Below are 115,343 nucleotides of genomic sequence, written 5' to 3'. Positions count from 1 at the left end.
GAGCGTGCGGCCCCAGTGGAAGAGTTCGAGGGCGTTGAAGGTGACCTGCTGGTCCTTGCCGCCGATGCCGACGACCGTCGTACGGCCGCCTCGGCGGGTGGACTCCCAGGCAGCCCGGATCGTGACGGCCCGGCCCACACACTCGACCGCCACGTCGACCCCCTGCTTGCCCGTGAGCCCACGGATCTCCCGGGCGGTGGTGTCGGACGCGACGACGTACTCCGTGGCCCCGGCCGCCCGCGCCAGGGACTCCTTCTCCGGCGACACATCCACCGCCACGATCGTCGAGGCGCCCGCGATCCGCGCGGCCTGGATCGCCGCGAGACCGACCCCGCCGACCCCGAACACCGCGACGGTCTCCCCGGAGCGGACCCGCGCCGAGTAGTGGACGGCCCCGTACCCGGTGAGCACGGCGCAGCCGAGCAGCGCCGCGTCGGTCAACGGGATCCCGGCCGGCGCGGGGAGCACACAGGCACCCGCGACCAGCGTCTCCTCGGCGAACGCGGCGACGTTCAGCCCGGGATACAGGTCGGCCCCGTCGGAGGAGCGCCGCGCGTACACCTCCCCCGCCCCCGCCAGCGCGTTGGCGCACAGCCATACCTCGCCCAGCGAGCAGGCGTGGCAACTGCCGCAGGAGGGAGCCCAGTTGAGGACCACTCCGTCCCCGGGCGCGACGTGCGTGACCCCGGGGCCGACGGAGACGACGGTCCCCGCCCCCTCGTGGCCGAGCACGGCGGGTACCGGCACCCGCATGGTGCCGTTGGACAGGGAGAGGTCGGAGTGGCAGACCCCGGCCGCGGCCAGCCGCACCCTCACCTGCCCGGGGCCCGGCACCTCCGGCAACTCGATCTCGGTGATCTCCAACGGAGCCCCGACGGCGGGCAGGACAGCGGCGCGAACCGCGTGCGTCGCACGAGCCATGTCGTACAACCCTCCTAGAACTGCAGGGACTTGGTCTGGAGGTACTCGGACAGGCCGTGCGAGCCCAGCTCGCGGCCGACCCCCGACTGCTTGTAACCGCCGAAGGGGGCAAGGGGGTTGAAGCGCCCGCCGTTGATGTCCACCTGTCCGGTGTCGAGGCGCCTCGCGAAGGCCACGGCCTCGGTCGCCTCGCCGGCCCACACGGCCCCCGCCAGCCCGTACACCGTGCCGTTCGCGATCCGCAGCGCGTCGGACTCGTCCTCGTACCGGAGGATCGAGAGCACGGGGCCGAAGATCTCCTCCTGGGCGATCGTCATCTCGGGGGTCACGTCCGCGAAGACGGTCGGGCTGACGAAGTAGCCCTGATCGCGCGGGGCTTCGGGTCCGCCGGCCACCAGTCGCGCTCCCTCCGCGACGCCCTTCTCGATGTAACTCCGCACGCGCTGTTGCTGCTTGGCGTTGACGACGGGCCCTATGCGTTCGCCGTATTTCGCGGCCGCCTCCGCCGCCAGCGCGACCGCCTCGTCGTACTGCGAGTCGTGGACCAGCATGCGGGTCCAGGCGCTGCATGTCTGGCCGGAGTTGGACATCACGTTGGCCACGCCGACGTTGACCGCCTTGGCGAGGTCGGCGCTCGGCAGGATGACGTTGGCGGACTTGCCGCCGAGTTCCAGGGCGACCCGCTTGACGGCCGCGCCCGCGGTCGCACCGATCTGCCTGCCGACGGCCGTCGAGCCGGTGAAGGAGACCAGGTCCACGCCCTCGTGCCCGGCGAGGGCCTGGCCCGCGACCGGGCCGAGGCCGGTGACCAGGTTGAAGACCCCGGCCGGAACGCCCGCTTCGTGGACCGCCTCCGCAAAGAGCTGCGCGGTCAGCGGGGTGTCCTCGGCGGGCTTCAGCACGACCGTGCAGCCGGCCGCGAGGGCCGGGGCGACCTTGGCGACGATCTGGTGCAGCGGGTAGTTCCAGGGGGTGATCGCGCCGACCACGCCGACCGGTTCCAGATGGACGGTCGAGTTGCCGACCTTCTCCTCGAAGGCGTACGAAGCGGCCAGCTCGGCGTACGAACCGGCGACCGCGATGGGCGCTCCGACGTGCACGGCCTGCGAGAGTTTCAGCGGTGAGCCGAGTTCGGCGGTCACCGTCTCGGCGATCTCGTCCTTGCGGGCGACGAGTACGTCCCGGAGTGCGGTGATCCGTGCGGCGCGCTCGGCGGGCGGTGTGGCGGCCCAGGCAGGCAGGGCTCCGCGCGCGGCTCGTACGGCGGCGTCCACGTCGTCGGCGGTGCCCGCCGGGACCTGGGCGATGACCTGCTCGTCGGCCGGGTTGACGACGGCGATCGCGTCCGTCCCGGCGGCCGGGCGCCACTCGCCGTCGATGTACATGCCGTCGTGTGCCTTCATGCGTTCCTCCCGGGAGGGGCGTCGTCTCCGCCGCCCAACCTAGCCGTCGTCCGAGACCCCAAACTAGCGGTGTTAGTTTTTGCACACCAGGGGCCCCGGGACGATCACAGGGCCCACAGGGAAGCACCCCGAGGCCCCCACGGGAGCACGGGGGCGTCGGACCTCAGAAGTCCGCGCGCGTCGGTTCGTCCAGCCGGGCAACGGCCTCCTGGCCGAACTCCTTCTCGTACGCGTCCCGGATCCCCTCGATCCCGGGGTCGGCCGCCTTCGCCCGCCCCACGGGATACAGCAGGATCAGCTCGTACGACCGCTCTCGCTCGATGACACCGTTCCTGTCGCGCCACTGCCCGCGGCCGTCCTGCACGGTGAGCCCGTCCGGGAAGGCGGGGGTGACCTGCCGGTCGACGAAGTCCATGAACTGCCCGTCGGTGACGGCCGGGCCTCCGTCGGGGCGCTCGGTGCCGAAGAAGAGACGGGTCTCGACGTACGCCGCGCCCCTGGCCGTCGGAGCCGCCGGAGCCGTCTGCCGGGGCTCGGCGTCGGTGAGTGTGGCGTACGCGGCCGGGGCGCCGGCGAAGAGGAGGGCGGAGGCCGTAGCGACGGCGAGGCGGGTACGCATGGTGTTCATGATCATGAACGCATACCTAGCGGGCCTCAGTCCTCCAGGTCGGGCAGGCGCGCCGGGGCCGGGGAGATCCGTACGCCTTCGTGGTCGAAGACGAACAGATGGGCGAGGTCCACGAGGAGGGGAACCTGCATGCCGTGGCGGAGTTCGTGGTCGGGTGTCGTACGGACGATGAGGTCTCCGGGCAACCGGCCCTCGGGAGGCGGCAGTTCGGTCCGGTCCTGTCCGGCGTCCCCGGGATCCTCCATGACCACGACGGGTCCGGCCCGCAGCGCGCCGGCCCGGTCCCGCAGGCGGCCCAGGACACCGCCCACGGGACGGCGGCGCCTCGGTGGCCGGGCCACGGGGCGCGGCGCCTCCAGGTCGGGTACGACGGCGGGCTGTGAGCCGGTGTTGAAGTGGACGAGGACCTCGTGTCCCTGGAACTCCACGTGCTCGACGAGCCCGCTGATCGCCACCTCGCCGGGCCTGGCCTCCCCCGGCTTGGCGATGCGTACGGCCTCGGAGCGCAGGCCCACGATGACCTCGTGGCCCTGGTGCACCCGGAGCAACCGGTGGTCCAGGGACAGGGGTTCGGGCAGGACGAGGGCCTGGCGGCCGAGGCCGATCGACATGGCACCGTCGAGGGGGGCGAGGACGATGCCTCGCAGGAGGCTGATGCGCGGGGTGCCGACGAACGCGGCGACGAAGACGTTCTCGGGCAGCGCGTAGACCGTGCGCGGGGTGCCGACCTGCTGGAGGACACCGCCGCGCAGGACGGCGACCCGGTCGCCGAGGGACATCGCCTCCGCCTGGTCGTGGGTGACGTACACCGTGGTGACGCCCAGACCCCTGGTGAGACGGGCGATTTCGGCGCGCAGACGGTTGCGGAGCTTGGCGTCCAGGTTGGCCAGCGGTTCGTCCATCAGGAACGCGGAGGGGTGTCGTGCGATCGCCCGGCCCATCGCGACGCGCTGGCGTTCGCCGCCGGAGAGCTGGTGGGGGAAGCGGTCGAGGAGGTCCTCGATGCCGAGCATCTTGGCCGTGGCGTCGACGCGCGAGCGCGGGTCCTCGCCGGGCGTCTCGATGCGCAGGGGGAAACCGATGTTGTCGCGGCTGTTCATGGTCGGGTAGAGCGCGAAGTTCTGGAAGATCATCGCCATGTCCCGGTCCGCGGGCTCCAGATGGTTGGCGTAGGCGCCGTCGAGCCGCACCTGCCCCTCGGTGGGATCCGTGAGGCCGGCGATCATCCTCAGCACGGTCGACTTGCCGCAGCCGGACGGTCCGAGCAGCACCAGGAACTCGCCGGGCGCGACGTCGAGCGACAACCTGTCCACCACGGAGACACCGCGCGTATAGGACTTGCTGACCTGTCGAAGGGAGATGGCGCGTGACATGGGACGTGACCCCCGGGGGCTCACAGGGCGCTGGTGCTCCGCGATCGGAGGTCTCGCGGGTCGTACGAGACCTATGAGTCACGGAAGCTAACGGACCGCACACATCCCGGGGAAGACTTGCGGCGGAATCGGGCGGGCCTTGTGGAGGGGCCTATCGTGAAACAGGGGCGTTCGGGCCAACTCCGGTGCGAAAGAGGTCTGTTCAGTGTCTCTCGGGCTCCGGTGCGGATGGCGTACGTCCCCTACGTTCCGTCGGCTCCGGCCCGGCGGCGCCCGTACGCCCCTGTCGCAGTCCGAGCCCCGAGGCGATCAGCAGCAGCGCTCCGAGCATGACGAACGGCGCGGCCACGCCGGCGACTCCGGCGACCAGGCCCGCGGCGGCGGGCGCGGCGACCTGGCCGAGCCGGTTGCCGGTCAGACGCAGGGCGAGGGCGGTGGAGCGGGCGTCGTCGGGGGCGGCCTGGACGACCGTGGTCATGGACAGGGGCTGGCCGACGCCCAGGCAGAAGCCGAGGAGGGCGAGGATCACGGCGAGGCCCCAGACCGGCACGGGCAGCGCGATCCCGGCGCACAGGAGGGCCCCCAGCAGACAGGTCGTGGTGAGCAGCGCGGCCCGGCCGAGGAGCCGCAGCATGGGCGTCATCACCAGGCGGCAGGCGATGGTCGCCGCAGCGCGCAGGCTGAGCAACAGGCCGATCACGGAGGGCGCGATGCCGCGGTGTTCGCCGACCACCGGCAGATACGCGGTAAGGATGTCCGTCGCGGACAGCACGGCGAGGCTGATGAAGATGCCGGCGGGTACGCCCCGGGTGCGCAGTATGCGGTGAACGGGGACGCGATCGCCGCGTCCGGTACGGGACTTGGGCCGGTCGCGGTGCTCTATGCGCCACAGCGAGACGAACGAGACCGCGGCGACGGCGCCCGCGACCAGCAGCGCGAGGGCACTGGTGCCCGCCATGTCGGGGCCGCCGATCAGCGCGCCCGCGGCGATCGGCCCGACGAGCTGGCCGAGCGAGGCGCCGATGGTGAAGTGGCCGAAGTTGCGGTCCTGGTCGTGCGGTGCCGACTGGCGGGCCACGATCGACTGGGCGCCGATCACGAAGGAGAGGTGTCCGAGGCCCATCACACCGCTCCAGGCCGCCATCGCGGCAAGGGAGTTCGCCGTACCGCTGAGGGCGCAGCCCCCGGCTATGAGGACGACGCCGACCGGGAGCAGCGGGGCGCAGCGGCCGTGGTCGGTCCTGCGTCCGAGCGGTACGGCGGCGAAGAGCGGCAGCAGTGCGTAGACGCCCGCGATGACACCGATCGCGCGCTCGTCGGCGCCCAGCGCGAGGGCCCGGTAGGAGACGGCGGGCCGTGCCATCGACACCGCCCCCTGCGCGAAGCTGAAGGCGATGACGAGGCGGAGCAGCCAGCCGCGGTTCCCACCGGGCCTCACAGTGACACCCTCCATTGGATGAAACGGACGAACGGAGTGAGCTCGGCCCGCGCCGAACTCCCTGGAGCCGGGGCTCAGATGATGCCGAACAGGATTCCGGCGCCGAGTACCACGAGGGAAGTGAGGGCGGCCCACTTGACGACGAACTTGGTGTGGTCGCCGAACTCGACCTTGGCCATGCCGACCAGGACGTACACGGCCGGGACGAGGGGGCTCGACATGTGCAGCGGCTGGCCGACGAGCGAGGCGCGGGCGATCTCCAGCGGGGAGACCCCGTGGGCCGCGCCGGCCTCGGCGAGGACCGGCAGGACACCGAAGTAGAAGCCGTCGTTCGACATGAAGTAGGTGAGCGGGAGGCTGAGTACGCCGGTGACGAGGGCCATGTGCGGGCCCATGCCGTCCGGGATGCCGTCGACGAGCCATTTGGCCATGGAGTCGACCATGCCGGTGCCCTGGAGGACGCCGGTGAAGACGGCGGCGGCGAAGACCATGCCGGAGACGTTGAGGACGTTGTCGGCGTGGGCGGCGAGGCGGGCCTTCTGGTCGGGGATGTGCGGGAAGTTGACCGTGAGGGCGAGCGCGGCGGCGAGCACGAACAGGACCGGGATCGGCATCAGTTCCATGATCATGGCGGTCAGGAGCGTCGCCGTGAGCAGTGCGTTGAACCAGTACAGCTTGGGGCGCAGCGTCGGACGGTTCGGGTCGAGGCCCTGGAGGCGGACGTCGTCCTCCTCCTCGTCGTCACCGTCGGAAGCGTCGGTGCCGGAGCCCGCGCCGCCGGCGGTCTTGGTCATACGCACCTTGCCGTCACCGGGACCGCCGGAGGCGGCGGCACCGGCGCCGACCAGCACCGTCTCGGTCTCGGGCTCCTCGACCAGCTGCTTCTCGTCCGTCAGTACGTCGGTCAGGCTCAGCACGCCGAGGCGCTTGCGCTCGCGGAGGCCGAGGACGTACGAGAGGGCGATCACGGCGACCAGGCCGACGGCGAGCGCCGGGATCATCGGGACGAAGATGTCACCGGCGTCGAGCTTGAGCGCGGTGGCGGCGCGGGCGGTCGGGCCGCCCCAGGGCAGCGTGTTCATGACGCCGTTGGCGGTGGCGGCGACGCCGGTCATCACCACGAGGCTCATCTTGAGGCGCTTGTACAGCGGGTACATCGCCGAGACCGTGATCATGAACGTCGTCGAGCCGTCGCCGTCGAGGGAGACGATCGCGGCGAGCAGGGCCGTGCCGACGACGATGCGCAGCGGGTCGGCCTTGCAGAACTTGAGGATGCCTCGGACGATCGGGTCGAAGAGGCCGACGTCGATCATGACGCCGAAGTACACGATGGCGAACATGAGCATCGCGGCGGTGGGCGCGAGGGTGCCCACCCCTTCGATGACGTAGTCGCCGAGATGCGCGCCCTTTCCGACGAACACGCAGAAGAGTGCCGGGATCAGTACGAGCGCCGCGATCGGCGACATCTTCTTCATCATGATCAGGACCAGGAAGGTCGCGATCATGGTGAAGCCGAGGATGGTCAGCATGAGTGGATACCTAACGTTCGCCCTTGAACTTCCACCGGGGACAGCGGTTCGAGTGACGTTAGGTCGGCCACGCAAGGCTTAACAAGATGTTGACACGCGAGCAATAAGCGCAAAACTCCAGGTCACAGCGTTGTGCCTGTTGGCGCGATATCGATGGGTACGCCATTGAGTACCGCCGTGCCGGACAGCGGGTCGAGCAGGCTGCCGTCGAGGAGCTGGTTGACGTTGACGCCGGGGTCCACTGCGGCGTGGGTCGTCCGGGTGCCGGGACGGTCGTGTCCCCAGCCGTGCGGCAGGCTCACGACCCCGCGTCGTACGGCGTCGGTGATCTCGGCGGGGGCGACGACCTCTCCCCCGGCGCCCTTGACCCGCACCGGTGCCCCGTCGGTGACTCCGAGGCGGTCGGCGTCGTCGGGGTGGATGTGCAGGGTGCAGCGGTTGGTGCCGCCGGTGAGGGCGGGGATGTTGTGCATCCAGCTGTTGTTGGAGCGCAGGTGCCGGCGGCCGACGAGGACGAGCCCCTCGGGGCGCCGGCGCAGTGCGTCCCTGAGCCGCGGGAGGTCGTCGGCGAGCGGCTGCGGGAGCAGCTCCACGAGTCCGCTGCGGGTCTTGAGGGGCTGCGGGAGGCGCGACTGGAGCGGTCCGAGGTCGATGCCGTGGGGCTGGTCGAGCAGCTTCTCCAGGGTCAGCCCTTCGGGACGTACGCCGAATCCGTCGCCGTACGGGCCCAGGCGCAGCATCATGTCGAGGCGTCGCTCGGGGCCGGTCTCGCCGGTGAGCTGTGCGGCGAGCTCGCCCGGGGCGCGGCCGTGCGCCGGGGAGTGCGGTTCCTTGACCGCCTTGCCGAGGGTCTGGCTGATGACCAGGTCGTCGACGGCGGAGGGGTCGGCGCCGTGCATGCCGGTGGCGGCGAGGACGAGCCGGGCGAGGATCTCCGTCTCGGCCATGCGGCCGGGCTCCAGGGGGACGGCTGCGCGGGTGTAGCGGACCTGGTTGCGTACGGCGAGGGTGTTGAAGGCGAAGTCGTGGTGCGGGCTCTGCGAGGGCGGGGGCGGCGGCAGCACGACGTGGGCGTGCCGTGAGGTCTCGTTCAGGTAGGGGTCGACACTGACCATGAAGTCGAGCGAGCCGAGGGCCTTGTCGAGGCGGTCGCCGTCGGGCGCGGACAGGACGGGGTTGGCGGCGATGACGACGAGGGCGCGGATCGGCTCGCCCTCGGCGGTCGCGGTGTCGATCTCCTCGGCGAGCGCGGCCATCGGCAGTTCGCCCTTGGCCTCGGGGTGGCGGCTCACGCGGCTGTGCCAGCGGCCGAGCGCGAAGCCGTGGCCGGGTCCGGCGGGGCGGGGCGTCCTGTCGGTGGCGGCCTGCGGGAAGAGGGCGCCGCCGGGCCGGTCGAGGTTGCCGGTGAGGATGTTCAGGATGTCGACCAGCCAGCTGGCCAGGGTGCCGTGCGGGACGGTACAGCTGCCGATGCGGCCGTATACGGCGGCGGTGGGCGCGGCGGCCAGTTCGCGGGCGAGCGCGCGGATCGTGTCGGCGTCGACGTCGCAGGCCTCGGCGGCGGCCTCCGGGGTGAAGTCCTTTACCGCCTCGCGGAGTTCGTCGGCCCCCTGCACCAGCTCGGCGAGTTCGCCGAGGTCGGTGAGCTGCTCCTCGAAGAGGACGTACGCCATGGCCGCGAGCAGCAGCGCGTCGGTGCCGGGGCGGATGGCCACGTGCCGGTCGGCGAGCTTGGCGGTACGGGTGCGGCGGGGGTCGATGACGGTCAGGGTGCCGCCGCGCGCCTTGAGGGCCTTGAGCTTGCCGGGGAAGTCGGGGGCGGTGCACAGGCTGCCGTTGGATTCGAGGGGGTTGGCGCCGATCAGCAGCAGGTGGTCGGTGCGGTCGAGGTCGGGCACGGGGATCGCGTTGGCGTCGCCGTAGAGCAGGCCGCTGGAGACGTGCTTGGGCATCTGGTCGAGGGTGGACGCGGTGAAGAGGCTGCGGGTGCCGAGGCCCGCGAGCAGCACGGTCGGGTAGAGGGCGCCGGCCATGGTGTGCACGTTCGGGTTGCCGAGGACGGCTCCGACGGCGTGAGGCCCGTACCGCTCGACGACCGGCCGCAGTCCGGCCGCGACGGCGTCGAAGGCCTCCTCCCAGGTGGCCTCGCGCAGTTCGCCGTCCTTGCGCACGAGCGGCGTCCGCAGCCGGTCGGGGTCGCCGTCGGCCGCCCCGAACGAGGCGCCCTTCGGGCAGATGAACCCCTGGCTGAACACGTCGTCGCGGTCCCCGCGCGCGCTCGTCACCCGGGTCCCCTCGATGGTGAGCGTGAGCCCGCACGTCGCCTCGCAGAGGGGACAGATGCGCAGAGCTGTTCGGGAGTCGGCGGTGGTGGACACGGGTCCTCCCGGAGGGGGTGGCGGCGACGGTGACGCACTGACCGTGCCGAGCATACCGACCGGTATGGACGGTGGGGAGGGGTCGCGGGGGGTCACGTCGGAAATTCGCGCGCCGTTCGAGTGTCCACGCCGGGCGGGGTCGGGCCGGGCGGGGCCGCGGCGGGTGGGGCCGGGCAACGTCGTCGCCCGGCCTCTCCGTCAGTCGAGCGACCGCGCCAGATACGCCCGCAGCAGTTCCCGGGTCTCCTCGATGACCCGTTCGTCCCCGGACGGGTCGAGGCGGAAGGCGAGCTGGACGAGGGTGTCGGCGGCCTCGACGGCGATGAGGAAGGTGCGGCGCAGGTCCTCGTCGGGTTCGCGGTCCAGGACGGAGGAGAGCATGTCGGTGAGGCGGTCGGCGACGCGGGTGTTGGGTTCGGCGTCGCGGGTGCCGACGGGTATCTGGTTGCCGAAGTCGACGAGCGAGAAGCCGGGCGCGGTGCGCTTCATCGCGAGGTACTCGTCGAGGACCGCGTCCATGGCCGCGCGCCAGCCGCCCGCGCCGGCGGTCTCCTGGAGGCGGAGGGCGACGCGCTCGGTGAAGACGTCGAGGTTGCGCTGGGCGAGCGCGTCGGCCATGGCGCGCTTGTTGCCGAAGAAGCGGTAGACGGACCCTATGGGCACACCGGCGCGCAGGGCGACCGCGCGGGTGCTGAGGGCGTCGTAGCCGACCTCGTCGAGGAGATCGGCGCAGGCGTCGAGTATTCGGGTGAGTCTTTCGGCGCTACGCCGTTGAACGGGCGCGCGGCGCAGCGAGGTCGCAGGGGGCACGGGCTTCATGATGCCTTTCCGCCGGGGTCCGGTGAACCTTGCCCTTCGATACGAATATCTGTGCTGATGCCACTCACTTGTGCGTGCCCGAGCCACTCGTCGCCGACGCCTTCGGGGGCTCGGTGTCCGTCGGCCCCGGATCGGACACGGTGATGTCCGCCGTACTGCCGACGGGCTCGCCGTCCACGGCCCACACCGTGTCGTCGTCGGCGTGCAGGCGCACGGTGACCTGGTGGGTGCCGCGCGGAACGAGGTTTCCGGCGATGTGGTGGTCCGGGCCGCGGAGGAAGGACAGGGGGCGGCCGTCGAGGCGGAGGAGGGCGCGGCCGCGGCCGGGTTCGGCCGTCTTCCTCGCACCGGCCGGCGAGAAGCGGAATTCGTGGACGGTCAGACGTACGTCCCAGCCGTCGCTGTCGGCGTCGGGCTGTATCTCGATCGCGACCCTCGGTGCGTCCTTCTTGTCGATCTCACGGTAGTGCCGCCCTTCCTCGTCCGTGTCCTCCAGCACCTTGCCCACCGGCGACGGCTTCACGCCGTCGCTCTCGCGCGCTTCGTCGGACCCGCAGCCCGTCGCTCCGACGAACAGAGCGCCGAACAGTGCACAGGCCGCGAGCGCGGTGAGGAATACGCGCGTCCACGACATGCCGGGGAGATTAGAGCACCGCTCTGACAGCCGGATCCCCCTGAAGTCTGGTTCTCGGGTACTACCGCGGTCTTGGCGCGATCACGCGGTCGCCCCCGTGGGCACGGGCATCTCCCTCTTGCGCACGGATTTCGCGAATCCTACGGTGATGCATAGGAATCAGGAACGAGGGAGCGATCATGAGCGGGGACGGGCGGATCACCGCCGAGACACTGCGGAAGACCGTCGAGGCGCTGACGTATCTCACCGGGTTCGGCAACGAGCACAGTTCGGAGGCGGTGCCGGGCGCCCTGCCGCACGGTCGCAACTCTCCTCAGCGGGCCCCGCTCGGGCTCTACGCGGAGCAGCTGAGCGGTACGGCGTTCACCGAGCCGAGGGCGCAGAACCGCCGGTCGTGGCTGTACCGGATCCACCCGTCGGCCGCGCACCCGGCCTTCACCCGCACCGACAACGGCGCCGTCCGCACGGCACCCTTCACGGAGACGGTTCCCGACCCGAACCGGCTGCGCTGGAACCCGCTGCCCGAGCCCTCACCGGGGACCGACTTCCTGGCGGGCCTGTGGACGCTCGGCGGCAACGGCGACGCGGCGCAGCGCACCGGCATGGCCGTGCACCTCTATCACGCCAACGCCTCGATGGAGCGGGTGTTCAGCGACGCCGACGGCGAGCTGCTGATCGTGCCGGAGCGCGGCGGGCTGCTGCTGCGCACCGAGTTCGGGCTGCTGCATGTGGAGCCGGGACATGTGGCGCTGATTCCTCGTGGGGTGCGCTTCCGTGTGGAGCTGCTGGACGCCGCGTCCGACGACGGCCCGGGCCAGGCTGCCCGGGGCTATGCGTGCGAGAACTACGGGGCGCCCTTCCAGCTCCCCGACCTCGGCCCGATCGGCGCCAACGGTCTGGCGAACGCCCGCGACTTCCGGGCGCCCGTCGCCGCCTACGAGGACGTCGAGGGGCCGGTGGAGGTGGTGAACAAGTTCTGCGGCAACCTCTGGACGGCCGTCTACGACCACTCCCCGCTGGATGTCGTCGCCTGGCACGGCAACCATGTGCCGTACGCCTATGATCTGCGCGCCTTCAATGTGATCGGCACCATCAGCTACGACCACCCGGACCCGTCGATCTTCACGGTGCTGACCTCACCGTCCGACACCCCGGGCCTCGCGGGTGTCGACTTCGTCGTCTTCGCGCCGCGCTGGCTCGTGGGTGAGGACACGTTCCGGCCGCCGTACTTCCACCGGAACGTGATGAGCGAGTACATGGGGCTCATCGAGGGCGCGTACGACGCCAAGGCCGAGGGATTCGTGCCGGGGGGCGGCTCGCTGCACAACATGATGTCGGCGCACGGTCCCGACCGGGAGACGTTCGACCGGGCCAGCGCCGCCGAGCTGCGGCCGCAGAAGATCGACGACGGTCTGGCCTTCATGTTCGAGACGCGCTGGCCGGTCACCGCCACCGCGCAGGCCGCCGGGGCGGAGCATCTGCAGCGCGCGTACGACGACGTGTGGCAGGGCCTCCAGCGGCACTTCCGGCCGGAGCGGCGCCCATGACCGACCGGGACCGATCGTGACCGCCCGTTGCACGCAGCGCCCGCGAACGGTACGGATACCCTCGTGACCTCCTTCGCCCCGGACTCGATCGTCCTGAACCGCAAGCTGCCGCTCTGGTATCAGGTGTCGCAGTCCCTGCGCGCCTCGATACTCGGGCGGTCCGCGCAGGATCCGCTGCGGCTGCCCACCGAGGAACAGCTGGCGGAGCACTACGGGGTGAGCGTGCTGACCATGCGGCAGGCGCTCAAGGAGCTGGAGGACGAGGGGCTGATCACCCGCCATCGCAGGCGCGGCACGTTCATCGAGCCGAGCGCGGCACGGGGCGCCCCGGTCCGGCTGCTCGGCTCGGTGGACGCGATCGTGGCCCAGCAGTCGGGCATGACGACCCGGCTCCTCGACCACGGCACCGAGCCCGTGTCGGCGGAACTCTCCGAGCACTTCCCGGACCTGACGGAGGTCGCGACCTACCACCGGCTGCGCAGCGACGAGAAGACCGGGGAGCCGACCAACCACGCGCGCAACTACGTCCGGCCCGAGCTGGCCGCCCTGATCGACCCCGACGACCTGGTCCGCTGGCCCATGACCAAGGTGCTGCGGGACGTCGCGGGGGCGAGGATCAGCCAGATCACCGACACCGTCGAGGCGCGGCTCGCCGACCCGGAGACCGCACGGCTGCTCCAGGTCCCGCTGCTGAGCCCGATCCTGCACTACACGGGCGTCGTGCACGGCGAGGACGGCCGGGCGCTCGACGTGGCCCGTATCCAGTACCGGGGCGACCGCTTCTCCTTCACCGTCACCCTCGACGCCCACTGAGCATGCGGGACCAAGGCGCCTTCGACGGCCCACGTCGTACGATGCCGAGCGTGACGCACGACGACGCTCCGCTGCTGGCGGACCTCATGCCGTGGGCCGTCGCACCGCCCCGGCTGGGCCGTGGGTGGCCGACGGCGCCCGACCCGGCGTCCCTGAAAGCACGGTGGGACGCCTTCGTGAAGGCCGAAGGGCCCGACCGCGAGGCGTTGTTCGGCGCCACACGCGCCCGGACGCTCCACTCGGCGGTGGGCCAACTGCCGGGCCAGCCCTCGGGAACGGTCCGGCTGGCCCGCGCGTCGGGTCCCTGCGCGGAGCCGGTACGGGTCCTGCACGGGCCGTTCGACGAGCAGTGGCTGATCCCCGACCACCGGCTGATCGACGCGGCGCGGCCGGAGTTGTGGCGCGTGATGGACGAGCGGCAGCTCTTCGCGGTCGAGCAGGCCCCCGCACCCGACGGGCCGCCTCTCCTGGTCACGTCGACGCTCCCCGTGGTCCTCCCGCAGTCGAAGACCGTGCCCACCGCACGGCCGGGCCGGATCCGCCCCCTGTACCGGCGCCCCGAGGGCCGCGAACCCAACCTGGCGCCGGGCCTGTTGGACCTGCTGGCCAAGCGCCTGGGCCACTCCGCCACGCCCCTCGACGTCCTGGCCTGGACAGTGGCGGTGGCCCGCCCGGGTCCGCGCGGGTGCACGGTGCCACTCACGTCGGACCCCGAACTCTGGGCACGAGGCACCGAGTTGGGCCACCGCATGCTGTGGCTGATGCGCCGCGACGGCGAACGCCCCAAACTCCCCGGCGGCCGCCGCCCGTACGTCCGGGCCCCACTGCCCTCCCGCCCGCTCGAACTCCGCTACGACCGCGACGAGGAGACCCTCCACCTCGACGAGGGCCGCATCTCCCCGGTCCCGCCCTCCGCCTGGGACTTCGAGGTCGGCGGCGTCCGCGTCCTGGACCAGTGGTTCACCACCCGAACCGCCCAGCCGGCCCCCGGCACCCTGGAGTCCATCCGCCCCACCACCTGGCCCCAGCCCTGGACGTCCGACCTCCTGGAGGTCATCACGGTCCTGTCGCTACTGGCGGAACTACGCCCGCAGCAGGCCGAGTTGACGATCGAGTCCCCCATCACGCCGGACGAGCTGCGCAAGGCGGACATCCTCCCGCCGCCGGCCGCGTCCCGCCAACCGGCATCAGTACTGGACCACCACGAGGAGGGCCCGGAGGGCCAGGTCGCGCTGATCTGAGAGATACGGGGGGCACTTCTAGGGGCGCGGGGAACGGCGCAATCTTTTAGGGGCGCGGGGAACCGCGCGACCAGCCCCCACCGGCCCGCAGCTCCGACACGACCCTCCGCGACGCAGTCACGGCCCACTCAGCGAGACGGGTCAAACCCGTCGAGCAACCTCATCAACGCCCGCTCGAACACCGCCTCCATATCAATCGGCCCCGCGTCCTCCATGAACGCCGCCGCCATCCGCGGATACGCCCCGGTGGCAACCTGCCCACCCAAATACGCACCGCGCACCGCGTTCTCCTGCTCCTCCGACCACGGCAACGCCCGCACCCGCTCAACCGTGGCCAACTCATTCCCCACGTACGTCGTCACCACCCCGTTGACCATCGCGATCAGCTCGAACTTCGTGCCGTACGTCCCCTCGAAGGAGTCCAGGCACGTGAGGCAGTGCTCCAGATAGCGCAGGGCGTTGGGGCTGAACCCGTACACCGGCGACATGAGAGCCGGCAGCCACGGATGCCGGAGCATGAGCGCACGCGCCTGATGGGCGACCCGGAGCATGTCGGCCCGCCAGTCCCCCGCCGGCTCCCACAACTCGTGCTCACCACCGACGGCGTCGACCATCAGCTCGTACAGGTCCTCCTTGCGCGGCACGTAGTTGTAGAGCGACATCGTGCCGCAGCCCAGCTCGGCCGCGACATGTCGCATCGAGACCCCGTCCAGCCCCTGCGCGTCCGCGATCCGCACCGCGGCGGCCGCGATGTCGGCCCGGGTGAACGCGGGCCGCGGCCCGCGTCCCGTGCGCTCGGGTCGGGCCCAGATCACTTCGGGTACGTCGGCGCGTCCTGCCATCGGTGTCGTCAGTCCTGCCATCGGTGGATCCTGTCGTCCCCATCGTAGTTACGTACAGCGTACGTAGTGAGGTATGGTCGCACCATGACAACTACGTACGCTGTACTTAGTGAAGGTCTGGAGAAGAGTTTCAAGGAAGTCCGGGCGCTGCGCGGGCTGGACCTGGCCGTGGCGGAGGGCACGGTCTGCGGTCTGCTCGGGCCGAACGGCGCGGGCAAGACGACGGCGGTGCGGCTGCTCACCACGCTGCTGCGGCCCGACGCGGGGTCCGCGCGTGTCGCGGGGCACGACCTCGTCCGGGAGCCGGACGCCGTGCGTCGCGCGATCGGCGTCACCGGGCAGTACGCGTCGGTCGACGGCGATCTCACGGGGCGGGAGAACCTGCGGCTGTTCGCGAAGCTGCGCCGCCTCCCGAAGGCGGCCGCCCGCGCCGACGAACTCCTCGACCGCTTCGAACTCGCCGACGCGGCGGACCGCGCCACGTCCACCTACTCCGGCGGCATGCGGCGCCGTCTCGACCTGGCCGCGAGCCTGATCACCCGGCCCGGGGTGCTGTTCCTCGACGAACCGACGACCGGCCTCGACCCGCACAGCCGCAACCAGATCTGGGAGACCGTGCGCGCGCTGAAGGCGGAGGGCACGACGGTCCTGCTCACCACGCAGTATCTGGAGGAGGCCGACCAGCTCGCCGACGACATCGTCCTCGTGGACCGCGGCAGGGTCGCGCACTCGGGCACGCCCGCCGAACTCAAGGCGCTCATCGGCTCGTACGCGGAGGCGGTCGTCGCCCACGCGGACGCCATGGCCGGCGCGGCGGCCGTGCTCGACCAACTGACGGGCTCCCGGCCCGACTTCGACGGAGAGCGGAACGCGGTCGGCGCGGTCACCACCGACCCGACGCTCACCCTCCCCCGCCTGGTACGCGAACTCGACGCCGCGGGTGTGCCGTTGCTCGACGTGAACCTGCGACCGCCGACGCTCGACGACGTCTTCCTCCGCCTGACCGACGGCTCGGCCGGAGCCGGGACCAGTGACCGCACCGACAGCAAGGAGCTTGTGACATGAGTGCGTTGGCCTACGACGGCACCGCGATGCTGGGCCGTCAGCTGCGGCGGATCCGGCACAACATGGGGCTGCTGATCCTCACCCAGACCATGCCGATCACGATGCTGCTGTTCTTCGGCTATGTCTTCGGCAGCGCGCTCGCGATGCCCGGCGAGGAGTACCGGGCCTTCCTGGTGCCGGGGCTGCTGGTCGCGACGGCGGCCAACGGGATCATGACCGGAATGTTCCAGGCCGCCCAGGACTCTCACCGGGGCGTGATGGACCGCTTCCGTACGCTGCCGATCAGCCGGGCCGCCGTACCGCTCGGGCAGGCGGCCGGGGACCTGGTCGTCACGGCCGTGGGCACGGTGCCGGTGCTGCTGGTGGGGCTCGCGGTGGGCTGGCGGATGGAGGGTTCCGCGCTGGAAGCCGCCGGCGCCGTGGGTCTGCTGCTGCTCTTCCGGTTCGCGACCACGTGGATCGGGATCCTGCTGGGCCTGGCCTCGCGGAGCGAGGAGGCGGCCGGGCAGCTGGGCGGCGCGACGTTCATCCTGCCGCTGCTGTCGAACGCGTACATCCCGACGGACAATCTGCCCGATTGGCTGCGCACGATCGCCGAGTGGAACCCGATCAGCGCGGTGACCACGGCCCTGCGCGACCTGTTCGGGAACGCGCCGGTGCCGACGGACGGCGCCTGGCCGGTCACACACCCCGTCGCGGGGTCGCTGGCCTGGTGCGCGGTGCTCATCGCGGTGTTCATGCCGCTCGCCGTCCGCCGGTACGCGAACGGCGGACGCTGACCGCTCACCCCGGGGCCCCGTCAGCCCGGCCCCTGCATGACAAAGCCCTCGCGCGCGGGACATGATCCCTCGCATGGAGCCGCTTCCCCTGCCCCTGGAGGGCATCACCGTCGTCGCCGTCGAGCAGGCCGTCGCGGCCCCCTTCGCCACCCGGCAGCTCGCCGATCTCGGGGCCCGGGTCGTCAAGGTCGAGCGGATCGACGGCGGTGACTTCGCGCGCGGCTACGACACCGCGGCCGCCGGTCTCGCCTCCCACTTCGTGTGGTGCAACCGCGGCAAGGAGTCCATCGCCCTCGACCTGAAGGACCCGCGCGGCCTGGACGTCGTACGCCGTCTCGTCGCGGACGCCGACGTCTTCGTGCAGAACCTCGCACAGGGCGCGGCCGCGCGGCTGGGCCTGGACGCGGCGACGCTGTGCGCGGCCGACCCGCGGCTGATCGCCGTGGACATCTCGGGTTACGGGGCTTTTGGCCCGTACGCCGAGAAGCGCGCGTACGACATGCTCGTGCAGTGCGAGGCGGGGCTGGTGTCCGTGACGGGAACGGCCGGGCAGCCGGTGAAGGCGGGGATCCCGGCGGCCGACATCGCGGCGGCGATGTACGCGTTCTCGGGGGTGCTGGCGGCGCTGGTGCGCCGTGGCACGACGGGGCGCGGCGGGCCGGTGGAGGTGTCGATGCTGGAGGCGCTGGCCGAGTGGATGGGGCATCCGCTGCACCATGCGATGCACGGCGGCACTCCCCCGGCGCGTACCGGTCTCGCGCACGCCGTCATCGCCCCGTACGACGCCTATCCGACGGCGGACGGCGGGCGGGTGCTGCTGTCGGTGCAGAACGACCGGGAGTGGCGGCGGCTGGCCGAACAGGTGCTTCGGCGGCCGGAGTTGGCGCACGACCCGGCGTACGCGACGAACGCGGCGCGGGTCGAACACCGGGAGCACACCGACGAGTTGGTCGGCAAGGCGCTGGCGCCGCTCATCACCGACGAGGCGGTGGCGCGACTCGAGGCGGCCGGGATCGCGTGTGCGCGGCTGCGGGACGTACGGGAGGTGGCGGAGCATCCTCAGCTGGCGGCGCGGGACCGGTGGCGGGAAGTGGGTTCGCCGGTCGGGCCGCTGAGGGCGTTGTTGCCGCCGATCACGCTGCCGGGCGGGGAATCGGCGCGGATGGGGCCCGTACCCGCGCTCGGGGAACACACCGGGGCGCTGCTGCGTGCCGTGGGGATGACGGACGATGAGATCGCAGCACTGCGCCGGGACGGTGTGACCGCCTGAGCGCGGGTCGGGGTCCTGCTCGGGTTCGGCCGCCTGTCAGCGGCCGAGGCCGCTCAGCGGCCGCCGAACAGGGAACGGCGCAGCCGGCGCAGCGGTGCGAAGAGCGAGACTCGCCTCACTCGCGCGCCCCTGGCGGTGCGGTCGTGCGCGGTGTCACGTGCGGTGAGCTCGCGCATCAGGTCCGTCGCCTCTGCCGCCTCGCGCTGAGGGATGGCGGGGCCACCCATCACCGAGAGATGACGGTCGAGGCGCGAGCTGGTCGCGCTGCTGCCACACGTGATCGCAGGGACTCGCGCCCTGCCACGCACTGTTATCTGTTCCATGTCACTCCCCACCCATACGAGGGCACCCGGCCCGGGCAGGTTAACCCTATCGCTCCCTCTCCACACCCGTGTATCCCGGGCGCGGGATTCACCTTTCCGGTAAGGGTGTTGACGGTTACTCTCCGAATCCAACTGATTCCAGGGCGAGTTGGACAACCGGTGCGGTTGTTGGCTGTGCGGAACCGCCCGACGGCTCGACGGTGACAGCGAGTGATGTCGCGTTCGTGTTCAGCCCGGTGGCAATCAAGGGCGTGTCGCCGTCGAGAAGCCCCAGTGATCGTGGTTTCTCCTCCGGTCGCATGAGCCACAGTTGGTGAACCCTTCCGTTCGAAGGTGTACCCAGTCCGGCCGCGGTCACTACAGCGGTGCGCTGCGAGGCGGACGCGACGACACTCATGCCCTGTCCGTTCGCGTCGCGTCCGGCGCTCGCGCGGGCGTCCGGCGCGGCGAGAACGTGTGCGATCTCACGTGCCTGGGCGCGCTCCTGGGCGAGCTGGTCCTGGGTGCGGGACGCCTGCATGCCGAAGAGCGCAGCGACGACGAGGGCGGCCGCTGCCGTGGTGGACGCGAGCGGGATGAGGAACGGTGAGAAGGGGGAGCGACGGGCACGCGACGGTGCCCGTTCCCCGTACCGGTCCGTGATCGCCCGAGCCGGTGGCTGGACGAAGGCCGCCGGCTCCTGAGGAGTCGTCCGTACGGCCATCAGGACCCGGTCGCGCATCGCGGCCGGCGCCGGGGCGGCCGTGGACCAGGCGAGGCGGACCGCGTCCTCGCGCAGGGCGCGCACCTCGGCGGCGCAGCTGTCGCAGCGCCTCAGGTGTTTCTCGAAACGCTTGTGCTCATGGGGTTCCAGGGCGTCCAGGGCGTAGGGGGCGGCCAGGGAGTGCAGATCACTCCGCCGGAAGAGGCTGGTCATGCGACACCTCCCAGGCAGTCGCGCAACCGCGTGAGTCCGTCGCGCATGCGCGTCTTGACCGTGCCGAGCGGCAGGGAGAGCCGTTCGGCCACTTCACGGTACGTGTAGCCGTCGTAGTAGGCGAGGGTGACGGACTGTCGTTGCAGTGCGGTGAGCCGGTCCAGGCAGCGGCGCACCCATTCTCGTTCTAAGCCCGCCTCGACTTCTTCGGCGACCTGGTCGAAGGCGGGGCCGTTCGAGCGCCGGGCCATGCGCAGTTCGCGCTCTCCGGCGGCGCGGGCACTGCGGACCCGGTCGACCGCCCGGCGGTGCGCGAGGGTGAGGACCCAGGACAGTGCGCTGCCGCGGCCGGGGTCGTAGCGTCCGGCGGACCGCCAGAGTTCGAGGAGCACCTCCTGGGCCACCTCCTCCGACTGGGCCGGATCCCGCACCACGCGGCGTACCAGCCCGAACACCGGCCCCGACACCAGACCGTACAAATCCTCGAAGGCCTTCTGGTCTCCTCCGGCCACGAGCACCAGAAGTTCGTCCGCCTCCACTTGTTTCCCCCTCTCCGGCCATTGAACGGCCCGTCCCATCCTCACGTATTCGGCGCCGGAACGCCTTCGGATGGGGTTACGGATCAACTGCTTGAAAACGCGGGTGAATCCCGAACCAATCCTTCCGAGCCCCCGCTCCGAATGGCGTGCATCAGGCAACACCAACCGACGCGGAACGAGAGCAGGAGCAGATCAGTCGACGGGTCGCTTCTCGCGGACATCACCGCCGGGACACAGCTTTGGGACAGAGGACGGACGGCATGACACCTTTCACCAGCGGGTTCGTGGGACGCAGGAGCCTTGCGACCCTTGTCTGCGGTGCGTTGGCCACCGGCGGGCTCGCGGCCGTCGGCGTGACCGCGCTCGGACCGGGGACGGCGAGCGCGTCCAGCCACCGCGAGGCTCCGCTCATCTCGGGCCAGCCGCAGTTCGACAACACGGACGTGTACGCGTTCGTCAGCCCCGACCATCCGGACACCACGACGCTCGTCGCGAACTGGATCCCGTTCGAGGAGCCGGCGGGCGGGCCGAACTTCTTCACGTTCGCCGAGGACGCCCAGTACGACCTGCACATCGACAACGACGGTGACGCGCAGGGCGACTTCGTCTTCCGCTACACGTTCAAGACGCACGTCAAGAACGACAAGACCTTCCTGTACAACACGGGCCCGGTCGAGAGCCTCGACGACCCGGACCTCAACATCACGCAGACCTACGACATCGAGCTGCTGCAGCTCAAGGACCAGCGCGTGGTCAAGAAGTCGACGTATGCGGACGACGTGCCGGTCGCGCCGTCGAACGTCGGCCAGGCGTCCATGCCGGACTACGCCAAGCTCCGCGAGCAGGCCGTGCACGAACTCCCGGGCGGGGCGAAGACGTTCGCCGGCCAGGCGGACGACCCGTTCTTCCTGGATCTGCGCGTCTTCGACCTGCTGTACGGCGGGAACCTGTCCGAGGTGGGCAACGACACGCTGAAGGAGTACAACGTCAACTCCGTTGCCCTCCAGCTGCCGACCGACATGATCCAGGAGTCGGCCGACCAGCCGATCGTGGGCGTCTGGTCGACGACGCAGCGCAGGAGCGCGAGCGGGGAGTACCGGCAGGTCTCGCGCCTCGGCATGCCGCTGGTGAACGAGGTCGTCAACCCGATCAAGGACAAGGACAAGTTCAACGCGTCCTCGCCCTGGAACGACGGCGACTTCCTGGAGAACGTCACCAACCCCGAACTGCCGAAGCTCATCGAGGCGATCTACAAGATCCCGGCGCCGAAGGAGCCCAGGAACGACCTGGTCGACGTCTTCCTGAAGGGTGTCGAGGGTCTCAACCAGCCTCCGCACGTGCGTGCTTCGGAGATGCTGCGCCTGAACACCTCGATCAAGCCGGCGGCCAAGGAGAAGCGGCTCGGCGTGCTGGACGGCGACAACGCGGGCTTCCCGAACGGACGCCGCCTCGGTGACGACGTGCTGGACATCGCGCTGCAGGTCGTCGAGGGCGAACTCGTCGGCGCCAAGAACGACCTGGGTGACGCGGTCGACAAGAACGACCAGAAGTTCGAGAAGGCGTTCCCGTACGTCGCGCTGCCGACCTCCGGTTCGCGCGGTCCGCTCGCCAAGGGCACGACGGGCACGAACGACGTCCGCAACCAGCTCGGTGACGCCCTGCAGCCCGCGGGCACCACGGGCGGTGTGGCCGGTATGGACGACACCACGCTGATCGCCGTCTCGGCGGCGTCGGGCGCGGCCGGGTTCCTGCTCATCGGCACGGGTCTCCTGTGGTGGCGCAGCCGCCGCCGGGCCTACTGACCCGCACTCCGACTGGCGCGGCCCGCGCGTTTCCGTCCCCCACGGCGCGCGGGCCGCGCCGCTCACCCCGAACCACCGCTTCCATCAAGGAGATTGAGGAGAGGGCATGGCCCCGGGTACGAACGAGGACGCGCAGGAGAAGGATCGCGCGGACGTGACCCCGCCGCCCGAGGGCGAGGACAGGCCCGACCGGACCGACCGGCCGAAGGGGAGTCCGGAGTCCCCGCGGGCGCGGATGCTGCGGCTCGGCGCGTGCGCCGTCGCCATCGCCGTCGCGATGACCGCGGGAGCCGTGGTTCTGGGCAACAAGGACGACGACGGAGTACGTACGGTGGCGTCCGCGCCCGGTGTCGCTCCCGAACTGCTGGCCACCGGCAGCCTCGCCTCCAGCATCTCCGCACTGCAGACCCACCTCAAGGCGCAGCCCAAGGACTACGGCGGCTGGTCCACGCTGGGCGTCGCCTACATCGAGCAGGCGCGCACGAACGGCGATCCGTCCCGCTATCCGCAGGCGGAGCGCGCTCTGGAGCGGTCGCTGAAGCTCGAGCCGGACAACGACCCGGCGCTCGCGGGCCGTTCGGCGCTGGCGGCGGCCCGGCACGACTTCCCCGACGCGCTGCGGTACGCCGACAAGGCGCTGGACGAGAACGCGTACAACGAGCGGGCGTTGTCGACCCGCATCGACGCCCTGGTCGAACTCGGCCGCTACAAGGAGGCGTCCAAGGCCGCCGACCAGGCCGACGCCCGCCGCCCCGGCATCCCGGTCTTCACCCGCTACGCCTACGTACGGGAGCTGCGCGGCGACGTCACCACGACGCGGCGCGTCCTGAAGCAGGCGCTCTCCAGTGCCTCCACCCCCGGCGACATCGCCTACGTGGCGACGGCGCTCGGCCAGCTCTCCTGGCGCGAGGGCGAGTTCAAGACGGCACTGACGTACTTCGAGCAGGCCCTGAGGGCCGACAAGGTGTACCTCCCGGCGCTGGAGGGCCGTGCCAGGGCGCAGGCCGCGAACGGCGACCGCAAGGCCGCGATCGCCGGCATGGAGGACGTCGTGGCCCGCTTCCCGCTGCCCGGCCCGCTGGTCGTCCTCGGCGAGCTGTACGAGGCCCGCGGGGGCGAGGAGGACAAGGCGAAGGCCCGTGACCAGTACGCCCTGGTGAACGCCTGGACCGCGCTGGCCCGGGCGAACGGCGTCAACGCCGACCTCGACACGGCCCTCGCGGCGGCGGACCACGGCGACCGCAAGGCCGCCCTGCGCGCCGCCCGCGCCGAGTGGGAGCGCCGGGAGACCGTCCACACCGCGGACGCGCTCGCCTGGGCCCTGCACGTCAACGGCCGCGACGAGGAGGCCCTCCCCTACGCCCGGCGCGCCACGGCCACCGGCTACCGCGACGCGACGTTCCTCTACCACCGCGGAATGATCGAACAGGCCACGGGCAACAAGAAGGAGGCCCGCAGCAGCCTGTCGGCGGCGCTGAAGCTCAACCCCGGCTTCTCGCCGGTGGGCGCGAAGCTGGCCGAGAAGACACTGACGGCGCTGGGCGGTGCGAAGTGAGCACCGCCCCCGCGCGCGGCCTCCGTTCCCGGCTCGCCCGACAAGTGGCCGTGCGCCGACGCGCGTTCGCGTCCGGTGCGGCCGTCCTGGTGGCGGCCTGCGCGCTCGTGCTGGTCCCCTCCGGTACGGCGTCGGCGCATCCCCTCGGCAACTTCACCGTGAACCGGTACGACGGTCTCGTCATCGGTCCCGGGAAACTGCGGGTCGACCACGTGGAGGACCTCGCGGAGATTCCGGCGACCCAGGCCAAGCCCGCCATCGACAAGGCGGGCATGGAGAGTTGGGCCCGGGAGCGGTGCGAGACGGCGGCCGCCAAGAGCCGGGTGACCGTCGGCGGGGAGGCAGTCGCGCTGACCGTCGGCGAGAGTCTCGCCCGGGTGCGGCCCGGTCAGGCCGGGCTCAACACCCTTCGGGTGGAGTGCCGTTGGACGGCCCCGCTGCCTGAGAAGCCTGAGAAGAACGTGTCCGTGCGCTTCCGCGCCTCCGTGGACGACGGCCCCGGCTGGCGCGAGGTCACGGCGCGCGCCGACCGGATGACCCTCACCGCCTCGGACGTACCGACGAAGTCCGTCTCGGACGAACTGACCAAGTACCCCAAGGAGTTGCTGTCGTCCCCGGCTGACACGGCGACAGCGTCGCTGCGCGTCCGCCCCGGCGGTCCCGCGCTCGTCGAGGAGAACTCCGACGCGCCCGGATCCTCCATCCTGCCGCGCGGCGCCGACCGCTTCACCCGCGCGCTGGACGACCTCGTGTCCCGCCAGGACCTGACCCTCGGCTTCGCCGCGCTCGCCCTGGGCATCGCCGTGCTGCTCGGCGCGATGCACGCCCTGGCGCCCGGCCACGGCAAGACGATCATGGCCGCCACGGCGGCGGCCCGCGGCAACGCCACGATGCGCGACGTCATGCCGCTCGCCATCTCCGTGACCGTCACCCACACGCTGGGTGTGGTCGCCCTGGGCATTCTCGTTGCCGCCGGGTCGGCCGCCGCGCCCTCGGTGATCGCCTGGCTGGGCGTGACGAGCGGCGTCATCGTCATGCTGGCCGGCGCGACCCTCGTACGACGGGCCTGGCGGCAGCGCGGACACGGGCACAGTCACTCCCACGGCCACGGACACGGCCATGGGCACGTTCACGCCCACAGCCATGATCGCGCGCTTGTTCTTGCGCATGCGCAAGGGCACGAGGACCGCCCCAAGGGCGCCCACACACACGGGGACGACCACGAACACGGTGACAAGCAGACGCACGACCACGGCCCGTCCCACACCCACGACCACGACGATTCCCACGCCCACGGCCACGACGCCCCCCACGATCACGGTCACGGCCACCACCCCCACCCGCACACCCACTCCCACTCTCTCAAGCTCAAGGACACCCTTCTTCTCGGCTTCGCCGGCGGGCTCGTGCCGAGTCCCTCCGCGGTCGTCGTGCTCGTCGGTGCCGCGGCGCTCGGCAAGGCCTGGTTCGGGCTGCTGCTCGTGCTCGCCTTCGGGGCGGGGCTCGCGCTCACGCTCACAGCGGCCGGGTTCGCCGTGGTCAAGATCGGCAGCCGGGTCGCGAAGGCGATCGAGAACGGCGCCCGGTGGTCGGGCGGCCGGACCGCGGCCCTGCTCCGGCGGACCGTGCCGATCGGATCCGCGTTCGTCGTGGTGGCCCTTGGGGCTGGATTGGTGTTCAGGGGGGCGGCAACCGCACTCGGTTGAGCTACTTTTGTTCAGAATCGTGCGGATGCGAATGGGGGACGCCCGTGTCCGAAGAGCCGGGTAGTGAACGAGTGATCGCGGGGCGCTACCGTCTGCTCTCTCCGCTGGGCGAGGGCGGGATGGGGACGGTGTGGCGCGCCCGTGACGAGGTGCTGCACCGCGAGGTAGCCGTCAAGGAGGTACGGGCCCCGGGCGGACTGCCGGGTCCTGACGCCGAGCGGATGTACGCCAGGCTGGAACGCGAGGCGTGGGCGGCCGCCCGGGTCGCCAACCGCAATGTGGTGACGGTCTACGACGTGGCCACGGAGGACGGGCGCCCGTGGATCGTGATGGAGCTGATCCGCGGGATCGCGCTCTCCGATCTGCTGGACGCCGAGGGCCCGTTGTCTCCGCAGCGCGCCGCGCACATCGGAGCGGAGGTGCTCGCCGCGCTGCGTGCCGCGCACGAGGCGGGGGTCCTGCACCGGGACGTGAAGCCCGGCAACGTACTGCTGTCGAACGACGACCGTGTGGTCCTCACCGACTTCGGGATCGCCACGGTCGAGGGCAGTTCGGCGCTCACCATGACCGGTGAGGTCATCGGTTCGCCCGAATTCCTCGCCCCGGAGCGGGCGTTGGGACGTACACCAGGACCCGAGTCCGACCTGTGGTCGCTCGGTGTGCTCCTCTACGCGGCGGTCGAGGGCAACTCGCCGTTCCGTCAGAACACCCCGCTGAGCACCCTGCGGGCGGTCGTGGACGAGGAACTGCCGCCGCCCCTCCGCGCGGGCCCGCTCACCCCGGTGATCGAGGGCCTGCTGCGCAAGGATCCGGCGGACCGTGTGTCGGCCGAGGACGCCGAACGGGATCTCCGGCTCGTCGCGGCGGGCGGCACACCCCAGACGGGCAGCGCCGCCTACGCGCCGACGATCGCGGCGCTGCCGCAGCCGGCCCCGACCCCGTCGGCCCCCACTCCCGCATACACACCGCCCGCCTACACACAGCCCGCCTACTCGCCCCAGCAGGCTCCGTCCGCGACGACCACCACGGGGCCCGCCCATCCTCGGCGCGCGACGATCGTGGTGATCGCGGGACTGGCCGCGCTGGCGATCGCGCTCGCGGGACTGACGTACGCCCTGGTCAACCGGGACAACGGAGGCGGCGGGGACGACACCACCAACAGCGGGTCGAACACCGGCGGCTCGACGGGCGGCGGTGACAACGGCGGGAGCAGTGGGGGCGGCACGGACGGCGGCTCGACCACGGAGAGCTCCGGCTCGAACGGCAGCGACGGCGGTTCGACCACCGGCGGCGGCCAGACCACCAAGCCGCCCACCCAGTCCGTGAAGGTCACGGTCTCGGGCTCGCACACCGACTACACCGGCGCCTGCCCGCCGCCCGACGCCGAGGCTCCGACCTTCACGGCGACGTTCACGGTGACGGTCGTGCCGGCGGACGTGGAGTACCGCTGGGTGACGGAGTCGGGTGAGGTGTCCGACCCGGGCTGGAAGACCCTGTCGTTCCCCGCGAACGGCGGGAAGACCAAGCAGAACTCGGTCATCGTGACGACGTACGACGCGTCGGGGACGTACGAGAACAAGATCGGCGTGGAGGTGCGCAGTCCCGAGGAGACGAAGTCGGAACAGGTGCCCTTCTCGGTGACGTGCGAGACGGAGGCCCCGACGGGCGGGGCCTCCTCCGACGATCCGCAGGCGCTCGCGCCGAACGGAGCGGTCGGGCCTCGGCAGTGATCAGTCCGAGGCGTTGAGGACGGGCAGATAGCCACCCGACTGGCCGGAGGCCGTCGGGTGGTACGACTCGCCGATGTTCAGCCAGTTGACACTGTGCAGCCAGGCGCTGCCGGAGCAGATCTCATGGCCGGTGAACGTGGGGCGTACGTCGCCGAAGGTGAAGCCGTGGTCGGCGGCCCGCTTGGCGATGGCGCTGTCCAGGTAGTCGGCGGCGTTGTTGATGGCGGCCCGTTCCGTCTCGGAGAGGCCGGCCAGGCAGCTGCCGCCCAGCTTGTAGAACCGGGGATAGCCCAGCACGACCACATGGGCGGCCGGGGCCTTCGCGCTGATCGCCGAGTAGACCGAGTCGAGCTTGCCGGGCAGCGTCGAGTCGACGTACGCCTTCGCCGTGTTGATGCGGGCGACGCAGGCGCTCTCGGACTGCAGGACACAGGTCGTCATGACGTCGGAGAAGCCCGCGTCGTTGCCGCCGACGCTGATGGAGACGAGGCCGGTGCCGGAGCCGAGCGGGCCCAGCTGGTTCGCCAGAACATCACCCGTACGAGCGCCCGAGCAGGCCGTGAAACTGAACGACGAGGGTGAATGGGCGGCCGCCCAGAGGTAGGGGTAGGCCTTCGTGCTGCGCTTGCAGTCGCCGCTGGAGCCGATGTAGCTGCCCGCGCCGACACCGGACGAATAGGAGTCGCCGAGGGCCACATAGCCCGTGGCTGCTGCTTGCTGGGACGCCTGGGCCGCCGTTGCCCCGGTGAGGGCGAAGGCGGTGGCGAGGAGGAGCGAGGTCACGTATGCCGTAAGTCGGGAACGTCTCATGGAACCTCCCTTTAGCAGGATCTCTGCCGTAACTTTCGTAGCAGCTACGCGTGTTGACAGGAAGTGTCCATGCCAAGACTTTTCCGGACCTACCGGATCCTCCGCTGTGCGTTCACTGTGCGTTCGATTGCGTGTCCATGACAGGCGCGTGACAAAGCGTCAACTCCCTTGAGCTACCCCCGTAGATCGATCACGCTGATGTCTCGACCGGTAGCGGAACGCAACGCTCCTGGTTGTGCGTGCGATCACGCGCGCACCCCCCACAGACGTGCGCCCCACCCAGGCGCACGCCGCCTATGAGGAGGACTCCCTCGCATGGCACAGCTGCGTAGCAAGAAGATCCGGATCGCCGCGATAACCTCCGTGGCGACCGCCGCCCTGCTCGGCGCCGTCACCGCGCTTCCCGCCCAGGCCGCGCCGGCCGAGGGCCGGGTCCTCGCGGCGGGCTCCCCCACCGCCGTCAAGGACAGCTACATCGTCACGCTGAAGAAGGGCGTCGACTTCAAGGCCTCGTCGGCCGAGGGCAAGGGTCTGATCAAGGAGTACGGCGGCACGGTCAAGAAGACGTTCGGCGCCGCACTGAACGGCTACACGGCGACCCTGTCCGCGGCCGAGGCCAAGAGACTGGCCGCCGACCCGTCGGTGGCCGTGGTCGAGCAGAACCAGACGGTGCATGTCACCGACACCACGCAGTCCAACGCCCCCTGGGGCCTGGACCGCTCCGACCAGACGTCACTGCCGCTCTCCGGCACGTACACCTACCCGGACTCGGCGGGCAGCGGGGTGACGGCGTACGTCATCGACACCGGCGTACGCATCACGCACTCGCAGATCAGCGGCCGGGCCAGCTACGGCTACGACGCCGTGGACGGCGACACCACCGCCTCGGACGGCAACGGTCACGGCACGCACGTCGCCACGACCATCGCCGGCTCGACCTACGGCATCGCCAAGAAGGCGAACATCGTGGCGGTCCGCGTGCTCGACAACGCGGGCTCCGGCACCACCGCCGGCGTCATCGCGGGCATCAACTGGGTGACCCAGAACCACAGCGGTCCCTCGGTCGCCAACATGTCGCTCGGCGGCGGCGCGTCCACCACGCTGGACACCGCGGTGGCCAACTCCATCGCGAGCGGCGTGACGTACGCGGTCGCGGCGGGCAACAGCAGCGCCAACGCCTCCTCGTACTCCCCGGCCCGCGTCGCCTCGGCGATCACGGTCGGCGCCACCACCAGCACGGATGCCAAGGCCAGCTACTCCAACTTCGGCTCGGTCCTGGACATCTTCGCCCCCGGTTCGTCGATCACGGCGGGCTGGTACACCAGCGACACCGCGACGAACACCATCTCCGGTACGTCGATGGCCACCCCGCATGTCGCGGGCGCGGCCGCCGTCTACCTGGCGGGCCACACCTCGGCCACCCCGGCCCAGGTGGCCACGGCCCTCGTGAACGGCGCCACCACCGGCAAGGTAACGAGCCCGGGCACGGGTTCCCCGAACCGCCTCCTGAAGATCGTCCCGTAACACGTGCGCCGTTCCCCGCGCCCCTTTCAAGGGGCGCGGGGAACGGCGCAATCTTTTGTCGGAGGGCGCGGCCGGCTTCTTCGGGGCGGCGCGGGCCGACTCCACAGGGGCGCGGGGAACTGCGCAATCTTTTAGGGGGCGCGGGGAACGGCGCGACCAGCCACAACGCCGCCGCAGCCAAACATCAACGGCGCCCTCATCTTGACGCCCCCCGCACCGCTGGGCCACATTGAAGCCCGGCATCCGGCGCGTCGGGGGGCAAAGTCGCCAATGCAGACCTTACGTAGCAAGCCATCTTCATCGGACCCATCTCCATCGGGTGGTGACGAGCGGTTGGACCAGGATCCGGGGAGGGACCTGCTCCCCCTGCTCGCAGGCGCCGCCGCGGCCATCGCCGGCGTCGGAGCCGTCCTGGCCCTGACCGACGTGGACTCGCCGCTGCGCGCCCCGTTCGCGCTCTTCTTCCTGCTGGCCGCTCCGGGAACCGCGGTCGGAATCGCACTGCGCGGCATGGAACCGTTCGGCCGCACCATTGCGTCTCTGTCAGCAGCAGTAGCTCTCAACCTTCTGGTCGCCCAAGGCATGCTCGCGGTGCACCGGTGGTCGGTCCGTGGCGGAATCGCGGCCGTGGCCGCGCTCAGCTCCCTCATTCTCCTGCTGGTCCTGGTACGGCGGTTCCGTGGCCGTACGGTGAGAAGACGGGCTTCCTGACGTGAACATCAGCGTGTACCGCCCCGGCGAACTCACCGCCGCCGACCGGGCGGCGTGGTCGGCCCTTCAGTCGAAGGCCCATCTGCACGGCTCACCGGAACTCGCCAACCCGTTCCTGTCACCGGAGTTCACTCTCGCCGTCGGACGCTGCCGACGCGGCGTACGGATCGCGGTCGTCCGGGAGAGCGGCGAACCGGTGGCCTTCTTCCCGTTCCAGAGAACCACCACCGGCGTCGGCCGGGCCGTCGGCCTCGGCGTCTCCGACTGCCAGGGCCTCGTCCACGGGCCCGGCTTCACCTGGGACGCACGGGAGCTGCTGCGGGCCTGCGGGCTCGCGGTGTGGGAGTTCGACCACCTGGTGGAAGGCCAGGAGCCGTTCGAGGCCGAGGCCTCCGGCACCTTCCCCTCCCCGGTCATGGACGTCGACCGGGGGTACGAGACGTATCTCGCCGAACTGCGGGCCCGGTCACCGAAGTTCACCCGGACCACGCTGGCCAAGGACCGGAAACTCGGCCGCGATCACGGCGAGGTCCACTATGTGCACGACGAGCGTGATCCCAAGGCGCTGCTCACGCTGATGGGATGGAAGTCGGCGCAGTACCGCAGGACCGGACGCAGCGACCGCTTCGCGCAGCCCTGGATCACCCGGCTCACGCACCAGCTCTTCCACACCCGTTCCGAGCCGTTCGCCGGAATCCTGTCGGTGCTCTACGCGGGCGGCAAGCCGATCGCCGCGCACTTCGGACTGCGCTCCGGGCGCGTCCTGGCGTGCTGGTTCCCCGCGTACGACCCGGCGTTCTCCAAGTACTCCCCGGGCCTTGTCCTGCATTTGCGCATGGCCGAGGCGGCTGCCGCCGACGGCATCGCCTATCTGGATCTCGGCCGGGGGCAGAAGGAATACAAGGACTCCCTGAAGACACGCGAACTCGCCGTGTCCGAGGGGTTGGTCACGCGCCGCCACCCTGTGGCGCTCGGGCACCGGGCGCGGCGCGCCCCTGTCCGGGCGCTGCGGAACGCGGTGCTGTCTCGGCCGGAGCTGTTCGAGCCGGCCGACAAAGCGCTCAAACGGATGGGAAAAATCCGCTCGGGCCGTTAGGTAACGTCCAAATCAACAAAAATGTGAGGCCACGTTCCAGGCCTTGCCATATCGTCTCAATCATCAATACCGTCGTACATCCACCCGCATCGGACCATCATGCACATGCGATTCAGGGGAGGGCTCAGGATCGCGAAGAGGGCCCGGCGCGGGGCGCGGTAGGGGGGTGCCGTGCTCGGTGACCGCTTTTGTGCCGAGTGCCGCCGCGCGACCGACCCAGCCAGTCGGCCAGCTTTGCCAGCTCACCCGGCTTGCACGGAGATCGATTTCGGCATGCCGTAAGTGACAAAACCCCCCTTTCGAACCGGACAAAATGCCGGACCGCCCAGGGGCGGGCGGTCCACCGGACGAGAGGGATCAGACTCATGAGTTCTGTTGTGCGCCCGGCGGTTTCGGGCCAGGATCCGTTCACGGTCGGCAAGTACCGGCCCATATCGACTCACCTGGCCATAGCGCCTCCGGTGAGCGTCGTGATTCCCGCCATGAACGAGGCGGAGAATCTCCCGTACGTCTTCAAGACATTGCCGGGATGGATCCACGAAGTGGTTCTCGTCGACGGCAATTCCACCGACAACACCGTCGAAGTGGCCCGCGAACTGTGGCCCGACGTCAAGGTCGTCAAGCAGGTCGGCAAGGGCAAGGGAGACGCCCTGATCACCGGGTTCGCGGCCTCCACCGGCGACATCATCGTCATGGTCGACGCGGACGGCTCGGCCGACGGCCATGAGATCGTCAGCTATGTCTCCGCGCTGGTCTCCGGGGCGGACTTCGCGAAGGGGTCGCGGTTCGCCAACGGCGGCGGCACGGACGACATGACGCCGATCCGCAAGCTCGGCAACTGGGCGCTGTGCACGGCCGTCAACCGTAAGTTCGGCGCCCGCTACACCGACCTCTGCTACGGCTACAACGCCTTCTGGCGGCACTGCCTCGACAAGATCGACCTCGACTGCACCGGCTTCGAGGTGGAGACCCTGATGAACATCCGGGTGGTCAAGGCGGGGCTCAAGGTCCAGGAGATACCGAGCCACGAGTACCTCCGGATCCACGGCTCCAGCAATCTGCGTGCCGTGCGGGACGGGCTGCGGGTGCTCAAGGTGATCCTCAAGGAGCGCTCCAACCGGCGCTCGCTGCGCCGTCGTCCGCACGCCGTGGCACTCAACTCCGGGCCGGGAGAGGTGTCTTGAGAAACCTGGACATCTCCGTGGTGGTCTGCGTCTACACCGAGGACCGCTGGGAGGACATCCTCGCGGCGGTCGACTCGGTGCTGGCGCAGTCCAGGCCTGCCCTGGAGACGCTCCTGGTGGTGGACCACAACCAGGCGCTCCTGGACCGGCTGTCGAAGGAGTACAAGGAGACCGAAGGGGTTCGGGTGCTCGCCAACGCGGGCCCCCGGGGCCTCTCCGCGGGCCGCAACACCGGCATCGCCGCCTCGTACGGCGACGTCATCGCCTTCCTCGACGACGACGCGGTGGCCGAGCGCGACTGGCTGCTCCACTTCGCCGAGGGGTACGAGGATCCGCTGGTCATGGCCGTCGGCGGCCGTACGATGCCGATCTGGGCGTCGGGCCGCCGGCCTGCCTGGTTCCCCGAGGAGTTCGACTGGGTCGTGGGCTGCACGTACAAGGGCCTGCCACCCGGCCGGGTCCAGGTGCGCAACGTGCTCGGCGGCAACGCCTCGTTCCGGCGCAGCGCCTTCGACGCGGCGGGCGGCTTCGCGACCGGCATCGGGCGCGACGGCGACAAGCGGCCGCTGGGCTGCGAGGAGACGGAGCTGTGCATCCGCCTCACGCACGCCCGGCCGGAGGCGATCCTGCTGATCGACGACCGTGCGGTGATCCACCACCGGGTGCCCGAGGCGCGCGAGCACTTCGCGTACTTCCGTACGCGTACGTATGCCGAGGGTCTGTCGAAGGCGCTGGTCGCGCGGAGTGTGGGCGCCGGCAAGGGCCTTGAGTCCGAGCGCCGTTACACCACGCGTGTGCTGCCCGCCGGAGTCGCGCGCGGGCTGCGTGACGCGCTGCTCGCCCGCCCCGGCGGCGCGGGCCGGGCGGCCGCCATCGTCGCCGGAGTGGTGACGGCGGCGGGCGGGTACGTACTCGGCAGCGTCCGGGCACGCAGGGGTGGGGCCACGTTCTCGGTCGTACGGATCGAGGGGGCAGCACGATGAGTGATCCGAGTGATCTGCGTGATGCGCGGGATCCGCGTGATGCGCGCGTGCCGATTCTCATGTACCACTCCGTCGCGACCGCGCCCAACGACGCGACCCGGGCACTGTCCGTGGCGCCCGAGGCGTTCACCGAACAGATGGCGCTCCTCGGCGACCTGGGGTTCACGCCGGTCAACACCGCCGCGCTCGCGGAGTGCTGGCGTGCGTCGAAGCCGCTGCCGAGACGGCCCGTGCTGATCACGTTCGACGACGGCTACGAGGGCGTTCACCGGCACGCGCTGCCCGTGCTCGCCGAGCACGGTTTCGCGTCCACGCTGTTCGTGTCGACCGGCTGGCTGCGCGGGGCGTACGACACCGGGGGCGGCCTCGACGAGATGCTCGACTGGGACCAGGTGCGCGCACTCGCGGGCGCGGACGTCGAGATCGGCGGCCACAGCCACACGCATCCGCAGCTGGACCAGCTGACCGACGAGGCGCTCTGGTTCGAGCTGCTGCGCTGCCGGGAGATCGTCGCCGACGAACTGGGCGTGCGCCCGGCGTCGTTCGCGTACCCGTACGGCTACTCCAGCGGCCGGGTGCGCCGGATCGTGCGCGAGGCCGGGTTCGCCCAGTCGCTCGCCGTCGGCAACAGCCTCGCCCGGCGCCGCCAGGGGCCGTACGCGCTGCGACGGGTCACCGTGCGCCGCAGCACCGGTATCGAGGAGTTCGAGCGGCTCGTGGAGGGCCGCGCGATCGCCCGTACCTTCGCCAGGGACCGCGCCCTCACCAAGGGGTACGCCGTGGTCCGCAGAGCACGACAGGTTCGCCGGAAGGCCATCCGTTCCCGTGTCTGACACGACCACGGCCCAGGCCGACACTCCCACGCCCGAGGCACCCGAGCGGTCCGGGCGCCGCCTTCGCCTGCCCGGCCTCGGCCGGTCGTCCGGCGGCAGCCCGCTGTTCCGGAACGCCTACGCCCTGATGCTGAACACCGGGATCTCCGCCGTGCTGGGGCTGGGCTTCTGGCTGGCCGCCGCCCGGTACTACTCCGAGTCGGCGGTCGGCCAGGGCTCCGCCGCGATCGCCGCGATGAAGCTCCTCGCGGGACTCACCGCGGTGACGCTGACGGGCGCCCTCGCCCGCTTCATCCCGGTCGCGGGACGAGGCACCGGACGGCTGATCTTCCGCACGTACGCGGGCAGTTCGGTGGTCGTGGCGCTGGCCGCGGGCCTCTTCCTGCTCACGCTGAGCCTCTGGGGTTCCTCGTACCGCTTCCTGCACAGCCCGCTGATCGCCGTCGGTTTCGTGGGGGCCGTAGTCGCCTGGTCGGTGCTGACGCTCCAGGACGGGGTGCTGACCGGGCTGCGCAGCGCGCTGTGGGTGCCGGTCGGCAACACCGTGTTCTCGGCGGTGAAGCTGGTGCTGCTGGTGGCGTTCGCCGCGGCGATCCCGACCATGGGTGTCTTCGTGTCGTGGGTCGCGGCCATCGCGGTGTCCGTGCTGCCGCTGGGCTGGCTGGTGTTCCGCCGCCTGGTGCCGCGGCATGTGAAGGCGACCGCGGAGCACACCGAGCCGCCCAGCACGAGGGAGATCGGGCGGTTCCTCGCGGGCGACTACACGGGCTCGCTGTTCTCGCTCGCGGTGGTGTACCTCGTGCCGGTGATCGTCGCCGCGCAGGTCAGTTCCACCGACAACGCGTACTTCTACATCACCACGACCATCGGCGGCACGGTCAACCTGCTCGCCATCAACATGGGCGCCTCGCTGACCGTCGAGGGCTCGCACGATCCGGCGCGGCTGGCCGCGAACACCCGGGCCGCGCTGCGCCGGATGGCGCGGATCATGCTGCCGGTGGCCGGTGTGCTGTTCTTCGGGGCGCCGTGGATCCTCGGCGTGTTCGGCCAGGGGTACGCGGACGCGGCGACGCCGCTGCTGCGCTGGTTCGCGGTCGGCGCGGTGCTGCGGGTCGTCATGGAGACGTACTTCGCGGTGCTGCGCGCCCAGAGCCGCACCTCCGGACTCGCCTGGCTGCAGGGCCTGCTGTGTCTGCTGGTGCTCGGCCTCACGGTGATCCTGCTGCCCCGCATGGGCCTGACCGGCGCGGGCGTCGCGGAGATCTCCAGCCTCGCGGTCATCGTGGCGCTCGCCGCGCCGAGGCTGTACCGGATCGTCAGGACCGCGCCGGCCGACGCCGTGCCCGAGGGCGCGGCGCCCGACGGCGACCTGGCGGACCTGGGCGCCCGCGAGGTCCCCGCGTCGCAGCAGGGCAGGCCGAAGAAGGGGCGCGGCCCGGCCTGGGCGCAGCGCCTCGACACGGACACGCTGGCGCTCGGTGTGCAGCTGGACTTCGACCACCTGGAGCGGCGGCCCGACGTACGGCCCGGTCCGGGGACCCCGCCCGTCGGGACGCCGAAGGTCGAACGGCCGGAGCACCGCAGCGAGCCACGGCCGGACCACCGGCCGACCTGGGCGCTCAAGGCGCCCCTGCAACTGCCGCCCGCTCGTGTGGAGGTGGGCCTGCCCGTCGAGGAACGGGAACCCGGCTCCGAGACCTCACTCGGCCCGTCCGAGGTCGAGGTGGACGCCCCCTTCGAGTCGTCGGCGAGCAGGTCCGGGGACGAGTCGGAGGGCGTACGCGAACGGAGCGCGTCCGGCGCGTCGAGGGCCGTACGCGAGCAGCGCTCGTCGCGGCTCGCGCGTGAGACGGGCGGGCAGGAGACGGATGGGCGGTCCGGTCCGCCCGCGCCGCCGGTGTCCTGGTGGGAGCGGCTGCGGCCGACCCGGCTAGGGGTGGTGCTCGGCTGTCTGCTGACGGCCGCGCTGGTCCTGTACTGGGTCCCCGCGGCCGGACTCGGGGAGCGCGACCTCGACCGGATGGGCGGGCTCGGCCTGGTCTCCGTGCTGCCGACGCCGACACTGGTCGGGGCCGGTCTGCTGGTCACGGTGTTCGCCTCGCTGCTCTGGCTGGGCCGTGAGCACCGGGCCCTGCTGCTGGTCACACTGCTGGCCACCGTGGTGTCGCTGCACGCGCTGCCCGCGGTCATCGAGACCGAGCCGCGGTTCGCGACGGCCTGGCAGCACCTCGGGTTCATCGACTACATCGACCGGACCGGGTCCGCCGTGCCCGACCTGGACGCGCGCTGGAGCTGGCCGGGCTTCTTCGCGGGCGCCGCGTTCGTCGCGAAGGCCTGCGGGATCGACGACCTCACCGAGGTCATCCGCTGGTGGCCTACGGCCATGCAACTCCTCTATCTGGCACCGCTGTTCCTGCTCGTACGCCATATGCGCGCGAGCTGGCGGGCCAAGTGGACCGGCATCTGGATCTTCGTGCTCAGCGGCTGGGTGGGCCAGGACTACTTCTCGCCGCAGGGCTTCACGTACCTCCTCTACCTCGTCTTCGTGGCGATCCTGCTCGTGTGGTTCCGGGCGCCACGAGTGCTGTGGACGAAGGCGCGGCCCGGCGAGCTGGAGGTCGAGCCGACCGACCGGCGCCAACGGGCCGTACTGCTCATGGTGTTGATCGGGCTGTTCATGGCGACCGTCCCGGCGCACCAGCTCACGCCGTTCGTGATGCTGGGCGTCCTCGCGGTCCTCGTCCTGATCGGCCGCTCCGAACTGCGCGGCCTGCCCATCCTGTTCGCCGTCGTGGTCTCCGTGTGGATCGGCTTCCTCGCCGAGCCGTACTGGTCGGGGCACTTCGACGAGCTGTTCGGCGGGGTCGGCGGCGTGGGCAGCAATGTGTCCTCGTCGGTCTCCGGCCGTATCGGGGAAGGCAGTTCGAGCCACAAGCTCGTCCTCTACGCGCGTGTGGCGCTGGCCGGCGGTGTGATGGCGCTGGCCTGCTGGGGCTGGTGGCGGCGGCGCGACCACAAGTACCGCGAGCGGTCGCTGCTGGTCCTCACCTTCGTCCCGTTCCTCGGCTTCGGCATGCAGTCGTACGGCGGCGAAATGGCCCTGCGCGTCTTCATGTTCGCCCTCCCGGGGGCGGCCCTGCTCGCCGCACTCGCCCTCTTCCCGCGCACCGGCGTCACCGCGAAGGAACGGGACAAGGACCGGGTGAGCCTCGCCCCGCTCGCCGCCCTGATGGCGGGCCTCGTCCTGATGGGCGGCTTCCTGGTGGCCCGCTGGGGCAACGAGCCCTTCGAGCGGATCCGGCCGGGCGAGGTCGCCGCCATGGAGTACGTGTACGCGCACGACAAGCCGACCGTACGGCTGCTGTGGCTCAGCGACGACACGGTGAACAACGTGACGCCCTCGATGCCCTGGGGCGCGCGGGACATGGAGAAGGTGGAGTACCTGCCGACGCTGGCGCCACCCGACCCGGTCCTGGTGTCGGGCCTGGTCAAGTCCCTCAAGGACGCGGGTCCGAACTCGTTCCTCATGGTCAACCGCAGCCAGGTGACCTATCTCCAGCTGGACGTGGGCTACTCCAAGACCTGGGACACCCGGCTCGTCCACCACCTCGACACCCGGCCGGAGCTCCGCAAGACGTTCGCCAACGACGACGTGACGATCTACGCGCTGCGCAAACAGCCGGGCGGCAAGGTCGCCGAGCCCGACCCCGGTCCGATCGGCCCCCAGGTGACCTGGACACCCTGGTCGGTCGTCGGAGGCCTCGCGGCGATCGCCCTGATCGTGCTGCTGACGACCCGCGAGGTGGTGCGGGTGGCCGTCCGCCCGAGCGTGCGGCAACTGCAATGGCTCCAGGGCAGCTTCTGGTTCTCACTGCCATTGCTTGCGGTGCTGCTCGCATCGCTGATCCAGAGATTCCTGACGATGGCGTGAGGCGGGGCTTCGTGGCGATGGCGGGGTGGAGTGGGCGCGCCCCGTCAGGGGCGCGGAGAACTGCGCGACAAGCCACGACGGCCCCGCAGCCACCCCGAGACCCCACGACCCCACGACCCGAAGAATCACCGGCCGAACCACCGGACGGAGCAACTAACGGCGAAGCCACTTCACTTCGTACGCCCCCATCTCGAACCGCTTCCCGTCGACCTTCGCGCTGATCTCCCGGTCGAGGGTGTTCACGACGAGGAGGGCCTTGTCGTCGGCCAGGACCCGTACGTTGGGCTTGTCGTCCGCGGCGACGGAGACCTGCTCGTACTTGGTGCCCGGCGGGAACTCCTTGTCGAAGCGGGAGATGAGGTCGAGCATCGACAACGCCTTGCCGCCTCCGGCGCGGTCGGTCGGGGTCCACAGGCAGCCGGAGCAGGTGGCGCCCTTCTCGGTCTCCGGGTTCCAGTAGAAGGCGGAGGTCGTGCCGCCGCGGGCCATCGCGATCAGGCCTGAGGCCTGGACGGCGACGCGGTGCGGCTCGGACCAGCCGTCGCGGATGTCCTCGCCGTCGGCGGGCTCCACGTAGTACTCGGCCCACCACAGCGGCAGGTCACCGGTCTGCTCACGGACCCAGCGGCTGACGGCCGTGAACTTGTCGGTGGCCCCGAACTCGTCCGGCAGCAGGTCGTCGTCCTTGGTGTAGCTGGACCCGTCGACGACGACGAAGTCCGCGCCTGCCTTGTTCTTGTTCCAGTAGTCGAAGGCGTCGAGGATCCGCTGGTCCATGGTGCCCCAGCTGCCCCTCAGCGTCGTCGACGCGTTCTCCTTCTGGCGCGGGTCGAGGCTGTCCATCACCAGATAGGGCCCGCCGACCTCGATGTCCTTGTCGACCTTCTTGAGCGCCTTGTAGACGAGGTTGTACAGCTCGGTGTAGCCCTCGTAGTCCCAGCGGGCCTCGTCGTCGTTCCAGAAACCCTTGAACTCGTTCCAGACGATGAAGTGGCGTACGTCCGGATAGCGCTTGGCGACGGTCGCGGCGAGGGCGGCGTAGTCCTTGTAGTGGGCGCGGTCCGGCGCCGTCTCCAGCGCCGCCTGGCTCCAGTCGGTCTTGTCGGAGCCGGGTTTGCCGCCCTTCATCCAGTCCGGGGCGCAGCACAGCGTGACGACCGGCGTGCCGCCCGTCTCCCGGACGAAGTCGATCCGGCGGTCCATGTCCTCGAAGTCGTACCGCCCCTTGACCGGCTCGGGATTGTCCGCGCCCCAGCCCATGATGTGCTGGATCTGCGGCAGGGGCTGCTCGCCCAGGCGCTTCTCCACCCGCTTCGTGGCGGCGCCACTGCCCTCGTCCGCGCTGAACTGGGTGTGGGTGAAGCCCCAGCCCACCTCCGGCCTCGGCTCCGACGGGGGAACGGCCGGCGTGCCGTGCACCTTGTCACCGTCGCGGGTCGTGCCGGCCTCGCTTCCCGCGTCGCCGGGAAGTGTGTTGATCAGGGTCAGCACCAGGGCCAGAGCGGCCACGCCCACACCGAGCAGAGCGGTGAACCGCCACCGCCGAGCCCCCGAATTCCACCCATGACGTCCCATCAAGGGCAACAGTAACGGCGGGGGTCAGCCGTAGAACAGGTTCCGTCGACCACAGCCCTGTAACAGGACGGAGGGGATACACGGGGACCTCGGGGACCGGCCGACACGCAGTGACACATTTCCTCCGCCGTGCCCCCTTCGGTGCGCAACGCGGAAACCGGATGCACGGGTCGCCCACGTGACGGATCATGGCGGCATGTCTGCGAACCCACACGACGCTCTGCCGATCCGGCTCAACGTCGACGACAGCGACTCACCGTCGGACGTCGTCGACGCGCTGTTCCTCGGCCGCTTCGCGACGGGCGAGCAGCCGCACTCGCACTCGGCGAACATCGACCGCGTACGGTCCGGGGCCACGCTCCTCCCTCCTGAGGCACAGGTGCTGCGGTCCGCGCGCGACGACGACCGCAGCGCGACCCTCGCCGAGGGAGAGGGCTGGACGGTGCTGGTGTCGCGCTGGAACCGGGGCGCCGACATCACCGTCACCGCGACCAGCGCCGAGCTCGCCGAGAAGGTGCTCGGCCAGGCCACGGACGGCGCGGCCGACGAGCCCGAACCCCAGCCGGAGAACGTGACGATGGGGTTCTGGTACGTGTCGCCCCGGCGCGGACCGCACCGCACGACCCGCCAGATCTCGGCGGGTACGTGGGAAGAGGTGCGCGCCAACTACACGGCACCCGTGGCCGATGCGATGGACGGCCTGATGAAGACGACGCCCGAGGACATCGCGGGCCGTCTGCTGTTGCTGCACGGTCCGCCGGGTACGGGCAAGACGTCGGCGCTGCGGACGCTGGCGCGCTCGTGGCGGGACTGGTGCCAGGTGGACTGTGTCCTGGACCCGGAGCGGCTCTTCTCCGACGTCGGCTATCTGATGGACATCGCGATCGGCGAGGAGGACGGCACGGGCAAGGGCCGCTGGCGGCTGCTGTTGCTGGAGGACTGCGACGAGCTGATCCGCGGCGAGGCCAAGCACACGGCGGGCCAGGCGCTCTCCCGCCTGCTGAACCTCACGGACGGCCTGCTGGGCCAGGGCCGCAACGTCCTGGTGGGCGTCACCACCAACGAGGACCTTGAGCGCCTCCACCCCGCCGTCGTACGCCCCGGCCGCTGCCTCGCCCGTATCGAGGTCGGCCCGCTCACCCGCCACGAGTCAGCCGCCTGGCTCGGCACGGAAGAGGGCCTGCCCCGGGACGGCGCCACCCTCGCCGAGCTCTACGCCCTGCGCCGGGGCACCACCCCGACCTCGGTCCCGGACCAACGAGAGGGCGCGGACGCGGGTTTGTATCTGTAGAGCACGCGGCCCGTCACTCCGCCGCGACGGCGAAACCCGGCGCGGCGGATCCGGACGCACCCGAACTCGACACACGACGGGTCCACCTGGCCCGTCGCCCGCGCCACCGCCACTCCGACCGGCCGACCGCCAGCCGCAGCCGCAGCCGCCAAGCCAACTCCGCACACCAGGGCGCCCCTTCAGGGGCGCGGGGAACTGCGCGACCAGCCACAGCGATCCCGCAGACAGCAAACGACCGGCAGCATTCCAGGACGGCTCCAACGCCAACGCCAATCGTCAGCCGCAACCGCCAGCCTTCAACTGTCAGCCGGACGCCCCATACGCCGCGCGCAGCGCATCCCGGGCCGCGGCGACGGCGGCGGCCTCGGACAACCCGAGCCGCCGCACACGATCGGCATAGGCCTGCGCGGCGGACGCCGCTTCCCGCTCCGCCGCCGAGCCCGCGGCAGCGACGAACGTTCCGTTGCGCCCCCGCGTCTCGATGACCCCGTCCGACTCAAGAGCCCGGTACGCCTTGGCGACCGTGTTGGCGGCGAGGCCGAGCTCCTCGGCCAGCCCTCGCACGGTCGGCAGCCGGTATCCCACCGGCAGCGCCCCGGCCCGCGCCTGTTCGGAAATCTGGGCGCGCACCTGCTCGTAGGGCGCGATCCCCGCGTCGTCCTCGATGTCGATCTTCAGCGTCACGCAGTGATTGTCCCGCACCGGCGGGAAAATGAGAGGCACCCGGCCTCACCGCCCACGTAGCGTGCGACGTCATGACTGTGATCGTCCGCGACTTCCGCGCGGGAGACGCCGAGGGCTTCGCCCGTATCCGGCACCTGGCGCTCCCCTTCATGCTCTCCACCCCCGAGGCCATCACGTACGACGCCGCGAACGTCCATCCCGACGCCCACTTCCAGCCGCTGGTCGCGGAGGAGGACGGCGAACTCGTCGGCACGGCCCAGGTCGGCGTCGTGTACGACAGCCCGCAGCCCGGTCAGGGCTATCTGAACGTGTACGTGCACCCGGACCGCCAGGGCAGGGGTGCGGGCTCGCTGCTCGTGAGGACCGCCGAGGAGCGCCTCGCCTCCCTGGACGTGACCAGGTTCTTCGTCCGGGTCGTGGACGAGTCGGCGAACCGCGCCTTCGCCAAGAAGCGCGGCTACCGCCCCAGTCGCTCCGCGCACTTCCTCCGCCTGGACCTGGCGACGTGCACACTGCCGCCGCGCCAGGAGCCGCCCGCGGACGTCGAACTGCGCACGGCCGCGGACTTCGCGGACGACCCCCGCCCGCTGTTCGACCTGGACGCGGAGACGCTGCTGGACGAACCGAGCGACATCGCCCACGAGTTCACGGACTACGAGGCCTGGCTGAAGGAGACCTGGCACCATCCCCTCCTCAGCCATGAACTGACCTCGGTCGCGGTCGTCGACGGCCGCCCGGCGGCGTTCAGCGCCGCCCGTACCGACGGCGGCACCCGCTACGGCACGGTGATGACCGGCACGGCACGGGCCCACCGCGGCCGCGGCCTCGCCAAGCTCGCCAAGAACGACTCCCTGCACCGAGCCCGCTCCGCCGGCTTCACGGAGGCGTTCACGGCCAACGACGCGGGCAACAAACCGATGCTCGCGGTCAACAAGTGGTTCGGCTACGAGATCTGCGCCACGGAGGTGCAACATGTCCGCGAACTCGCCTGACGCCCCCCTCCAGTTGGACATCGTGCTGGTCAAAGCGGGCCGCATCAAGATCCGTTACCCGGCCGAGCTGCTGCACGACGACGGCACCCACGTCACCGTCCGAGCGGCCTGGGCCGGTGCCGGAGTCCGCGACTTCGGCTTCGTACGCTTCGAACCGGGCGACGTCTTCACCGAGCACTACTGGCGCGACCGCTGGTACGCGGTGAAGGAGGTCCGTGGTCCCGAGGGCGTGCTAAAGGGCTGGTACTGCGACATCACCCGCCCGGCCTCCGTGTCCGAGGGCGAACTGGTCGTCGAGGACCTCGACCTCGACCTGTGGCGCTCCGCGGACGGCAAGGCCGTACTGCGTCTGGACGAGGACGAGTTCGCGGAGAGCGGTCTGGAGACCACCGATCCGCAGGCAGCGGCCGCCGCCCGGTCCGCCCTGGACGAACTCGAACTCCGTGCTCGCGAGGGCGGCTTCGAGACACTGCTGGCCTAGGACCGCGCACTCCCCGTGGCCTCTGCCGGTGCCCCTCAGGGCACAGCCACCACCGCGTACCGCTCGTCCTCCACCTCTCGTCCCCACAGCAGCGGGTCGTCCGACAGCGGGTCCACTCGGACGTCCTCCGCGAGGGGTGCGAGCAGTCCGGTCAGCTGCTCGGCGGATATGCCGGCCGGGCTCACCGTCCCCCAGACGCCCTCTATGAGCACGAGTCGTCCGCCCGGCCGGAGCAGTCCGCGCCAGTGCCGCAGGACACGGCCGGGATCGGGCAGCGTCCACAGCACATGGCGGACAAGGACGACGTCGAAGCGCTGCTCCCCGACCGGCGGGGCGGCCGCGTCCCCGACCAGGAACGCGGCGTCCCGCCCGGCCAGCTTGGCGCGGGCGAGGTCGACCATGCGCGGCGAGGAGTCGACCCCGGTCACCCGATGCCGCTGCTCGGACGCGAGGAGCGACAGGCTGCCCGTACCGCAGCCGAGATCGAGCACGTCGGCCGGGCCGCGCGGCAGCCAGCCGCGCAGCCTCGCCGCCCAGGCCTCGCGCACGGCGGGATCCCGCAGTCCGTGGTCGGGCTCGTCGTCGAACGTCACGGACTCGGCGTCCCAGTCGACGCCGGACCGCTCTCCACCGGTCTTCGCTTCTTCGCCTGCCCTGTTACTCGTCATGTGCCCAGAGTGACACCCGCCACTGACAACGGGCCGCGCCCCGGACCGGCGCGGTACGACGACGCCCGGTGCGACGCCGTACCTGCGGCAGAACCGCACCGTACCTGCGCCGTACCTGCGCCGTACCTGCGCCGTACCTGCGGCAGAACTGCGCGGAACCCCCAGTTGTCCGGCATGTGGACTCACAGACGAAACGTGACTACCGCCACTGACAAGCGGGCACCGATGAGTCACTCTCCCCGGAACGGTCTACCTCCGTACAAACGCGGAACCCGGTAGATGCAAGGAGGCAGCCATGCGCCGTGTAACCGTGCAGAAGCCCCTGAGGAAGTCGGACTCCCGTCGCGTGCGGGACGACGCCGACGAGCGCCCCGCCGAGCGCCCGGAGGTCCGAAAGGACATCGCACGCACGTGGTGGCCGGACGGCTGAGCCGTCACGGCACCAGGAACCGTCACGGCGCCGGCCGCTTGCGGTAGTGGAGGCGGTCGTACGGCCCGTCCACGCGGCGCTCCACGAGTTCGTACCCGTACTTCGGGTAGATCTTCTGGTTCTCCCACATCAGCGCGTTCGTGTAGAGCCTGACCTCGGGCAGTCCGAGCGCACGCGCGTGTGCGTCCACGAAGGCCAGGAGCCGGCGTCCCACGCCCTGCCCATGCGCGTCCGGGTGGACGGCGATGCTGTCGAGGAACAGATGGTCCTCGTGCGCCTCGATCACCACGAGTCCGGTCACGGGCTCCCCCGTGACGAACACCCGCCCCGCCGCGATGTCGGCCGCGTGGTCCGCCTCCATGGGCCGCGGGACCACCCCGATCCGCTCGATGTAGGGGCGGTAGGCCGCGTCGGTCACGGCCTTCACGGCAGCCGTGTCGGAGGCGACGGCGGGACGGATCCGAGCCTCGTACGGAGTGTCCGCCGGGGCTCCTTCCGGAGTCTTCGTCATGGCCTGAACGGTACCTACCTGATCGCAGTCTCAGCACTCCCTTAAGCGGACCATAAGGATCGCCCTCACCCCCTCCCAACAGGCGATTTCGTGGTTTCGAGGGGCTAGCTTGCTGATCGCCCCCAGGCATCACAAGCACCCCGGACCCGCTTCGAGGAGTTCCCCCATGTCCGCTCGCCGCAAGGCCACCCGCACCCGCCTCGCCACGGTCGCCGCCGTCGGCGTCGCCCCGCTCACCCTGACCGGTCTCGCCGCCACCCCTGCGGTCGCGCACGGCTCGATGACGGACCCGGTGAGCAGGGTCGCGGGCTGCTTCGCGGAGGGTCCGGAGAACCCGAGGTCCGCCGCCTGCAAGGCCGCGGTCGCGGCCGGCGGCACGCAGGCCCTCTACGACTGGAACGGCGTCAACATCGCGAACGCCGCCGGGAAGTCGAAGGAGATCATCCCCGACGGAAAGCTGTGCAGCGCGGGCAACGACAAGTTCAAGGGCCTCGACCTGGCCCGCGCCGACTGGCCGGCCACGCGGCTGACCTCGGGCAACCGCACCTTCCGCTACAAGGGCACCGCTCCGCACAAGGGCTCGTTCGAGCTGTACGTCACCAAGGACGGCTACGACCCGACGAAGCCCCTGAAGTGGTCGGACCTGGAGTCGAAGCCCTTCCTCAAGGTCACCGACCCGCGGATGGAGAGCGGCGACTACGTCTTCAACGGTGTCGTCCCGGTCAAGTCGGGCCGCCACCTCGTCTATTCGATCTGGCAGCGCTCGGACTCCCCCGAGGCGTTCTACACCTGCTCGGACGTCGTGTTCGGGGAGGGCGGGGGCGGGGGCGGGGGCGGCGCCGAGGCCTCCACGGCCCCGACCGCGTCGGCGCCGTCCGACCAGGAGATCGAGGACGGCACCGACGAGTCGTCCGTGGAGCACGGCGGTCACGGCGACGACGACCCGAAGACCCAGGCCACGGCCACGGCGGCCGCGGACACCGCCTCGGACTCCGACGCCGGTTCCGCCGCCTCGGCGGCGCCGTCCGAGGCGGCGGACGACTCCGCGAGCGACGCCGAGCCCGCCGGCGGTTCGGAGAACCTCGCCGAGACCGGCGGTTCGAGCACCACTCCGTACGTCGCGATCGGTGGGGCGGCCGCCCTGGCGATCGGTGCGGCGGCGCTGTTCGCGTCGGTTCGTCGCCGTGCGGCGAGTGGCCGACACAGCCGATAGGGGCCTGCGGGCGGTACCGGATCTGCGGGCCGTCCGTAGCTGGTCGTGCCCACGTGGCGGAGCCGCACATCGATACAGCCCGCGCCCCTGACGGGGCGCGGTTCGCCAGTCCGTTAGCCGATCACCGACAGGCAGGTCGTCGGGGTGGCGTGTGCCGGATCCAGGGCGTTCGCCACCTCGTGGAATGCGATCCGGTCGATGAGCCCGATCGCCGCGTGTTCGGAGAGGTCGACCGCGCACAGGTCCTGGATCAGGACGTTGCGTACGTTCGGGCCGTCGAGGTACTGCGAGCGGTAGGGCGTGACGACCTCGTCGTACTTGGTGGCGATGACCGTGTAGCGGACACCGGGGACGGTGTCGCCGCCCGCGTTGAGCTTGGTCAGGAAGGCCGATCCGGCCACCTGGTCGGCGAGGGCGGGGGTGGCGGTGGAGAGCAGGTCGGCCGCGCCGGGGAAGGTGTCGAGCAGTTGGGTGAGTCCGTTCAGGGTGGTGCCGTGGTTGTCGGGGGCGATCCCGACGAGGGCGTTCACCTTGGCTGCTCCGCCGAGGAACTTCAGATAGTGACGGGGCATCATGCCGCCCTGCGAGTGGCCCACCAGGTCGGCCTCGGCCGCGCCGGTCGCGGCGAGCACTTTGTCGACGAAGGTCTTGAGCTGCTCCGCCGACTTGTCGATGGGACCGAGCCCGTTGAAGAACGGCACGCCGGGCAGCTGCCCGTAGTCGAGGGCGAAGACGCAGTAGTTGCGGTTCACGAGGTAGGGCGCGAGACCCAGCCAGTTGTCGACGGAGTTGGCGAAGGTGCCGTGGACGAGGACGACGGGGCGCGGGTGGGCGGCGGACGGCTTGCAGGAGTAGTCGTTCCAGCCACGGCTCGGCGCTGACTCGGCCTCAGCGGTGGCGGCGGAAGCAGCGGTGGCGGTGGGGACGACGGTGACCGCGGCGGTCAGCAGCAGCACGGCCAGGGGTCTGAGCAGGCGTTTCCAGGGCAGCATCGAGTGATCTCCTTGCGGCTCAAGGGAGTTGCGATGGCGTACGCCCTGTGATCCGGATCACGAGGATGCTGTTCTTTTGCCAAGTTACGAGTGAGTAGTAGAAGTGTGAAGTTACGCGTCAGTAAAAACTTCCGGTGCTGGCCGGGAGCACTGACACGTGCCGTGTAACCGTCACCAGGCGGGCCTGATGGGACCGTAGGGCGCAATGCGCAGCAAACGGTCACGCAACGCCCGGACTTCACCCTCGCCAAGCAGTTCGACCCAGGGGCCGACGGCTTCCGCGGCCGCCTCCTCGGCCGCCCGCGTACAGGCCCAGCCCTGCTCGGTCAGTACGACCAGCCGGGCGCGCGCGTCGTCGGGGTGCGGGCGCCGCTCGGCATACCCCTTGCGGACGATCTCGTCGACAAGTTGACTCGCGGCCTGCTTGGTCACGCCCAGATGGGCGGCCAGTTCCGTGGCCGTCGCCCCGCCGGGCGCGAGCCGCGCGAACGCGAACCCGTGCGCGGGCCGAATCCCCTCGAATCCACGGGCTACGACACCGTCGTGGATGCGCTGGGTGAGTTCGCCGGCGACGGCGAGCAGGGCGGCGGACAGGGCCATGGCCTCGGAGTTCTGCACGCACGCATTGAAACACCCTTGACGAATTGGTCAAGCGGCTTGACCATGGATCCATATAGTCAAGCAGCTTGACCATTCGTCGCCACCATTCACCACCGGAGGCAGCCGTGCCCGTAGTCCGCTCGTCCGAAGCCGTCGTCCACGAGATCCACGGCGCGCGCTTCGTCTCGTACGCCACTCCCCTCAGCGGGAGCAGAGAACTGTGCGCCTGGCGGGGCGAGATCCCCGCGGGCACGAAGGCGCCCGCGCACACGGTCAACCGCGAGGAGATCTTCCATCTCCTGGCCGGAGAGCTCCTGATGACGCTCGACGGCCGCACCGAGCGGCTCACCGTGGGCGACACGGTGATCATCAATCCCGGCGCGACACTCGCCGTGGAGAACCCGACCGAGGAGACCGCGATCTCCTGGGTCACCACGTCGATCGGCCTCCAGGCGAAGCTGGCGGACGGCACGGTCATCACTCCGCCTTGGGCCAACTGACCTGGCGGAAATGCCGGGGGCGCCTCATCAGGGGCGCGGGGCTGTGTCGATGTGCGGCTCCGCCGCGTGGGCGCGACCAGCCACATCCGGCCCGCAGCTCCCGAACGACCCGCACCCACCCGCTCCCCGCGGAGCGTTACGCGACCAACGACCCCGGCATCACCGCCCGCGGCCCGAACTTCGCCCGGACCCGGTCCGCCACCTCCTCCACCCGCCGGACCTTCTCGTCCACCGGGTCGAAGGTGAGCTGGTGGGAGGCCTGTTCGGCAGGGTCGAGCCCCTCGGCACGCAGGACGATGCCGCGGACCCGGGCCCGTTGCAGCCCGAGCGCCTCGTACATGCGGTACGCGGCGTCGGTGAGCGCAGAGGAGTGGGCGGTCGGCTCGGGGAGCGTGCGGGTGCGGGTGGTCGTGGAGCGGTCGGCGTAGCGGACGGTGAGGGTGAGCGTGCGGCACACCTTCTCCAGGGCGCGCAGCCGGGCGCCCAGCTCCTCGGCGGCGGAGAGCAGCGCGCGCCGGTGCAGGTCGGGGTCCAACTCATCGCGAGGGAAGGGTCGTTCGGCGGCGAGCGAGCGGGAGACGGCGTTCGGTACGACCCGGCCGCGGTCGATGCCCTGTGCCATCTCGTGCAGCTCGCGGCCCATGCGGGCACTGGTGAGCCGCTGCAATGTGGACAGGGGCGCGGCGGCGACCTTGCCGACGCTGTCCAGGCCGTACTCGCACAAGGTGCGGGCGGTGGCGGTGCCGACTCCGGGCAGCGCCCGCACGGGCTGTTCCTCCAGGAACTCCGCGAGGGCGCAGGGGTCTTCGGGCACCACGCGGGTCGTTCCGGGGGCGGCTTCCCGCAGGGCCATGCGTGCGAACATCGGCCCGGGTCCGGCGCCGATCACGCAGTCGACGCCGTGCCAGGCGAGCGCCCGTACCCGGATCAGCGAGGCCAGTTCCTCGACGTCCCGCCCGAAATACCGTTCGGCGCCCCGCAGATCGACGAGCGCTCCGTCGGGCGGCAGCGCCTCGACGACGGGGGTGAACTCCTCCAGCGTGCCGAGGAGCCCGGGCAGGGCGGCCTCGTACGCCGGAGGCAGCTGGAAACGTACGCAGAGGATGGTCATCCCGCACTCCCCGGGCTCTGGTGCCACAACTTCCTTCCGCCGGCGGGCCCTTCGCCCGCCGGGCGCAGATCCGCCCACGGATGCATTTCGTATCCCGTGGGCATCTGGATTCGACGGCCGCCCGTCGGATCTCCCGTGTCCCGCGAGCCGCCCTCGGCCTCGTCCTCCCCCTGCGGCTCGGCCAGTCGCAGGGCCACTCCGTCCAGGCCTTCCTCGCGCCGCAGTTCCACCAGGTCGGCGAGGTTCCAGGCGGCCGCCCCGACCACGCTGAGGCTGCGCGGGCCACGCCGCTGCACCACTCCGCGTACGAGCAGGAGCCAGGAGTGGAAAACGGTGTGGGCGCACGCGTCGTGGGAGTCGTCGAAGAAGGCGAGGTCGACCAGGCCGGTGCCGTCGTCCAGGGTGGTGAAGATGACCCGCTTGCCGGAGCGGATCGGCGGGGTCTGGGTGGCCGCCTTGGCGCCCGCGACCAGGACCGTCTCACCGTGCCGCGCCGCCCGCAGCCGGCGCGCGGTGACCACGCCCAGCTCATCGAGGAACTCCCGGTGATCGTCCATCAGATTGCGTGAGGCGTCCATGGAGAGCACACCCAGCTCGGCGCTGAGCCGCTCCGTCGAGGAGAGGTCGGGCAGCCCGGCCGGCGCGGTCTTCTGCCCACCGGCCAGGGGCAGTTGGTCTCCGCGACCGCCGCGTGCTCCCCGGTGCAGCTCGGTCAAGTGCAGTTGCAGATCACGGCGGTTGGCCCCGAAGGCGTCCAACGCCCCGACCTGCGCGAGCCGCCCGGCCAGCGGTCTGCTCGGCCGGGCCCGTTCCCAGAAGTCGAGCAGCGAGGCGTACGGCTGCCCGTCCGCGATCCGCGCCGCCTCGGCCTCGCTGATGCCGTGCACGTCGGAGAGGGCGAGCCGCACCCCCCAGGCCTTCCCGGAGCCGCCGAGGGCCTTCCCGGCCACTCCTCCGAACCCCTCAGATTCAGACACCAGTTCGATACGGTGTGCGACCGCCGACCGGTTCACGTCCAACGGCAGGATCGGCACCCCCCGCCGCCGCGCGTCCGCGAGCAGCAGCCGCTTCGGATACATACCGGGATCGTGGGTGAGCAGCCCGGCGTAGAAGGCGGCGGGATGATGCGCCTTCAGCCAGGCCGACTGGTACGTCGGCACGGCGAAGGCCACCGCGTGCGCCTTGCAGAAGCCGTACGACCCGAAGGCCTCGACGATCTCCCACGTACGGGCGATCGTCTCCGCGTCGTACCCCCGCGCGGCGGCATGCTGCGCGAACCACACCCGGATCCGTCCCTGCGACTCGGGGTCGGACAGTCCGCGCCGCACCCGGTCCGCCTCGTCCCGCCCGCAGCCGGTCATGATGTCGACGATGTCGATGATCTGCTCGTGGAAGACCACGACCCCGTACGTGCTCCTCAGCGGCTCCTCCAGATCCGGGTGCGGGAAGCGGACCGGCGCCCGGCCGTGCCGCGCCTCGATGAACGGCCGCACCATGTCGGCCGCGACCGGCCCCGGCCGGAAGAGGGAGATGTCGACGACGAGATCGTGGAAGGTCGCGGGCTGGAGTCTGCCCACCAGGTCCCGCTGACCAGGCGACTCGATCTGGAAGCAGCCCAACGTCTCGGCGGACCGGATGAGTCGGTACGTCGCCGGGTCGCCCTCCTCGACGGCGTCCAGGTCGACCCGGTCCCCCGTGGCCCGCTCCACCTCGGCCACCGCGTGTGCCATCGCGGACTGCATGCGTACGCCCAGCACGTCCAGCTTGAGCAGCCCGAGGTCCTCGACGTCCTCCTTGTCGAACTGCGACATGGGCAGCCCCTCGCCACTGGTCGGCATGACGGGCGTACGGGCGAGGAGCGAGGCGTCGGAGAGGAGCACCCCGCACGGGTGCATGGCGACCCCGCGCGGCAGGGCGTCCAGCGCCTCCACCAGTTCCCACAGCCGCCCGTACTTCTCCATCTCCCCGGCCAGAGAGCGCAGTTCGGGCAGTTCCTCCAGTGCCGCGCGGGCGTCGCGGGCGCGGATGTGCGGGAAGGACTTGGCGATGCGGTCGATGTCGGCCGGGTCCATGGAGAGGGCCGCGCCGACGTCCCGTACCGCATGACGCACCCGGTACGTCTCCGGCATCGCCACGGTCGCGACCCGCTCGGTGCCGAACCGGCCGATGATCGCGCGGTAGACCTCAAGCCGGCGGGCGGACTCCACGTCGATGTCGATGTCGGGCAGGACCGGGCGGCGCTTGGACAGGAAGCGTTCCATCAGCAGCCCGTGCTCGACGGGGTCGGCGTGCGCGATGCCGAGGAGGTGGTTGACGAGCGAGCCCGCGCCGGAGCCGCGCGCGGCGACCCGGATACCCATCTCCCGTACGTCGTCCACGACCTGAGCGACCGTCAGGAAGTAGGAGGCGAAGCTGTGGTGGGCGATGATGTCCAGCTCGCGGTGCATCCGCTCCCAGTAGCCGCGCGCTTCGGGGGAACGGTCGTAGCCGCGCAGCACCATTCCCGCCGCCGCCCGCGAGGTCAGTACGCGCTGCGCGGTACGGCGTCCGGCGCCGACGAGGTGCGGCTCGGGGAAGTGCACGGCACCGAGGCCGAGGTCGTCCTCCGGGTCGACGAGGCACTCGGCGGCGGTGGCCCGTGTCTGTTCGAGCAGGCGGTACGCGGTGTCACGGCGGAAACCCGCGGCCTCGACGATCCGTTCGGCGGCGCCGAGCATGGCGCCCGCGTCCTTGAGCCAGGCCTCGCCGCTGTCCAGTTCCTTGCGGGGGTCGACCGGCACGAGCCGGCGGGCGGCGTCCAGGACGTCGGCGACCGGGCCCATGCCCGGGTCGGCGTACCGGACGGCGTTGCTGAGCACGGGCCGCACCCGCTGCTCGGCGGCGAAGCCGACGGTACGGGCGGCCAGCCGCAGCGAGCCGGGACCGGTGCCCTCGCGCCCGTGCCAGACCGTTTCGAGACGCAGGGCGTCGCCGTAGACCTCCCGCCAGGGCGCGAGCAGTTTCGCGGCCCGGTCGGGGCGCCCGGCGACGAGCGCCCGGCCGACGTCGGAGGCGGGCCCGAGCAGGACGGTCAGGCCGTCGGCGTGGTTGTCCGCCCAAGGGAGCAGCGGCCCGCCCGAGTCGCCCGCATGCGCCGCAGTAACGATTCTGCAGAGCTCGGCCCAGCCCTTCGCGCCATCCCGGGCGAGGAAGGTCACGCGGGGTGTCGACTCATCGATGAAGGCACCGCCCCGCACGGGAGCCCGCCGCCGCTCCCCTCTTACGGGCCCACCGGCTACAGGCCCACGGACTGCGGGCCCACCCGCCCGTACGGACTCCCCAGCCCCTACGCCCCCCGGGGTTCGCGCGGACTCCCGGACCCGTACGGGCTCCTCGACCGCGAGGTCGACCCCGAACAGTGGACGCACACCCTGGGCGGCGCAGGCCTTGGCGAAGCGGACCGAGCCCGCGAGGGTGTCCCGGTCGGTGAGGGCGAGCGCGTCCATGTCCCGCTCGGAGGCACGCTCGGCGAGACGCTCCGGGTGCGAGGCCCCGTACCGCAGGGAGAACCCGGAAACGGTGTGCAGATGCGTGAAGCCCGGCACGCGCACCTCCACCACTCCCAGGGGCTCCCACACCAGCCCTCGAACATTTGTTCCCTACTCCCTCACCCCCACCATAGACCAATTCCCGAACATGTGTGCGACATCCGTTCGGACCCGTCCCACCTGCGCAAACGCCGGGCGGCTCGGACCGTGGGGGCATGACACAGACAGGCGGGGCCCCACGCCGGACCTTCCTCGACGAGGTGAAGGACGGAGTCACTCCGCGGGCCACGCTGCTCGTCATCGGCGTGGTCGCCCTGCAGCTGCTCTTCATCGCCTCCTATGTGGGGGCGCTGCACAACCCGAAGCCGAAGGACGTGGCGTTCGGGGTGGTCGCCCCCGGGGCCGCCGCCGACCAGGCGGTGGCCCGTCTGAAGCAGCTCCCCGGCGAGCCCCTGGACCCTCGCGCGCTCCCCGACCGGGCGACGGCACGCGAGCAGATCGTGAACCGCGACATCGACGGCGCCCTGGTGATCGACACGGCCGGCACCACCGACACCCTGCTGGTCGCGTCCGGCGGCGGCAAGGTCCTGGCCAACGCACTGATCGCGCTCACCACCGGGCTGGAGAAGGACCAAGGGCGCACGGTGAGAACCGTCGACGTGGTCCCGGCCGACGCACAGGACGCCAACGGGCTCACCACCTTCTACCTGGTCGTCGGCTGGTGCGTGGGCGGCTATCTGTGCGCGTCGGCGTTGGCGGTCAGCGCGGGCGCGCGCCCGGCCAACTCCCGGCGCGCGACGATCCGGCTCGCCGCCATGGCCGTGGTCGCGATCGCCGGCGGACTCGGCGGCGCGGTCATCGTCGGACCGGTCCTGGGAGCCCTGCCGGGCAGCGTCTGGGCCCTCTGGGGGCTCGGCGCGCTGATCACCTTCGCGGTGGGAGCGGCCACACTCGCGTTCCAGTGCCTCTTCGGGATCATCGGCATCGGAGTGGCCGTACTGCTGGTGGTGATCCTGGGCAACCCGAGCGCGGGCGGCGCCCTTCCGCCCCCGATGCTGCCCCCGTTCTGGAAGGCGATCGGCCCCGCCCTGCCCCCGGGCGCCGGCACCTGGGCGGCCCGCTCGATCGCCTACTTCAAGGGCAACGACACGACAGCCTCACTACTGGTCCTCTCTGCCTGGGCGGCAGTCGGCAGCGCGGTCACACTCGTCGCGGGCTCGCTGCGGAAAAAAGCATCAGCCCCGTAGCTTTTAGGGGCGCGGGGAACTGCGCACCCAGCCACGGCCGGCCCGCACGAAGCACCCGACGCGAAAAGCCCCGCCCCCGCGCAAGCGGGAGCGGGGCTTTCAAAGAAACCCGCGACGGAACCGTCAGCCGATCTGCGTCCCCGTGGCGGACAGCGCCTCGGTCACCGGCTGGAAGAACGTCTCCCCACCGGAGGTGCAGTCCCCGCTGCCACCGGACGTGAGTCCGATCGCGCTGCTGCCCGAGAACAACGACCCACCGCTGTCACCCGGCTCCGCGCAGACGTCGGTCTGGATGAGCCCGTTCACGATGTCGCCGTTGCCGTAGTTCACGGTGGCGTCCAGCCCGGTCACCGACCCGTCGTGCACCTGGGTGGTGGAGCCGCTGCGGGTGACCTCCATCCCGACCGTCGCCTCCGCCGCACCCGTGATCTCCTGCGCGGAACCGTTGTAGAGGTTCACCTCGCTCGGGTGGTCCACGTCCGCGGTGTACTTCACCAGGCCGTAGTCGTTGTCGGGGAAGCTGGAGTCCGCGTTCTCGCCGATCGTGGTGCCGGACGAGTCGGACCAGCTGGTGATGCCCTCGGTGCAGTGCCCGGCGGTGAGGAAGAACGGCTCGCCGCCCTTGACCACGTTGAAGCCGAGCGAGCAGCGGCCGCCGCCACCGGTGATGGCGTCACCGCCGGCGATGAAGGGCTTGAACTCCCCCTTCGTGGTCTTGAGTTCGGCCTTGGCGCCGAGCCCGTCGACGACCTTGGTCAGCTGCGCCATCTTCGCGCCCTTGACCGTACGGTCCGCGGTGACGACGACCTTGTTCGTCGCCGGGTCGACCGCCCACGAGGTGCCGGGGATGGTCGCGTCCTGCTTCAGCGTCGTACGGGCGCCCTTCAGTTCGGCGAGGGAGTTCTCGACGATTCTGGCCTTGGCGCCGGCCGACTCGACGGTCTCGGCCGCGGCCTTGTCGAGGACGTTCACGACGAGGCTCTTCGCCTTCGCGTCGTAATACGTTCCCGCCGCGTCCGTGCCGAGGTCCTTGCCGAGCGTCGAGGCGAGCTTTCCGGCCGCCGTGACCGAGAGGGTCTTGAGCTCGGGAGTGGGCGCGGTCTCACTCGCGTTCGCACTCTGCAAGGTGACTCCCGCGGCGACCAGTGCGGCGATGCCCGCACCTGCCACGGCCGCCCGCCGCTTGGGTATGCGTCGGTGCTTCAACTTGTGTCCTCCTGTGGGGGGTCGGAAACGACGGCTGTGGGGGCCATCGAGACCGAAAGGTGTACGGACATGAGCCCGACTCGCAATAAAAGCCGCGTCCATGCCAACGGACGCCGACCACTATTCCGAGGCCGTACGGGAGCACACAAGGTCGACTTCAGGACGCGCGTGCCACAACGGACGCGCGCCCCCGCATGGTTGACGCGCGTTGACAAGTAGCCGTCTCACCACGTCGATTCCCATAGCAAACACTACGAGCGAGTAACTAACGCCATTCCGTGAGGTCTAGTCCTGTCCGGATTTCGACCCTCCGAAGTCCGGATCCAACGGTGTCTCGACGGGCGGGAGTTGCTCCTGCATCGATTGCTGCCACTGCGCCAACAGCTGTTGTGCCTGTGCCGAGAGCTCCTGCGGCTGAATCGGAGGCTGCTGCGCCTCGGGCAGCGACTGCTGCGTCCGATCCGTCCCGCCCGACGGCTGCTGCGCCTGGGGCGCGGGAGGCGCCGCCTGCTGCGCCGGCTGCTGCGCCCGCTCCAGGAACCGCAGCAGTTCGACCGGGAAGGGCAGGACGAGCGTGGAGTTCTTCTCGGCGGCGACCGCCACCACGGTCTGCAGCAGCCGGAGTTGGAGCGCGGCGGGCTGCTCGGACATCACCCCGGCGGCCTCCGCCAGCTTCTTCGACGCCTGGAGCTCGGCGTCGGCGTTGATGACCCGGGCCCGGCGCTCACGGTCGGCCTCGGCCTGCCGGGCCATCGACCGCTTCATCGTCTCCGGCAGCGACACGTCCTTGATCTCGACGCGGTCGATGGACACGCCCCACTCCACGGCCGGACTGTCGATCATCAGCTCCAGACCCTGGTTGAGCTTCTCGCGGTTCGACAGGAGGTCGTCCAGCTCGCTCTTGCCGATGATCGAGCGCAGTGACGTCTGCGCCATCTGCGAGACCGCGAACCGGTAGTCCTCGACCTGGATGACCGCGTCGGCGGCGGACACCACCTTGAAGTAGATGACAGCGTCCACGCGCACCGTGACGTTGTCCCGCGTGATGCCGTCCTGCCCGGGTACCGGCATCGTCACGATCTGCATGTTGACCTTCTGGAGCCGGTCCACGAAGGGCACGATCATGGTGAATCCCGGACCACGCACCCCGGATCGGAGCCTGCCGAGGCGGAGCACCACGCCCCGTTCGTACTGTTTGACGACGCGGGCCGCCGCCATCGCGTACACCGTTCCGACGGACGCGAGAGCCACTCCCGCCGTCACCAGCTCCTCGATCATTACGACCCCCAGGGTCCGTATCGGGCGCAACAGGTGTGTACTTCGACGGTAACTCCGGCGTGGACGAGAAGGGGAGATGGAGGACCGAGGTGCCGAACGGGATACGGATGCGGGACGGACGACGGCTGGCGTTCGAGGAGTGGGGGGACCCGGAGGGCAGCCCGGTGATACTGCTGCACGGCACACCGGGCGGCCGGCACGGGGCTGTGCCGGCGGAGCTGATGGCCGAGCGTCCCGGGGTGCGGTTCATCGCGTACGACCGGCCGGGGTACGGGGATTCGGACCGCGGTGCCGGACGCCGGGTGGCGCAGGCCGCGCGGGACGTCGCGGCGCTGGCCGACTCGCTCGGGCTCGGGAGGTTCGCGGTGCTCGGCCGCTCGGGCGGTGCCCCGCACGCGCTGGCCTGCGCGGCGCTGCTGCCCTCGCGGGTGCGGCGGGTGGCGGCGATGGCGAGCCTCGCGCCGCCGGTCGCCGAGGGGCTGAACTGGTTCGACGGGATGGCGAGGTCCAACGTCGAGGAGTTCACGCAGGCGCTCACCGACCCCCTGGAGTTCGCGGACCGGCTCGCCGCCCGGGCCGCCGCGATCCGCGCGGACCCGGCACAGCTCCTCGCGTCCATCAGGGACGGCCTCACCGACACCGACCGCCGGATCGTCTCCACCCCGGCCGTGAGCGACATGCTGCTGCGCAACTACCGTGAGGCGCTGCACGAGTCGGCCTACGGCTGGCTCGACGACACACTCGCGCTGCTGAGCCACTGGGGCTTCGACCCGGCGCAGATCACCCGCCCCGTGCTGCTGTGGCACGGCGCCGAGGACACCTTCTCCCCGGTGGGCCACTTCGAGTGGCTGGCCGAGCGCATCCCCCGCGCCCGCCCGGTACTGGACCCGAAGGGCAGCCACTTCTCAGCCCTGGAGGCCCTCCCGGACGTACTGGACTGGCTGTGCGCGACACCCCGGACGGACACCTGACCCGGGCCACCGCCTCACACCCGGGGACACCTCACGCCCGGGGTCACCTCGCACCCCGGGCCGCCTCACACCCCGGGCCCCACTATGAGCCCGCTCCCCGCGGCCCCCGGCCGCTCAAGCCGCGCCCCGCGCATCAGGTCCATCACCCGCTCATGGCTGTCGCCCACGGCGTCCGTCACCCGCAGCCGAAGCCGCAGCTCGTCGATCTCGTCGACGAACCGCTGGGTGTACGCGCCGTGGGGCGCGGTCTCGTACCCGGTGGCGCCCGGCAGGGGGAAGCCCGCGCCGACGAGCATCTGCCGGTAGTGCTTGCCGTGCACGAGCCCCATCGCGGCGAGTTCCCGCAGCAGCCCCGCGTGGTCGGTCCAGGCTCCGGGAGCCCGGTCGTGCGGCACGAGTCGGTACTCCACCCGCTCGACCACGGCGTGCTGCGGACCGCCGTTCAGGATGCCCGCCTCCCAGGCGGGCTCGTCCGGGGCGAAGGCGCCGGGCACCCAGGACGCACGCCAGCCCAGCGCGGGCCGTACCGTACGCGCGTACTGCGCCCGGCCGAGCACCGCGGCGAGGGCGACGGCCAGCAGGCTGCCCAGCGCGTCCGTGTCCATCAGCCGCAGCCGCCAGGGCCACTGGCGGCTCAGCTCCCCGGTCACGTTGCCGCGCGTGATCTCCCACAGGAGCACCAGTGCCAGCACCGCGAGCAGCACCAGCGGTGTCGTGAACAGCAGCGGACTACGGCGTACATGGCGCTGCTGGTCGGAAGCCACTTCCCTGTTCCCCCGGTCTTCCCGTGCACCCGGGCGACCCCTCACGGCCAAGGACGAGCCCCCGCACCGCGAACGGCGGGCGGGGGCTCGTCTGCTGCTGGCTGCAGTCAGGTCACGCGGGTGTCGATGTGTCGCGTACCGGTCAGAATACGTTGACGCCGTAGGCGCTCAGCGCCTCGGTGACCGGCTGGAAGAACGTGGTGCCACCGGAGGTGCAGTTGCCGCTGCCGCCGGAGGTCAGACCGTAGGCGACACCGTTGCTGCCGTAGAGCGGACCGCCGGAGTCGCCGGGCTCGGCGCAGACCGTGGTCTGGATCATGCCGTAGACGATGTCGCCGCCGCCGTAGTTGACGGTCGCGTTCAGGGCGGTGACGCGTCCGGTACGGGTGCCGGTGGTGGAACCGGTGCGGATGACGTTCGTGTTCACGGCCGGAGTGGCCGCGCGGGTGATGTCCACGGTGCCCGCGGTGCCCGACTTGGCGACCGAGGTGTTGGTGTAGCGCACCAGCCCGTAGTCGTTGGTCGGGAAGCTTGAGCCGGACGTCGAGCCGAGGGTCGTGGTGTGCCCGGAGTTCGACCACCAGGTGCCCGCGCCGTCGGTGCAGTGACCGGCGGTCACGAAGTAGTCGGCTCCCGCGCTGTTCTTGACGTTGAAGCCGAGGGAGCAGCGCCAGCTACTCGCATAGATGGCGTCGCCACCCTTGATCAGCTTGTTGAACTTGCCCGGGGTGTACTTGATCTGCAGGGCGCCGGCGTTGGTGCCCGCGGTCCGCTTGATCTTGGCGATCTCCGCCTTGGAGACGGTGCTGTCGACCGTGACGACGACCTTGCCGGTCTTGGCGTCGGTCGCCCAGGCGGTGCCCGGCACATCGGCCTTGAGCACCGAGGAGTTGGCGCTCTTCAGCTGGGAGGCGCTGAACGTCTGTGCGTCGCTCGCGTTCGCGGAAGGGATGGTGAATGCGGCCGCGGCCACGAGTCCGGAGGTGACGGCGATCAGCCGGGTCCGTCTCGCTATGCCGCTGCGGGGGGTGGTGCGCTTGGTCCTCACTGTTCGTTCCCTCCAAAGGGAAGTCGGGGGCCCGCGTGGGGTCGGGGCCCGTGAGGCGCACGCCAGAGGAAGAATGCCCGGATTCCGGACACGCCGTGCCCCTGACAAGGCGCTGGGGGGAGTATTTGGCCGCACCCCCGACGGGCGCAAGGGCGCCTTTCGGCCGTGCGGTGTTCAACTTACGTATGTCCCACAGGAGTTGATCTCATCGACGGCAGTGTGTGGATTACGTGCGGATTATCGGAGCAGATTGCGTTCCCCGGCGGCAATCGCCGCGCTCAGGGTATTGCCCGGCGGCGGGAATGGGCAGATGAAGTGGTCCGCGAACGCGCAGGGCGGGAGCAGGGCACGGTTGAAGTCCACCGTCGTGCGCCCCTCTGTGTCAGGAGCCGCCGGGCGCAGGAACCGGAAGCGATAGCTGCCGTTCCCACTCGTCGCATCGCCGAAAACAGCCCACAGCGATCCGTCCCCCTGAACCGTCACCTGAAGGGTCAGGTCCTGCCCGTCCAGCCTGAAGGCGAGTTCACCGCCGAGCCCGAGCCCGCGCTCCCGTCCGTCGGCGTTCGCCACGCGTACGGTCCGGTCCTCCCCGTACGGCGTGAAGCGACCCGGCACCGACCAGCGTGGATCGTACGGCGTGGCCTCGATGCCCCGGAACGCCTGCCGGGCCGGGGAGGCGGGGTCGAAGTCGCGTACGCCCAGGGCCCCTTCGCGTACGAGGACGACGAACCGGCGCTCGCCGTACGCGACCCGGGCCGTGGCGGCCGGACCGGGGTCGGCCCCGAGCCGGACCTCACCGGCGAACGGCTCCCCGTCCACGAGGAGGCCGTCGGCCGCGTCGGCCGTCAGCACGACCGCGTCATCGCCCACGGACCACCGGCCGGGCACGTCCGGAAGTAGCCCTTCCGGATAGTCCTCGATCCAGTGCGTGCCGCTGAGCGCGAGCGGGCCGTGGGGCGCGGACACCGTCTCGGTGCGGTGCTCGTGCCAGTGCTTCCAGTCCTCGGACGCGTCCGCCGCCACGTGTTCCGTCGTCATGTGATCAACCCTTCCACACGGGCTCCGCCGGCCCGAGGTGTGAGCGCGGCGTCGCGCCGGTGTATTCCGTCCGGAGCGCGCCGCGCTCCTGGCAAAGGGGCACGACCGCCCCCGACCACCCCGGCGGTCGTGACCGCCGGGGCCGTGGGATCCCCTAGATCTTCGGCAGGCCGGGCGGGTTGATCTCCGACTTCGGCACGGCCTCGCCGGACAGGCCCCAGCGCTTGAGCACGCGCCCGTAACTGCCGTCCTCGATCACGTGGTTGAGGGCGGCCGCGTACGCGTCGACGAGTCCGCTCCCCTTCTTCGTGGTGACGGCGATCTTGCCCTGGAGGTCGTCGCCGGCGCCGGAGAGCGTGCCTATGACCTGCGACTGCCCGGCCGTGGCCACGTGGTACGCGGCGGACGGGCTGGGGCCGAGGTAGGCGTCGATACGACCCGACTGGAGGGCGAGGTAGTAGTCCGTGTCCTTCTGGAAGTACTTGATGGTGACGGCCTTGCGGCCCGCCTTCTCGTTCTGCTTGCTCCAGTCGACGAGGATCTTCTCCTGGTTGGTGCCGGAGGCGACCGCGATGGTCCTGCCCGCGACGCCCTCGGGGCCGTCGATCTTCCAGTCGGTGCCCTTCTTCGCCTCGAACGAGATGTTGTCGAGGCGGTAGGTCGCGAAGTCGTACTTCTGCTTGCGCTCCTCGGTGACGGTGACGTTCGAGAAGACGGCGTCGAACTTGCCGCTGTCGAGACCGACGAAGAGGTTCTCCCAGGAGACCTCGTCGTTGTCGAGCTTCAGCCCGAGGGTGTCCGCCACGATGGTCGCGAGGTCGATCTCGGAGCCGATTCTGGTCTTGTCGTCGGTCGCGTAGAAGCCGAGTGGCGGCGAGGCGTCGGCGCTCTGGCCGAGCTTCAGCGTGCCGCGCCCCCGGATCGCCGCCGGGACGAGCGCGGCGATCTCGTCGACCTTCTTGCCGCGGATCCGGTTCTGGTCAGGGCCGATGTTGACGCCGCCGGCCTTCTCGGTTCCGGACGTGCCCGTCCCGGTCGCCGCGTCACTGTCACCGCCGCAGGCGCTGAGCAGGGGAGCGACGACGAGGGCGGCGACGGAGGCGGCGAGGGCGCGTCGGGATATCACGGGTGAACTCCTGAAATGAGAAGGGACGAGCAGAAAGGAGGAGAGAGGTGGAGGAGGGAGGAGGAAGGAGGCTCGAAGGACCTCGGCGAGGTCAGAGGACCTTGGAGAGGAAGGCGCGGGTGCGCTCGTGCCGTGGCCGGTCGAGTACGTCGCCGGGGGCGCCCTGTTCGACGATCCGGCCGTCGTCCATGAAGACGACGGTGTCGGCGACCTCGCGGGCGAAGCCGATCTCGTGCGTGACGACGATCATCGTGGTGCCCTGATGGGCCAGGTCCTTGATGACGTCGAGGACCTCACCGACCAGTTCGGGGTCGAGCGCGGACGTCGGCTCGTCGAAGAGCAGCAGCTTCGGCTCCAGGGCGAGCGCGCGGGCGATCGCCACGCGCTGCTGCTGTCCGCCGGAGAGCTGCTTCGGGTAGGCGTCGGCCTTGTCGGCGAGCCCGACCCGGTCGAGCAGCCCGCGCGCGGTCCCGGTGACGTCCTTGCGGGGCCGCTTCAGCGCGGAGACCGGGGCCTCGACGATGTTCTCCAGCACCGTGAGATGCGGGAAGAGGTTGAAGTTCTGGAACACGAACCCGATCCGGGTGCGCTGCCTGAGGATCTCCCGCTCGCGCAGCTCGTACAGCTTGTCGCCAGAACGCCGGTAGCCGACCAGCGTGCCGTCCACGCTGATCCAGCCCTGGTCGACCTTCTCCAGGTGGTTGATGGTCCGCAGGAGCGTGGACTTGCCGGATCCTGACGGGCCGAGGATGACGGTGACCTCTCCGGTCCACACCTCCAGGTCGACGCCCTTGAGGACTTCGAGCGAACCGAAGCTCTTGTGCACGGACTTGATGTCGACCATCGGGGCGGCCGCCCCGTCCTTGGTCAGCGGCGCGCTCATCGGGTGCTTCCCTTCGCGAAGTGTCGTTCGACGTAGTGCTGGAGGACCGACAGCGCGGTGGTCAGGAGGATGTACCAGGCGGTCGCGACCATGAGCAGCGGTACGACCCGGCCGTTGCGTCCGTAGATGACCTGGACCTGGTAGAAGAGTTCACCGATCGCCATGACGGAGACGATCGAGGTGCCCTTGAAGAGGGAGATCACCTCGTTGGCGGCGTTCGGCAGGATCGAGCGCATCGCCTGCGGCAGCACGATCCGCCGGATCTGCCGCAGCCTGGGGATACCGAGCGCGGCGGCCGCCTCCAGCTGCCCGCTGTCGACGGACAGCACGCCGCCGCGCACGATCTCCGCGGCGTACGCGGCCTGGTGCAGGGCCAGCCCCAGCACGGCCGCGCTCATCGCGCCGACCAGACCCATCGTGTCGAAGGAGATGAAGCCGGGCCCGAACGGGATGCCGAACTCCAACTCCTTGTAGAGATAGGCGAGGTTGAACCAGAACAACAGCTGCACGATCAGCGGGATCGACCGGAAGGCCCAGATGTACGCGAAGGAGACGGCCTTCAGGAACGGGCTGGCCGACAGCCGCATGAAGGCGAGGACGATGCCGAGCGCGAAGCCCAACGCCGTTCCGTAGAAGGTGAGTTGCAGCGTCACCCAGACCGCCTTGAGGATCACCTCCGCGGTGAAGAACTCCGCGAACACCTCCCACTCCCAGCCGGAGTTGGTGGCGAGCCCATGGACGAACTGGGCGAGCAGCACGGCGGTCACGGTCACCGCGACCCAGCGCCAGGGATGGCGCACGGGCACGACCTTGAGCGCGCCGTAGTCCTCGGGCTCGGCGGATGTTCTGGCAAGGGGTGGATCACTGGTCAGCGACATGGGAGTCCTCTGGGCGAAGGAGGTGAGCGGGGGTACGGAAGGGCTATGCGGCTTCGCTACAGGACAGCGCGCGCAGAAAGGCCAGCGCGGCGCGCGCCGTTGCGTCGTTCTGCCGGAAGGCGGGCCCTCCGGTGCGCGGCCGGGTGAACGCGCCGGAGCCCCGGGCGTCGGTGTGCGGTCCGAGCGCGAAACGCCGCGGATGCGGGGCACCTGAGCGGTCGAGGACACGCCCGTCGGCGGGGTCCACGGCGAGCAGCCCCTCGGGCGTCGCCGCGGCCCCCTCGGCGTACAGCTCGCGCAGCAGCGAGTCGCGCGTGCGCTCGACCGTGGGATGCGGCAGCCGCGCCTCGACGAGCGCCCTGGCCTCGACGTACTCCCCCGGCACGCCTGCGCTCCCGGCCCGGAAGACGCCGTCCGCGGCCGACACGGTCATGCCGGCGCCCAGGAACCTGAGCACCCCCGCCCGGGACAGGGCGAGCATCTGCCTCAGCCGCGGTCCGGGCGGCCCCGACGCCAGGTAGCTGAAGAAGCCGTGCCACCAGGCCCCGATGTCACCGAGCCGCACCAACTGCCCGTAGACGGACAGGAGTCCGAGGAAGACCGCCATGTCCGCGCTGTGCGAGGAGTCGTGACGCCGGGTCAGATCTCCTTCGATGTAGGCCCGCAGGCCGTCCTGGAGTGCGTCGTACGAGGCATGACGCACCCCGTCCAGCGGATGGTCGAGCGCGGCCGGGTCGAACCGGTCGGCGGTGTCGGGCACGGCCGAGGCGACCAGGGCCTGGATCTCGGCGCTGTCACCGGCCGCGTACTTCTCCTCGAAGTCCGTCCAGGCCATGTCCGTGCGCTCGGTGTGTGCCGTGAAGAGCCGGTGGTAGTGCGCGAAGCCCAGTTCCTTCTCGACGAGCGGCCACACGTCCCGCCGGAAGTCGAAGCCGCCGGGGCGCGCGAGCAGTGCGTCCACCTCGCCCGGCCCGAAGAACCGTGGCAGCGGCGGCCGTTCACCGGTCCAGTCGTAGCCGATCTTCGAGTGGTACGGGACTCCGCGCCGCGACCCGACGTGCAGCACGGGCTCGCGCCCGGACGCCCGGTACGTCAACTCCCCGTCCGTGCCCGTCTCGTAGCGCCCGCCGCGCCCTTCGGTGAGCAGCACCATCAGGTCGACGAAGGCGAGCCCGAAGCCGCGCACGAGCACCGGTTCGCCGGGCGCGAGGGCGGACAGGTCGCTGTCGGCGGTGAAGTCCGGCGGCAGGTGGACGAGGTCGTGGGCGCGGGCGTACGCGGCCAACTCGCGCTGTTCCTCGTCGAGTTCCGCGTCGAGATGGCCGAGTGTGAGGACGACCAGGTCGGCAAGGAGCGGGCGCGGCCGGCCCTCCAGCCACACCTGCTGGCGCCCTTCGCGCGGACCGACGACCCGCAGGGCGCGGCGGGCGTGATGGTGGACGCGGATGCCCGGCGGGAGCGCGGCGACGGTCTGCTCGTAGACCCAGCGCATGTACGTGCCCTGCCGTTGCCGGTCCGCGAAGACGCGTCCGTCGAGTGCGGCCCACTCGTGCAGCGTGGGGCCCTCGCGCACCGGCCCGGCCATGTCGACCGTCTCGTCGGTGAACATCGTGACGTCCTGGGCCTCGGAGTTCATCCACAGCAGCGGTGACTGCGCCTCGCGCCAGATACGGCCGCCGCCCGGCGGATGGGGGTCGACGAGATGGATGTCGAGCCCCTCCGAACTCCCGTACAGATCGGGCGCGTTGGCGGCGATCCGCTCAAGGAGTCCGGTCCCCCGCGGCCCGGCTCCCACGATCACCAGCGAGGGACGTACAGCGACCCGGCTCATCGCGTGCGCTCCGACCCGCGCGCGTAGTGCCGCTCGACGTAGTGCTGGCCGACGCTGAGCACCGAGGTGACGACGACGTACCAGAGCGTGGCCACCATCAGGAGCGGGATGACCTGGTAGGTGCGGTGGTAGACGAGCTGCACGGAGTAGAGCAGGTCCTGCACGGCGATCACGCTGACGATCGAGGTGCCCTTGAGCGTGCCGATCAGCATGTTCCCGGCGGGCGGCACGATGGAGCGCATGGCCTGCGGCAGCACGATCCTCCACCAGCGGCGCCAACGGCTCAGCCCGAGCGCCTCCGCGGCCTCGATCTGGCCCCGGTCGACGGAGAGGATCCCACCGCGGACCACCTCGGCGGCGTACGCGGCCTCGTGCAGGGTGAGTCCGATGATCGCGACCGTGACCGGCCCGAGCAGGTTGACGGTCCTGACCCCGAGGATCGTCGGGTAGAGCGCCCCGATGTTGAACCAGAACAGCAGCTGCACCAGGATCGGCATCGACCGGAAGAGCCAGACGTATCCCCAGCTCACCGCGCGCAGAACGGGGTTGGCGGAGAGCCGGAACGCGGCAAGCAGCGCGCCGAGGGCGAAGCCGAGCGCCATGACGAGCGCGGTCAGCCAGAGGGTGAGCCAGAGGCCGCGCAGAACCGAGGCGGACGTGAAGTAGTCACCGACGACGTCCCACTGGAACGCCTCGTTGCGCACAACGGAGTTGACGGCGAGCCCGAACAGGACCAGAACGATGCCGGCGGCGGCCCACTGGCCGGGGCGGCGTCTCGGAACGATGCGGTGGGGAACCGCGTCTTCGGGCGCGGCCACCTTGACAAGGGTGTGCGAGGACATTCGAAGGCTCCGTGATACGTCGAGTCGAACACGGGTGGTGCCTTCACACAGGTCACGCGGAACACGCGGACGCCACCGGGGCGTCGTACGGCGTGCACGGCCGAGCCCCTCAGCAGGGCCGTCCACCGAGAGTACGGGTGCGTTTCCCCTCGCTGTCAAGGCTGTCCACCCTGTGAGCCGTACGTCTCACGTCAGTTGACGCCAAACCGGATGCCTGTTCCACTTGCTCTCATGCATCCGCAGCAGTGGCTGGTCAAGCGCTCCCACATCGACTTCGGTCGAGTGTGGTCCTCTTCCTGTTGAGCTGACCCCCTGCGCGCCCGAGCCCTTCATGGGCGGGCGCCTTCTGCGTTTCCCCACCTTTCTCCACGCCTTCACACGCGCACCCCTCCCCTCGCGCTTCCCAGCTCCCCGTTTCCTTCCTCGTCGCTTCCTCTCCCGTCCGCTGTCCTCGCCGGGAGAGTCACTCCTCTGTCCAGGAGATCCGCACGCCATGAGTACGTCCTCACGGCCCCGCCGTGCCCTTTTCATCCCGTTCGCCCTGATCACTTCCGCGGCGCTGCTGCTCACCGCATGCGGATCCGGCACCGACGGCGGAAGTGACACCCAGGCCGCGGCCGCGTCCCAGAAGATCCCGACGACGGACGTCGTCTCGTCCCTCAGAACGGATGCCTCCGCCGCGAAGCTGCTCCCCGCCGGCACCGGCTCGCTCGCCCTCGCCGTCAGCGTCGGCGGCACACCGCCCGGCACCGGTTATCTGGAGGACGGCAAGACCCTGGCGGGCCAGGACGTCGACTTCGCGGCCGCCGTCGCGAAGGTCCTCGGCATCGAACTGAAGCGTGAGGCCGCGAGCTTCGAGGCGATCCTCCCTGCGCTCGACAGCGGGAAGTACGACGTCGGCGTCGGCAACTTCGGAGTCACCGACGAGCGCCGCAGAACCATCGACTTCGTGACCTACATCAACGACGGCCAGGGCTTCGCCACCCGTGAGGACAGCAAGCTGGACAAGGTCACCGACCTGACCCAGCTGTGCGGCCTGAACGTCGCGACCGGGGCCGGCACCACCTTCGAGGCCACGCTGGAGGAGAACAGGCACGTCTGCTCCGACGCCGGCAAGAGGCCGTACAAGGTGCAGACCTACAACGAGCAGGGCGCCGTCTGGTCCTCGCTCCAGCAGGGCCGCAGCGACATCGTGATGAGCACCATCAACGGGCTGCGCTACGCCGTCGCCCAGCAGGAAGGGCTGAAGTTCCTCAACGAGTTCCACCGTCTCGACGTCGGCTTCGCCTTCAAGAAGGGCACGAAACTGGCCCCCGCGTTCCAGGCCGCGGTGAACAAGCTCATCGCGGACGGGACGTACGACCGGATCCTCAAGAAGTGGGGCACGACCGGCTCGGCGATCGGGAAGTCGGAGATCTCACCGCCGGAGCTCAAGAACTGACCGGCCGTCGGGCCTGAAACCGCCTGTTCGTCACCGTCGGGCCCGAGACCGTCAGGCCCCAGGCCGTCGTGCCTGACGGTGACGAACAGGCGGGTCAGCAATTGCAGCCGCAATCGCATCCGCACCCGTCGCAGCAGTTCCCGCAGCAGTCACAGCCGTCGCAGCAGTCGTCACAGTTGTCGCACCGCCGACAGATGCCCTCCTTGCGCTCCCCGCTCCACGGGTCGTCGTACTCGCAGCAGCACATCTGGCACGTACATGCCAGACCCATCCAGACGGCGCAGCCCGCGAGGAGTCCGCGCCGGTCACGGCGTGGCGGCTCGGGAGGCGGCGGCGGGCCACCGGGCCCGGAGGGCGCGTACGGGTTACCCGGCGGCGGCCCGTACAGCTCGGCCCCCTGGTGCGAGCAGGATGAGGTGCCGAAGGCACGGTCCACCGAGTTGCGCAGCTCATGGGCGAGCAGCACGTGCGCCAGCTTCGCGTCCGTGAACGCTGCTTCCCGCAGCGCGAGCCGTATCCCGTGCAGCGCGTCGTCGGCGAGCCGCCGGGCCTCCGGCAGGGAGGTACCGGTGGCCGTCAGCGGGTTCCAGGCACCCGACGCGGCGTCAGTTTCCCTGTCCTCCACGGCGTCCAGGAGGTGGGCGAGCCGTCCGAAGAGCCGGCCTGCCTCGGCGAGCGGCTCCGCGTTGCCGGGCCGTCCGGCCAGGATGGCGGTGTGCGCGAAGGCCGCGGCGGTCGCGGTCTCGGTCGGTTCGGTGACGGTCAGCAGGGGGGTGCCGAGCCCCGCGAGCGCCTCGATACCCACCTGCCGGTCCACGGCGTCGACCAGCACGGCGGTGTCGAAGCCGACGTCGGAACCCGTACGGGCACCCGCCCGCCCCCAGTTCGCGGCGACCCGGCGGGCCGCGAGCGCCACCGGCCGACGGGCCAACAACCCGTCCCCGTCGGCCATGTGGTCGCGCACCTTCGCGGAGGCGAGCACCAGTGAGACGGCGGCCGCGAGCCGGGCTCCCTCACCCTGGGCTACCGAAGCGCTCCGCATTCCGCGCAATGGACAGGGCCCCGCCGTGCGCCGCCATCCCGTGGCGCGCTCGGCCTGAGCCTCCGTCAGAACCGATATCAGCAAGCCGTCGTAGTTCGTGACGACCCGTGCGAACTGTCCGTGATCCCCGCGAAGTGCGAGACACAGCCCGCACAAATGCGCCATCCATTGGGTTTTGAGGCTTTCCCCGAGCCGATGACTGCATGGCCTGACGATTCCGAACACGACGATCCCCCGTGGTGTGTACGACGTTGAGCTGCGGCATCGTACCGACACCCCGTTCACCCGTACGCCCCAGCCGTCACCCGTCCGCCGTGAAGAATCATATTTCACTCTCAGTCAGCAGCGGTGTACGGCACGACCCTTGGGGTACGCGGCCTCTCGACGAATTCGCTGTGCACCAGTACCGTCACGAAACCCCCGCGCGGCGTCTATCCCCTTGGCGCGACATCCGCATCATGCACGACCATGGGGATGCGGAGAAAAGAAAGACCGCTGTGAGAGGAGGCGTCCACATGGGATCGGTGCGCAAGGCGAGTGCCTGGCTTGGCCTCGTCGACGACAACGATGACGAGCGTTACTACGACGACGATTACGCCGAAGGATCCGAGACCGGAGCCAGGGATGCCTGGGTCACGGATCCGCGTGTGAAGGTGGCGTCGGAAGCGGCCGAGGAGAAGGGCCGCCGGATCGGCACGGTCACCCCGGACAGCTTCCGGGACGCCCGTGGCATCGGCGAGCTCTTCCGCGACGGCGTTCCCGTCATCATGAACCTCACGGCCATGGAGGCCGCCGACGCCAAGCGCGTCGTCGACTTCGCGGCCGGCCTGATCTTCGGCCTGCGCGGCTCGATCGAGCGTGTGTCGAACCGGGTTTTCCTGCTGACCCCCGCCGACACCGAGATCGTCAGCGGGGAGCCCGCCGGCCGCCGCGCGGACGGCTTCTTCAACCAGAGCTGAGCAGGGCCGCTCACCGGACCCGCCTCTCGGCGCCGCGGTGGGAACTCGCCTACCGGAACGCGTCGAGACCGGTGAGCGCCTTGCCCAGTACCAACTGGTGCATCTCGACGGTGCCTTCGTACGTCAGCACCGACTCGAGATTCGTGGCGTGCCGCATCACGGGGTATTCGAGCGAGATTCCGTTGGCGCCGAGAATCGTCCGCGCCGTACGGCAGATGTCGATCGCTTCTCGTACGTTGTTGAGCTTGCCGAAGCTGACCTGCTCGGGACGCAGCCGTCCCGCGTCCATGCGCCGCCCCAGATGATGGGCGAGCAGAATCCCCTTGTGCAGTTCGACCGCCATGTCGGCGAGTTTGGCCTGGGTGAGCTGGAAGCCGCCGATGGGCCGCCCGAACTGCTCGCGGGTCTTCGCGTACTCGACCGCCGTCTCGAAACTCGACCGCGCGGCGCCCATCGCGCCCCACACGATCCCGTACCGGGCATGCGACAGACAGCTGAGCGGCCCCTTGAGCCCGGTGACCTCGGGCAGCACGGCGTCCGCGGGCAGCCGCACCTCGTCGAGCACCAACTCGCTGGTGACCGAGGCCCGCAGTGACCACTTGTGCTTGATCTCGGGTGCGGAGAACCCGGGACGGTCGGTGGGCACGACGAACCCACGGATCCCATCGTCGGTCTGAGCCCATACGACGGCCACGCCCGCCACGGACCCGTTGGTGATCCACATCTTCCGCCCGGTGAGAACCCAGTCGGAGCCGTCCCGCTTGGCGTAGGTGCGCATGCCCCCGGGATCGGACCCATGGTCGGGCTCGGTGAGCCCGAAGCACCCGATGACCTCACCCGCGGCCATCCGCGGCAGCCACGTCTGCTTCTGCTCCTCGCCGCCGAAGCGGTGGATGGCGTACATCGCGAGTGATCCCTGCACGGAGACGAGCGACCGGATCCCCGAGTCGGCGGCCTCCAGCTCCAGACAGGCGAGGCCGTACTGCACGGCGGAGGCCCCGGCACACCCGTACCCGTCGAGCGACATCCCCAGCGCGCCGATCTCCCCCAACTCCCGCGCCAGCTCCCGGATTCCGGGCAATTCACCCTTCTCGTACCACTCCGCCACATACGGCAGCACCCGATCCGCCGCCCACGCCCGCACGGTCCCCCGGATCGCCAGATCCTCCGCACTCAGCAGGTCGTCGACACCGAGCGGATCGGCGGGATCGAAGGGCGGCAGCTTCGAGGAAGAGGAGGGGGAAGAGGAAGCAGACATGACAGAGGCCTCCGGCACGAAAAACTAGCACTGTTAACCACGGGCAGGGCCCGACGTTACGACGCAGTGTCGCGCACGTCCAGGCTCGCTTCATCCCGTACGAACCCGCGGCCGCCGACGGCGAGACGTCCCACGGGAAACCCGCACGGGATGGCGCCCTCAACGGGCGGTGCGGGCGGGAAATGTATGAAAGCGCAACCACACCAAACTGTCAGCCGACACCAAACCCTCAGCCGACAGACTCCACCCGCAGCGAAGACTCCGCCTCCCGAGGCCCAGGCACCTCGACACTCGCCCCGCACTCCATGGCCCGAGGCAGCCGCAGAGCCATCACGGCCCCCAGCAACAGCAACCCCGCACTCACCAGCAACGTCACATGCAGCCCATGCACGAACGCATGCCGCGCGGCATGCCGCAGCGCCTCCCCGGGCCCCCCACCCAACTGCCCCGCGACTTCATACGCCTCTCCCAGGGAATGCCGAGCCGCGGCCGACTCCCCGGCGGAGACCCCCGGAACGGACGCCAGTCCGGGCGAGTACGCGGCATTCATCACGCTCCCGAGAAGCGCGATCCCGATCCCGGCGCCGAGTTGGTACGACGTCTCCCCGATCGCCGCGGCCCCACCGGCCTGCTCCTGCGGAGCCTCGCTCAGCATCGACTCGTACGCCCCGAAGAGCGTCACCTCGAGCCCGAACCCGAGCAGCACGAACCCGGCCAGCAGCAGCGGAGCGTTGTCGTGGCTCCCCATCCCCGTCAGCATGACGACCGCCGCGGCGGTGAGACAGAACCCGGCACAGACCATGGTCCGCGGCCCGAACCGCTGCAGCAGCTTCGCCCCGACAAGCCCCGCGGCCATCGCGGCGATGGTCAGCGGCAGCAGCCGCAGCCCCGTCTCCAGCGGCGAGAGCTCCAGCACGAGCTGGAGATACTGCGCGGCGATCAGCTCGAGACCGACGAGCGCGAGCATCGCGAGCACGATGCACCCCACGGACGTACTGAACGCGGGCCGCGAGAACATCTTCAGGTCGACCAGCGGATGCCGACGCCGTCGCTGGCGCCGTACGAAGGCGACGAGCAGCCCGGCGCCCACGAGAAGCGGCACCGCCGTGAAGACGCTCAGCGGGGCTTCTCCGCCACCGAGCCGCTTCACGCCGAGGACGACGCCGAAGAGCCCGGCCGCGGCCATCAGCGCGCCGACGACGTCCCACGGCCCGTCGCCGTCACCGGTCGACTCGGGCAGCAGCAGCCGGCCGACGGGCAGGCTGACGAGCATCAGCGGGATGTTGATGAGGAAGACCGAGCCCCACCAGAAGTGTTCGAGGAGGAACCCGCCCAGCAGCGGTCCTACGGCCGCGCCGACCGCTGCGACGGCGCTCCAGACGCCGATCGCGAGGGCCCGCTCGCGTCGGTCGGGAAAGACCTGCCGCAGGATCGACAGCGTCGCGGGCATGATCATCGCGCCGCCGACGCCGAGAAGGGCGCGCGCCGCGATCAGCACCTGCGCAGTGTCGGCGAGGGCCGCTATGGCGGATGCGACGCCGAAGAGCGCGTACCCGAGGAGAAGAACGCGTCTGCGGCCGACGCGGTCACCCAGCGTGCCGAAGAGAATCAGCAGCGAGGCGCAGACGAGCGGGTAGATGTCGACGATCCAGAGCAGCTCTATCGCGCCGGGTGTGAGGTCCTCGGTGACTGCGGGTACTGCGACGTGCAGCACGGTGGCGTCGACGGCGACCAGCAGCAGGCTGACGCAGAGGACGATGAGGACGACCCAGCGGTTTGCACCGGCCCCGGTCTCCCGACGGCAACGCGCAGCGGCCGTGGTCGTCCCGGACATGTACGTACCTCCCAGATGTTCCCTCGCGTTCGGCGGATCCGCTGGGTGGGGACTCCCTGCGGCTGCGGCCCAGGAGGAGCGGTGTCCCGGACCCACGCAACAAAGGCGAGTGAGTGGTCAGGGTACGCGAGTTCCCACGGAGGACAGGTGGCGGACCTCTCACGTTCCTTGTCGACACGTGTGGCGTGCGCCACGCTCCCCCGTGGTCAAGCACGCCCCGCCGGGGTCCCCGGTTGCGGGCGGCGTCGATAATCGAGCCCGTGACCGATCTTGAAACGCCCGTCGCGCCGCCCCGTGCGGGACCCGCCTGGCGCCGTGCCGCACCCGCTCTCCTCGGATACGCGGCGGTGCGCGCGCTGGGCCTGGTGACGCTGGCCGTGTGGAGTGCAGCGCGGGACAAGAGCCCGCACCAGCTGCTCTCCGCCCGCTGGGACTCCCTCTGGTACACGCGGGTCGCCGAGCTCGGTTACGACTATGAGGTGCGGCTGCCGAACGGGGACGTGCACTCGAACCTGGCGTTCTTCCCGCTGCTGCCGTGGCTGGAGCGTGCCTTCGCGGCGGTCACCCCTCTCTCGTACGCGGACGCGGGTCTGCTGGTCAGCGCGCTGGCGTCGCTCGCCGCGGCCTGGGGGATCTTCGCGGTCGCGGACCATGTGTACGGGTCCCGGGCCGGAGTCTGCGCGGTGCTGCTGTGGGCGGTGCTGCCCGTCGGCATCGTGCAGTCGATGGCGTACAGCGAGTCGTTGTTCACGGCGCTCGCCGCCTGGTCGCTGTACGCGGTCCTGACCGGCCGCTGGCTGACCGCGGGCCTGCTCGCGTCACTGGCCGGCCTGACCCGCCCGGTGGGCGCGGCGGTGGTCGCGGCCGTCTGGGTGGCGGCGATTGCCTCGTTCGTACGGGAGCGGGGTGTTCCGGCACAGACCGGCGCACCGAGATGGCGGCGCGCCCTGGCGATGCTGATCGCGCCCCTCGGCGCCGCCGGCTACGTCCTGTGGGTCGGCAGTCACACGGGGAAGGGGCCGCTGGGCTATCTCGACGTCCAGGCGGGCTGGCGCAACGGCTTCGACGGCGGGTACGCCTTCGCCCGCTTCGTCGTCGACAAGTTCACGTCGTTCCCGTCGGCCCTCGCCGGGCTCGCGCTGATCATCGGGGTCGGCCTGCTGGTCTGGCTGTACGTGATCTGCGTACGGCAGCGGCAGCCGCTGCCGCTTCTGGTGTACGCGGGGGTCGTCACCCTGCTCGCCCTGTGCGCGTCGAGCTACTTCGGCTCGAAACCACGCCTTCTGCTGCCCGCCTTCCCCCTGCTGCTGCCCCCCGCTCTGGCCCTCGCCCGGCTGCGAACCTCCAGGTCGGCGTGGGTGCTGGGCGGTGTGGCGGTGGTCTCGGCGGCGTACGGCGCCTTCTGGCTGAACGGCTCCGGCCCGCCATGATCACCCAGGGTGGCGGGTGAGCGGCCGGAGAAGTGCGTGCGAGCATTCGGTGAACGAATTCAAAAGCGTCCCAAAACTTCACATTGGAATGATCAATCGAATGGAAGGAAGAGCGCACGAGGGATTCCATAATCCAAGGAAATAAACGCCCTCCTGAGAGCAATCCCACATCACATCGTCATCACAAAGACGGTGCTTCGGCCTGGAACACAGCTCACTCGCTGTAACGTCGATTGAGTGCGTACCGAACGAAAGCTGACTCGTCTGGACCGGGTCTTCGCCCGGCTGGACCGTGAGCCGGAACGACCGGCCCACATCGACGTGCCCAGGATGAGCCGGCACCGAGTGGTCCTCTTCGCGTCCACGCTCGCCTTCTACGTCGCCATCGTGTGGGCCATCGTGATCACGTCGTGGCTGGTCCGGTTCGACTGGCAGGTCATGTTCTTCCGGCCGTACCAGCAGTGGCCGGAGATCCACGCGTTCCTGGACTACTACGTGGTGCTGGGCCAGCGCGGCCCCACCGCCGTGATGATCGCGGCCTGGCTGGGCTGGCGTTCCTGGCGGCAGCACACCCTGCGCCCGCTGCTCGTCCTGGGCGCCTCGCTGCTGCTGCTGAACATCACGGTGGGCGCCGCGAAGCTGAGCATGGGCCGGCTCGGTCCGCACTACGCGACCAGCGTCGGCTCGAACGAGATGTGGCTGGGCGGCGACATATTCCCTTCGGGCCACACCGCGAACGCCGTCGTGACCTGGGGCATCCTGGCCTATCTGGCCTCGACTCCGCGCGCCCGCCGCTGGCTGTCGGCCGTCTCCGCCGTGGTCTCCCTCGGCGTCGGCCTGACCACCGTCTACCTCGGTACGCACTGGTTGAGCGATGTGGTGCTCGGCTGGGCCGCGGGCCTGCTGATCCTTCTCGCGCTGCCCTGGTGCGAGCCGCTGATCGCGCGCGCCGAGACCGGGATCTTCGACCTGCGCGACGCCTGGCGCAACCGCCGTCGCGGCACCGCGCCCGCTCCGGCCGCCCCGGTGGGCGCTCCCGCGGCGCTCTCCCCGCTCAGCAGCCCGGCCGGCGACGAGGAGCCCGTGGTGCGCGAGCCGGTGGCCGCCTCCCGGCCGCCCCGGCCGCAGGGCTACCTGGCGCCGGGCCCGCATCTATCCCGCTCGGAGCGCACCCCGGTGACGCCCATCGGAAGCCGCAGACCTCCACAGTCCGACCGAGTGACACGTGGCACCACCTCGGCCCGCCCTCTGACGGGCGGCTGAGCAAGGACTGCGGGGCCGGTACGCACACACCACGCCCCGCGCACGGCGAAGGCCCCGGCTCCTGGAGCCGGGGCCTTCGCCGTGCTTGCCCATGCTTCACGATGCGCAGGCCTCGGATGCGCAGGCTTCACGGGGTGCGGACGACAGGCGGCGGGTCAGCCCTTCCAGCAGCGCGTCACCCGGCCGTCGGAGACCTCGAAGTTCAGCCGCCCCGAGAGGTACTCCATCGTGATGATCGCGCCCGGTGGCAGCGACCGCACCGTGGACCAGCCGCGTTCACGGGCCAGCCGCTCGGCGCCGCCCGCCTCCAGTCCGACGTACGCGTCCGGAGTGTCCGAGGGCTCTGCGGGAGGAGTGGGAATCGGTGCCATGCCGCCACGTTAGGCGGCGCAATGCGGCGGCGGAACCCCGGACCCGCCACCATCCGTCACCGGTCCCTCTCCGGTCACGCTTCTGTCACAGGACAACGACACCCGTTTCGGCCGAACTCCGTCACACGTACGAGCGGTTCCGTACGTGTTCCGCCCGCCTTCGAACGTAATTCGGGAGTACCCGGGACTACCACGACCGCGGCCCGAATATTCGGCCGGAAAACGCGATGCCGACCCTGCGTCCGCGCCTTTCCTTTCCGATTCCGGGGTGTGTTCCGGAAGCTGACACACCATAGGAAATGCATGGCTCAAGCACAGACCCACGCTTCAGGAGGCCGTACGCTCCCCTTCCTGCGAAGCCCGCTCCAGCGTCCGGGTCAGCCGGTCCCGCGCGGTCCTGATCGCCTCGACGAGCTCGACGGGTTCCAGCACCTCGAACTCGACGCCCATCAGCATCACGTGGATCACCATCACGTCGAGGCTCGCGGCGCCGGTGCGCAGGATGCAGCTGTCGTCGCTCTCCGCCTCCAGCGTCCCGGCCGAGGGCGAGATCCTCTGGGCCGCCTCCTCTTTCGGCACGAGCAGCCGGACGACGGCGTGTGTGGCGTACGCGCGGACCGACACGCCCTTGGACACATAGGCGGCCAGGTCGTCGGCGGGCGGCTGCCGGGGTGTGAAGCGCGGTCCGTGGGGCGGTTTGGGCGTGACGCGGTCGGCCCGGAACGTACGCCAGTCGTCGCGGTCGACGTCCCAGGCGACCAGGTACCAGCGGCGCTCGGTGCACACCAGGCGGTGCGGTTCGACCGTGCGGCGGGTCGAGGAGCCGCCGTGGTCGCGGTACTCGAAGCGCAGCCGCTCCGAGTCCCGGCAGGCGGCGGCCAGATCGGTCAGGACGGCCGGGTCGACGGCGGAGGGCTGGGGCCCGCGCAGCATCGGCACGGTGAAGGCGTTGAGGGCGCCGACCCTCCGGCGCAGCCGGTGCGGCAGCACCTGTTCGAGCTTGGTGAGGGCGCGTACGGAGGTCTCACCGATGCCTTCGATGCCCTGTCCCGCGGCGGTGCGCAGGCCGACGGCCACGGCGACCGCCTCGTCGTCGTCGAGGAGCAGCGGCGGCAGTTCGGCCCCCACGCCTAGCTGGTAGCCGCCGCCCGTGCCGGGGCTGGCGTTCACCGGATAGCCGAGTTCGCGCAGCCGGTCCACGTCACGGCGGACCGTGCGCGGGGTGACGCCGAGGCGGTCGGCCAGGGCCGCGCCCGACCATTCGCGGTGCGCCTGCAGCAGCGAGAGCAGACGCAGGAGTCGTGCCGAGGTCTCCAACATGAATCCGAGTCTGCCAGGCATTGCGGACAGTAGCTGTCCGCAAGGGTGCGTACCTTACGAGACATGGCAGACAACAGCGCAAGCGAAGAGATCCGCCCCTTCCGGATCGACATCCCTCAGGCGCAGCTCGACGACCTGCACACCCGTCTGGACCTGACCCGCTGGCCCGACGAACTCCCGGGCGCGGGCTGGGAGTACGGAGCCTCGCTGCCGTATCTCCGTGAGCTGGCCGACCACTGGCGCGGCGCGTACGACTGGCGCAAGCACGAGGCGGCCCTCAACGAGATCCCGCAGTTCGTGACGGAGATCGACGGCGCGCAGGTGCACTTCCTGCACGTCCGCTCGCCCGAGCCGGACGCGGTGCCGCTGATCCTGACCCACGGCTGGCCGGGTTCGATCGTGGAGTTCCTCGGCCTGATCGGCCCGCTGAGCGACCCGCGCGCCCACGGAGGCGACCCGGCCGACGCCTTCCACCTCGTGATCCCGGCCATCCCCGGCTTCGGCTTCTCCGGGCCCACGAAGGACCGCGGCTGGAACGTCGGCCGTACGGCCCGGGCGTGGGCCGAGCTGATGCGCCGGCTCGGCTACGAGCGGTACGGCGCGCAGGGCGGCGACCTGGGCGCGCTGATCTCGCCCGCGCTCGGCCGCATCGCCCCCGAGTCGGTGATCGGGGTCCATGTGAACGCGGCGTCCGTCGGCTTCATCCCGCTCGGTCCCGTGGCCGAGGAGGTCCAGGCCGAACTGACGGACCGGGAGCGGCAGAGCCTCGCGGCCATCGGCCGGTTCACCAGCGACGGATTCGGCTACAACGTCCTGCAGTCGACCCGCCCGCAGACTCTCGCGTACGGCCTGACCGACTCCCCCGTCGGCCAACTCGCCTGGATCATGGAGAAGTTCAAGGAGTGGACGCACTCCTCGGCCGAGCTGCCCGAGGACGCGGTCGACCGGGACACACTGCTCACCAACGTGATGCTGTACTGGCTGACCGGGACGGCCGGTTCGGCAGCGCGGATGTACTACGAGAACGGCCACAGCGGTGACTGGTTCCCCGTCACGCGCTCCGAAGTGCCCACCGCCGTCGCGAACTTCGGCGAGGACGTGGCGATCCGGCGCTGGACCGAGGAGACCAACACCGTTGTCCGCTGGACGGAGTTCGACCGCGGCGGGCACTTCGCGGCCCTGGAGGTACCGGAGTTGCTGACCGGCGACATCAGGGAGTTCTTCGGCTCACTTCGGTGAACCCACCGGGGTGACGGTCACCGACAGGTCGTTGTCGCTCGTGTAGTACGGCCCGGCCTCCGCCGGGCCGTACGCCGTCTCCAGCGTGACCGTCGGATAGCTGAAGATCGGCTTCTTGTCGGCGATGTCGTCGAGCAGCCGGGCGATCCGTACCCGCGGCCCGGTCTCCCCCGCCGGACGCAGCCACAGATCCCAGATGCCCTCCGTCAGTTCGGAGTAGGCCACCGTGAGACCGAACCTGGCCTGGTCCCGGGAGACTTCGGCGCGCACCACGGTCTCCGGCTCCTCACGGCTGCGCAGTTCGGCGTGGGCGTCGGGGGCGAGCTCGACGCCGTACACCTGGCCCCGTACGCCCAACTCCGCCTTTCCGATGCGCAGTTCGCCCGCCTCCGCGTGCGGGGCGCGCAGCCAGCTGCGGACGGAGAGGTTGCCGTGCTTGGTGCCGTACGGGATACGGACGGCGACATGGCCGCGGGCACCGCTCGGCACCCGGTCGACGAGCGAGCGCAGGTCGTTGAGGCCGGGTGCCAGGCGCTGCGGCTCGCCGCCGCCGACCTGGGCGTAGGCGTCCCAGCGGCCCTCGGGCAGCTCGACGCTGCTGGGCAGCGCGGCACGCAGCCGGCCGTCGGCGGCCGGGGTGAGCGGCAGCCGGACCTCCTGACGGCCGTCCCGGTGCCGGAGCACGAGATGCGCGTCGCCGGTCTCGGCGCCCGGACCGGGGTCGGTGACGTCGAAGGTGAGCCCGCCCGCGGAGTCGGCGATGCAGTCGGCGCCCGGAGGCATGGTCACGTCCTTGTCGGAGTGCCGGTGCGAGGCCTGCGGAGCCACCGTCATCATGCGGAGCCCTCCTTCCCGAGTACGGTCCGTCCGGCATTCCGAACGGCATACGCGCCGCCGAGCAGCGCGCCCCGCGTGCGATGCAGTGAGCCGCGCATCCGGCCGATCCTCGAGTCGCCGCCGCGCGGGACGAGACCGGCGAAGATCGACTCGTAGCGTTCGGCGATCCGGGCGGGGTCGAAGCGTGCGGAGTCCTTGAGCGCGGCGTGTGCCATCTGCTGCCGCAGCTCGTCGTTGTTGATCAGTTCGAGCAGTCCGCCGGCGATGGCCCCGACGTTGCCGACGGGAACGAGCCGTCCGTCCACGCCGTTGTCGATGATCTCCCCCGGGCCGTGCGGGCAGTCCGTGGAGACGACGGGCAGACCGCAGCGCATGGCCTCGACGATCGTCATGCCGAAGGACTCCAGGCTGGAGGTGACGGCGGCGATGGATCCCTTGGCCCACTCCGGCTCGATGGGATGCGCCGGGCCCATCAGTAAGACGTGGTTGTAGAGGCCGAGTTCGTCGATGAGCCTGCGCAGCTTGTCCTTCTGCTTGCCGCCGCCGTAGATCCGCAGACGCCAGTCGGGCCGCTGCTCGCGCACCCGGTCGAAGGCCTTGATCAGCAGGTCGTACCGCTTGACCGGGGCGAGCCGCCCGGCCGCCACGACCCACTTGCCGGAGCCGTCCGCGGGCTCGATGCCGGGCGCGGGCACCGGATTGGGGACGGCCTCGACGTGTACGCCGGGCAGCCGCATCTTCTTGCGGTACGCCCCCGCGTCCGCCTCCGTGGTCGTGGTGAGCGCGTCGAGCCGCGGGTAGGCGCCGCGCAGTTCCGTCCGCAGGGACTCCGAGTGGGTGTCGAGCGTGAGGTGCTCCTGGCCGACACGGAGCGGGCCCCGTCTGGTCTCGCGGGCCAGATGCACGTTGAGCCCCGGCCTCGTGCCGATCACCACGTCGGAGTCGACCTTCGAGAGGTGGTCCGCGATACGGCGGTCGGTGAGAGCGCTGTACTGGTCGTAGCGGACCTCCCCACGCGGGAAGACCTGAGCCGGCGCACGGTAGGCGGGGTCGTCCCCCTCGTATCCCGGGCTGTTCGGGCGGATGTCGACGAGGTGGCGCGCACGCACGCGTGGATCCAGCGCGAAGACCGGCTCGTCGCGGTGGCGCAGCACGGAGACGATCTCGACGTCGTGCTGCTCGGCGAGCGTGTTCGCAAGGTTGTACGTCGTCCGGATCGTCCCCCCGATTCCGTAGGCGTTGTGTATCAGGAAAGAGATCTGCATGCGTCCCCGTATCTCCGGCTCATCCAGCTACCTGTGGGTTAGACCGGGGACTTGGGGGGATGGTTGGGCTTACTTATCATCCTGTTCCCGAACAGTTGCACCATCGGTAACCGGATAGTGGAACCTTTTGGCGCCGGGACGCATCAGGGCTTGTAGGACAACTGCGGCACGTCGAAGCATTCGTCGTTCATGTCACCCTGGCTCACCCATCCGCGGGCGTCCTCCCAGCGCGCCACCGAGAGGCAGGTCCTGCGGGTCTTCGGGGGTTCGGGCAGGCGCTCGTACCGGACGGGCAGCAGCAGACCGTCGGCCGTGTACGGCTTCCCCGTGTCCATGAACCGGTCGACGCACGCGCGCGTGACGCCCGTTCTCGCGCAGGACCTGGCCGCGTCCGTGAACCACATGGCGGCGGCCCAGCCCTCCAGCTGCCACTGGGAGTGGCTCTTCAGGTTCTTCGTGCCGTCCCGGAACTCCCGTACGGCCTCGTGGTCCGTGGCCGTGGCCGTGGTCGTGTCGTCGTAGTTGCGGCTCGAACCCGTCGCCCACAGGGCGTTGCGGCAGCGCGGCGCGTCCTTGTAGTCCTCGCGGACGGTGGACGTCCAGTTCTGCACGTTGGTGACCTTGGCGAGGACGTCGGCGCCGACGTCGTCCATCGCCTTGCACAGCTGGGCGTTGCCGTAGGTGTCGATGGCGTCGAAGACCACGTCGGCGCCCTGTTCCTTCAGGTCGGCGGCAGCGGCACGGAAGTTGGGCAGCGCGAAGTCGACCTGCTCGGTGACCACCTTGTAGCCCTCGGCCTTCAGGCCCTGGGTGACGAGCCGGGCGTACGCGGCCGACGCGGACTGGTTGTACGAGACGACGGCCGCCGTACGGGCGCCCTGCTCGCGCTTGAAGTAGCGGTAGATCTCGGTGCCGCCGTACAGCTTCCCGTCCCAGCCGGGTTTTCCGTCGCGCGGTGCGAGGCTGCCGTAGATCCCGTAGAGGTGCGGATAGGTGTCGTACGCCGCGCCGATGGGCTGGCCGCCGATGTCGGGCACGCGCGCGCGTGACACCCGGGAGGCGCCCGCGTAGTCGAGCGCGCTGGTGGCGACGAGGGCGACCACCTCGTCCTCGTCGACGAGCTTGTGCACGCATTCGTTGTTGCCCACACCGCTGCCGCCGTCGTCACACGTGCGGACGTCGACCCGGCGGCCGTCGATGCCGCCGCGCGCGTTCAGCCGGTCGAAGTAGGCCTTCGCGCCGTCGCGCGGTCCGGTGAAGGTGTTGCCGCCGACCGGGCTGGTGGCGCTCGTGATGATGCCTACGCGCAGGGGTTCCGCGGTGTTCTGCGTGGGCGTGCGGCCCGGCCGGTCCTCGAAGTCGCTCTCCGGGAGGCGGCTGCCGCAGGCCGTGCCCACCAGGAGCAGCAGGCCCACGACAGCGCACTCAGCAACCCGGACCCGGCGACGCATTGCCGCTCAGCCCGACCAGGCCGCACAGCGTCTTGACGGACACCTTCCACGTGTCGTCCTGCTCTACGGCGGTCCCCGCGGCGTTCGGCATGACCGTGGCGCCCTTCAGGGTGAGCGTGTACGTGACGTTCGCCGCGGTCGGCGCGGTGAACTCGACCTGGTCGACGGTCGCCTCCACCTGCCCGCCGCGCTCGTCGCCGCTGAAGCTCTCCAGGACCTGCGCCATGTTGTCGCCGTTCTCCAGGAGGGCCTGTTTGTCCTTCAGGGGGACGTCGGGGTCGAAGAACTTCTTCCAGTTCTCCTTGATCTCCTTCTCGGCCGCCGCCGGATCGTCCGGAGCGCTCGCGCTCGGACTCGGATCGGTCGTCGTGGGCTGCTCCACGGAGGGCGAGGGCGGAGTCGTGTCGTCGCCGCCACTGTCGTCGCCGCAGGCCGTGAGAACGGAGGCGAGGACGAGAACCGCCACCGCCAGCCCCCGGCCTGTCCCCCGCCTGAGGTCACTCCCGAGAACCATCTGGCTCACCACCGGGTGTCGGTCCGGGCCATGTGCGCCCGGAGCTTTCAGGGTCAGCTTGCAGAAGGCATAGTGCAAGTCCATCGGCGGACTTGGAAGACAGCCGGACACATGACATGGGAGCCCCCATGCGGACAGCTCGACTGCGGACCGTGCACCCCGTCCTCTGGGCCGGGTGGGCCGGGTGGGCCGCGCTCGCCGCGGGAGCGGTGCTGTGCGTCCTCGGCTGGTACGGGATCTCCGGCGAGCGGTACGCGGAACGCCAGCTTCCGTACCTCGCGTCCTGCACGGTGCCGGGAGCCGCGCTGATCATCGCGGGCGCGGTACTCCTCGCCCACGGCAGGAACACCCTCGCGGCGGCCCGCGTGGAGGAGCTGTACGGGCTCCTGGTGGCCGCCGATCCCGCCGACGCCGACGAGTCCCGGGCGGCTTCCGCGCCCGTGGCCGTCAGCGGGGACCTGCTGATGGTGCCCGGCGGCACGCTGTGGCACCGCGCGGACTGCCCGCTGGTCTCCGGGAAGGCGGAGGCCCTGCCGGTCGACTCACGGGTCCTCGCGGGCGGGGAACTGGCCCCCTGCCCGATCTGCGAGCCCGCCGCCTCGGACGACCGGTCGTCCGGGGCGGACGGCTGATGGCTGTGACTGATGGCTGGTGACTGATGGCGTCGCTGACGTACGACCTCACGCTCGCCGGGCTCTCCATCGGCAGCGCGGCCGCGCTCACCGGAATCGGCCTGATCGTCACCCACCGGGCGACCGGCGTCCTCAACTTCGCGCACGGCGCCATCGCCATGGTGTGCGCCTATCTGCTGTGGCAGCTCACGGTCGAATGGGACTGGCCCCTCCCGCTCGCCGCCGCGCTCACCCTGCTCGTGGTGGCCCCGGGCATCGGCATGGCGCTGGAACGGTTCGTCTTCCGCCCCCTGTCCGTGCTCGGCAGCGACCCGGCGCAGACCCTCGTCGCGTCCATCGGCGTGTTCGTCCTGCTCGTCGGCGGCGCGGTGCTGATCTGGGGCCCCGGCGCGCGCTCGGACGCGCCGACGCTCGTCTCGGCGGACCCCTGGGGGCAGCTGGCCGTGACCCTCGTGCTCGCCGCCGGCGTCGGCGCGGTGATCCGCTGGACCCGCTTCGGCCAGGAGCTGCGGGCCGTCGTCGACGACCGTTCTCTGGCCGTCCTGGGCGGCATCGACGCGGACCGGGTGGCCGCGGCCGGCTGGGCCTTCGGCTCCTTCACGGCGGGCCTGACGGGCGTGCTGCTGGCCCCGTACGTACGCCTGGACCCGTACGGCATGCCCCTGCTCGTGATGGAGGTGGTGGCGGTCGCGGTGGCCGCCCGGATGCGCAGCCTGCCGGTGGCCGTGGTCGTGGCCCTCGGCATCGGGGTCGCCCAGAGCCAGCTGACGCGGCTGCACCCGACGGGCTGGCGGGAACCGCTGCTCCAGGCGGTGGGCGCGAACCTCTTCGTCGTGGCCCTGCTGATCGCGGCACTGGTCCTGCCGGGCATCGGCGCCCGGGACGCGCTTCCCCGCACGGCGACGGCCCGGGTGGCGACCCCACCGGGCGCGTGGATCGTGGCCGTGGTGCTGTTCCTGCTCCCGCTGGGCTTCGCGGGCTCGGACCTGCACACGTCCGTCCAGGTCCCGGCCCTGGGAGTCGTCCTCCTGTCCCTGGTCGTGGTGACGGGCCGCGGCGGCCAGATCTCACTGGGCCAGGCGGCGTACGCGGGTCTCGGCGCCCTCTTCACCGCGCTGCTGGCGGCGGGCCGCTTCCCGGGCCTGCCGGAACTCCCCGAACTGGCCGCGCTCGCGGTCGCCGTCCTGCTCGTTGCGCCCCTGGGCCTGCTGACCGGCTGGCCCGCCATCGGCCGCCACGGCCTGGCCCTCGCCCTGGCCACCTTCGCGGTGGGCGTCGGCGTCAGCCGCTTCGTCTTCGCCCAGCCGTACGCGACCTCGGGCCTGACCCTGGGCCGGCCGGCGGGCTTCGACGGCGACCGCGCGTACTACGCACTCGAACTCGTCCTCCTCGCGGGCGCGTTGCTGGCCGCCCACGCGCTGCGCCGGGGCCGTACGGGCCGGGCCCTGGCGGCGATGCGCGACCACGAGGCGGGCGCGTCGGCGGCGGGCGTCCGAGTGCCGGCGCTCAAACTGACGGCCTTCGTGGCGGGCGCCGCGCTGGCTGCTCTCGGCGGCGGCATGCTGGGCATGGGCCTGCGCGCCTTCGACCCCGCCGCGTACGACCCGGTCCGCGGCCTGCTCTGGTTCGCCGCGATCGTCGTCCTCGGCGCCGACAGCGTCCTCGGCGCGCTGCTCGCGGCGGCCCTCCTGGTCGGCCTGGACGCGGGGACGCGCGGCGGCGTCGCGGCGGCCCTGATCGGCCTCCTGGCGGTCCTCGTGGGCCGCTTCCCGGGCGGCCCGTACGAGGCCCTGCGCCTGGCGGCCGAACGCCTGCGGCTACGCCGCGAGGTGACACTCACTCCCCTGGGCGCGGGCGTGCGGCGCCGACTCCGGGCGACGTTCACGGGCCCCGGCACGCGCCCCCGGCAGGCAGCCGCGGCGGGCGCGACGGCACTGGCGGGACCGTCCGCCACCACGGTCACGGGAATGAGCGTCCCCGGTGGGCGCCCGCTGGTGGTGCGGCCGGTACGACGAGCCACTCCCGCGGCAGGTGAGTCCGGGACGCCCTGGATGTCCGGCCCACCTTCGACGTCCGGCGCACCGGGGCGTACCGGTGCGCCCGGGACCACGGATTCCGGTCTGCCGCCGCTGCCCGGCGAAGGCAGGGGGGAAAGCCGGGGCGAAGACCCGCTTCGAGCATCCGCCTCGCCCGATGCGGAGGACGCCGGACCGGCGGAGGGCACCGGACAGGCCGAACCCCACGAGCGTCCCGCCCCGCCACCCGGCGCCCCGGAGCCCGGCGTTGCCGACAGTGGCGGCACGCCCGGCACTCCTCAGGCCGTCGTGGGCCCCGCCGAGCGATTCGGCGCGACTCCCGCACCGGACGCTGCTCGGGCCGCGGGCGGTGGCCGACCCGCGTCGGCCGAGCCCGGCTCACCGCATGACCCGGCCGCCGAAGACGGTGAACCGGACACGACGGCCGCTCCGAGGACCCCCGAGTCCGATGCCCGCGCCGCAGCCGTGCCCCGCGCCGCAGGCCCCGCGGCACGTCGGCCGGCCCGGCCCCGGCTCTCCCCCGCCCTGCCCGTCCTCCCCCTTCTCCGCGCACGCGGTCTCCGCGTCGCCTACGACGGGTTCACCGCTCTGGACGGCGTCGACCTCGATCTGGCCCCGGGCCGGATCACCGCCGTCGTCGGCCCCAACGGGGCCGGGAAGAGCACCCTGTTCCACTGTCTCGCCGGGACCGTGCGGCCGGATGCCGGGCGGCTCGGGTTCGGGGAACGGGACATCACCCGGCTGCCCGCCCACGCGCGGACCCGTCTCGGTATCGCCCGTACCTTTCAGCAACTCGCCGTCTTCCCGACCCTGACGGTGGCCGAGAACGTACGCGTGGGCGCCGAGCAGGGGCGTGTCGTGGACGCGGATGCCGTGGAACGGGTGCTGCGGCTGCTCGGGCTCGACGGAGCCGTACGGGCGCTCCCGGCGGCGGGCCTGCCGACCGGAACCCTGCGACGTGTCGAACTCGCGCGGGCCCTGGCGGGGAGCCCGCGTGTCCTGCTCCTCGACGAGCCCGCTGCGGGTCTGGACACGGGCGAAGTGGCGGCGCTGGCCCGCGTGCTGCGGGCGCTGGCCGCGGACGGTACGGCCCTGCTCGTCGTCGAGCACGACCTGGACCTCGTGGCCGATCTGGCCGACACCGTCCACGTCATGACTGCGGGCCGCGTCGTCGCCTCCGGGCCGGCCGACCACGTACTCGAGGGCCTCGACCGGCTCGAAGCGCGCCAGGGGCACCAAGGCGGCCAGGACGGCCGGGGACCCGGAACGGCGGTCGACGGATGAGCCCGCCCGGGGTCTCCCTGCGCCACGCGCGCGTGCGCTACGGCCCGCTGGAGGCGCTGCACGGGGTGACACTCCACGCGCCCGCCCACGGCGTCACCGTCCTGCTCGGCCGCAACGGCTCGGGCCGTACGACCGCGCTGCGCGCCCTCGCCGGCACCGTGCCCCTGTCCGGCGGTGCCGTGGTCTGGGACGGCACCGACGTCACGGGGATGCCCGCGTACGAACGTGCCCGCCGCGGTCTGTGCCTCGTCCCGGACCGCCGGGCCGTCTTCGGTTCGCTCACCGTCCGCGAGAACCTCGGACTCGCCGCCCCCGGCCAGGACTTCGCGCCCGCCCTGGAGGCGTATCCCCAACTGGGCTCCCTGCTCCCGAGGAGGGCGGGGACCCTGTCCGGCGGCGAGCAGCGCATGCTCGCCCTCTCCCGCGCCCTCCTGGCACGCGCGCGCGTGGTCCTCGTCGACGAACCCGCACAGGGCATGTCCCCGACGGTCGCCGCCCGCACCTACGAGCTGCTGAGCGGCCTCGACGCGTGCGTGATCGTGGCCGAACAGCGCCTGCCGCCCGGCCTGCACGGCAGGACGGCGATCGTGTACGAACTCCGGCGCGGCGCGGTCGTGTTCAGCGGCGAGGCGACGGAGGCTGCTGCGGTCCCGGCAGCGGCGGACCCATCAGGACCGGAGGAGGCGTCGAAACGGCGGGGGCCGACGGGTCCGCCGGGTCCGACACGCCCGGGAGACTCGGGGAGCCGGTGGCCGCGTCCTCCGGAGGCACCGCCGGAGAGGTCGCCGGAGGAAGCACCGGAGTGACCAGCCGTCCCGGTCCGGCCCCCTTCGGCAGCTTCAGCATGGTGCCGGGATTCAGCCGCCCCGGATGCTCGCCGACCATCTTCCGGTTGAGCTTGTAGAGCGCCTGCCAGCCACCCTTGATGCGGTACCGGCGGGCGATCGACGCGAGTGACTCGCCGGGCCTCACCACATGCGCCCGGCCCTTGAGCTTGTACCTCTTGGCACAGACGGGCCACGCCTCCCATCCCTGGACGCGCAGCACCTCCTCCGCGACCCTGATCTGCTCGTCGCGCGTGGCGAGGTCCGCGCGCGGCGCGTAGGCCAGTCCGCCGAACGCCTTCCAGGTGGGCTGCCAGAACTGCAGTCCTCCGTAGAAGCCGTTCCCGGTGTTCGTGTCCCAGCGGCCACTGCTCTCGCACTTGGCGATACAGCCCCACGGCCACTGGTCCTTGGCGCAGTCGTACGGCACCCGGCCCGGCACCGGCGGACCGGGTGCCCTGGGCGGTGGTACTGCGGGCGGTGGTGCCGCGACCGCCACCGCGGGGGTGAGTACGGCCAGGACGACGGCGACGACAGCCTCGTACCGCATGCGCTTGATCGACATCGGGCCACGCTAGGCAGGGTGGTGACGGCCCGTCGGCCAGCCGCGCAGGCGTCCGACGGGGCCCCACCCGGTCGGAGGACCGGGTGGGGCCCCTGCCCGAGAGCGAGAGTCCGGCTCGGAGAACGGAGCACCGGGCTCAGGGCCTCGGGCTCAGAGCTCCAGCCGCTGGCCGGGGACGATCACGTCGGGGTCCCCGCCGATGGCGGCCTTGTTGGCGGCGTAGATCCGCTGCCAGGTCGTTCCGTGCCGGGCCGCGACGGCGCTCAGCGTGTCGCCGCTGCGGACGGTGTAGTCGCCGCGGGACGAGCCGCGGCCGGTGTGGCCCGTCGAACGGTCCGGCGCCTTCGCCGGCTTCGACGGGGCGGCCTTGGTGGTGGGGGTGCCGGGCGTGGACGCCGCGGGCGCACCGCCGGACGCGCCCGCGCGTGACGAACAGGTGGGCCAGGCGCCCCATCCCTGCCCGCGCTGCACCTTGGTGGCGACAGCGATCTGCTGCGCCTTGGAGGCCTTGTCGGCGGTGGACGCGTAGGCCGAGCCGCCGTACGCGCGCCAGGTGCCGGCGGAGAACTGGAGTCCTCCGTAGTAGCCGTTCCCGGTGTTGATGTGCCAGTTGCCGCCGCTCTCGCACTGGGCGATGCGGTCCCACACTCCGCTGTCCGCCGCCGCGGCGTTGCCGGTGGCGGCGAGCAGTCCGAGCGGGGCGAGCAGTGCCGCCCCGGCGAGGACCGCCGTGGTACGAGTCTTACGAGTGGTATCGGCACATTCGGACATGTAGTTCCCTCTCCAAGGACCCGGGCTCCCCCAAGGCGGCACGGAAGGTCCCGCGTGTCGACGCGGGCCTTCCGTTTCACCCCGTCCGCCGGAGTTGGTGCTGGTGGTACTGGTGGCGCTTCTGGTGATGCTCGCGGTGCTTCCTGCTGGCTTGCTGTGCGGTCGGCGGACGTACCCGAGCGGTGCTCGTTGCACACGGCGGAGCAATGTAGAGAGCCGGGAGGCCCGGTAACAACCAACTCCTTGTCATTCCAGGCCAGTTCGCCGTTACCGGGAGTATCGTCGAATTTGAGACACCCGCTTCATTCGCTGATTTCCGGATTTGTCGACCAACGGACCTGACGATCTGTGACTCACCTCACCGGACCAACTTCCTTGGAACCCCGAGAAGTTGGCGTGGAGTAACAGATTCCGCAGCCGGGTTCACGCTGTGCGCAGGATGGTTCGATTCCGTTCGCTCCCGGGCGTGACTCCGGCCACAGATCGCCCGTTGTCTTCTTCATGAGCCGGGAACCCATCCGGTTCATGGGCCGGGGGCCACCCGGCCGCACCACGCACCGCATCCCGAGGAGCCCCCGTGCCGCGCATGCTCGACGTCAGCGACGACGTACGCGCCGAGATCGGCGACGAAGAAGCCGACCGGCTGCTCGCCGGAGAGAACGCCCCGGGCAGTTACGACTGCACGTCCTGCCGCACCCAGGGCGACTCCGAACAGGAGCGCACCAGCACCGTCCTGTTCATCGGCGACGAGACCGCCGTACTCGCCTTCGCCCACGCCACCTGCCTGCCCTCGCAGGTCGTCCAGGTGACCGAGGAGCAACTGCAGGGCGCCGTCCGGTCCATCACCGGGGACGAGCGTCCCTCCGAGGCCCTGCCCGAGCAGGCCGTCCTCGGTGTCACCAGCGGGCTCGTCCTGCTCGGCGGCGAGCTGCACCCCGCGCTCGTCGTCGAGCCGACCGCACGCATCGCCCGGCCCGGCACGACGGGAGGAGCGGGCGACGACTTCCTGCCGCTCCTCATCGAGCAGGGCTTCATGCCGCTGAGCCAGGTCACGGAGGTGCCGCCAGTACTGCACGGCTGGTCCGTGCTGCTCGCAATGGGCCAGCTGCACGCGGTCCTGCAGCCCGGCACCAGCGGGGGCTCGCCCGTCGCCTGGTGGCAGGCCCACCAGCCGCTCCAGGTCACCGACAGCTGGCGGGCGGCCGCCAACAAGCACCAGCAGGTGCTGCTGTTCGCGGCCCCGGTCGGCTCGATCGGCCGCCAGCCCCGCGAGGACCTGCTGCGCCAGGCACTCGACAAGGCCGCCGCGGGCGGCCAGCTGGTGGCGAGCGCGATGCCCCTGGCCGGCACCTGAGCGCGGGCCCCGGTCCACGAATGCGCCGGAAACACTCCCGGTGACCGGCCAATGGGGACCGGCGGCCGCATCCGAAGGGCGGCGGGGTCGTTGGCACAGACGTGCACACCTACGACTCCCCCCGCCGCCTGCCGTACACGTCCCCGATCCCGGCCATGCGGCCGGTACAGGACACCGCGGGCATCCATTCGGCCACGCCGATCTACGACGCGCTCTTCGCGGAGTTCCGCAAGGCCTTTCGGACCCTGCCGGGCGACCGCAGTGGCGAGGAGGAGCTCGGTTTCACGGCTTTCGGGACCGGGCCGCACGGCGGAGGCCTGTACGGCTCGGGTCTGCAGGGTTCTGGTCTGCACGGGACGGGGCTGCTCAGCACCGGCTCGTACAACTCGGGTGCGTACACGCCGACCTCGTACGGCATGCGGCACGTCGGGCAGCACCAGACGGGGCAGGTGTCCACGCACCAGAGCCAGACCGTCACGTCCGACTGGCAGCCGGTGGCGCGGCAGCACGCCACCGGTCTGATCCCGGCGGCGCTCCCGCCCGGACCGCGCCGGGAACGCTGAGGCACCGGGAAGACTGAGGCACATGGGTGAGGGCCCCGCGGTTCCGCGGGGCCCTCACCCATGTGTGTACACGTCCCGTGCGGCTACTTCTTCCTGCCGCGCTTCTCGCGCACCCGCACCGAGATGTGGATCGGCGTTCCCTCGAAGGTGAACTCCTCGCGCAGCCGGCGCTCCACGAAGCGGCGGTAGCCGTGCTCGATGAATCCCGAGGAGAACAGCACGAACCGCGGCGGCTTCGTGCCCGCTTGGGTGCCGAAGAGGATGCGGGGCTGCTTGCCGCCACGGACCGGGTGCGGATGGGCGGCGACCAGCTCACCCAGGAAGGCGTTCAGCCGGCCCGTGGGGACACGCGACTCCCAGCCCTCGATCGCGGTCTCGATCGCCGGGACGAGCTTCTCCATGTGCCGGCCCGTACGCGCCGAGACGTTGACCCGGGGCGCCCAGGCGACCTGGGCGAGCTCGGTCTCGATCTCGCGCTCCAGGTAGTAGCGGCGCTCCTCGTCGAGGGTGTCCCACTTGTTGAAGGCGAGGACGATCGCACGCCCGGCCTCGACGGCCATCGTGACGATGCGCTGGTCCTGGACCGAGATGGTCTCGCAGGCGTCGATCAGGATGACGGCGACTTCGGCCTTCTCCACGGCCGCGGCCGTACGCAGCGAGGCGTAGTAGTCGGCGCCCTGCTGGAGGTGGACGCGCTTGCGGATACCGGCCGTGTCGACGAACTTCCAGGTGACACCGCCGAGCTCGATGAGCTCGTCGACCGGGTCGCGGGTGGTGCCCGCGACCTCGTTGACGACCACGCGGTCCTCGTTGGCCACCTTGTTCAGCAGCGAGGACTTGCCCACGTTCGGGCGGCCGATGAGAGCGATGCGGCGGGGGCCGCCGACTGCGGTGCCGAAGGTCTGCGCCGGGGCCTCGGGCAGCGCCTCCAGGACGGCGTCCAGCATGTCGCCGGTGCCGCGGCCGTGCAGCGCGGAGACGGGGTGCGGCTCGCCGAGGCCAAGGGCCCACAGGTACGAGGCGTCGGCCTCGCCGCTCAGGCCGTCGACCTTGTTGGCGCACAGGACGACGGGCTTGCCGGCCTTGCGCAGCAGGCGCACGACCGCCTCGTCGGTGTCGGTGGCGCCGACCTTGGCGTCGACGACGAAGACGACCGCGTCGGCCGCGTCGATCGCGTACTCGGCCTGCGCGGCCACGGACGCGTCGATGCCGAGGACGTCCTGCTCCCAGCCGCCGGTGTCGACGAGCTTGAAGCGGCGGCCCGCCCACTCGGCCTCGTAGGTGACGCGGTCGCGGGTGACGCCCGGCTTGTCCTCGACGACGGCCTCCCGGCGGCCGATGATCCGGTTCACCAGGGTCGACTTGCCGACGTTCGGACGGCCGACGACGGCGAGGACCGGGAGCGGGCCGTGGCCGGCTGCCTCGATCGCGCCCTCGATGTCCTCGACGTCGAAGCCCTCTTCCGCGGCGAGCTCCATGAACTCCGCGTACTCGGCATCGCCAAGCGCCCCGTGCTCGTGCTCGGCCGAGCCGTCGGGCTGGATGTGGTCGTTCATGAAGTCCGTACCTCGTAGTTCATCGTGGTGATCGGTGGACCGCCCGTATCGGACGATCCACTACTGGAGTGTCTCTTAACGCCCCGTAAGGTGCCTGGCGTTTTCCAGGTGCGCGGTGAGCTGCTTCTGGATCCGCACGGTCGCCTCGTCGAGCGCCTTGCGCGTACGCAGGCCGCTGCCGTCGCCCGCCTCGAAGGGGTCGCCGAAGACGACGTCGACCCGGCTGCGCAGCGGGGGCAACGCCTTTATCAACCGTCCGCGCCGCTCCGTGCTTCCCAGCACGGCGACCGGGACGATCGGAGCCCCGCTGCGGACGGCGAAGTAGGAGAGCCCGGCGCGCAGTGCGGCGAAGTCGCCCTCGCCGCGGGAGCCCTCCGGAAAGATCCCGAGGACCCCGCCGTTCTCCAGCACGCCCAGCGCGCGCGTGATGGCCGTCCGGTCGGTGGTGTCACGGTCGACCTTGATCTGGCCGACGTTGGTCATGAACGGGCCGAGCGGGCCGATGAACGCTTCCTTCTTGACCAGGAAGTGCGAGGGCCGGGGCGCCACGCCGATGACCATCGGGCCGTCGATGTTGTGGGAGTGGTTGACCGCGAAGATCACCGGGCCGGTCGCGGGGACCTTCCAGGCACCCAGCACCCGCGGCTTCCACAGGCCGTACATCAGGCCGACGCCGATGCGTCGCCCCACCTCGGCGCCCTTGACCGTGGGCACGGACGCGACGCTCACCTCGGGGCCCGCTTCTCCTCGACGAGGGTGACGACGCACTCGATGACCTGCTGGAGCGTGAGGTCGGAGGTGTCCACCTCGACCGCGTCGTCCGCCTTGGCGAGCGGCGAGGTCTTACGGCTGGAGTCGGCCGCGTCCCGCTTGATCAGGGCTTCGCGGGTGGCGTTGACGTCGGCGCCCTTGAGCTCACCGCTGCGGCGGGCCGCACGGGCCTCCGGGGACGCGGTGAGGAAGATCTTCAGGTCTGCGTCGGGCAGCACGGTCGTACCGATGTCCCGGCCCTCGACGACGATGCCCTGCTCGGCCGCCGAGGCGATCGAGCGCTGCAGCTCGGTGATCCGGGCCCGCACCTCGGGCACGGCGCTGACCGCGCTGACCTTGGAGGTGACCTCCTGGGTGCGGATCGGGCCCGCGACATCCGTGCCGTCGACCGTGATCGTCGGCGCCGAGGGGTCCGTACCGGACACGATCTCGGGCTTGCCGGCCGCGGCGGCGATCGAGGAGGGGTCGGTGACGTCGATGCCGTTGGTCACCATCCACCAGGTGATCGCCCGGTACTGGGCGCCCGTGTCCAGGTAGCTCAGGCCGAGCTTGGCGGCGACGGCCTTGGAGGTGCTCGACTTGCCCGTGCCGGAGGGACCGTCGATGGCGACAATCACGGCCGGAGCGGTCCGGGCGGCGGTGGTTTCCACGGGTGCGGGCACCTTCCTGGTACGGGGTGGTGGGCTGGTTCGGGCGCGATCGTGCCCCGAACAAGGTTACTGGCTTCCCGGACCCCGTTTTACGGACCCCGCGGTGCCCCTGTCACAGCCCCCGGGCCACCTCCGCGACGATCACCGGGACGACCACCGGAACCGGGATCACCGAGCCGGGTCGCACATCGCCCGGTCTACTGCCGGATCGACCAGCCCCGCTCCCGCAGCGACGCCGTCAGCACGGGCGCCGCCGAGGGCTTCACCATCAGCTCGACCAGACCCGCCTGCTGCCCGGTCGCGTGCTCGATGCGGACGTCCTCGATGTTGACGCCCGCGCGGCCCGCGTCGGCGAAGATACGGGCCAGCTGGCCCGGCTGGTCGTCGATGAGGACGACGACGCTCTCGTACACGGTCGGGGCGGCGCCGTGCTTGCCGGGGACTCGGATCTGGCCGGCGTTGCCCCGGCGCAGGACGTCCTCGATGCCGGTGAAACCCTCGCTGCGCTTGGCCTCGTCGGAGGACTGCAGGGCGCGCAGGGCCTGCACGGTCTCGTCCAGGTCGGCCGAGACGTCCGCGAGGAGGTCGGCGACCGGGCCCGGGTTCGCGGAGAGGATGTCGATCCACATCCGCGGGTCGGAGGCGGCGATCCGGGTCACGTCACGGATGCCCTGACCGCAGAGGCGTACGGCCGCCTCCTCGGCGTTCTCAAGCCGCGCGGCGACCATGCTCGACACCAGGTGGGGCATGTGGGAGACGAGGGCGACCGCGCGGTCGTGGGCGTCGGCGTCCATGACGACCGGCACGGCACGGCAGTGCGAGACGAGCTCCAGCGCGAGGTTGAGGACCTCGGTGTCCGTCTCCCGGGTCGGCGTGAGCACCCAGGGGCGCCCCTCGAAGAGGTCCCCGGTCGCGGCCAGCGGGCCCGACTTCTCGCGGCCCGACATGGGATGCGTACCGATGTACGCGGACAGGTCCAGGCCCAGCGACTCCAGCTCGCGGCGTGGCCCGCCCTTGACGCTGGCCACGTCGAGGTAGCCGCGCGCGACCCCGCGCCGCATCGCGTCGGCGAGCGCCGCGGCCACGTGCGCGGGCGGCGCCGCGATGATCGCGAGGTCGACGGGCCCGGTGGGCTCCTCGTCCGTGCCGGCGCCGAGCGCGGCCGCCGTGCGGGCCTGCTCCGGGTCGTGGTCGGCGAGGTGTACGACGACGCCGCGCCCCGCCAGGGCCAGCGCGGCGGACGTACCGATCAGTCCGGTACCGATGACGAGTGCGGTTCTCACTGGGCGATGTCCTTGCGGAGCGCGCCCGCGGCACCCAGGTAGACGTGCGCGACCTCGGAGCGCGGCAGGTCGGACTCGATGTGCGCGAGGACCCGGACGACCCGGGGCATCGCGCCCTCGATGTCCAGCTCCTGCGCGCAGATCAGCGGTACGTCGACGATGCCGAGCTTGCGGGCCGCGGCCGCCGGGAAGTCGCTGTGCAGGTCGGGCGTCGCCGTGAACCAGATGCTGATCAGGTCCTCGGTGGTCAGCTCGTTCCGCTCAAGTATGGCGGTGAGCAGCTCGCTGACCTGCTCGTCCATGTGGCCGGCCTCGTCCCGCTCCAGTTGGACGGCGCCCCGGACCGCTCGTACCGCCACGGTGATGCTCCTTGCTGATGTACGTATCGGCTCTTGGTACATCCAGCCTAGTCAGCCCTCGGTGGCCCGGTACCGGGCGCCCGCCTGCCGAGACGCCCGCCGAGCTGTCCTGGAAGGGCGCACGGGCAGGCCGGGAGCCTCAGGACCGCTGCTGCTCGACGAGGTCTTCGAGCGAGCCGATCGACCCGGATTGTTCCAATGTCACCGCAATCGCTCCTTAGAACCACTTGGAGTGAAGTTGTCCACTACGGTGTGATCGTCCGTTGATTTCCGCGAAGTCGCTCCTGTGCGCCTCTGGACGCAGGGGCCGCGGGTCCGCTTGCATGGTGAGGCTGTCCGCGCCACGCCTCGGGGGAGGCTCGATGAAGCGTTCCGGACCACTTTTCACGCTCCTCGCTGGACTGCTGCTCGCCCTGTTCATGCTGTCGCTCAACGCGACGTCGGGGACGCGCAGTACGTCGACCGGGAGCGAGTCCTCGGGCGACGTGGTGTCGGCGAGCCCGACACCCACGGCCTCGCCCCCGTCGGGCAAGCCGTCGCCCTCGCCCAGCCCGTCGAAGACCGCCGTGCCCAACGCCGACTACGCGGGCCGCACGGACGACGACTCCTCCGCGGTCGCGGTCACCCTGCGCGACGGCAAGGCGGTCGCGTACTTCTGCGACGGCAGGGACCAGGAGTCGTGGCTGAAGGGCGATGTCGAGGCCGACGGCAGCATGCGGCTCACCGGCCAGAACGGCAACGTCCTCACCGGCGAGCTGAAAGGCAAGCGGATCCGCGGCACGGTCGACATGGGACAGCGGGAGTACGGCTTCACGGCCGACAAGGCCCTCAAGCCCTCCGGGCTGTACCGCGCGACCGCCACCGTGCGTGGCGCCGAGGTCGACGGCGGCTGGATCGTCCTGCCGAGCGGCCGGCAGGTCGGCATCCTCAACCGCGCGGGCAAGCCGGGCCCCGCACCCCGGATCGACCCCGAGACCGGTGCCGTGACGGTCGACGGACAGCGGCTCACGGCCAAGCCCGTGACCCCGTGATCCCCGCGCCCGTTCCTCCGCTCCACCCCGCACTGCGCTCCTCGCTCCGCCCCTTGCCCCATGACCCCGTGACCGCAGGGAGCCGACCATGACCGTGGACCCGAACGCCGCCACCCAGAACTTTCCGTCGCCCGACCCCGCCTCCCGCCGCCCGGGAGCCGCCACCTATCTCGTACCGGCCCTGGTCGCGGGTGCGGTCGCGGTCGGCCTCGGCGCCTACGGCAATGTGCACGACCCGGAGGGCACCGCCTTCAACCTCGCGGGCTTCAGCAGCACGAGCGCGGTCAAGTCGTGGCTCGCCACGGCCGCGATGGGCTTCGCGGTCGTACAGCTCGTGTCGGCGCTCATGCTGTACGGGCGCATCCCGGGCCCGAGCTGGTCGGGCGCACTGCACCGCTGGTCGGGTCGAATCGCTTTCCTTGTCGCGGTTCCAGTAGCCGTGCACTGTTTGTACGCTTTGGGCTACCAGACGTACGAACCGCGCGTTTTGTGGCACTCGGTACTGGGTTGCTTCTTCTTCGGTGCATTCAGTGCAAAGATGCTGCTGCTCCGCTCGGAGCGTCTGCCCGGCTGGGTGCTGCCCATCGTCGGCGGACTCGTCTTCTCGGCCCTGACGGTGGTCTGGCTGACCTCCGCCCTCTGGTTCTTCCGCACGTTCGGAGTGACGACATGACCCACCCCTCCACGCGGCGCGCGGTTCTCGCGACGGGCGCGGCCGCGTTGGTTGTCGGCTGCAGCAAGTACGGGGACGAGAACGGCGGGGGCAGCGAGGAGGAGGCGTCCTCCGTCGCCCCCGCGGAGAGCGGAACCGGGGGCGAGGCGCCCGCCGGTGAGGAACTGACCAGGACCGGCGACGTCCCGGTCGGCGGCGGCAAGATCTTCAAGGACGAGAAGGTCGTCGTCACCCAGCCCGAGAAGGGCGGCTTCAAGGCCTTCTCGGCGGTGTGCACGCACCAGGGCTGCATCGTCGCCAACGTCTCGGACGGCACGATCAACTGCACCTGCCACGGCAGCGAGTTCCGCATCGCCGACGGCTCGGTGGCCAAGGGCCCGGCCCAGAAGCCGCTCCCCGCGAAGCAGATCACGGTCACGGGCGACTCGATCAGCCTCACCTGACCCACCGCGCGGGCCCGCCGGACCGGCGGGCCGATGGACCGGCCTGTCGCCCCTTGGACCGGTCATTCGTCCCAGAGCGCGCCCAACGCCATCAGGTCCCCCTGGTACTCGATCCTGTCGGCCCACTCCGTAGGCCATGCATCGGCACCGAGGTACGCCCCGGCGAAAGCGCCGGCGAGGCACGCGATCGAGTCCGAGTCCCCCGAGGTGCAGGCGGCCCGGCGCAGGGCCGTCACCGGCTCGTCCACGAAGAGCAGGAAGCACAGCAGGCCGGTGGCGAGGGCCTCCTCGGCGATCCACCCGGCCCCCGTGGCCAGACAGGGGTCCGTCTCGGGCGACGGCGACCGCAGGGCCCGCTGCAGCCGCTCCAGGACCTCCAGACACTCGTCCCAGCCACGCGAGATGAAGTGCGTCGGCGTCGGGTCCTGGGAACGCGTCCACAGGTCGCCGAGCCAGCGCTCGTTGTAGTGCGTGCGGTTCTCGTACGCGTACGAGCGCAGCAGGCCGACCAGTCCGGTCGGCTCGGCGCCCTGCGCGAGGAGGCGCACCGCGTGCGCGGTGAGGTCGGACGCGGCGAGCGCCGTCGGATGCCCGTGGGTGAGCGCGGCCTGCAACTGGGCGGCGCCCGCGCGCTGTTCGTCACTGAGCCCGGAGATGAGACCGAGGGGCGCGACACGCATGTTGGCACCGCAGCCCTTGGAGTGGATCTGGCTGGCGTCCTGCCAGGGCAGACCCTCACGCTTCAGCTTCTCGCAGGCGACCAGGCACGTACGTCCGGGTGCGCGGTTGTTCTCCGGCGACTGGTACCAGTCCACGAACTCCTCGCGTACGGGCCGCTCCAGCCGCTTGGGTCCCAGCAACCCTCTGTCCATGGCCGTCCGCAGTCCCCGCCCCAGCGCCAGTGTCATCTGCGTGTCGTCCGTGACGCGCGCCGGGTCCGGCAGCTCCAACTCCCGCCAGGGGCCGAACGTGGCAAGGATCGACGGCACGTCCTTGAACTCGGTCGGGTAACCGAGCGCGTCCCCGAGGGCGAGCCCGACCAGGGCCCCGGTGGCGGCGTGCTTCCTGACGGTCGTGGTCATGAGGATCGTCCTTCCGGAGACGGGTTCGAAGACGGAGACGGAGAGGGGGATGGGGACGGTGGCCGCCCGGGTCCCGCTGCCGGTCGCAGCAATGGCGGGTGCAGTGCGGTGGCGTCGCCCGCGCGATACAGCGCCGCGGGCTTTCCCCGGCCTCCGGTCAGCCGGGCCGCACCGGGGATCTGCTCGACGAACCCGGGCGTGGCGAGAACCTTGCGCCGGAAGTTCGGCCGGTCGAGCGCGGTCCCCCACACGGTCTCGTAGACCTGCTGGAGTTCCCCGAGCGTGAACTCCGGCGGGCAGAACGCCGTGGCCAGGCAGGTGTATTCGAGCTTGGCGCCGACCCGCTCGTGGGCGTCGGCGAGGATCCGGTCGTGGTCGAAGGCGAGCGGTCCGAGCCCGGCGTACGCCAGCCAGCGCGCGCTCGCCGCGTCCCCGCCGCCGCGTGGCTCGGGCGGGTCCGGCAGCAGCGCGGTGTACGCCACGGAGACGACCCGCATCCGGGGATCACGGTCCGGCTCGCTGTAGGTGCGCAGCTGCTCCAGATGCAGCCCGGAGACGTCCGACAGGCCGGTCTCCTCGGCGAGTTCACGCCGTGCGGCCGTTCCGGCGGACTCCTCGGGCAGCACGAACCCTCCGGGCAGCGCCCAGTGGCCCGCGTAGGGCTCCTGTCCGCGCTCGATCAGCAGCACCTGGAGCCCGCCCGCCCGGACCGTGAACACCGCGAGATCCACGGTGACGGCGAAGGGTTCGAAGGCGTATTTGTCGTAGCCCTCCATTGCCCCCTCCTCGTGGCCTTCGTGGCCGTCCTGCACCTCGCCGGGCGACGGTCGACGGACCGGGACCACCCCCGTGGGCCCTGCTCCATCGGCCGCGCCCGGCGAGGGCGTTCCCTTAATGGTCAGTACGACTATAAATAGCGGGACGGGCTGCCACAACCCCCGAACGCACATCGGCCGGCCCCGGGAAGTCCCGGAACCGGCCGATGCCGTACCAAACAGGTCTCTACGTAGGAGTCGTTTTCCTCCGGAGGTTCTCCAGAGGCCCAGAGGTCTAGAGGCCGACCTCCTGCATCAGCATCCCGACCTCGGTGTTCGAAAGCCGCCGCAGCCAGCCCGACTTCTGGTCGCCCAGGGTGATCGGTCCGAAGGACACGCGCACGAGCTTGTCGACCGGGAAGCCGGCCTCGGCCAGCATCCGCCGCACGATGTGCTTGCGGCCCTCGTGGAGGGTCACCTCCACGAGGTAGTTCTTGCCGGTCTGCTCGACGACCCTGAAGTGGTCCGCCTTCGCGTACCCGTCCTCCAGCTGGATGCCGTCCTTGAGCTGCTTGCCCAGGTCGCGCGGGATCGGGCCCACGATGTGCGCGAGGTAGACCTTCTTCACGCCGTACTTGGGGTGCGTGAGGCGGTGTGCCAGCTCACCGTGGTTGGTGAGCAGGATGACGCCCTCGGTCTCGGTGTCGAGCCGCCCGACGTGGAAGAGCCGCGTCTCACGGTTCGTCACGTAGTCACCGAGGCACTGACGGCCCTCCGTGTCCTCCATGGTCGACACGACACCGGCGGGCTTGTTCAGCGAGAAGAACTGGTACGACTGCGTGGCGACGGTCAGCCCGTCGACCTTGATCTCGTCGTTCTCCGGGTCGACGCGCATGCCCTGCTCGACGACGATCTCGCCGTTGACCTCGACCCGGGACTGCTCGACCAGCTCCTCGCAGGCACGCCGCGAACCGTAGCCGGCGCGCGCGAGCACCTTCTGCAGGCGCTCGCCCTCCTGCTCGGCGCCCGGGAAGGTCTTGGGCGTCTTGACCTCGGGCCTGCCCGCGTACCGGTCGCGGTTGCGCTCCTCGGTACGCGTCTCGTACTCACGGGAGCGCGCGTTCTCCGTACGGCCGCCGCGCTGCTGGCCCTGCTTGGGACCGCCCTTGGCGCCGCCGCGGGCCGCGCTGCCGCGCCCGGACTTGGGGCCCTCGTGGGTGGCGCCGGGGCCTACGTCGTACCGACGCTCCTCGGGGCGGGGCTTGCCGGCGCGCTTCGGCCTGTCGTCGCGCCCTCCCGCGCTCTTCTGCGGGGAGCCGCCCCCACCCGTTCCCCGGGAGTTGCCGCCTCCGCCGGTTCCCCGGGAGTTGCCGCCTCCGCCGGAACCGCGGGGGCCACCGCCGCCACCGGAGCCGCGAGGGTTACCGCCCCCGCCGGTCCCGCGGGGGTTACCGCGCCCGTTGTTCCTGCCACTGCCGCTGCCACTGCTTCGCATCAAAGTTCCGTCGTCGTCGTGTCGTCTGCATCTGCATCCGGTGCGTCCGGATCGAACGACGGGACCCCTTCCAGCGTCTCTGCTTCGATCGCGTCCGCCTCCGGAAGGAAGGGCGCGAGCTCCGGGAGCTCGTCCAGGCCGCGCAGGCCCATTCGCTCCAGGAAGTAGTTCGTCGTCGTGTACAGGATCGCACCTGTTTCGGGTTCCGCGCCCGCCTCCTCGACCAGACCCCTCTGCAGGAGGGTGCGCATCACGCCGTCGCAGTTCACTCCGCGGACCGCCGAGACCCTGCTGCGGCTGACCGGCTGCCGGTACGCGACGACCGCGAGCGTCTCCAGCGCGGCCTGGGTGAGCCGGGCCTGCTGGCCGTCGAGGACGAAGCGCTCGACGGCCGCCGCGTACTCGGGGCGGCTGTAGAAACGCCAGCCGCCGGCGATGAGCCGCAGCTCGAAGCCGCGCCCCTGGACGGTGTACTCGTCGGCCAGCGCCCGCAGCGCGTCCGCGATCTTCCGCTTCGGCCGCTCCAGGATCTTCGCCAGGTGCTCCACGGTCGCGGGCTCGTCCACGACCATGAGAACGGCCTCCAGGGCGGGCCTGAGGTCGAGATCGGCGACGCCGGGCGGACCCGCCGGGGCCTCGGTGGTGTCCTCGCTCACGCCTTCTCCTCCTTGACCGGTTCCGGCGGCCTGTCGAACTCGTCCGTCACCGTCGGCTGCGCATCCCCGTCCCCGCCCGTCCAGCGCACCACCAGGTCCCCCAGAGCCTCTTCCTGGTCCAGGGAGACCGCCTTCTCCCGATAGAGCTCCAGAAGGGCCAGGAAACGCGCCACGACGGTGAGGGTGTCGTCGGTGTCCTCGACGAGCGAGCGGAAACTGGCCTCTCCGAGCTCCCGCAGCCGCGCCACCACGATCGCGGCCTGCTCCTGAACGCTCACGAGCGGCGCGTGGATGTGATCGACGTACACCTGGGGCTTCGGCTTGGGCTGCATCGCCTTCACGGCGAGCTTGGCGAATCCTTCCGCCCCGATGCTGATGACGACCTCGGGCAGCAGCTCGGCGTGGTGCGCCTCCAGCCCGACGGTACGGGGGTAGCGGCGCGCCTCCTCGTCGAGGCGCCGGTTGAAGATCTCGGCGATCTGCTTGTACGCCCGGTACTGCAGCAGCCGCGCGAAGAGCAGGTCCCGGGCCTCCAGCAGCGCCAGATCCGCCTCGTCCTCGACCTCGGCGGACGGCAGCAGCCGGGCGGCCTTCAGATCGAGCAGTGTCGCCGCGACCACCAGGAACTCGGTCGTCTGGTCGAGATCCCAGTCCGGCCCCATCGCCCTGATGTGCACCATGAACTCGTCGGTGACCTTGGAGAGCGCCACTTCGGTGACATCCATCTTGTGCTTGGAGATCAACTGAAGCAGCAGATCGAACGGCCCTTCGAAGTTGACCAGCCGAACTTTGAAGACCCCGTCGTCGGGTTCATCGGCCTCGACGACGGCAGAGGACTCCTCGCCCTCCGCCACGGGCGGCTCGGGCTCCGGCTCCGGCGCAGGCGGCTCGGGCTCCGGCGCAAGTGGCTCCGGCTCGGGTTCCGGCGACGGAACCTCGCCCGGGGGCTCGGGCGGGGCCGCGCCCCCAGGCCCCCGCCCCAGCGCACGCCGACGGCCACCGGAACCGCCGGAGGCCGTGGCAGGGACGTCGTTCGAGGTCATAGCCGTCGCAGGCTACCGCTACCGCCCGCGCAACCGTCGTACGAGGATGCTCGCGTCCCCACGGGATTCGAGATCCGCGAGCACCACGGCGACAGCCTCCCGCACGATCCGCCCACGATCGACGGCCAGCCCGTGCTCCCCACGGAGCACCAGCCGGGCGTGCTCGAGGTCCATGAGCTCCTCGGCGGACACGTACACCGTGATCTTCTCGTCGTGCCGCTCACGCCCGCTGGGACGCCTCCCGGATCCACGCCCGCGCTTGCGCGGCTGCGCACCCGCGGAGGGCCCGGCAGAACCTTCCTGCACGCCCTGACGCCGCCCGGAACGATCCCCGGCGGCGCCCCTACTGCGGGACTCCCCGTCGGAGGACTCGGCGTCGGCGGCGACATGTTCGTCGCCCTCGCCGTCACCGCCCCGCACGGGTACCGACTGTGGGGCGTCCTCCCCGGCGGCAGTGGCGTCGCTCTCGCCGGCCGGAGCCGGTACCCGGGCCTCGCCGTTTGCCTGGCGCCTGGGACTGGACGCCTGGAGCGCCATTCCCCCGGTCGTACGGAACAGTTCGTCGGCCCCCGGCAGACTCACTCGGCGTGACACCGGGCGAGCACCTCCCTGGCGAGCTGGCGATAGGCGGCGGCACCGACGGAGTTGGAGGCGTACGTCGTGATCGGCTCACCGGCGACCGTGGTCTCCGGGAAGCGGACGGTCCGGCCGATCACCGTGTGGTAGACGTGATCGTCGAACGCCTCGACCACGCGCGCGAGCACCTCACGGCTGTGCACGGTCCGCGAGTCGTACATCGTGGCGAGGATGCCGTCGAGCTCCAGCTCGGGGTTGAGCCGCTCCTGGACCTTCTCGATGGTCTCGGTGAGCAGCGCGACACCACGGAGGGCGAAGAACTCGCACTCGAGCGGCACGATCACCTTGTGGGCCGCCGTCAGGGCGTTGACGGTCAGCAGACCGAGCGAAGGCTGACAGTCGATCACGATGTAGTCGTAGTCGGCCATCAGCGGCTTCAGGGCCCGCTGCAGTGTGGACTCGCGCGCGACCTCGGACACCAGCTGGACCTCGGCGGCCGACAGGTCGATGTTGCTGGGCAGCAGGTCCATGTTCGGGACCGCTGTCTTCAGGAGCACCTCGTCGGCCGCCATGCCCCGCTCCATGAGCAGGTTGTAGACCGTGAGGTCGAGCTCCATCGGGTTGACGCCGAGGCCCACGGACAGCGCGCCCTGCGGGTCGAAGTCGACGAGCAGGACCCGGCGTCCGTACTCCGCGAGCGCCGCGCCCAGGTTGATGGTCGACGTCGTCTTGCCGACGCCGCCCTTCTGGTTGCACATCGCGATGATCTTCGCGGGTCCGTGATCGGTCAGCGGGCCCGGGATCGGGAAGTACGGCAGCGGGCGTCCGGTCGGGCCGATGCGCTCACGGCGCTGGCGCGCCGCGTCGGGCGCGAGCGTGGCCGCGTACTCCGGATCTGGCTCGTACTCGGCGTCGGGGTCGTAGAAGTGCCCCTCGGGCAGGTCGTCGTAGTCGGCGAAGTGGGTGCGGTTCTCGCCACTTCCGTTGCCGGCCATGGCGTTCACGTGATGGCCATCCATGCTCTGGTGTGCGGGCTGAGTCGTCCGCGAGGGGTGGAGACTCTGGTGGGCTGCGAAGGTGCGCACAGCAACGGAGCCGACAGCCTCGAGCCCCGTGGGCCTTGAGCCCTGCGCAGGCATTCCTGGTTGACCACCCCCGGGAGTAAATGTCGACTCATTCACAAGTCGTCTTACCTCCTTGGTGACCAGGAAACTTCTAGATAGGTCAGCGTGGCACCATGCCGACGGTTGGCGACTCTATGGCGTGTCACCGGTCCGCAGCAACACAATCCGCCGGACCCGGCCCGATGTGTCGGCAACGGAACACCCCTCTGTCAAGGGCGTAAGGGCGTCGCACGGCAGGTTTCACGGGTGTGCGAAACGGTTCAAGGGTTACGTTCGAGGCGAGTTGAACGAGTCTCGCAAAGTGACTCGACACACATCCGGCCGGACCTTGTGGGACAAGGTCCGGCCGTAAGCGCGATGTTGACGACCTGTGTTGACGTATCGCCTTTTATCGGTGGAGAGATCACCCGACGGGTCGGGACAGATCAGTCGTATCGTCAGCCGAGCAGGGTCTCCAGCTCGACGTGCTCCAGCCCGTGCGCCTCCGCGACCTCGCGGTAAACGACCTTGCCGTCATGCGTGTTGAGGCCCTTGGCGAGAGCCGGGTCGCGGCGCAGCGACTCGACCCAGCCACGGTTCGCCAACTCCACGATGTAAGGCAGCGTGGCGTTCGTCAGGGCATATGTCGACGTGTTGGGCACCGCGCCCGGCATGTTGGCGACGCAGTAGAAGACCGAGCCGTGGACCGGGAAGGTCGGCTCCGCGTGAGTCGTCGGACGCGAGTCCTCGAAGCAGCCGCCCTGGTCGATGGCGATGTCGACAAGAACACTTCCGGGCTTCATTCGCGACACGAGCTCGTTGGTGACCAGCTTCGGCGCCTTGGCACCCGGGATGAGCACGGCACCGATGACGAGGTCGGCCTCCAGAACGGCCTTCTCCAGCTCGAAGGAGTTGGACATGATCGCCCGGACCTTGGTGCCGAAGACCTTGTCGGCCTCGCGGAGCTTGTTGATGTCGCGGTCGAGCAGCGTGACGTGGAACCCCATGCCGACGGCGATCTGCGTGGCGTTCCAGCCGGAGACACCCCCGCCGATGACGACGGCCCGCGCGGGCTGCGTGCCGGGGACGCCACCGGGGAGCACACCGCGCCCGCCGACCGAGCGCATCAGGTGGTACGCGCCGACCTGCGGGGCGAGGCGGCCCGCGACCTCGGACATCGGGGCGAGGAGCGGGAGCGCGCGGCTGGGCAGCTCGACCGTCTCGTAGGCGATCGCCGTGGTGCCGGACTCGACGAGCGCGTCCGTGCACTCCTTGGAGGCGGCCAGGTGCAGGTAGGTGAAGAGCGTCTGGTCCTTGCGGAGGCGGTGGTACTCCTCGGCGATGGGCTCCTTGACCTTGAGCAGCAGGTCGGCGGTGGCCCAGACCTCGTCGGCGGTGGCGACGATCCGCGCACCGGCCGCGACGTACTCCTCGTCCGGGATCGACGAGCCGACTCCGGCGTTCTGCTCGATGAGGACCTGGTGACCGTGGCGCACCAGCTCGTGCACGCCGGCGGGGGTGATGGCCACCCGGAACTCGTTGTTCTTGACCTCGCGGGGGATGCCGACCTTCACGTCGATCACGGTCCTTGGCTCAGAAGGGGTCTGGGGTCACGCATGCCAGGACATGGCCCGACATACTGGCACGCACGGGAGCACACCGGGAGACACCACGAAAAGACGCGGTGGAGCCAGTCTAATGAAGGGATTCCCTCTGTCTAGCCTTTCAATGCATCAATCTTCTTCGGATGTACTACGGATTTCGCAGGCGTTAGCGTCGTGTTCCCTGGCTGACGCGTCCTCTGGGAGCTCGTCACCCAGCATGCGCTCGGCCGCGCCGCGGTGCAGCCCGGCGGCCGTGGGGTCCCCCAGCCGGTCCAGCGTGTCGGCGAGCCGGAGGTGCAGCGCGGCCTGTAGCCGGACGTCCTCGGCGCGGCGCGCCCACTCGACCGCCTCCTGGCAGGTGGCGAGTGATTCCTCGGGCCGGCCCGCGTACTCCTGAACCCGCGCCATCTCGCTCAACGCCCTTGCCTGACCGGCCACATCACCGTTCCTGCGGTACCCGGTGATCGCCGAGCGCCAGTTGCGCAGCGCCTCGCCGTAGCGGCCCGCGTAGGTGTGCGCGGTGGCGATGCGTCCGTGCAGCCGGGCCACGTCCTCGCGCTCGTCGCGCGCGAGCCGCTGGGCGAGGGCGCGCCCGTACCAGTCGGCGGCCCGGTCGTGGTCCCCGAGCTCCTGGTGCGCGCCGCCTACGGATTCCATCGCGCGGCCGGTCGCATACGTGTCGTTCGCCTCGCGCCCGGCGTCCAGAGCGGCCCGGTAGCGGGCCAGCGCATTCCTCGTACGGCCGGTCTGGGCGTCCAGGTCGGCGAGGTTCAGCAGCGCGGCGGCCTTCTCGCGGGGCAGGTCCCGGCGCTCGGCCACGTCCAGGACGAGCCGGTGGATGCCGTACAGCTGGGGCGCCGCGGCCTGCGTACCGAAGTGCGCGACCATCGCTCTGACCAGGGCGGCCATGAGTCGGCGGGCCAGCGTGTCCAGCTCCCCGTCGGCGACCGCGAGCCGGGCCGCGGCGAGCAGCGCGGGCTGTCGGATGCGCAGCCAGTCGGCGGCCGCGCGGGGGTTCGGGAACCGCAGCGCGCGGGGCATTCCGGCGAGTTTCTCGCGGGCCGGCGAGCTGTCGGTCTCGGTGATCGCGCGGCAGGACACCAGCAGCCGTACGGTCCGCTCCAGCATCCGGGCGCGCGCCAGCTGGAGTTCGGCCGGGCGGTCCTGGGTCTCGGTGAGCGAGCGCAGCAGCGGCAGCAGACAGCCGGGCACCTCGTACTGCGGCAGGGGCGACTCGACGGACCGGACGAGGCCGAGCTTGGTGAAGTCGTCCAGAGTCGTGCGGGCGGCGCCGACCGAACAGCCGGCCAGCGCGGACGCGGTGTGCGGGTCCACGAGGCCCGCGGGGGCGAGCGAGAGCAGTCGCAGTATCCGCGCGGCGGCCGAGGGCAGGGCCGCGTACGAGAGACGGAAGACGCGTTCGAGAACGTCGAGCAGACGGCCTTCGTCACCCTCGGTGCGCAGTTGCTTGGCCAGGTCGGCCACGGCCGCCTTGGGCCGGTGGGCCAGCCAGGCGCCGGCGAGGACGAGCGCGGCGGGCTGGGACGCGCAGATCTGCACGAGTCCTTCGGCCGCCAGCGGGTCGACGGTGATGCGTACCGAGCCGGTGTACCGGTCGAGAAGTTCGAGGGCGGACTTGGTGTCGAGGCCGCCGAGGGTGCAGGGCCGGACGTCGGAGATCCCGGTCAGGGGTCCGCCGGAGACGGCCACGACAAGACAGTCGGGAGTCTCCGGGAGGAGCACGTCGACCTGCTCGGCGTCCGCCGCATCGTCGAGCAGGAGCAGTACACGGCGAGTGGCGAGCCCCTCGCGCAGCCGCTCGGAGAGCTCGTCCTCGTCTGCCCCTGCCGGGGCGGTCAGTTCGAGAGCGGTGAGCAGGTCACGGGCGGTTCGTTCGGTCGCCACAGGCGTGCCGTCGGGCTCGGTGAGCCGGGCCCTCAGGACGCCGTCCGGGTAACTGTCCGCGACCTGCCGTACGAGTTCCTCGGCGAGCGCGGTCCTGCCCGATCCGGGCTTGCCCGCGATGAGCAGCACGCGCGCGCGTGGCGCTTTCCGGCCCGCGAGTGTGTCCAGACCGGCCCGCTCGATGTCGGCCCGCAGTTCCTTCAACTCTCTTGTGCGGCCGAGGAACTGACTCTCCGTGGGGGAAGGCTCGGCAGCCGGGCACTGCTCTTCCTCCGACACCGCCGTGTCGCCGGCGTCCACCGCCTGATCCGTCACGGGCCACACTCCCGTCCCACTGCACGCGCAAGCCCGCCGGGACTCCGGTCGGGGCGTTTCCAGAGCCTAGTTCACGCTCTGCGACGATCTGTGCGGAGCGCGGCGGGCACATCCCCCGATCGGATCAGGCGATCGTCACACCGGCGGGTCGAACGCGTGGGCCCGAGTGGATTCAGGGACGGGCTCAGCAGTGGGTTCAGGAGCGGCTTCCGGAGCGTGTGCCGGAGTGGATCACGCCTCGAAGGGGCGCGCCGGCCACGGCGCCTCGGCCGGGCGCAGGGCGTCCAGGCCGTCGCCGTTCCGCGCCGCGATCAGCGAAAGCACGCCCACGACCAGGCAGTTGTTGTGCAGCTCCCCGGCGAGGACGCCCCGTACGAGTTCGTCGACCGGGACACGGGAAAGCTCCATGTCGGCCTCCTCGTCCTCGACCTCGAAGCGCTGCCCCTCGGCCTCGGCGAGATCGCGGGCGAGGAAGATGCGCACGGCCTCGTCGCAACCGCCGGGCGTGGTGAACACGTCGGTGAGCACGCGCCAGTCCTCGGCCTTGACGTGTGCCTCTTCGTACAGCTCGCGCTGGGCGGCGTGCAGCGGGTTCTCGCCGGGGATGTCGAGCAGACCGGCCGGGATCTCCCAGAGCTTGTGGCGTACGGGGTGCCGGTACTGGCGGATGACCAGGACGCGGTCCTGGTCGTCGAGGGCGAGGACGGCGACCGAACCCGGGTGGACCTGGTAGTCGCGGCGGACGGCCGATCCGTCGGGCATGACCACGTCGTCGGTGCGCACGGAGGTCTTGTTGCCCACGAACGGGGTCTCGGTCGCCCTGACCTCCCACTCCTCGGCGGTGTCCTTGATGGTCATGTCGACTTGTCCTCCCACACGCACGAATCTGCGCCCTACGTGAATACGCCCGACAAAAGCGATAAAGAAACCGGGGCACGCGCCTCAAAAGACGCGCACCCCGGCAACCGTACAACCCTCGTACTACTTGGCCGTCTTGCGCTCCACAGCGGCCTTGACCAGGCCCGCGAAGAGCGGGTGCGGCCGGGTCGGACGCGAGCGCAGCTCGGGGTGTGCCTGCGTCGCGACCAAGTAAGGGTGGACGTCCCGCGGGTACTCCACGTACTCCACGAGCTTGCCGTCCGGGGACGTCCCGGAGAACTGCAGGCCGGCCTTCTTCTCCAGCTCGGCACGGTAGGAGTTGTTCACCTCGTAGCGGTGACGGTGACGCTCCTCGACGTACTCCTTGCCGTCGTACACCTCGCGCACGATCGAGCCCTCGGCGAGCTTGGCGGGGTACATGCCCAGGCGCATCGTGCCGCCCATGTCGCCGTCACCCGCGACGATGTCGAGCTGCTCGGCCATGGTGGAGATGACCGGGTGGCCGGTGGCGGAGTCGAACTCGGTGGAGTTGGCGTCCGGGATGTCGGCGAGGTTGCGCGCGGCCTCGATCACGATGCACTGCAGGCCCAGGCAGAGACCGAGCAGCGGGATCTTGTTCTCGCGGGCGTACTGGATGGCGCCGACCTTGCCGGACACGCCGCGGTCGCCGAAGCCGCCGGGGATGCAGATCGCGTCCACGTCGCCGAGCTGCTTCGCAGCGCCCGCCGGGGTCTTGCAGTCGTCCGAGGTGACCCACTTGATCTTCACGCGGGCCTTGTTGGCGAAACCGCCCGCGCGCAGGGCCTCGGTGACCGAAAGATAGGCGTCGGGCAGGTCGATGTACTTGCCGACGAGCGCCATGTTGATCTCGTGGACCGGGCGGTGGACGCGGTCCAGCAGGTCGTCCCAGGTCGTCCAGTCCACGTCACGGAACGGGAGGTCCAGCTTGCGGACGACGTAGGCGTCGAGGCCCTCGGTGTGCAGGACCTTCGGGATGTCGTAGATGGACTTGGCGTCGATGGCCGCGACCACGGCCGCCTCGTCGACGTCGCACATCAGCGAGATCTTGCGCTTGATCGCGGTGGGTACCTCGCGGTCGGCCCGCAGCACGATCGCGTCTGGCTGGATACCGATGCTGCGCAGAGCCGCAACCGAATGCTGGGTCGGCTTCGTCTTCAGCTCCCCGGAGGGGCCGATGTACGGAAGGAGCGAGATGTGGACGACGAACACATTGTCGCGACCGACCTCGTGACGGACCTGACGGACGGTCTCCAGGAACGGCTGCGACTCGATGTCGCCGACCGTGCCGCCGACCTCCGTGATGACGACGTCGACGTCGTCGGTGGCCATGCGCCGGATGCGGTGCTTGATCTCGTTGGTGATGTGCGGGATGACCTGCACGGTGTCGCCGAGGTACTCGCCGCGCCGCTCCTTGGCGATGACCGTCGAGTAGACCTGCCCGGTGGTGACGTTGGCGGAGCCGTCCAGGTCGACGTCGAGGAAGCGCTCGTAGTGGCCGATGTCCAGGTCGGTCTCGGCGCCGTCGTTGGTGACGAACACCTCACCGTGCTGGAACGGGTTCATGGTGCCCGGGTCGACGTTCAGATACGGGTCGAGCTTCTGCATGGTGACCCGCAGACCCCGCGCCTTGAGCAGCGCGCCCAGGCTGGAGGCGGTCAGACCCTTGCCGAGGGAGGAGGCGACACCCCCGGTGACGAAGATGTGCTTGGTCGTCGTGGCTGTGCTGCTTCGGAAAGCAGCGGGCGGCATGGCCAAGAGGGGGCTCCCGTGGTCGCGGTGTCTGGTGCGGTACGGCTGCCCGACCCGGAGGTTTCCGGAGGTGCCGTCGCTGCGGTTCGGGGGTCCCTTTTCCTGCCGGGGCGCCCACCGGTCCACGGGCTACCAGGGTATCAGCGACAGGGCGAGGCCGCTTCCGGCCACGCTCTGCACACGGGTCGACACGGACCACACACGTGCTCACTCGTTCGGCTCAGACGGGTTGTCGGGAGCGGCGCGCGGATCATCATCGTGCGTCGTATCCTGCTCGGACGATCGCTGCCGAGTCAGGCCGGCAAACGGCACCACCCACGCCCGTCGCCCGGAACTTCGAGAGCTCGTCAGTTCGTTTCGCTACGACATCACCACGACAATTGACGTCGCGCGACGACGATTTACATACGTTCCCTTGACCGCAAAGAGCGACCGCCCCTCGGGGGGCGACGTGGCCGTTCGACTGGAGTTGCACGTGGCCGGGCGCATCGAAGACTACGCACTAATCGGAGACATGCAGACAGCTGCGCTGGTCTGCAGAGACGGCACGGTGGACTGGCTGTGCCTCCCCCGCTTCGACTCCCACGCCGTCTTCGCAGGACTTCTCGGCACGGAGGAACACGGATTCTGGCGGCTCGGTCCGGCGCACGCGGCCGACGCCGAACCGCCGACCGCGGTCCGCCGTCGCTATCGCGGCGACTCGCTGATCCTCGAATCCGAGTGGGACACGTCACGCGGCACGGTCCGAGTGACGGATTTCATGCCTCCGCGTGACGGCGCGCCGCAGCTGATCCGGATCGTCGAGGGCGTCACTGGACGCGTCCCGATGCGCTCCGCGCTGCGGATGCGTTTCTCGTACGGACGTGTGGTGCCCTGGGTGCACAAGCACGAGGGGCGGACGGTGGCTGTCGCCGGGCCCGACTCCGTGTGGTTCGACACGGAGTGCGAGACCTACGGCAAGGCGCTGACGACGTACTCGGACTTCACGGTCGCGCCGGGTGACCGGATCGCGTTCACGATCTCCTGGGAGCCCTCGCACAAGCAGCCGCCCGCGCTGCCGGAGCCTGAGCAGTCCCTGGAGGCCACCGAGGAGTTCTGGCGCGAGTGGGTGGAGCAGTGCACGTACCACGGGCCGTACCGCGAGGCAGTGGTCCGCTCGCTGATCACGCTGAAGGCGCTGACGTACGGGCCGACGGGCGGCATCGTCGCCGCGCCCACCACCTCCCTGCCGGAGGAGATCGGCGGTGTCCGCAACTGGGACTACCGCTACACGTGGCTGCGTGACGCGGCGATCACCCTGTCCTCGTTGCTGCGCACGGGCTATCGCGAGGAAGCGCGCGCCTGGCGCGAGTGGCTGCTGCGCGCGGTCGCCGGCGACCCGGAGAACCTGCAGATCATGTACGGCATCGCGGGCGAGCGGGAGTTGGGCGAGGCGGAGCTCGACTGGCTTCCCGGGTACGAGAACTCGGGTCCCGTCCGCGTCGGGAACGGCGCCGCGCACCAGCTCCAGCTGGACGTGTACGGCGAGGTGACGGAGGCCCTGCACCTGGCCCACATGACGGGTCTGGCCCGCAACGACTACGCCTCGCTCCTCCAGCTCAAGCTGATCCGCTACCTGGAGGACCACTGGGACGAGCCGGACGAGGGCATCTGGGAGGTGCGCGGCCCGCGCCGCCACTTCGTGCACTCGAAGGTGATGGCCTGGGTCGCCGTCGACCGGACGATCAAGCTCATCGAGTCCGGTGACGCGGACGGCCCGCTGGAGAAGTGGCGCGAGCTGCGCGACGACATCCACCGGGACGTGTGTGAGAAGGGTTACGACAAGGAGCGCAACACCTTCACGCAGTCGTACGGCTCGAAGGAACTGGACGCCTCCCTGCTGCTGATCCCGCAGATGGGCTTCCTGCCGCCGGACGACAAGCGCGTGATCGGCACCATCGAGGCCATCCAGCGCGAACTGTCCACGTCGGACGGCTTCATCCTGCGCTACCCGACCTCCGGTGAGGACGCGGGCGTGGACGGCCTGGCGGGCGACGAGGGCGCGTTCCTGGCCTGCTCGTTCTGGATGGCGGACGACCTCGCGATGATCGGCCGCGTGGACGAGGCCCGCAAGCTCTTCGAGAAGCTGCTGGCCCTGCGCAACGACCTCGGTCTCCTCGCGGAGGAGTGGGACCCGCATCTGCAGCGCCAGGTCGGCAACTTCCCGCAGGCGTTCAGCCACGTGCCGCTGATCGACACGGCACTGCGGCTGACGGCCTCCGGGGCGTACGGAGGCTGACCCGAGGGCCGTCACGAGGTCCGTGCGGCTGCCCCAGGGCGGCCGCACGACCCCCGGCCCACGGGCTCGGCGCGACCGATGGGCCCGGCCCGCCTAGGCTTGAAGCACCTACATGCCCCTGCTCTGGAAGGGGGGCGGCCATGGCTTCCCTCTCGAAGGCGGGCGCGGCGCTCGCCGCACTCCGCGAGGATCTCGCCGGTGACGTGATCACCCCCGAGGATCCGGGGTACGACGAGGCCCGGGCGGTCTTCAACGCGATGATCGACCGGCGGCCGGCGGTGATCGCGCAGTGCGCGAACGAGGCCGACGTCGGCCGGTCGGTGCGGTTCGCCCGGGACCTGGATCTGAAGATCGCGGTCCGCGGCGGCGGCCACAGCGTGGCGGGCATGGCCCTCAACGACGGCGGTCTGGTCGTCGACCTGCGCCGGATGCACGAGGTGACGGTCCATCCCGGAGCGTCGGCGGTACGCGTCGAGGGCGGCGCGACGATGAGCCACATGGACCGCGCCACCGAGCCGTACCACCTGGCGACCACCGGAGGCCGCGCCTCGACCACCGGGGTCGGCGGATTCGTGCTGGGCGGCGGAAGCGGCTGGCTGGAGCGGAAGTTCGGGCTCGCGATCGACAACCTGCTCGGTGTCGACCTGGTGACCGCGGACGGCTCGACGGTCCACGCGAGCGCCGAGGAGAACCCCGAGCTGTTCTGGGCGCTGCACGGCGGCGGCGGGAACTTCGGCGTCGCGACCGCACTGACCCTGAGACTCCACGAGCTGCCCGAGTTCGCGATGGCCATGCTGCTGTACCGCCCGGAGTCCGGGCCGGAGGTGGCCCGCGTCTTCCGCGAGATCATGGAGACCGGGCCCGTGGAGGCGGCCGGCGGCGTGATCTACATGACGGGACCGCCCGAGGAGTTCGTCCCCCAGCACCTGGTCGGCACGCTGCTGTGCGGGGCCCTCGTGACCTACGCGGGCAGCGAGGACGACCTGCGCAAGACCGCCCAGCCCCTGCTGGCGCTGCCGCACGAGGTGGAGATGGTCACGGCGATCCCGTACGCGGATCTCCAGTGCATGATCGACGATCCGCCGGGGATGCGGAACTACTGGTCGGCGGAGTACCTGACGGGCGCGCCCGACGAACTCGTGGACGTCTTCTGTAGCCGCGCGGACACGATGCCGGTGCCCACCGGAACCCAGCACGTGCTGTTCCCGCTGGGCGGCGCGGTCGCCGACGGCCCCCGCGAGTACCCGGTGCCGTACCGGGACTCGCCCTGGGCCGTGCACCCCTTCGGCATCTGGGAGGACCCCGCGGACGACGAGCGCTGCGTCCAGTGGGTACGGGACGTCCGCGCCGACGTCCGGCCGTGGAGCACCGGCGCGGTCTACCTCAACTTCATCGGCGACGAGGGCGAGGACCGGGTGGAGGCGGGCCTGGGCGCCGAGAACACCCGAAGGCTCGCCGTGGTGAAGGCCCGGTACGACCCGGACAACGTGTTCCGCTTCAACCACAACATCGCACCCGCGTAGGCCCTGTCCGGCACGTCACGGCAGGTGGAGGACGAGGTAGCGTCCGCGTCATGGACAGCCGTATCGACACGCCGGACACGCACGGTGGCGGGATCACCGTGCAGCGGGCCCTGGAACTGCCCGGGCTGCGCGGCGGCCTGCCGGAGATCCTCGCGGGCGCCGACCGGCTGGGCCGCACCGTGCGCTGGGTGCACGCGGGCGAGGTACCGAACATCGCGTCGCTCCTGAAGGGCGGCGAACTGCTCCTGACCACGGGGTACGGGCTCGGCACCCGCCCCGCCGACCAGCGCGCCTTCGTCCGCACCCTCGCCGAGCGCGGCATCGCGGCCCTCGTCGTGGAACTGGGGCCGCGCTTCACCCGGCTGCCCGCCGCCCTCGTGGAAACGGCCCGTACGGCCGGTCTGCCGCTGGTCCAACTGCACCGCGAGGTGCCGTTCGTGACGGTCACCGAGGAGGTCCACACCGAGATCGTCAACGGCCACTACGCACTGCTCCAGCAGGCCGAGGAGGTGCACCGGCGCTGCACCCAGGCCCTGCTCGGCGGGGGCGGCATCCCCCAGGTCCTCGGCATCCTTGCCGACTTCAGCGGCAACCCGGTCTTCCTGGAGACCCCGGACGGACAGCTCCTGTACGCCGCCGGGGCCGGACCCGCCAACGCCGACCCGCTCCAGGTGTGGGAGGGGCTGCGCGGCCAGCACCAGGACGATCCGCCGGCGGGGTCGGTCCTCGTGGACGTGCCCGGCGGCGGTCCAGGCACCGGATCGGTCCGGGCCCGGCTCGTCCTCCTGCCCGTGAACGCCCCCAACGCCCCGCTCGCACCGGTGCACCGCATCGCGGCGGAACGGGCCGCGGGGATCCTCGCCGTGGTCCTGATGCAGGCCCGCCAGGAGGAGGAGCTGGCGGCGCGCGGCCGCGGCGACTTCCTCACCGACCTCGCCGAGGGCCGTATCGCCGCCGAGGACGCGCCCGCGCAGGCCCGCGTGCTCGGCTTCAAGCCCGGTCCCGGGCCGCTCCTCCCGGTGGTGATGAGGCTCGCCGACGGACTGCCCCCGGGCGGAGGTTGGGCCGTCCTGGCGCGCGCGGTCGCCGAGGAGCTGGCCTCGGTGGGGGTGCCGGTCCTGCTGGGCGTACGCCCCGTCGAGGGCCGCGTACCACTGTTGCTGGGCCTGCGCACGGAGTCCGAGCGGGTGGCCGTCGCGGACCGGGTCGCGGCGGCGCTGCGGGCCGGTGTGGAGCGGGCGGGCATGCAGCGTCCGGGAGCGCAGCCGCCGGTCGTGGTGGTCGGCGTGGCGGGCGGCTGGACGGCCGCGTCGGCGAGCCTGCGGCACGC

At 70.9% G+C, this 115,343-nt stretch carries 99 protein-coding genes and 1 pseudogene (2 of these 100 only partly in view); 41 read left to right on the top strand and 59 right to left on the bottom strand.

What is annotated here, in order from left to right; translation table 11 throughout:
* From OG718_RS41430 to OG718_RS41390, 9 genes are all read right to left on the bottom strand, one after another.
* On the bottom strand, nt 1-921 hold the 5' portion of the coding sequence (locus tag OG718_RS41430) for a Zn-dependent alcohol dehydrogenase (RefSeq protein WP_328846608.1). Its footprint begins 183 nt before the window's first position; 921 of the gene's 1,104 nt are visible here — the first part of the coding sequence; it begins with the start codon at nt 919-921; its stop codon lies beyond the left edge, outside the window.
* Nucleotides 922-935: 14 nt separating this feature from the next.
* Nucleotides 936-2,324: an aldehyde dehydrogenase family protein gene (locus OG718_RS41425; protein ID WP_328846607.1), complete on the bottom strand. Its 1,389-nt coding sequence runs from the start codon at nt 2,322-2,324 to the stop codon at nt 936-938.
* Nucleotides 2,325-2,487: 163 nt separating this feature from the next.
* Complete coding sequence (locus OG718_RS41420; protein ID WP_443055236.1) at nt 2,488-2,952, bottom strand: DUF3574 domain-containing protein; 465 nt, start codon at nt 2,950-2,952, stop codon at nt 2,488-2,490.
* A gap of 26 nt (nt 2,953-2,978) precedes the next feature.
* Entirely contained in the window at nt 2,979-4,325 is a 1,347-nt protein-coding gene (locus OG718_RS41415; RefSeq protein WP_143635827.1) for an ABC transporter ATP-binding protein, read from the bottom strand.
* A gap of 202 nt (nt 4,326-4,527) precedes the next feature.
* A complete protein-coding gene (locus OG718_RS41410; protein ID WP_143635830.1) occupies nt 4,528-5,763 on the bottom strand; it encodes an MFS transporter in 1,236 nt (411 codons plus the stop codon).
* 74 nt (nt 5,764-5,837) lie between these two features.
* Nucleotides 5,838-7,292 carry a CitMHS family transporter gene (locus OG718_RS41405; protein WP_143635832.1) on the bottom strand — a complete coding sequence of 485 codons (1,455 nt, stop codon included), beginning with the start codon at nt 7,290-7,292 and terminating at the stop codon, nt 5,838-5,840.
* 122 nt (nt 7,293-7,414) lie between these two features.
* Nucleotides 7,415-9,670, bottom strand: a complete 2,256-nt coding sequence (locus tag OG718_RS41400) for a molybdopterin oxidoreductase family protein (protein WP_328846605.1) — start codon at nt 9,668-9,670, stop codon at nt 7,415-7,417.
* 198 nt (nt 9,671-9,868) lie between these two features.
* Nucleotides 9,869-10,489, bottom strand: a complete 621-nt coding sequence (locus OG718_RS41395; RefSeq protein WP_143635836.1) for a TetR/AcrR family transcriptional regulator — start codon at nt 10,487-10,489, stop codon at nt 9,869-9,871.
* A 64-nt stretch (nt 10,490-10,553) separates the two neighbouring features.
* On the bottom strand, nt 10,554-11,123 hold the full coding sequence (locus OG718_RS41390) for a hypothetical protein (protein ID WP_328846604.1): 570 nt from the start codon (nt 11,121-11,123) through the stop codon (nt 10,554-10,556).
* Nucleotides 11,124-11,302: 179 nt separating this feature from the next.
* On the opposite strand from OG718_RS41390, the gene hmgA reads away from it, so the two are divergent.
* The 3 genes from hmgA to OG718_RS41375 all read left to right on the top strand — a co-directional run bounded on the left by hmgA (nt 11,303) and on the right by OG718_RS41375 (nt 14,724).
* Nucleotides 11,303-12,670: a homogentisate 1,2-dioxygenase gene (gene hmgA, locus OG718_RS41385; RefSeq protein ID WP_328846603.1), complete on the top strand. Its 1,368-nt coding sequence runs from the start codon at nt 11,303-11,305 to the stop codon at nt 12,668-12,670.
* A 63-nt stretch (nt 12,671-12,733) separates the two neighbouring features.
* The gene (locus tag OG718_RS41380; protein ID WP_328846602.1) at nt 12,734-13,483 is read left to right on the top strand and encodes a GntR family transcriptional regulator; all 750 of its coding nucleotides are present in this window, start codon (nt 12,734-12,736) and stop codon (nt 13,481-13,483) included.
* A gap of 41 nt (nt 13,484-13,524) precedes the next feature.
* Nucleotides 13,525-14,724: a type ISP restriction/modification enzyme gene (locus OG718_RS41375; RefSeq protein WP_328846601.1), complete on the top strand. Its 1,200-nt coding sequence runs from the start codon at nt 13,525-13,527 to the stop codon at nt 14,722-14,724.
* A gap of 128 nt (nt 14,725-14,852) precedes the next feature.
* Here the strand turns inward: OG718_RS41375 and OG718_RS41370 are convergent, their stop codons facing one another.
* Nucleotides 14,853-15,566, bottom strand: a complete 714-nt coding sequence (locus OG718_RS41370) for a TetR/AcrR family transcriptional regulator (RefSeq protein ID WP_143636074.1) — start codon at nt 15,564-15,566, stop codon at nt 14,853-14,855.
* A gap of 84 nt (nt 15,567-15,650) precedes the next feature.
* On the opposite strand from OG718_RS41370, the gene OG718_RS41365 reads away from it, so the two are divergent.
* From OG718_RS41365 to OG718_RS41355, 3 genes are all read left to right on the top strand, one after another.
* Complete coding sequence (locus OG718_RS41365; RefSeq protein WP_328846600.1) at nt 15,651-16,631, top strand: ATP-binding cassette domain-containing protein; 981 nt, start codon at nt 15,651-15,653, stop codon at nt 16,629-16,631.
* Complete coding sequence (locus tag OG718_RS41360; RefSeq protein WP_143635844.1) at nt 16,628-17,410, top strand: ABC transporter permease; 783 nt, start codon at nt 16,628-16,630, stop codon at nt 17,408-17,410. Before OG718_RS41365 ends, OG718_RS41360 begins: the two co-directional genes overlap by 4 nt.
* A 61-nt stretch (nt 17,411-17,471) precedes the next feature.
* Nucleotides 17,472-18,680, top strand: a complete 1,209-nt coding sequence (locus OG718_RS41355) for a CaiB/BaiF CoA transferase family protein (RefSeq protein ID WP_443055234.1) — start codon at nt 17,472-17,474, stop codon at nt 18,678-18,680.
* A gap of 53 nt (nt 18,681-18,733) precedes the next feature.
* Here the strand turns inward: OG718_RS41355 and OG718_RS41350 are convergent, their stop codons facing one another.
* From OG718_RS41350 to OG718_RS41340, 3 genes are all read right to left on the bottom strand, one after another.
* Nucleotides 18,734-19,003 carry a hypothetical protein gene (locus tag OG718_RS41350; RefSeq protein ID WP_143635847.1) on the bottom strand — a complete coding sequence of 90 codons (270 nt, stop codon included), beginning with the start codon at nt 19,001-19,003 and terminating at the stop codon, nt 18,734-18,736.
* A gap of 115 nt (nt 19,004-19,118) precedes the next feature.
* Nucleotides 19,119-19,919, bottom strand: a complete 801-nt coding sequence (locus tag OG718_RS41345) for an anti-sigma factor (protein WP_306940805.1) — start codon at nt 19,917-19,919, stop codon at nt 19,119-19,121.
* Nucleotides 19,916-20,458, bottom strand: a complete 543-nt coding sequence (locus OG718_RS41340; RefSeq protein ID WP_055616860.1) for a sigma-70 family RNA polymerase sigma factor — start codon at nt 20,456-20,458, stop codon at nt 19,916-19,918. The genes OG718_RS41345 and OG718_RS41340 overlap by 4 nt, the downstream gene beginning before the upstream one ends.
* 260 nt (nt 20,459-20,718) lie before the next feature.
* On the opposite strand from OG718_RS41340, the gene OG718_RS41335 reads away from it, so the two are divergent.
* The 4 genes from OG718_RS41335 (at nt 20,719) to OG718_RS41320 (ending at nt 27,251) form a co-directional block, all read left to right on the top strand.
* The gene (locus tag OG718_RS41335) at nt 20,719-22,260 is read left to right on the top strand and encodes a DUF4331 domain-containing protein (RefSeq protein WP_143635851.1); all 1,542 of its coding nucleotides are present in this window, start codon (nt 20,719-20,721) and stop codon (nt 22,258-22,260) included.
* Between the two features lie 106 nt (nt 22,261-22,366).
* Complete coding sequence (locus OG718_RS41330) at nt 22,367-23,815, top strand: tetratricopeptide repeat protein (RefSeq protein WP_328846598.1); 1,449 nt, start codon at nt 22,367-22,369, stop codon at nt 23,813-23,815.
* A gap of 44 nt (nt 23,816-23,859) precedes the next feature.
* Nucleotides 23,860-25,521: a HoxN/HupN/NixA family nickel/cobalt transporter gene (locus OG718_RS41325; protein WP_328847919.1), complete on the top strand. Its 1,662-nt coding sequence runs from the start codon at nt 23,860-23,862 to the stop codon at nt 25,519-25,521.
* A gap of 44 nt (nt 25,522-25,565) precedes the next feature.
* Nucleotides 25,566-27,251: a serine/threonine-protein kinase gene (locus tag OG718_RS41320; protein ID WP_328846597.1), complete on the top strand. Its 1,686-nt coding sequence runs from the start codon at nt 25,566-25,568 to the stop codon at nt 27,249-27,251.
* On the opposite strand, the gene OG718_RS41315 is transcribed toward OG718_RS41320, so the two are convergent.
* Complete coding sequence (locus tag OG718_RS41315; RefSeq protein ID WP_143635856.1) at nt 27,252-28,061, bottom strand: SGNH/GDSL hydrolase family protein; 810 nt, start codon at nt 28,059-28,061, stop codon at nt 27,252-27,254.
* A gap of 315 nt (nt 28,062-28,376) precedes the next feature.
* On the opposite strand from OG718_RS41315, the gene OG718_RS41310 reads away from it, so the two are divergent.
* From OG718_RS41310 to OG718_RS41280, 7 genes are all read left to right on the top strand, one after another.
* Nucleotides 28,377-29,585, top strand: a complete 1,209-nt coding sequence (locus OG718_RS41310; RefSeq protein ID WP_328846596.1) for a S8 family peptidase — start codon at nt 28,377-28,379, stop codon at nt 29,583-29,585.
* Nucleotides 29,586-29,918: 333 nt separating this feature from the next.
* Nucleotides 29,919-30,296 (top strand): hypothetical protein, encoded by a 378-nt coding sequence (locus OG718_RS41305; protein ID WP_260694999.1) that lies wholly within the window; start codon nt 29,919-29,921, stop codon nt 30,294-30,296.
* A 1-nt stretch (nt 30,297) separates the two neighbouring features.
* On the top strand, nt 30,298-31,392 hold the full coding sequence (locus OG718_RS41300; RefSeq protein ID WP_143635860.1) for a GNAT family N-acetyltransferase: 1,095 nt from the start codon (nt 30,298-30,300) through the stop codon (nt 31,390-31,392).
* 365 nt (nt 31,393-31,757) lie between these two features.
* Complete coding sequence (locus OG718_RS41295; RefSeq protein ID WP_306940790.1) at nt 31,758-32,576, top strand: glycosyltransferase family 2 protein; 819 nt, start codon at nt 31,758-31,760, stop codon at nt 32,574-32,576.
* Nucleotides 32,573-33,559, top strand: a complete 987-nt coding sequence (locus OG718_RS41290; protein WP_143635866.1) for a glycosyltransferase family 2 protein — start codon at nt 32,573-32,575, stop codon at nt 33,557-33,559. Before OG718_RS41295 ends, OG718_RS41290 begins: the two co-directional genes overlap by 4 nt.
* Nucleotides 33,556-34,392, top strand: a complete 837-nt coding sequence (locus OG718_RS41285) for a polysaccharide deacetylase family protein (RefSeq protein WP_328846595.1) — start codon at nt 33,556-33,558, stop codon at nt 34,390-34,392. The genes OG718_RS41290 and OG718_RS41285 overlap by 4 nt, the downstream gene beginning before the upstream one ends.
* Nucleotides 34,385-38,323 (top strand): polysaccharide biosynthesis C-terminal domain-containing protein, encoded by a 3,939-nt coding sequence (locus tag OG718_RS41280; protein ID WP_328846594.1) that lies wholly within the window; start codon nt 34,385-34,387, stop codon nt 38,321-38,323. Before OG718_RS41285 ends, OG718_RS41280 begins: the two co-directional genes overlap by 8 nt.
* A 153-nt stretch (nt 38,324-38,476) precedes the next feature.
* Here the strand turns inward: OG718_RS41280 and OG718_RS41275 are convergent, their stop codons facing one another.
* Nucleotides 38,477-39,898 (bottom strand): GH39 family glycosyl hydrolase, encoded by a 1,422-nt coding sequence (locus OG718_RS41275; protein ID WP_328846593.1) that lies wholly within the window; start codon nt 39,896-39,898, stop codon nt 38,477-38,479.
* A 196-nt stretch (nt 39,899-40,094) separates the two neighbouring features.
* On the opposite strand from OG718_RS41275, the gene OG718_RS41270 reads away from it, so the two are divergent.
* Nucleotides 40,095-41,189 carry a DUF5925 domain-containing protein gene (locus tag OG718_RS41270; RefSeq protein WP_143635874.1) on the top strand — a complete coding sequence of 365 codons (1,095 nt, stop codon included), beginning with the start codon at nt 40,095-40,097 and terminating at the stop codon, nt 41,187-41,189.
* 303 nt (nt 41,190-41,492) lie between these two features.
* On the opposite strand, the gene OG718_RS41265 is transcribed toward OG718_RS41270, so the two are convergent.
* Nucleotides 41,493-41,873, bottom strand: coding sequence for a GntR family transcriptional regulator (locus OG718_RS41265; protein ID WP_186001119.1), 381 nt, complete (start codon nt 41,871-41,873; stop codon nt 41,493-41,495).
* Between the two features lie 71 nt (nt 41,874-41,944).
* On the opposite strand from OG718_RS41265, the gene OG718_RS41260 reads away from it, so the two are divergent.
* Nucleotides 41,945-42,865, top strand: coding sequence for a GNAT family N-acetyltransferase (locus OG718_RS41260; protein ID WP_328846592.1), 921 nt, complete (start codon nt 41,945-41,947; stop codon nt 42,863-42,865).
* Nucleotides 42,846-43,346: a DUF402 domain-containing protein gene (locus OG718_RS41255; protein WP_328846591.1), complete on the top strand. Its 501-nt coding sequence runs from the start codon at nt 42,846-42,848 to the stop codon at nt 43,344-43,346. The genes OG718_RS41260 and OG718_RS41255 overlap by 20 nt, the downstream gene beginning before the upstream one ends.
* 35 nt (nt 43,347-43,381) lie before the next feature.
* On the opposite strand, the gene OG718_RS41250 is transcribed toward OG718_RS41255, so the two are convergent.
* On the bottom strand, nt 43,382-44,014 hold the full coding sequence (locus OG718_RS41250; protein ID WP_328846590.1) for a class I SAM-dependent methyltransferase: 633 nt from the start codon (nt 44,012-44,014) through the stop codon (nt 43,382-43,384).
* A 295-nt stretch (nt 44,015-44,309) separates the two neighbouring features.
* Here OG718_RS41250 and OG718_RS41245 point away from each other — a divergent pair, with 295 nt between their 5' ends.
* Nucleotides 44,310-44,444 carry a hypothetical protein gene (locus OG718_RS41245; protein ID WP_257678067.1) on the top strand — a complete coding sequence of 45 codons (135 nt, stop codon included), beginning with the start codon at nt 44,310-44,312 and terminating at the stop codon, nt 44,442-44,444.
* Between the two features lie 22 nt (nt 44,445-44,466).
* Here OG718_RS41245 and OG718_RS41240 read toward each other — a convergent pair whose 3' ends face one another.
* A complete protein-coding gene (locus tag OG718_RS41240) occupies nt 44,467-44,955 on the bottom strand; it encodes a GNAT family N-acetyltransferase (RefSeq protein WP_143635883.1) in 489 nt (162 codons plus the stop codon).
* Between the two features lie 166 nt (nt 44,956-45,121).
* On the opposite strand from OG718_RS41240, the gene OG718_RS41235 reads away from it, so the two are divergent.
* Complete coding sequence (locus OG718_RS41235) at nt 45,122-46,168, top strand: lytic polysaccharide monooxygenase auxiliary activity family 9 protein (RefSeq protein WP_328846589.1); 1,047 nt, start codon at nt 45,122-45,124, stop codon at nt 46,166-46,168.
* Between the two features lie 113 nt (nt 46,169-46,281).
* Here OG718_RS41235 and OG718_RS41230 read toward each other — a convergent pair whose 3' ends face one another.
* Nucleotides 46,282-47,160, bottom strand: a complete 879-nt coding sequence (locus OG718_RS41230) for an esterase/lipase family protein (protein WP_328846588.1) — start codon at nt 47,158-47,160, stop codon at nt 46,282-46,284.
* A gap of 171 nt (nt 47,161-47,331) precedes the next feature.
* Nucleotides 47,332-47,778, bottom strand: coding sequence for a MarR family winged helix-turn-helix transcriptional regulator (locus OG718_RS41225; RefSeq protein ID WP_328846587.1), 447 nt, complete (start codon nt 47,776-47,778; stop codon nt 47,332-47,334).
* 107 nt (nt 47,779-47,885) lie between these two features.
* Between OG718_RS41225 and OG718_RS41220 the strand changes: the two genes are divergently transcribed.
* Nucleotides 47,886-48,260 carry a cupin domain-containing protein gene (locus tag OG718_RS41220; RefSeq protein ID WP_328846586.1) on the top strand — a complete coding sequence of 125 codons (375 nt, stop codon included), beginning with the start codon at nt 47,886-47,888 and terminating at the stop codon, nt 48,258-48,260.
* A gap of 136 nt (nt 48,261-48,396) precedes the next feature.
* Here OG718_RS41220 and OG718_RS41215 read toward each other — a convergent pair whose 3' ends face one another.
* Together OG718_RS41215 and OG718_RS41210 are read right to left on the bottom strand one after the other, a co-directional pair.
* Nucleotides 48,397-49,371: a DNA polymerase Y family protein gene (locus OG718_RS41215; RefSeq protein WP_143635893.1), complete on the bottom strand. Its 975-nt coding sequence runs from the start codon at nt 49,369-49,371 to the stop codon at nt 48,397-48,399.
* The gene (locus OG718_RS41210; protein WP_328846585.1) at nt 49,368-52,955 is read right to left on the bottom strand and encodes a DNA polymerase III subunit alpha; all 3,588 of its coding nucleotides are present in this window, start codon (nt 52,953-52,955) and stop codon (nt 49,368-49,370) included. The genes OG718_RS41215 and OG718_RS41210 overlap by 4 nt, the downstream gene beginning before the upstream one ends.
* Before the next feature lie 158 nt (nt 52,956-53,113).
* On the opposite strand from OG718_RS41210, the gene OG718_RS41205 reads away from it, so the two are divergent.
* Entirely contained in the window at nt 53,114-54,145 is a 1,032-nt protein-coding gene (locus OG718_RS41205; protein ID WP_328846584.1) for a DUF3533 domain-containing protein, read from the top strand.
* Between the two features lie 123 nt (nt 54,146-54,268).
* Here OG718_RS41205 and OG718_RS41200 read toward each other — a convergent pair whose 3' ends face one another.
* Both OG718_RS41200 and OG718_RS41195 read right to left on the bottom strand, forming a co-directional pair.
* On the bottom strand, nt 54,269-55,351 hold the full coding sequence (locus OG718_RS41200; protein ID WP_143635897.1) for a S1 family peptidase: 1,083 nt from the start codon (nt 55,349-55,351) through the stop codon (nt 54,269-54,271).
* Nucleotides 55,352-55,636: 285 nt separating this feature from the next.
* A complete protein-coding gene (locus OG718_RS41195; protein ID WP_328846583.1) occupies nt 55,637-56,629 on the bottom strand; it encodes a slipin family protein in 993 nt (330 codons plus the stop codon).
* Nucleotides 56,630-56,718: 89 nt separating this feature from the next.
* Here OG718_RS41195 and OG718_RS41190 point away from each other — a divergent pair, with 89 nt between their 5' ends.
* Nucleotides 56,719-57,600: an alpha/beta fold hydrolase gene (locus OG718_RS41190; protein WP_186001121.1), complete on the top strand. Its 882-nt coding sequence runs from the start codon at nt 56,719-56,721 to the stop codon at nt 57,598-57,600.
* 65 nt (nt 57,601-57,665) lie between these two features.
* Here OG718_RS41190 and OG718_RS41185 read toward each other — a convergent pair whose 3' ends face one another.
* The 8 genes from OG718_RS41185 to OG718_RS41150 form a co-directional block, all read right to left on the bottom strand.
* Nucleotides 57,666-58,364, bottom strand: a complete 699-nt coding sequence (locus OG718_RS41185; RefSeq protein ID WP_328846582.1) for a hypothetical protein — start codon at nt 58,362-58,364, stop codon at nt 57,666-57,668.
* A 142-nt stretch (nt 58,365-58,506) separates the two neighbouring features.
* Complete coding sequence (locus tag OG718_RS41180; protein ID WP_328846581.1) at nt 58,507-59,412, bottom strand: S1 family peptidase; 906 nt, start codon at nt 59,410-59,412, stop codon at nt 58,507-58,509.
* Nucleotides 59,413-59,649: 237 nt separating this feature from the next.
* On the bottom strand, nt 59,650-60,450 hold the full coding sequence (locus tag OG718_RS41175; protein ID WP_328846580.1) for a DUF1684 domain-containing protein: 801 nt from the start codon (nt 60,448-60,450) through the stop codon (nt 59,650-59,652).
* Between the two features lie 154 nt (nt 60,451-60,604).
* The gene (locus OG718_RS41170) at nt 60,605-61,576 is read right to left on the bottom strand and encodes an ABC transporter substrate-binding protein (RefSeq protein ID WP_328846579.1); all 972 of its coding nucleotides are present in this window, start codon (nt 61,574-61,576) and stop codon (nt 60,605-60,607) included.
* 91 nt (nt 61,577-61,667) lie between these two features.
* Nucleotides 61,668-62,459 (bottom strand): amino acid ABC transporter ATP-binding protein, encoded by a 792-nt coding sequence (locus OG718_RS41165; protein WP_328846578.1) that lies wholly within the window; start codon nt 62,457-62,459, stop codon nt 61,668-61,670.
* Complete coding sequence (locus tag OG718_RS41160; RefSeq protein ID WP_328846577.1) at nt 62,456-63,337, bottom strand: amino acid ABC transporter permease; 882 nt, start codon at nt 63,335-63,337, stop codon at nt 62,456-62,458. Before OG718_RS41160 ends, OG718_RS41165 begins: the two co-directional genes overlap by 4 nt.
* Before the next feature lie 43 nt (nt 63,338-63,380).
* Entirely contained in the window at nt 63,381-65,168 is a 1,788-nt protein-coding gene (locus OG718_RS41155) for an FAD/NAD(P)-binding protein (RefSeq protein ID WP_328846576.1), read from the bottom strand.
* The gene (locus OG718_RS41150) at nt 65,165-66,010 is read right to left on the bottom strand and encodes an amino acid ABC transporter permease (RefSeq protein ID WP_143635913.1); all 846 of its coding nucleotides are present in this window, start codon (nt 66,008-66,010) and stop codon (nt 65,165-65,167) included. Before OG718_RS41150 ends, OG718_RS41155 begins: the two co-directional genes overlap by 4 nt.
* Nucleotides 66,011-66,503: 493 nt before the next feature.
* Between OG718_RS41150 and OG718_RS41145 the strand changes: the two genes are divergently transcribed.
* Entirely contained in the window at nt 66,504-67,451 is a 948-nt protein-coding gene (locus OG718_RS41145) for an ABC transporter substrate-binding protein (RefSeq protein ID WP_328846575.1), read from the top strand.
* Nucleotides 67,452-67,545: 94 nt separating this feature from the next.
* On the opposite strand, the gene OG718_RS41140 is transcribed toward OG718_RS41145, so the two are convergent.
* Complete coding sequence (locus OG718_RS41140; RefSeq protein WP_328846574.1) at nt 67,546-68,718, bottom strand: DUF5685 family protein; 1,173 nt, start codon at nt 68,716-68,718, stop codon at nt 67,546-67,548.
* Between the two features lie 290 nt (nt 68,719-69,008).
* Between OG718_RS41140 and OG718_RS41135 the strand changes: the two genes are divergently transcribed.
* Complete coding sequence (locus tag OG718_RS41135; protein ID WP_143635919.1) at nt 69,009-69,452, top strand: cell division protein SepF; 444 nt, start codon at nt 69,009-69,011, stop codon at nt 69,450-69,452.
* Nucleotides 69,453-69,501: 49 nt separating this feature from the next.
* Here the strand turns inward: OG718_RS41135 and OG718_RS41130 are convergent, their stop codons facing one another.
* Together OG718_RS41130 and OG718_RS41125 are read right to left on the bottom strand one after the other, a co-directional pair.
* A complete protein-coding gene (locus OG718_RS41130) occupies nt 69,502-70,710 on the bottom strand; it encodes an acyl-CoA dehydrogenase family protein (RefSeq protein WP_143635921.1) in 1,209 nt (402 codons plus the stop codon).
* A gap of 229 nt (nt 70,711-70,939) precedes the next feature.
* Nucleotides 70,940-72,544: an MFS transporter gene (locus OG718_RS41125; protein ID WP_143635923.1), complete on the bottom strand. Its 1,605-nt coding sequence runs from the start codon at nt 72,542-72,544 to the stop codon at nt 70,940-70,942.
* Nucleotides 72,545-72,804: 260 nt separating this feature from the next.
* Here OG718_RS41125 and OG718_RS41120 point away from each other — a divergent pair, with 260 nt between their 5' ends.
* Both OG718_RS41120 and OG718_RS41115 read left to right on the top strand, forming a co-directional pair.
* Nucleotides 72,805-73,974, top strand: coding sequence for a glycosyltransferase family 39 protein (locus OG718_RS41120; protein ID WP_143635924.1), 1,170 nt, complete (start codon nt 72,805-72,807; stop codon nt 73,972-73,974).
* A 237-nt stretch (nt 73,975-74,211) separates the two neighbouring features.
* Nucleotides 74,212-75,237, top strand: a complete 1,026-nt coding sequence (locus OG718_RS41115) for a phosphatase PAP2 family protein (protein WP_143635926.1) — start codon at nt 74,212-74,214, stop codon at nt 75,235-75,237.
* Nucleotides 75,238-75,392: 155 nt separating this feature from the next.
* On the opposite strand, the gene OG718_RS41110 is transcribed toward OG718_RS41115, so the two are convergent.
* Nucleotides 75,393-75,608, bottom strand: a complete 216-nt coding sequence (locus tag OG718_RS41110) for an I78 family peptidase inhibitor (RefSeq protein WP_143635928.1) — start codon at nt 75,606-75,608, stop codon at nt 75,393-75,395.
* Nucleotides 75,609-75,935: 327 nt separating this feature from the next.
* Nucleotides 75,936-76,928, bottom strand: a complete 993-nt coding sequence (locus OG718_RS41105) for a helix-turn-helix transcriptional regulator (protein WP_328846573.1) — start codon at nt 76,926-76,928, stop codon at nt 75,936-75,938.
* Nucleotides 76,929-76,991: 63 nt separating this feature from the next.
* Between OG718_RS41105 and OG718_RS41100 the strand changes: the two genes are divergently transcribed.
* Nucleotides 76,992-78,167: an epoxide hydrolase family protein gene (locus OG718_RS41100; protein WP_143635931.1), complete on the top strand. Its 1,176-nt coding sequence runs from the start codon at nt 76,992-76,994 to the stop codon at nt 78,165-78,167.
* On the opposite strand, the gene OG718_RS41095 is transcribed toward OG718_RS41100, so the two are convergent.
* From OG718_RS41095 to OG718_RS41080, 4 genes are all read right to left on the bottom strand, one after another.
* Nucleotides 78,156-79,004: a hypothetical protein gene (locus OG718_RS41095; RefSeq protein ID WP_373466276.1), complete on the bottom strand. Its 849-nt coding sequence runs from the start codon at nt 79,002-79,004 to the stop codon at nt 78,156-78,158. The two genes, OG718_RS41100 and OG718_RS41095, sit on opposite strands and share 12 nt — an antisense overlap.
* A complete protein-coding gene (locus OG718_RS41090) occupies nt 79,001-80,269 on the bottom strand; it encodes a glycosyltransferase family 4 protein (RefSeq protein WP_143635933.1) in 1,269 nt (422 codons plus the stop codon). The genes OG718_RS41095 and OG718_RS41090 overlap by 4 nt, the downstream gene beginning before the upstream one ends.
* A 143-nt stretch (nt 80,270-80,412) precedes the next feature.
* Nucleotides 80,413-81,720: an ABC transporter substrate-binding protein gene (locus OG718_RS41085; protein WP_143635935.1), complete on the bottom strand. Its 1,308-nt coding sequence runs from the start codon at nt 81,718-81,720 to the stop codon at nt 80,413-80,415.
* Entirely contained in the window at nt 81,695-82,234 is a 540-nt protein-coding gene (locus tag OG718_RS41080) for a hypothetical protein (protein WP_143635937.1), read from the bottom strand. Before OG718_RS41080 ends, OG718_RS41085 begins: the two co-directional genes overlap by 26 nt.
* Nucleotides 82,235-82,362: 128 nt before the next feature.
* Between OG718_RS41080 and OG718_RS41075 the strand changes: the two genes are divergently transcribed.
* The 3 genes and pseudogenes from OG718_RS41075 to OG718_RS41065 form a co-directional block, all read left to right on the top strand.
* A complete protein-coding gene (locus OG718_RS41075; RefSeq protein WP_328846572.1) occupies nt 82,363-82,866 on the top strand; it encodes a hypothetical protein in 504 nt (167 codons plus the stop codon).
* Nucleotides 82,867-82,892: 26 nt separating this feature from the next.
* Nucleotides 82,893-86,186, top strand: coding sequence for an ABC transporter permease subunit (locus OG718_RS41070; RefSeq protein WP_328846571.1), 3,294 nt, complete (start codon nt 82,893-82,895; stop codon nt 86,184-86,186).
* Nucleotides 86,183-86,824 (top strand): annotated as a pseudogene (locus OG718_RS41065) (ATP-binding cassette domain-containing protein); the annotation flags it as partial. The gene OG718_RS41070 and the pseudogene OG718_RS41065, both read left to right, overlap by 4 nt.
* Here OG718_RS41065 and OG718_RS41060 read toward each other — a convergent pair.
* Together OG718_RS41060 and OG718_RS41055 are read right to left on the bottom strand one after the other, a co-directional pair.
* Entirely contained in the window at nt 86,805-87,560 is a 756-nt protein-coding gene (locus OG718_RS41060; RefSeq protein ID WP_443055373.1) for a transglycosylase family protein, read from the bottom strand. The pseudogene OG718_RS41065 and the gene OG718_RS41060 sit on opposite strands and share 20 nt — an antisense overlap.
* 165 nt (nt 87,561-87,725) lie before the next feature.
* A complete protein-coding gene (locus OG718_RS41055) occupies nt 87,726-88,346 on the bottom strand; it encodes a LysM peptidoglycan-binding domain-containing protein (RefSeq protein ID WP_306940731.1) in 621 nt (206 codons plus the stop codon).
* Nucleotides 88,347-88,923: 577 nt separating this feature from the next.
* Between OG718_RS41055 and OG718_RS41050 the strand changes: the two genes are divergently transcribed.
* Together OG718_RS41050 and OG718_RS41045 are read left to right on the top strand one after the other, a co-directional pair.
* On the top strand, nt 88,924-89,700 hold the full coding sequence (locus OG718_RS41050) for a hypothetical protein (RefSeq protein ID WP_143635946.1): 777 nt from the start codon (nt 88,924-88,926) through the stop codon (nt 89,698-89,700).
* 155 nt (nt 89,701-89,855) lie between these two features.
* Entirely contained in the window at nt 89,856-90,263 is a 408-nt protein-coding gene (locus tag OG718_RS41045; protein ID WP_328846570.1) for a hypothetical protein, read from the top strand.
* Nucleotides 90,264-90,346: 83 nt separating this feature from the next.
* Here OG718_RS41045 and der read toward each other — a convergent pair whose 3' ends face one another.
* The 5 genes from der to aroH form a co-directional block, all read right to left on the bottom strand.
* Nucleotides 90,347-91,819 carry a ribosome biogenesis GTPase Der gene (gene der / locus OG718_RS41040; protein ID WP_143635950.1) on the bottom strand — a complete coding sequence of 491 codons (1,473 nt, stop codon included), beginning with the start codon at nt 91,817-91,819 and terminating at the stop codon, nt 90,347-90,349.
* Between the two features lie 75 nt (nt 91,820-91,894).
* A complete protein-coding gene (locus OG718_RS41035; protein ID WP_186001122.1) occupies nt 91,895-92,587 on the bottom strand; it encodes a lysophospholipid acyltransferase family protein in 693 nt (230 codons plus the stop codon).
* On the bottom strand, nt 92,545-93,240 hold the full coding sequence (gene cmk, locus OG718_RS41030; protein WP_143635952.1) for a (d)CMP kinase: 696 nt from the start codon (nt 93,238-93,240) through the stop codon (nt 92,545-92,547). The genes OG718_RS41035 and cmk overlap by 43 nt, the downstream gene beginning before the upstream one ends.
* A gap of 197 nt (nt 93,241-93,437) precedes the next feature.
* Nucleotides 93,438-94,523: a prephenate dehydrogenase gene (locus OG718_RS41025; protein ID WP_143635954.1), complete on the bottom strand. Its 1,086-nt coding sequence runs from the start codon at nt 94,521-94,523 to the stop codon at nt 93,438-93,440.
* Nucleotides 94,520-94,882, bottom strand: a complete 363-nt coding sequence (gene aroH, locus OG718_RS41020) for a chorismate mutase (RefSeq protein WP_055613795.1) — start codon at nt 94,880-94,882, stop codon at nt 94,520-94,522. Before aroH ends, OG718_RS41025 begins: the two co-directional genes overlap by 4 nt.
* A 362-nt stretch (nt 94,883-95,244) precedes the next feature.
* Here aroH and OG718_RS41015 point away from each other — a divergent pair, with 362 nt between their 5' ends.
* The 3 genes from OG718_RS41015 to OG718_RS41005 all read left to right on the top strand — a co-directional run bounded on the left by OG718_RS41015 (nt 95,245) and on the right by OG718_RS41005 (nt 97,029).
* Nucleotides 95,245-95,913 carry a hypothetical protein gene (locus tag OG718_RS41015; RefSeq protein ID WP_143635958.1) on the top strand — a complete coding sequence of 223 codons (669 nt, stop codon included), beginning with the start codon at nt 95,245-95,247 and terminating at the stop codon, nt 95,911-95,913.
* An 88-nt stretch (nt 95,914-96,001) separates the two neighbouring features.
* Nucleotides 96,002-96,586 carry a DUF6529 family protein gene (locus OG718_RS41010; protein WP_328846569.1) on the top strand — a complete coding sequence of 195 codons (585 nt, stop codon included), beginning with the start codon at nt 96,002-96,004 and terminating at the stop codon, nt 96,584-96,586.
* A complete protein-coding gene (locus tag OG718_RS41005; protein WP_143635962.1) occupies nt 96,583-97,029 on the top strand; it encodes a Rieske (2Fe-2S) protein in 447 nt (148 codons plus the stop codon). Before OG718_RS41010 ends, OG718_RS41005 begins: the two co-directional genes overlap by 4 nt.
* A 62-nt stretch (nt 97,030-97,091) precedes the next feature.
* Here the strand turns inward: OG718_RS41005 and OG718_RS41000 are convergent, their stop codons facing one another.
* The 11 genes from OG718_RS41000 to OG718_RS40950 all read right to left on the bottom strand — a co-directional run bounded on the left by OG718_RS41000 (nt 97,092) and on the right by OG718_RS40950 (nt 110,212).
* Nucleotides 97,092-98,111 (bottom strand): ADP-ribosylglycohydrolase family protein, encoded by a 1,020-nt coding sequence (locus OG718_RS41000; protein ID WP_143635964.1) that lies wholly within the window; start codon nt 98,109-98,111, stop codon nt 97,092-97,094.
* Nucleotides 98,108-98,887: an NUDIX hydrolase gene (locus tag OG718_RS40995; RefSeq protein ID WP_328846568.1), complete on the bottom strand. Its 780-nt coding sequence runs from the start codon at nt 98,885-98,887 to the stop codon at nt 98,108-98,110. Before OG718_RS40995 ends, OG718_RS41000 begins: the two co-directional genes overlap by 4 nt.
* 274 nt (nt 98,888-99,161) lie before the next feature.
* Complete coding sequence (locus tag OG718_RS40990; protein ID WP_143635968.1) at nt 99,162-100,361, bottom strand: pseudouridine synthase; 1,200 nt, start codon at nt 100,359-100,361, stop codon at nt 99,162-99,164.
* Nucleotides 100,361-101,017, bottom strand: coding sequence for an SMC-Scp complex subunit ScpB (scpB, locus tag OG718_RS40985; protein WP_143635970.1), 657 nt, complete (start codon nt 101,015-101,017; stop codon nt 100,361-100,363). Before scpB ends, OG718_RS40990 begins: the two co-directional genes overlap by 1 nt.
* Nucleotides 101,014-102,060, bottom strand: coding sequence for a segregation and condensation protein A (locus OG718_RS40980; RefSeq protein ID WP_328846567.1), 1,047 nt, complete (start codon nt 102,058-102,060; stop codon nt 101,014-101,016). The genes scpB and OG718_RS40980 overlap by 4 nt, the downstream gene beginning before the upstream one ends.
* Nucleotides 102,061-102,078: 18 nt before the next feature.
* On the bottom strand, nt 102,079-102,654 hold the full coding sequence (locus tag OG718_RS40975) for a hypothetical protein (protein WP_143635974.1): 576 nt from the start codon (nt 102,652-102,654) through the stop codon (nt 102,079-102,081).
* Complete coding sequence (locus OG718_RS40970) at nt 102,639-103,775, bottom strand: ParA family protein (protein WP_143635976.1); 1,137 nt, start codon at nt 103,773-103,775, stop codon at nt 102,639-102,641. The genes OG718_RS40975 and OG718_RS40970 overlap by 16 nt, the downstream gene beginning before the upstream one ends.
* Before the next feature lie 422 nt (nt 103,776-104,197).
* Nucleotides 104,198-105,313, bottom strand: coding sequence for an alanine dehydrogenase (gene ald, locus OG718_RS40965; protein ID WP_143636089.1), 1,116 nt, complete (start codon nt 105,311-105,313; stop codon nt 104,198-104,200).
* 159 nt (nt 105,314-105,472) lie between these two features.
* Nucleotides 105,473-107,563 carry a tetratricopeptide repeat protein gene (locus OG718_RS40960; protein ID WP_328846566.1) on the bottom strand — a complete coding sequence of 697 codons (2,091 nt, stop codon included), beginning with the start codon at nt 107,561-107,563 and terminating at the stop codon, nt 105,473-105,475.
* Nucleotides 107,564-107,794: 231 nt separating this feature from the next.
* Complete coding sequence (locus OG718_RS40955; protein WP_306940724.1) at nt 107,795-108,421, bottom strand: NUDIX domain-containing protein; 627 nt, start codon at nt 108,419-108,421, stop codon at nt 107,795-107,797.
* Nucleotides 108,422-108,544: 123 nt separating this feature from the next.
* Nucleotides 108,545-110,212 carry a CTP synthase gene (locus OG718_RS40950; RefSeq protein ID WP_055613782.1) on the bottom strand — a complete coding sequence of 556 codons (1,668 nt, stop codon included), beginning with the start codon at nt 110,210-110,212 and terminating at the stop codon, nt 108,545-108,547.
* 475 nt (nt 110,213-110,687) lie between these two features.
* On the opposite strand from OG718_RS40950, the gene OG718_RS40945 reads away from it, so the two are divergent.
* The 3 genes from OG718_RS40945 to OG718_RS40935 form a co-directional block, all read left to right on the top strand.
* On the top strand, nt 110,688-112,490 hold the full coding sequence (locus OG718_RS40945) for a glycoside hydrolase family 15 protein (RefSeq protein ID WP_186001127.1): 1,803 nt from the start codon (nt 110,688-110,690) through the stop codon (nt 112,488-112,490).
* A gap of 140 nt (nt 112,491-112,630) precedes the next feature.
* Nucleotides 112,631-114,013, top strand: a complete 1,383-nt coding sequence (locus OG718_RS40940) for an FAD-binding oxidoreductase (protein WP_328846565.1) — start codon at nt 112,631-112,633, stop codon at nt 114,011-114,013.
* Between the two features lie 50 nt (nt 114,014-114,063).
* Nucleotides 114,064-115,343: the 5' portion of a PucR family transcriptional regulator gene (locus OG718_RS40935; protein ID WP_306940721.1), read on the top strand. Its footprint extends 367 nt past the window's final position; 1,280 of the gene's 1,647 nt are visible here — the first part of the coding sequence; its start codon is at nt 114,064-114,066; its stop codon lies off the right edge, out of view.

The sequence above is a fragment of the Streptomyces sp. NBC_00258 genome (assembly GCF_036182465.1).
Taxonomy (GTDB): domain Bacteria; phylum Actinomycetota; class Actinomycetes; order Streptomycetales; family Streptomycetaceae; genus Streptomyces.
The sequence above is the reverse complement of the archived record's forward strand: the minus strand, read 5'-3'. Positions and strand labels throughout refer to the sequence as shown.

Bases quoted from the DNA above. Each gene is read 5' to 3' on its own strand.
- OG718_RS41060 (WP_443055373.1), bottom strand. From the start codon at position 87,560: ATGCGGTACGAGGCTGTCGTCGCCGTCGTCCTGGCCGTACTCACCCCC.
- OG718_RS41130 (WP_143635921.1), bottom strand. From the start codon at position 70,710: ATGTCTGCTTCCTCTTCCCCCTCCTCTTCCTCGAAGCTGCCGCCCTTC.
- OG718_RS41125 (WP_143635923.1), bottom strand. From the start codon at position 72,544: ATGTCCGGGACGACCACGGCCGCTGCGCGTTGCCGTCGGGAGACCGGG.
- OG718_RS41425 (WP_328846607.1), bottom strand. From the start codon at position 2,324: ATGAAGGCACACGACGGCATGTACATCGACGGCGAGTGGCGCCCGGCC.
- der (WP_143635950.1), bottom strand. From the start codon at position 91,819: ATGAACGACCACATCCAGCCCGACGGCTCGGCCGAGCACGAGCACGGG.
- OG718_RS41015 (WP_143635958.1), top strand. From the start codon at position 95,245: ATGAAGCGTTCCGGACCACTTTTCACGCTCCTCGCTGGACTGCTGCTC.
- OG718_RS41100 (WP_143635931.1), top strand. From the start codon at position 76,992: ATGGCAGACAACAGCGCAAGCGAAGAGATCCGCCCCTTCCGGATCGAC.
- OG718_RS41245 (WP_257678067.1), top strand. From the start codon at position 44,310: ATGCGCCGTGTAACCGTGCAGAAGCCCCTGAGGAAGTCGGACTCCCGT.
- OG718_RS41345 (WP_306940805.1), bottom strand. From the start codon at position 19,919: ATGACCAGCCTCTTCCGGCGGAGTGATCTGCACTCCCTGGCCGCCCCC.
- OG718_RS41155 (WP_328846576.1), bottom strand. From the start codon at position 65,168: ATGAGCCGGGTCGCTGTACGTCCCTCGCTGGTGATCGTGGGAGCCGGG.
- OG718_RS40980 (WP_328846567.1), bottom strand. From the start codon at position 102,060: ATGACCTCGAACGACGTCCCTGCCACGGCCTCCGGCGGTTCCGGTGGC.
- OG718_RS40995 (WP_328846568.1), bottom strand. From the start codon at position 98,887: ATGGAGGGCTACGACAAATACGCCTTCGAACCCTTCGCCGTCACCGTG.
- OG718_RS41260 (WP_328846592.1), top strand. From the start codon at position 41,945: ATGACTGTGATCGTCCGCGACTTCCGCGCGGGAGACGCCGAGGGCTTC.
- OG718_RS41165 (WP_328846578.1), bottom strand. From the start codon at position 62,459: ATGAGCGCGCCGCTGACCAAGGACGGGGCGGCCGCCCCGATGGTCGAC.
- OG718_RS41110 (WP_143635928.1), bottom strand. From the start codon at position 75,608: ATGGCACCGATTCCCACTCCTCCCGCAGAGCCCTCGGACACTCCGGAC.
- hmgA (WP_328846603.1), top strand. From the start codon at position 11,303: ATGAGCGGGGACGGGCGGATCACCGCCGAGACACTGCGGAAGACCGTC.
- OG718_RS41360 (WP_143635844.1), top strand. From the start codon at position 16,628: ATGAGTGCGTTGGCCTACGACGGCACCGCGATGCTGGGCCGTCAGCTG.
- OG718_RS41095 (WP_373466276.1), bottom strand. From the start codon at position 79,004: ATGATGACGGTGGCTCCGCAGGCCTCGCACCGGCACTCCGACAAGGAC.
- OG718_RS41150 (WP_143635913.1), bottom strand. From the start codon at position 66,010: ATGTCCTCGCACACCCTTGTCAAGGTGGCCGCGCCCGAAGACGCGGTT.
- OG718_RS41085 (WP_143635935.1), bottom strand. From the start codon at position 81,720: ATGCGTCGCCGGGTCCGGGTTGCTGAGTGCGCTGTCGTGGGCCTGCTG.
- OG718_RS41390 (WP_328846604.1), bottom strand. From the start codon at position 11,123: ATGTCGTGGACGCGCGTATTCCTCACCGCGCTCGCGGCCTGTGCACTG.
- OG718_RS41145 (WP_328846575.1), top strand. From the start codon at position 66,504: ATGAGTACGTCCTCACGGCCCCGCCGTGCCCTTTTCATCCCGTTCGCC.
- OG718_RS41370 (WP_143636074.1), bottom strand. From the start codon at position 15,566: ATGGCAGGACGCGCCGACGTACCCGAAGTGATCTGGGCCCGACCCGAG.
- OG718_RS41215 (WP_143635893.1), bottom strand. From the start codon at position 49,371: ATGACCATCCTCTGCGTACGTTTCCAGCTGCCTCCGGCGTACGAGGCC.
- OG718_RS40990 (WP_143635968.1), bottom strand. From the start codon at position 100,361: ATGCGAAGCAGTGGCAGCGGCAGTGGCAGGAACAACGGGCGCGGTAAC.
- OG718_RS41310 (WP_328846596.1), top strand. From the start codon at position 28,377: ATGGCACAGCTGCGTAGCAAGAAGATCCGGATCGCCGCGATAACCTCC.
- OG718_RS41205 (WP_328846584.1), top strand. From the start codon at position 53,114: ATGACACAGACAGGCGGGGCCCCACGCCGGACCTTCCTCGACGAGGTG.
- OG718_RS41075 (WP_328846572.1), top strand. From the start codon at position 82,363: ATGCGGACAGCTCGACTGCGGACCGTGCACCCCGTCCTCTGGGCCGGG.
- OG718_RS41160 (WP_328846577.1), bottom strand. From the start codon at position 63,337: ATGTCGCTGACCAGTGATCCACCCCTTGCCAGAACATCCGCCGAGCCC.
- OG718_RS41415 (WP_143635827.1), bottom strand. From the start codon at position 4,325: ATGTCACGCGCCATCTCCCTTCGACAGGTCAGCAAGTCCTATACGCGC.
- OG718_RS41000 (WP_143635964.1), bottom strand. From the start codon at position 98,111: ATGACCACGACCGTCAGGAAGCACGCCGCCACCGGGGCCCTGGTCGGG.
- OG718_RS41270 (WP_143635874.1), top strand. From the start codon at position 40,095: ATGTCTGCGAACCCACACGACGCTCTGCCGATCCGGCTCAACGTCGAC.
- OG718_RS41240 (WP_143635883.1), bottom strand. From the start codon at position 44,955: ATGACGAAGACTCCGGAAGGAGCCCCGGCGGACACTCCGTACGAGGCT.
- OG718_RS40950 (WP_055613782.1), bottom strand. From the start codon at position 110,212: ATGCCGCCCGCTGCTTTCCGAAGCAGCACAGCCACGACGACCAAGCAC.
- OG718_RS41055 (WP_306940731.1), bottom strand. From the start codon at position 88,346: ATGTCCGAATGTGCCGATACCACTCGTAAGACTCGTACCACGGCGGTC.
- OG718_RS41250 (WP_328846590.1), bottom strand. From the start codon at position 44,014: ATGACGAGTAACAGGGCAGGCGAAGAAGCGAAGACCGGTGGAGAGCGG.
- OG718_RS41105 (WP_328846573.1), bottom strand. From the start codon at position 76,928: ATGTTGGAGACCTCGGCACGACTCCTGCGTCTGCTCTCGCTGCTGCAG.
- OG718_RS40940 (WP_328846565.1), top strand. From the start codon at position 112,631: ATGGCTTCCCTCTCGAAGGCGGGCGCGGCGCTCGCCGCACTCCGCGAG.
- OG718_RS41070 (WP_328846571.1), top strand. From the start codon at position 82,893: ATGGCGTCGCTGACGTACGACCTCACGCTCGCCGGGCTCTCCATCGGC.
- OG718_RS41230 (WP_328846588.1), bottom strand. From the start codon at position 47,160: ATGCTGCCCTGGAAACGCCTGCTCAGACCCCTGGCCGTGCTGCTGCTG.
- OG718_RS41405 (WP_143635832.1), bottom strand. From the start codon at position 7,292: ATGCTGACCATCCTCGGCTTCACCATGATCGCGACCTTCCTGGTCCTG.
- OG718_RS41135 (WP_143635919.1), top strand. From the start codon at position 69,009: ATGGGATCGGTGCGCAAGGCGAGTGCCTGGCTTGGCCTCGTCGACGAC.
- OG718_RS41175 (WP_328846580.1), bottom strand. From the start codon at position 60,450: ATGACGACGGAACACGTGGCGGCGGACGCGTCCGAGGACTGGAAGCAC.
- OG718_RS41090 (WP_143635933.1), bottom strand. From the start codon at position 80,269: ATGCAGATCTCTTTCCTGATACACAACGCCTACGGAATCGGGGGGACG.
- OG718_RS40970 (WP_143635976.1), bottom strand. From the start codon at position 103,775: ATGCCTGCGCAGGGCTCAAGGCCCACGGGGCTCGAGGCTGTCGGCTCC.
- OG718_RS41355 (WP_443055234.1), top strand. From the start codon at position 17,472: ATGATCCCTCGCATGGAGCCGCTTCCCCTGCCCCTGGAGGGCATCACC.
- OG718_RS41275 (WP_328846593.1), bottom strand. From the start codon at position 39,898: ATGGGACGTCATGGGTGGAATTCGGGGGCTCGGCGGTGGCGGTTCACC.
- OG718_RS41005 (WP_143635962.1), top strand. From the start codon at position 96,583: ATGACCCACCCCTCCACGCGGCGCGCGGTTCTCGCGACGGGCGCGGCC.
- OG718_RS41295 (WP_306940790.1), top strand. From the start codon at position 31,758: ATGAGTTCTGTTGTGCGCCCGGCGGTTTCGGGCCAGGATCCGTTCACG.
- OG718_RS41420 (WP_443055236.1), bottom strand. From the start codon at position 2,952: ATGAACACCATGCGTACCCGCCTCGCCGTCGCTACGGCCTCCGCCCTC.
- OG718_RS41330 (WP_328846598.1), top strand. From the start codon at position 22,367: ATGGCCCCGGGTACGAACGAGGACGCGCAGGAGAAGGATCGCGCGGAC.
- OG718_RS41315 (WP_143635856.1), bottom strand. From the start codon at position 28,061: ATGAGACGTTCCCGACTTACGGCATACGTGACCTCGCTCCTCCTCGCC.
- OG718_RS41255 (WP_328846591.1), top strand. From the start codon at position 42,846: ATGTCCGCGAACTCGCCTGACGCCCCCCTCCAGTTGGACATCGTGCTG.
- OG718_RS41395 (WP_143635836.1), bottom strand. From the start codon at position 10,489: ATGAAGCCCGTGCCCCCTGCGACCTCGCTGCGCCGCGCGCCCGTTCAA.
- OG718_RS41350 (WP_143635847.1), bottom strand. From the start codon at position 19,003: ATGGAACAGATAACAGTGCGTGGCAGGGCGCGAGTCCCTGCGATCACG.
- OG718_RS41285 (WP_328846595.1), top strand. From the start codon at position 33,556: ATGAGTGATCCGAGTGATCTGCGTGATGCGCGGGATCCGCGTGATGCG.
- OG718_RS41375 (WP_328846601.1), top strand. From the start codon at position 13,525: ATGCCGAGCGTGACGCACGACGACGCTCCGCTGCTGGCGGACCTCATG.
- OG718_RS41045 (WP_328846570.1), top strand. From the start codon at position 89,856: ATGCGGCCGGTACAGGACACCGCGGGCATCCATTCGGCCACGCCGATC.
- OG718_RS41080 (WP_143635937.1), bottom strand. From the start codon at position 82,234: ATGGTTCTCGGGAGTGACCTCAGGCGGGGGACAGGCCGGGGGCTGGCG.
- OG718_RS41195 (WP_328846583.1), bottom strand. From the start codon at position 56,629: ATGATCGAGGAGCTGGTGACGGCGGGAGTGGCTCTCGCGTCCGTCGGA.
- OG718_RS41010 (WP_328846569.1), top strand. From the start codon at position 96,002: ATGACCGTGGACCCGAACGCCGCCACCCAGAACTTTCCGTCGCCCGAC.
- OG718_RS40955 (WP_306940724.1), bottom strand. From the start codon at position 108,421: ATGACCATCAAGGACACCGCCGAGGAGTGGGAGGTCAGGGCGACCGAG.
- OG718_RS41365 (WP_328846600.1), top strand. From the start codon at position 15,651: ATGACAACTACGTACGCTGTACTTAGTGAAGGTCTGGAGAAGAGTTTC.
- OG718_RS41335 (WP_143635851.1), top strand. From the start codon at position 20,719: ATGACACCTTTCACCAGCGGGTTCGTGGGACGCAGGAGCCTTGCGACC.
- OG718_RS41235 (WP_328846589.1), top strand. From the start codon at position 45,122: ATGTCCGCTCGCCGCAAGGCCACCCGCACCCGCCTCGCCACGGTCGCC.